The sequence below is a fragment of the Janibacter sp. FSL W8-0316 genome (assembly GCF_038004165.1).
In the GTDB taxonomy this organism is placed as follows: domain Bacteria; phylum Actinomycetota; class Actinomycetes; order Actinomycetales; family Dermatophilaceae; genus Janibacter; species Janibacter indicus.
Genome location: NZ_JBBOQX010000002.1, coordinates 1 through 81,059, shown reverse-complemented (window position 1 = coordinate 81,059; position 81,059 = coordinate 1). Strand labels below are relative to the sequence as shown.

The following is an 81,059-nucleotide window of genomic DNA, read 5'->3' as shown; positions in this document are numbered from 1 at the left end:
TGAACCGCACTGGGTTGGTTGGAGTCTCCATCGTTTGGAAACGAGGATGTACTCATGCCGAAGGACACCACCCCGGGGAAGCCGACCACGCGTCGCTACAGCCCCGACGAGAAGGCCGCTGCGGTGCGGATGGTCAGGACTCTGCGCGCAGAGCTAGGCACAGAGCACGGCACGGTCCAGCGCGTCGCCCAGCAGTTGGGGTACGGCACCGAGTCGGTGCGGTCCTGGGTCCGTCAAGCTGATATCGACGAGGGCCACGTCGCGGGCATCAGTACCAGTGACGCGGCGAAGATGAAGGCTCTGGAGCAGGAGAACCGTGAGCTCAAGCGCGCCAACGAAATCTTGAAGAGGGCCGCCAGTTTCTTCGGGGCGGAGCTCGACCGCCAGCACAAGAAGTAGCCGCGTTCATCGACGCCAACCGCGACGACGTCGTCGCGGGTCGGCGGCTGGGGGTCGAGCTCATCTGCAGCGTGCTGCAGGTGGCCCCCAGCAGCTACTACCAGGTCAAGAGCCGGCAGCCATCGGCCCGTGCCCGACGTGACGCGGTGATGGGCCCGGTGGTGCGGCAGCTGTGGGAAGCCAACTACCGGGTCTACGGGGCACGGAAGATCTGGAAGGCCGCGCGACGCTCTGGTCACGACATCGGCCGCGACCAGGTCGCCCGGCTGATGCGCGCCGAGGGTATCGAGGGCGTGCGGCGCACCAAGCGGGTGCGCACCACCACGCCAGACCCGGGCATGCCGCGGCACCCGGACCTGGTGGGCCGCGACTTCACCGCCACCGCGCCGAACCAGTTGTGGGTCACAGATCTGACCTTCGTGCCGACCTGGGCCGGCGTCGCCTACGTCTGCTTCATCATCGACGCCTACTCCCGCACGATCGTCGGGTGGCGAGTCGCCTCGCACATGAGGACCACGATGGTCCTCGACGCCATCGAGATGGCCAGGTGGTCACGCGGCACCCAGCTCGACGGGCTGCGGTGTCACAGCGACGCGGGCAGCCAATTCACGTCGATTCGCTACGGAGAACGACTGGCTGAGATCGGTGCGGTGCCCTCGATCGGCACCGTCGGGGATTCGTACGATAACGCCCTTGCCGAGACCGTGAACGGCTACTACAAGGCCGAGCTAATCCGCGGCCCCGCACGCCAGAGACGGCCCTGGAAGAGCATCGAGGATGTCGAGCTCGCCACCCTGTCCTGGGTCCACTGGCACAACCACGACCGCCTCCACGGCTACCTGGGCGACGTCCCGCCAGCAGAGTTCGAGGAAGCGTTCTACGCTACGCAACGGTCCGACCACCCCTTGGTCGGAATCCAATAGCCCGAGCCTCCATCAGACCCAGTGCGGTTCAGCTTGCGGCAGACGACTCCCGCTGGGACGCATCTGCGTCGGAGCCCACCCGCTCTTCAGCATCCGATCGCGAGCGTCCCATCGCACGAATCTAGGGGTGCCTCGCAAGCGTCGCAATCTCCGATTAGGCGGAACCACACAAACTGGCCACCCGACCTTGAGAGCGCTTCTTGAGTGCACTGGAAACCCAGTCCCGGACTCACACCTCCCGACCGACGTCACCTCCGATCGGTGTCTTTGCGGGGGTCTTCAGTCTTATCCGTGTCCGTGGTCTGGCCGGAGCTGTGGCGCAGGTTCGCTGCCTGCTCGATGTCTTGCTGCTCCTTCTTTTCGTCTTTGCGGATCTTGGTGTCGTCCCGCACAGGGAGCTGGATGTCGCGTTCGGCCTCGATCCCGGCCATCAGTTGACGGGAGCGTTCGAGCTCTGCGTCGACCTCGGCCCCGAACAGCAACGCGAGGTTAGTGATCCACAGCCACAGCAGGAAGATGACCACTCCGGCGAACGACCCGTAGGTACTGCCGTAGTTGGAGAAGTTGACGATGTAGAGACCGAAAGCGAGCGAGATCAGGATCCAGACTAGGATCGCGATGCCAGCTCCGACGCTGATCCAGCGGAATTTCGGCTGCTGCACGTTCGGGGTGGTGTAGTACAGGATCGCCACGATCAACATCACCAAGACGAGGATGACGGGCCACTTGGCGATGCTCCAGACAGTCAAAGCGGTGGAGCCCAGCCCAATCAGGTCGCCGATGGCTTGCGCTGCAGGTCCGGACAACACCAGCATCAAGGCCACAAGCACCACGAGCAGGACCATGACCAAGGTGATCAGGAGCATCAGGGGACGAAGCTTCCAGATGGGTCGCCCCTCGCCGATCTCATAGACACGGTTCATCGCCCGGCTGAAAGCCGTGACGTAGCCCGAGGCGGACCACAAGGCGGTGGCCAAACCCAGGATGAGAGCCAGCCCGGCCCCGGGTGAGGTTGCTAGGGAGCGGACGATGGGTTCCAGGGTCTGGGATCCGGAACTGCCCAGGACCTGCTTCAGTACCGGCATGACTGCGTCGATGGTGGTCTGGCTCTGACCGACGAGTCCCAGCAGGGAGAAGATCGCGATCAGCGCCGGGAAGATGGCCAGCACTGCGTAGTAGGTCAGCGCGGCCGCCAAGTCCGTGCACTGGTCGGCCAAGAACTCCCGGACGGCTTTGCGGCCGGTGAATTTCCAGCCCGCGCTGGTGATCTTCGCGGGGCTGTCCGCTTTGGCGTCGTCTTCCGGGTGCGGTGCCTTGCCGTGGTCCTCATCGCCGGTGAGGGCCCGAGCATTCACCGGCGCCACCACCAGATCGCCCCGGCCACGGCAGCCACGCCGGCCACGAGCGCGAGCATCTGTGCGGCGAGGACCGCCAGTTCGATGTTTTGGGGCTGCTGGGCTCGCATCTTGAGGTCTTGGACTCGGTTAAGGCCTTGGCCCTTGAGGTCGTTGACCTGGCGCTTGGCCCGCTTCTTCACGTCCAGGCGGTCGGTCAACTCATCGACGGTGATGCCCAGGTCTTCGCGGTGTCGGGCGATGTCCGCTTCGATCTTGGCCGGATCGGTACTGTCCGACTCGGTGGGTGTCGACGCACTAGTGACGGGCTCGTTGGATTCATTCGTGCTCACGGCTGCTCGCTTCCTTGACCTGGGTGACATCACGTTGCACATTCGCCATGGCGCGCTCGGGTTTTAGTGGTCCGACCTGCTCGACCTGCTTCTTGCCCAGCAATGACACCACCCCGGCGGCGATCAGCAGTAGAGCCGCCACGATCAGGGCCGCGGCCCACGCCGGCAGGATGAGCGCCAAAGCCAAGATGGCGGTCGTTACCAACGCGGCTGCGCCGAAGAACGCGAGCAACCCCCCGGCACCGAACATGCCCAGTCCCGCACCGGCATGCTTGGCCTTGGCGCTGAGTTCGGCCGTCGCCAGTCGCATCTCATCGCGAATCAATGTGCTGGTCTGTTCGCTCAACCGGGAGATCAACTCGCCGGTCGAAGCGCCGCGGGGTGGCGGCTCCATCTGCTCAGCCACGACCATGACCGCCTAGGACGTCGCTCACCCCTGGCTCCGGACCGGAGGTCGGGGGCGGCCAGGGGTCGTCCTGGTCCATGTCTGGGGCGGATGCGAAGTCGTCACCCATGGTGTGGTGTGGGGTCCTGTCCTTGCCGTCCTGAGATGTCCTGCTTATCGAGTCGGGCAAGTGCTCCTTGACCTGTCCGGGCACCTGTTTGGCTTGCTCTTGGACCTTCTTGGCTTGCTTCTGCACCGTCGGGTCGGTCCACAACGCCAGTGCACGATCGCGCAACTGGTCGTAGCGTTCCCGGCCCGCTCGAGTGCCGAGGACGTACCCGGCCCCGAACGCCACTGTCATGGTGATCTTGTTCATCGTCTGCTCCAGTCTCTTCGAGAGCCCAGGACGGGACATTGGTGGTGCTTCCGCGCTTGCCCCGGGGTGCGTACCTTGTAAACTTACAAGTGAAGGCGCCCCCTTCACAACCTTCTTCTTCGTGTTGGCGGTGCCCGAACTCAGCACACCGACAGCAACGAGGAGCACGCCATCATGAGCGACAAGCTGTGGAGTCTGGCCACTACCGGCGCGGCCATCGGCGGCGGGATCATGGCGAGGAAAGTCATCGAAAAGGGGTGGGCGCTCGTTACCGACGGCACCGTTCCAGACAACCCGGAAAGCCCGGAGGTCAACTGGGGTGAGGCCATCGCCTTCGCGCTGATCTCCGGCGCGGTCGTGCAACTGGCCAGGGTCATGATCAATCACAAGTCCACGCAGGCCTATGCCAAGAGGAAGGGCCGTCTGCCGGAGTCCGTGGCTGCCTGAGACCTATTGTCGTCTCTTGACCTAGGGCAGGTGCTGGCCTAGTCCGGTGTCGCCCCCTCGGTGAGCGAGACCGGGAGACTGCGTACGTGGTCGCCGCTGGCCAGTAGGTCAGAGACTGAAGTTGCCAGCGAGGTTGGCCAGATCGGTCGGGCTTAGTCCCAGATTCTCCAGCACGCCTTGGTGTTGACCGGTGTCCACGTCGTCCGGCAGGTCTGCGTCCGCCTGCTGCGCCTTCTCGTCCTCTCCACGGCTCTTGAGCAGGTCAACGATCTTCTGCTTGTCAATCTGCATCAGAGAACTCCTTGTGGGCAATGGGCCCAGCACACGCTATTGCTTACATCGTAAACTTATCTGATCGGCGGGGTAGCAGCAAAGGACCTCATAGGTCCGCGATGATGGGTACGTCAGCACCTGTGGAAAGGACAGCCATGAACACCGTCCCTGACCCGCCCAGAGATTCGCGCCCACGCTTGGACCGGGATCTGATCGTGCAGACAGCGATCACCTCGATCGACACGCACGGCGTTCAGGGGCTGACGATGCGCCGCGTGGGACAAGACCTCGGCGTCGCAGCAATGTCCTTGTACCGCTATGTCTCCGGACGCGAGGCCCTGCTGGAGGCGGTCGTGGAGAAACTCATGGATGGTGTCACCGCCCGCGCGGACGCGGTCGGGTTCACGTCGTGGCAGGGGTACTTGCAAGTGCTGGCCAATGAAGTCCGCCGGGTGGCCCAAGCCCATCCTGCCGCGTTCCCGTTAGTCGCTTCCCGGCACCCAGCCACACCGTGGCTGCGCCCGCCGTTGCGCAGCATCGAGCTGGTCGAGCACTTCCTGGCCACGCTCAGCGACTTCGGCTTCGATGACATCAGGGCCGTGGATGCTTACAAGGCCTTCACCACGTTCTTGATCGGTTCCCTGCTGCTGGAGGTCGCTGCTCATGGGGAGGACATCCTCTCCGTGGATGAAACCCTCAACGAAGGTGAAGCCGCCATCCCCGAACAGGACGCCTACTTCGACCTCCAGCAGGCCCCCCATGTGTGCCGCATGCAGGACCGACTCAGTCAAGACACCACCGCGCAAGAGTTCGAGATCGGCCTAGAGGCCCTCATCGACAGAATTGAGCGCTCGGTCTCCCAATAGACAGCCCACGGCAGCATCTCTGCCTGGGCGTTGTCCTGCTGCGTGCACGCAGCGTCACTGTGCCCCCTCTCGACCCGGTCGTCGTGGAAGCAGGTCAGCACGACCGCCTCGAGTGTGCGCACGCCCAACCGTCGCAGACAGCCTTGTGGTGCTCCACGCAGACGGTGGGATGGGCTAACCGTCGGCGATGTCGGTCCACTCCGGGCGCGTTGACGGGAATGGACCGAATGCGGGACTTCCACACCGGGACAGCGCGAAGGAGAACCAAGGCATGGCAGTCAAGCCCACGTCGTAAAACGAGATTCGCAAGCGGGCCGCGAAATTCACCGCGGAGTGGCGCCTGAACGGGCGAAGAGAAACAGCAGGCCCAGTCATTCGTGCGCGAACTACTCATGGTCTACGGGATGACCGACTGCAAGGCGGCCCTGTATGAGAAGCGCGCCAAACGATCCTCGACGGCCGTCGAGACGTCCAAGGGCCGCGCCGGTTCGGTCAGCGCTGCAGCAGCTCGGCTGCCATGGACAGTCCTGCTTCGTGTTCCGGCTGGATGATGCGGGTGACGCCGAGTCGGTCCAGCGCCTCGTAGTGCTGGCGTGATCCCGCCTTGGCCCACACGTCACGGACCCCCAGCTCGCTGAGGGCCGTGGCGGCCATCAGCGATGCCGCGACGTCGGTCATCCCGAGGACGACGAGGGTGTCGGGGGTGATCTCCAGCTGCCTGAGGGTCTCCTCGTCGCGTGCCTCGGCGATCGCGAGGTGGCGGATGTCCTCCTTGAGGTTTTCCACCACGGACTCGTCGACGTCCACGCCGAGGACGCGCTGCCCATTCTGCTCCAGGCGCAGCGCGAGGGCGGAGCCGAAGCGGCCTAGGCCGATGACGGCGATGTCGTACTTAGCCAACGAGGAGCCTTTCGGTGGGGACCTCGAAGCGTCGAGGTCGGTGGCGCAACGCCAGGGCGGCGCCGAGGGTGATCGGCCCGAGTCGGCCGAGGAACATCAGCACGATGAGCACGACCTGTCCCACGGGTGGGAGGTCCGCGGTGATGCCCGTGGACATCCCGACGGTGGCGAAGGCCGAGATCGCCTCGAAGAGGACCGCGTCCAGGTGGAAGGGGGAGACGATGAGCAGGACGGCCGTCCCCCCGACGACGAGACCGACACCCAGCAGGGCAATGGTGAGAGCCTGACGCAGGTTCGCGGGGGGTAGGCGACGGTGGAGGATCCGCACGGTGGGTTCGCCGCGGATCTCGGCCCAGATGACGAAGCCGAGCAGAGCGAAGGTGGTGATCTTGATACCGCCGGCGGTGCCGGCGCTGCCTCCTCCGATGAACATCAGGCCGTCGAGGAGTAGAAGGGTCTCTTGGTGGAGGTCGCCGATGGGCACGCTGTTGAAGCCGGCCGTGCGGGCCACGACGGACTGGAAGCCGGATGCGAGGATCTTCCCGCCGGTGCTGAGGGGGCCCAGCGTGTCGTCGTTGCGCCACTCGAAGGTCGCGAAGAGCGCGGTGCCGCCGATCCACAGCACGAGCGAGCCCCAGATGATGATCGTCGCGTGGACGGTCCAGCGGCGGAACTGCTGCCGCCAGTGCCGGAACATCTCCCACCAGACCGGGAAGCCGAGGCCACCGATCATCACCGAGGCCATCAGGGGCAGGCACATCCACGGGTCGTCGACCCAGGTGACGGCGCTGTCGGCGTGCAGGCCGAAGCCGGCGTTGTTGAAGGCGGAGACGGCGTGGAAGAACCCCGAGTAGAGGGCATCGCCCCAATCCGCTTGGTAGGTCGAACGCAGGCGAAGGCTCAGGACGATGGCGGTCGCCGTCTCGACGATCAGGGTGAACTTCAGGACGTCGACGAGGACCTGGGCGGGATTGCGGTGCGCGATCGAGCGTGACTCCGCGCCGGTGAGCACGTTGGCGGGTGCGCTGAGCCTGCGGCCGATGACCATGACGAGCAGGGTCGCGGTGGACATGACCCCGAGACCGCCGATCTGGATCATTGCGAGGATGACCAGCTCGCCGAAGGTGGACCAGTGGGTGGCGGTGTCGACCGTGACCAGGCCGGTCACGCAGGTGGCGGAGGTCGCGGTGAACAGCGCCGTGAGCAGGTCGGTGGACTCGCCCGGCTCGGCGGCGAGCGGGGTCATCAGGGCCGCGGTCCCCGCGGCGATCACCACGGCGAAGCCCAGCATGACGGTCCGGGCCGGGTTCGCTACGAGACGGTTCAGCAGATGCGTGTTCGTCGCGTCCTGAGCCATTGGTGGAACGGTACTCCGGTTCGAGTTGAATGCTCCCTCGACGGCGTCAGGTTCTGCTGGCCGGGTCCGGAGAATGCCGGGGGGTCTGCCGCGGGGCCCGCTCTCGTCGCCCATGTCGTCCCGGCGGTACGCGACGCACCAACCAGGAGTGATGCCGGGCGTCACGGCTGCGACCGGGGGCTGGACAGACGAACCCGGCTCGGTGACGTCCGGTTCTGAGTCGGACGGCTGTGCGCGCCGACGATCGGTTACGAGTAAAGCGGCGCGGCAGGTCCAAGACCGGGTGAAATCACGTCCGAAACCCTGAACGGGTGTCGGCAACGGGGGGCTAACCGGCTTCCCTGCTGCGCATATGAGTGAGCGTCCGCGCTACCGCTACTGCACCCTCACCACGCTGCAGTCGGTCGGCGACTGTCCAGCCGTTGAGGTCGATACTGAGATCAGTGGAGGACAGTCCTGCATCGCGCAGCTCAGCGGCATGCCGCGCCTGACCAGGTCTGAGTCCTGCGGCGATCCAGACATCGCGTTCGACCTCCGAGAAGCCGTACAACTTCCATCCTTCGAACTCGAAGCTGTGGGAAGCGTCCCCACCCGCGAGCTCAGCCCACTGCTGATCGGCTTTGCGACCTGCCCATGACGCTGTAGAGGCACTTTCTGTTGACCCCGAGTCGGGGTGGGCATTTCCATCGCGTCGAGGGCTGATCTCTCCCATTAGCGGGTGGTTGTCACGCTTGCGCCGCTTCGGAGGCGGTGTGAGGCCGGTAGGGCTATGCGGGGTCGGAAGACGATCTGGCCAGCCGGGGCTGGGCGGAGGGCCGTACGTGACACCGAAGATCTCGTGCACCCTGCGGATGATCGGGGCCTCAACGAAGCTGGCGGAGTTCTTGACATACTCGTTGATGTCGTTGAGCACGGCGAGAACTTCTCTCGCAGAGACGTCGATCTCCTTCGCGATGTCGCGAACGCGAAGACGGGCACGCGGAGGTTCGTGGAGCTTGATGTGGCGCACCGCGATAACCCTTTCTCAGCCCTCCCGAATGGTCTTGTCGGGGTGTCGCTTGGCGGTGGACTCCTGCACGAAGCGACCGGTGACTACGCTGCGAGACCCGCTGGACCGCGAGAAATGGCCGCCATGTGACACCGACGTCTTGGGACTGCGGGCGGCGGCAGTTTTGCTGATGTAGCGCCCTGTGACGGCGCTGCGGTGCGAACGAGCCATGGGAGCGGCTCCCTCCTGACCCCGGGCGGGGCCGTCGGAAGCATTCAGGCTGCTCGTGTAGCTTCGTCTACCTACGACAGCAAGACTCAGGCCTCGGCCAGCCGCCTCAGCGGTTGCCGAGGCTTGATGCTTCCACACCAGATTACGCCGAGGTGCTGACACCGTGTCAACGGCCAGTTTCTGGTCCCCGCTGGTGGCCAAGTAGAAGTCCCCACTCTGAGTCGTTTACTTGGTCGACTTCAGTCGGGTTCCTCCGTTCTGTCGGGCCTGCTTCATGCGGTAGGAGTCACCGTCGGTGACGACGGTGTGGCAGTGATGCAGAAGCCGGTCGAGCATGCTGACCGCGGTGGTGTGTTCGGGTAGGAACCGTCCCCACGCCTCGAAGGGCCAGTGGCTGGCGACGCCGAGCGAGCGGCGTTCGTAGGCGGCTGCGATGAACCGGAACAGCAGCTGGGCGCCGGTGTCGTCGAGCGGTGCGAAGCCGAGCTCGTCGAGCAGGATCAGGTCGTTGCGCAGCAGCGTGTCGATGGTCTTGCCGACCGAGTTGTCGGCCAGGCCTCGGTAGAGGGTCTCGACGAGGTCGGCGGCAGTGAAGTACCTGACTCGGTGACCTGCGTCGATGGCGGCGTGCCCGAGCGCGACGAGCAGGTGGCTCTTGCCGGTCCCGGCCGGGCCGATGAGGCACACGTTCTCGGCTGCGCGGACCCACTCGAGCGATGAGAGGTAGTCGAACGTCGCGGCGGGGACCGAGGATCCGGTGACGTCGAAGCCGTCGAGGGTCTTGGTGACGGGGAACCCGGCAGCCTTCATGCGGGTGCGGGCGTTGGACTCATCGCGCGCGGCGATCTCTGCCTCGACCAGGGTGCGGAGGAACTCCTCCGGCGACCAGCGTTGGGTCTTCGCGGTCACAAGCAGCTCGGGGGCGACACGGCGCATCGCCGACATCTTCAACCGCTTCAACCCCTCGGTCAGATCGGCCGGCAGCGCCGGCGGAGTCGACGCGGTCACGACGACTCTCCGCTCTCGATCCTGTAGGCATCGAGCGACCTGGTGGGCACGCTCGGCAACGTCAGCACCAACGGCTCGCCGGCCGGTCGCGGGGTGGGGGCTTGGCCGTGGGTGGCGAGGATCGAGCGGATGTCACCGGCGCGCCACCGCCCGAACTCCACGGCCCGGGTGAGCGCGACGACGACGGCGTCGTTGCCGTGAGCTGCAGCCAGGTCGAGGATGACGCCGATCTCGGACGGCAGCTTCGTGACACCGGCTGCTGCGGCGCCGGTCAGGAACGCCTCCGCGGCGGGTCCGAGTGCGAGGAAGTCCTTCTCCTGTTGGGTTCTGGGCCTCGCGCCACGCGATGGCTTGTCGGGTCGTGGCTTGTCGTAGTGGGTGTCGTCGATGCTGACCTCACCTGGTGCGACGAGGGCGTGCTCGGCGTGGACCTCGCCCGTGACAGGGCCGATGATGCGCAACAGGTCGTCCTCGACGAGGACGGTGACGCTGGTGCCGATGAGCCGGTTCGGCACTGAGTACCTGGCCGAGCCGAACCGGATGCAGGACAGCTTATCGACCTTCCTGGTCGTCGGGCGGGGGCCGAACTCCGCACGCAGCGACGGCAGCTCGCCCAGCAGGGGCTGCTCGATGGCGAGGCGCTCGGCGGGGATCGCGCAGATCTCTGAGTGCAGGTTGGCGTTGACCTCGGCGCACCACGCAGCGGCGGCGTCGTTGCGATCGCCCAGGCTCGTCGACTTGCTGCCGACGAGCGGGACCATCAGGTCGGACTTGGCGTAGCCAACGAGGTTCTCGACCATTCCCTTCGACTGCGGGTCGGCGGCGTGGCAGAAGTCGGGCCGGAACCGGTAGTGCGACGCGAACCTGACGTAGTCCGGTGTCGGGACCACGACGTTCGCCACGACACCGGCCTTCAGACACCCCATCCGGTCGGCCAGGACGACCTTCGGGACCCCGCCGAGCTCCTCGAAGCACTCAGCGAGCATCCCCATCGTGGTGGCCGACTTCTGATCGACGGCGAAGCGGACGAACCGGAACCGCGACCACGCCAGCACCGCGCAGAACACGTGGACCAGGACCCCGTCGATGCGCAGCTCGCCCCAGTCGATCATCAACGTCTCGCCCGGGGTCCACACCGCGGGCCTGCGTCCACGGTAACCGGCGTGCTCGTTTCGCCATGCCTGCTTGGCATCTGCGACCAGACGACGGAAGTTCCTGGCCGACCCGTCGTACCCGGCCGCGGTCGCTTCGGGCAGCAACCGCTTCGCGGTGATCCGCCCCGCAGTGTCCGTGACCCGCTTCGCGACCAGGTCGGTGACCTCGTCGTAGTTCCGCGCCCGCGGCGCCTTCGGCGCCGCCGGCGCCCCAGCAGACTCGTGGGCCTCGATGATCCGCTTCACGGTCTTGTGGGTCGTGCCGCAGATCGCGGCCGCTCCTCGATAAGTGCCTACCTCTCGATAGGCCGAAATGACGTCCATACGTTCCCTCGCGCTCTTCAATGGAGGTCTCCTGCGTGGTTGGCGGTCGGCTGGCTGGTTACCGCCACCGTCACCACGCAGGACCTCACGGGCACTTACGACACGACGAAGAGTGGGGACTTTTCTTGGCCACCACTGGGGACCGCTACCTGGCCACCAGTGGGGACTTTTTCATGGCCACGGACACACCGGTCGTATGTCGTTGTGGATCCCCGTGCGGGACAGCCGGACAACTGCGTCAATGGCGGCGAAAGGACGCACGTACGGTCGTGCGTCAGTACAAGTCCCCTGCACGGGCGGAATGCCTAGTTGCGTCTTCTGAGTAGGCGACGAAAACGCGTCCAGACTCTCTTGCGGCGGTCCGCCGGGATTTCGGTGACCGTTTCAAGCTCATCCCAGTCAGGGAGCACTTCGTTGAGGTCGTAGCGGTCGATGGCACGTCGGTCACGCGCTCGGTTAGCCGCGATCTGTTCTTTGGTGAACTGGTAGGACCACCGGATTCGGCCGCGGTCAACGATGTAGTGCGACTTGCACGGCAACGCCCAGTTCCCGACCGACGGGTGGAGCGACACGTCACGCCCGTTGTAGGTCAATGACCACTGCGGCGGCGACAGCGGGGTGATGACCTCCTCTCCGCAGCCACACGCGCATAGGTGAGCGCAAGTAGTGAACTCGATCGACACGTAAAGCACGCCCGGCCTGAGCGTTGTCGGGAAGGTCTCGACGAAGCTTGGCTCGAGGTGACGCACCGTCATGCCGCGCTCACCGACCCATCCCGGCGACCGTCCTCCCGGTCGTCCGCCTGGTCATCGCACCCGTCCGTGGCCTCGTTGGTGATGTGGTTGGTGAACATCGAGTACGTCGAGAACTTCTCATTGGTGCCGTCGGCATAGAACCCGAGGTGCCGCTTCCACCTTCCGATGGCTAGCATCGCGTTGAGCGCGTTGAGATCTGCCACCTGAATGTTGCGGCTGTAGTCGTCGCGTTCCTCAGCTGGCTTCGGGATGCGCGACAGGGCACGCTCCACACTTTCGCCGGGGTCGGCGAACACCATCCGGAGTAGTCCTGACAGCTTCGAGTCGATTTCCTCAACACCCATGCCGACGTCAACGAACGGCGTGCCGCGCTGCAGAAGGTAGGCGGCTATGGCCGGTTTCACCGTGGCGTCGTCCATCGCGAGAAACGCGAACGTCGCTCCGTCGAGCAGGTCAAGGTTCTCAGCGGTGATGTACGTCTGCTCCGTCGTGATGTTCGTGTGCATTTTTCCGTACATCGCGTGGAAATACGCAACCTTCGAGGGCCGCTCACGCAACTGCTCGATCGAAGCAGCGCCGGGTGCCCGGAATGCGTTGTGATTGTCGAACACGTCTCCGTCGATGAGCAGGATGCTCGCTACCGGAGTCTTGGCGACCTGGTCGAGGAGGTACGCGCCGGATCCGCCGAGACCGATGATGACGATCCGCTCGTCGCGGAAGAGGCGAGTCAGGGTAGACAGCCCCGCCCGGGAGGTCGCAGTATCGCGGTACTGGAACGGCAGGTCTTCCTCGACCTCCTGCCAGGCGGCTCCCGGCGTCGCAGTGACTTCCGAGTCCAGCGCCATCGCCGGATGCGCCAGCATGCGCACATACGCTGTCACCTTCGCATACTGGTCCGGGTACCCGTTCGCCGGCTTACTGGAGAGCATGAAGGACGCGGCAGGCAGGTCCGGAAAGATGTCACGTGCCTCGGGGTTCGCGAATGTGAGGGGCTGCCCGTGATCGTTGCACGGCATCGACCCTCCGAACCAGATCCGGTGGTCAGTGTCCATAACTACCCGGTCACCGCTGACGGTGACCGGGTAGGCGAGGAACCCGTACGCGACCACCTTCTCGGTGGTCACGTACGGGACCTGCTTCACGACCAGGTGGCCGCCGATGATGTTGACGTCGTATCCGCCGTCGAGGAGACGACGGACGTCCTCGTCACGAGCGAGAGGTGCGGTAGACATCGAACACCATCCTGTTCTTGACCTTGACGCTGTGGTTCGGGGTCAGAGAGCCCTCGTGCTTCTCGTCGTGCCCCCGTGTGAACGAGACCGTGACCTCCTCACCCTCACCGACCGGCTGGCCCGGGTAGGCCAGCTCGACGACCTCTTCGTACGAGATCGTCTTCTCCGCCCACTGGTGCGGGCGCGTGTTCACGATGATCTTCACGGTCCGGTCCTGGTGCTCGTGACCGGGCTTCTCTGCTTCGGCAGCCTTCACAGCGCCCTCCTATCTGTCAGGTCTTACTCAAACCGCGCTACTTATGACGCAGTGCTCGACAACTCGAACACTGCTAAGGTAGCACACATGGTCTACATGTCGAGCAGTGCACGTTTTGTGGAGCAAAGTTGAGTGCCGGGCCCACGATCAACGTGAAGTCGTTACACGCGGCATTGGACGCAGCTCGGGAGCAGCAGGACCTGTCCTGGCGACAGCTGGCTAAGGAACTCGGAGTCAGTGCGTCGACGATCTCGAGGATGGCGCAAGGGTTGCGCCCCGACGTGTCCGCCTTCGTCGCCATGACGACATGGCTGCGAATGCCCGCGGAGAGCTTCTACCTCGGCGTAGAAGAGACGGATGAAGAGCCGGACCTCGTCGCATCATTGAGCCCGCACCTCCGGGCACGAAGTGACCTGACCGAGAAGGATGTCTCCTACCTTGAAGAGGTCATCGCAGCAGCCGCCAAACGGTTCAAGTCCGAGCGCGAAGAAGCCTCGGAGTAGACGCGGCTGGACCCAGGCCAAGATGCGTGCGGTCGCTGAGGAGGAGCGCAGCTACCTTGGGCTGAATAAACACGACCCTTTCGATCCGTACAAGCTTGCCGAAGTGCATGGCATCCCGGTGTACTCCCTGACCCAGCTTCTCGACTTCGATCTGGGGCCCGAGGCTCACCGTCACTTTCATTCCACCAGGTCCAAGTCGTGGTCGGCCGCTTTGGTGCCGCTCGGGACCGCTCGCATCATTGTTGAGAACGACGCCCACTCGTCCGTGCGACGCCGGAGCAACATTGCGCACGAACTCGGGCACCACCTGCTTGAGCACTCCTTCGAGAACGTCGTCTTCGGCGAGGATCACAAGCGTCAGTTCGACCCCACCATGGAGAAGCAGGCGCTGTTCGTCTCTGGTCAGCTCCTAATCCCCGATGACGCTGCACGCAAGGCCGCCTATGCCGGCTGGGACAACGCGCGAGTCGCCGAAGTCTTCGACGTCAGCGAGCAGTTCGCCCAGATGCGGATGGCGGGACCTCGAGTCGTAGCTGATCGCGCGTCTCGGAAGTTCGGCTTTGGGAGAAGCCGCTAGGTCACTACCGCCTGAGGGCGAGAACGCCAAGAGCCATCGCGCGTGGAGGTCACCCGACCAGAGCACGGGCCCGACGCTAGGCGGTTCCTCCGGGCGTCCCCGCTTGTGGAAGCCAAAAGGGTTTGAGCAGGTCGAAGCACCCACCGAGCCTGACCAGAAGTACCCCGCTGCCCGCTTTCCTCTTCCGGGGTGGGTGTCACCGGGACAGGGGGGGGGCTTGCGGCGCGATTGTGGCGTCTCAGGAAACTACAGGTTGATGAGACACGATCTGACGTCGCTGCCGAGGACCGAGCTCTCGCGGTTCTGCGGCTGCAGGAGTGTCTCGGAAAAGTGTCTCGACGAGAAACGTCTCAGACGACATCACCGGAAGGGTTTCTGAGGCAGGATGGGTGGGTGAGACTTCTGGGGTACACGAGAATCAGCACGGCCAGTCAGGACGCGCAGTTGCAGTTGGACGCGCTGACCAAGGCCGGGGTCGAGGCACGGGACGTTTTCTCGGATGTCACCTCGGGCAGCAAGAACGCAGTGCAACGGCCAGGGATGCGCCGACTCCTGGAGTACGCCACCGCTGGAGACACGGTCGTGGTCTGGCGAGTGGACCGGCTGGGACGCTCACTGATCGACGTGCTGAACACGGTGACCCTGCTGCGCGAGTCGGGCATCGGCATCCGCTCCATCCAAGACGGCATCGACCCAGCCACCACCAGTGGACGGCTGATGCTGAACATGCTCGCCACTCTGGCTGAATACGAGCGGGAGCTGATCACAGAACGGGTCAATGCCGGCATCGCCGCAGCCAAAGCCTCCGGCACCCAGTTCGGGCGACCCCGCGTCGAGCCAGCCGTGATCGCCGAGAAGCTCGCGATCGTCAACGATGCCCGCGCCAAAGGACGCACCGCCACAGACGCTGCCCGACTCGTGGGGTGGTCCCGCGCCACGTTCTACCGCCACAACGCCACCGCCCAGTCACAGGACTCCTGACCGCGCCAGATACCCGCCAGGGCTGAATATCAACGAGCCATCGGCCTTTGACAGCCAGTAGCGCCGACCACCTTGGCTGGACGCGACATCACGCCACACGGCCTCATCGGCGGAGTGCGCCCAACCAGAATCTTCGTATCTTAGATAGAAATCGCGTTGCTCCAATTTAGAGCGCTTCTCGACAGCCTCGACCGTTCGTCGCACGGCCCAACGCGAAGACGTCGCATTTGTGTGGAGTTTGCCGCTCTTTGGCGGTGTTCTGTGATCGCTTCGTGTCGCTAGTTGCCGATGACGAGAATGCTCGCGGCGGCTTCAATGACGTCGTCGGTAATGGTGTCGAGCTGGTTGATCTTCAGCACGCGATTGATCTGGGGGAAGAGCCGTTCGAGCAGGCGGAAGTTGCCGCGGGTGATGCGTTCGATGGCGGCGATGGCTTGAGCGTCGGTGAAGTCGTCAGGGTCGAGAGTCCTGCCGAGTCGCTTCCAGTGGCGGTCGAGAACGAAGAGGAGCTCTTCCCGGCCAAGGGCGCGGTAGTGGTGTGAGAAGCCGAGGCGGCTGTAGAGCTGGGGGTAGTGACGGAAGCGTTCGTCGATACCGGGCATGCCGATCAGGATCATCGCGAGATGCGTGCGGTCGTGACGGTCGCGGAGAAGCTCCAAGGCGGTCGGGGTGAGCCGTTCGGCTTCGTCGATGATGAGGAGCTCGACCAGGCGGGTGACGTCGTTCTGCCTGACCACTTCACCGTCGGGCATGAGGGAGCGGAGGTGCTCGTCGGCGCAGAGTCCGACTTTGATCTGCCAGTGGTCGATGTCGTGCATGAGGTCCTTGGGCCGGCAGAGGACTTCGGGTGTGTAGAAGACGGTGCGGGATCGGTTCGCCAGGGCATAGTGCTTTGCGTCGTGATCGCCTCTCGGTCCCCACGCGTTGATGTAGGGCTCGAGGGCGTCCCAGTTCGCGTAGCGGCGGGCGGAGTTGGTTTTCCCGACGCCGGCGGCGCCGTGGCAGATCCCGATGGTTTTCTCCTTTCGGACGGCGTTGGCGAACTCGGTGAAGCGTCGGTGTTCTTTGGTGACGATGAATGCCTGGTTCATCACTCGTCCTCTTCGTAGGTGCGAAGCCGTGGCCGCCGCTTGATCGGTTCGGGGGTGCGAGGTTCCTGGCGGGTGGCAACGGTCGGAATGCGATCGTGGATTGCACGACGCAGCTGCTTGCGGCGGGCGCGGCGGGCGGTTTCGATGTCGCGGAGGCTGAGGCGGAGGTTGGGGTGGGCCTCGTCGATGGCGGTGCAGATGAACGTGTCGCGGTCGTAGACGCGGATCTCGGAGATGTCCCGGGGGTCGTACCGGATCGTGATGGTGTGACCGACGAACGGCGCCAGGGTTGGGGCGAGGTAGCGCTGGCCTTGGAAGTGGATGCCGTCGCGTTGCACGACCCGGTTCTTCGGAACAGTAAGGAGCAGCCCGTCGAGCTCTTGAAGGCTCTCGGGCATCCGCGGAAGCCAGCCGTCCGCGACCCACGCATCCCGGGGTGAGATCCCCAGCTCGCTGTGGGGCCGGTCGTTGTAGGTGCCGATGAAGTCGCCGATGGCACGGTCGAGGCCTGCGAGGTCGAGCATAGGCATTGGTGTTCGGCTGCCGGGTCCGAGGTGGCCGGGGAGCGTGGCTAGGAGTTCGGTGTTGATGGTTCCGAAGAACCGTTCGATCTTCCCGCGGCCTTGGGGTCGCCCGACGGCGGAGTGGACGATCCTGATGTGCAGGGCGAGTGCGATCTGCTCGAGGTGGTGGCTGATGAAGTCGGAGCCGTGGTCGACGTGGAGGATGTCGGGGATGCCGCACATTGCCCACGCTGGGTCTGTCTTTCGCCAGATCGCCTGTCGGAGAGCGAGGGCGGTGTTGATGGCTGAGGGGGCGCCGGTGAAGACCATGTATCCGCAGATGGCGCGGGAGTAGTCGTCCATGACCGTGGTGAGCCAGGGGCGGTCGGGTTTTCCGTCGGCGCCGACGATGAGGATGTCGAGTTCGGTGTGGTCGGATTGCCAGGTTTGGTTGGGGTGTTCCGCGCGGCGGCGGAAGACGAGCTCGTGCTTGTCCCGGTACGAGACCGGTCCCTCAAGTGCCAGGGTGACAAGGGCAGGATCGAGTGCTTGGACGATCTGGCGGACGGTCGCGTAACTCGGCACCGGCAGTTCGTGCGCTTCCGCCTCCGCGGAGGCGAGCCGGTGCAAGGTGGCGATGCTTGGGCGTGGCCGGGTCAGCGCCAATCGTTCGATGAACGCGACAGTCTCCGCTGATGTTCGGCGGCCCCCCTTGTCGTTGCGGTCATGAGGTTCGAGGGCTGCGATGCCGCCTGCGCGGTAGAGCTGGTGCCAGCGTTGGAGGGTGCGGGCGGAGATCCCGGTCTCCCGGGCGAGGACGGCGAGTGGGATCTGGTCTTCGACATGAAGCCGAAGAACACGCCACCGTTCGGCCGCGTCCATGAGTCACTTACACGGTGGTGCTCTCGCGGGCCGCGAAGGCCTGCTGGTGGCGGTAGAGGGTGGCTCGGCTCCAGCCGACGAGTTTCGCGGCATCTGCCGCGGTCCGGCCCTTGGCCCTGGCCTCGGTGACGAGCTTGAGTTTGTCAGCGACGACGACAGGATCCGACAAGGGCCGGCCGAACTTCGTGCCGCCTTGCCGAGCAGCAGTGATCCCGGCATTCACCCGTTCCGTGATCAGCTCGCGCTCGTACTCAGCCAAAGTGGCAAGCATGTTCAGCATCAGCCGGCCGGAGGTCGTCGACGGGTCGATGCCATCAGAGATGCTCTGCACCTGGACGTTTCGCTCCCGAAGGAGCTTCACGGTGTTGAGAACATCGATGAGTGACCGTCCGAGGCGGTCGACTCGCCAGACGACGACCGTGTCGCCGGGCTTGGCGTAGTCGAGGAGTTTCTTCATTCCGGGCCGGGAGATCGCGGTTCGGCTACCTGAGGTGACGTCGGCGAAGATGTCGCGCTCCTGCACGCCGGATTTGACCAGGGCGTCGACCTGCAGTTTCGCGTCTTGGCTTCTGGTGCTGACCCGCGTGTACCCGAGATGCCTCACCCGACCATTGTGCCTCAATAACTGCTAGAAGCGGCGAAGGAAAGACAGTTTGCGGTAAGACATGTTTCCAAGACAAATGGCGTCCCGGAAATCCGCCACTTCCCTCGGCTGCTCGGAAGGGGTTTCGCGTGCCTCGGAAAACTTTACCTTTCTGGGGCACTGGTTACGAGTCTTAGTCGACCCGAGGATCGACACGCAAGCTTCGATAGGTCCTCAACTGGGACCCGTCTGCGGTAAGAAAATGAAGGCTCGAGCCCTCCCGGGGGCTCGAGCCTTCATTGTTTATCAGCCTGGAGGTCAGGCGACCTCGAGCTCTTCTTCGCGTTCCTCGGCGAAGTCGATGCTCACGGGGGCCGGCGACTCCTCGATGACCGGGGCCGATGCGGCGACTCCGGCGACCTGGGTGAGGGAGGCGCCGTTGGTGGCGGCGGGCCAGCCGATGGCTTCATCGACACCGCGGAGGTTGCGGAGCCACCAGGCCCAGTCCTCGGGCACCAGGCTGAAGGGGTCGGCGTAGCCGAGCACGCGGGCCGCGTAGACCGGCCAGTGCGCGTTCGCCAGGGCCGGGCGGCCGAGGTAGACGAGGTCTAGCAGGTTCTCTTCGATGACGCGGTTGGCGATCTCGGGCTGCCCGAGGTTCCAGCTGGTGGCGACCGGGATGCCCACCTCCTCTTTGACGCGCGTGGCGTTTTTGACCATACCGCCGAGCACGCCGATCGGGATGTCGCCGCTCATGTTGTCGGTGTTGAATCCGATACTCAGGTCGGCGAGGTCGAGGCCGTGGTCTTTCATCCAGCCGATCGCGGTCACGGACTCGTCCACGGTGACGCCGTCAGGGTGCAGGTCGTCGATGCCGAGGCGCATGGTGAGGGGGATGCGGTCGGGCAATACCGCGCGCACGGCGTCGAGCGCTTCGAGGTGGAAGCGGGTGCGGTTCTCGAGGCTGCCGCCGTACTGGTCGGTGCGCTGGTTGGCGAGGGGGGAGAAGAACTCGCTGCCGAGGTAGCCGTGGGCGAAGTGCATCTCGATCCACTCGTAGCCGGCCTCGACGGCGCGGGCCGCTGTGTCTGCGTAGTCCTGCATCAGTTGGGCGATCTCTTCGACGGTGAGCGCGCGGGGAACGTAAGGCATGTCCCCGCCGTAGGCGATGGCGGACGGTGCGCGGGTCTCCCAGCCGGCTTCGTGCTCCGGGGGAAGCATGTGCCCGCCCTCCCAGGGCGTGACCAGACTGCCCTTTCGGCCGGTGTGGCCGAGTTGGATGGCTGCTACGCCGCCCATCGATTTGATCATGTCGACGGTACGCTTGTGGCCCTCGATCTGATCGTCGTTGTAGAGACCGGCGCAGTGCGTTGTGGTGCGGCCGTCAGGGGTGATGGCGATCTGTTCGGGGAACACAAGGCCGAAGCCGCCGGCCGCCCGGGCTCCGAGGTACATCAGGTGGAAGTCGTCGAGTTTTCCATCGGTCGAACGGTACATGGTCATCGGCGACATCGCGATGCGGTTCCGCAGCGTGACGCCTTTCAGCGTGTAGGGGGTGAAGAGATTCGGCATCGGGTTCCTTTCGAGAGCGGGTGAGTGTGAGGAGAGGATGGGGCGGAGCGTGGGTGGGTCGTGGTCACAGTCGACCATCGGCAACCACCGGCGGCGGTTTCGTGGCGATTGCCGCCCGGTAACGTTCTGCTCACGAGGCCACGAGGCGCGTGTGAGGTCTCTGCCTGGCAGCGGTTTCGGCGGCGGACTCGGCGTAGCGATCGAGCACGATCGAGACGATCTCGGGTGGCGCCGCGGCATCCTGCACCAGCAGCGGGTCGGTGGCCAGGTCGGCATTCATCGCGTGGGCGAGGTCGTTGAAGTACCCCGGGGCGAGCAGATAGGTGCTGACGACCACCCTGCGGCCCGGGTTCAGTCGCCGCGCTTCGGCGATGGCGGCGGGCAGTGCGGGTGCGGAGGCGCTGATGAATCCGACCGTCACCGGCCGATGCAGCACCACTCCGAGGCGGCGGGCCATCTCGAAGCAGTCGTCGACGGCGCGCGAATCACTCGATCCGGCGCAGCCGAGCACGACGGCATCGTCAGAGCGGAGGCCCGCCTGCCCGAGGCGGCGGGCGAGCACGCGCACGAGACGGTCGTCGGGCCCCAGAGCACGGGCGACGGTCACGATGCGGTCGTCGACGGATGCTTCGTTCACCAGGTCGACGTGAACGTGGAAACCCGCACTCAGCAGCAGGGGCACGATCACGGCGGCCCGGCCCGCGGGCAGGGACGAGAGCACAGCGGCAACGTCGGGCTGCTGCACGTCGACATGCCCGGGCAGTGCGGTGACCGGTATCCGTTGCTTTGTCGGCTCGGGGCCGGCAGGAGGCCCTCGCGTTCGTAGAAGCGAAGGGTTTGAGTGCTGACGCCCGTGGCCGCGGCGAGGTCTCCAATGCGCATGTGACCATCACACCACTTGACCTTGTACCGGGCTGCAACGTTTACGGTCGTTGGATGGAGATCACGTTGCAGTACTTCGATGGGAGCTTGTCAAGTTGTCTGTGTAAGTGACTGGGTCTCGGTGGGTTACAGGTAGGTGTTGATGCGGTCGGGATAGATCAGGGCGAGTTCGCCGAGGGCTGCTTTCCAGCCTTGGATGACGGAGCCTTCGACGAGCTTGCCGGGTGCCTTGCGGGGAGTGCCTCTGGGGGTGCCGGCTTCTTTGGCGCGCTCACGGGCTCGCTTGTCCTCGATGGTGCGGATGGCCAGCCACAGCAGCTTGATCGCGGCGGTGTCGCTGGGGAAGTGGCCGCGGTTCTTGATGATCTTGCGTAGCTGGTAGTTCAGCGACTCGATCGAGTTGGTCGTGTAGATGACCTTCCTCAAGGCGGGACCGAAGGCCAGGAATGGCGTGAACCGCTCCCACGCGTTCTCCCAGGAGGCCACGGCGGCGGGGTACTTCTTACCCAGGTTCGAGTCGGCGAACGTGGTCAGCGCCATCAACGCCGCGTCCTCGTTCGCGGCGGTATAGATCGGGCGCAGCATCGCCGCGACGGCCTTACGGTCGGTGTAGGACACGAACCGCATCGAGGCGCGGATCAGGTGGACCACGCACGTTTGGACCATCGCCTGGGTCCAGGTCGCCTCGATGGCCTCGGGGAAGCCGGTCAGCCCGTCGCAGCAGACGATCAGCACGTCCTTGACGCCGCGGTTGGCCAGTTCCGCGCACACCGACGCCCAGAACTTCGCGCCCTCGGCGGCTTGGACCCAGATGCCCAGGACGTGCTTGACGCCATCCATGTCCACGCCGACAGCGATGTGCGCGGCGCGGTTGCTCACGTGAGCGCCGTCGCGGATCTTCACCACCAGAGCGTCGAGGTAGATCACCGGGTAGAACGCCTCCAGCGGGCGGGTCTGCCAGGCGGTGACCTCCTCGGCGACGGCGTCGGTGACATTGCTGATCGTCTCGTGGGACAGCTCGGTGCCCAACGTCGCGGCCAGGTGGTGCTGGATGTCGCGGATCGTCATCCCGCCCGCGTACAGCGAGATGATCATGTCTTCCAGCCCACCCAAACGCCGAGCGCCCTTGGGCACCAACGCCGACGCGAACGTGGAGTTGCGATCCCGCGGCTGGTCCAGACCGATGTCACCGACCTCGGTGCCCAAATTCTTGGGGGTGCTGCCGTTGCGTGAGTTCCCCGAGCCGTGCCCTCCCGGGTCGCCCTTCTCGTAGCCCAGGTGGTCGGTCAGCTCAGCCTGCATCCCACGCTCGAGGACAGCCTTGATCATCTCGGGCAAGAAACCGCCCTCACCCGTCAGCGACAGGCCACGCTCATCCGTCGCGGCCATCAACTTGTCGAGCATCTCGTCATCGAACAGCTCACGACGCAACCGACGAGCCTCCGGCTCCTCACGCTGCGCGTCATCCTTCGGCTTGGTCATAGCCATAGTCAATCTCCTTCAGATAGGAGACCCCACTTACACAGACCATCTGACACGCCCTTCGATGGGTGCCCGAACTGGCAGACGACCGAGGAGCGCCTCGCCGTGATCACGGCGGAACGATCCGACATCACGGTGAGCCGGCAGCTCATCGAGACACAAGCGGAAGCGGAAACGGTCGACTTCCGCGGCTCCCCGACTCTCCTGGCCGACGGTGTGCCGTTGTTTCCCGTGCCGGAGGCTCCGCCTGGCCTGTCGTGCCGGGTGTATCTGACACCAGCAGGTCTTGCCGGGTCCCCCACGACAGAGCAGATCCGCGACGCCATCGTGAACGTCGAAGCGGGCACCCGGTGAGTGACGCGTTGGACCTGCTGGTCATCGGTGCCGGCATGGCTGGCACGTCCGCTGCGAACAAGTGCGCCGCACAAGGCTGGCGGGTCGGGATCGTCGACGCGCTCCCCTACGGCGGCACCTGCGCTCTCCGGGGATGCGACCCGAAAAAGATCCTTCGCCGCGGCGCCGAAATCGTCGATGCCGCCCGGCTGATGAACGACACCGGCATCACAGAAGCTGGCCTCCGTGTCGATTGGCCGGCACTCATGCAGCTCAAGCGCGGCTTCACCAACGGGGTACCAAAAGGCATGGAAGACGAACTCACCGGCAACGGTGCCACCACCTTCCACGGTCACGCCGAGTTCACCGGCCCGAACACCATCACCATCGATGGCACCACCCACGAGGCGGAGCGGTTCCTCATCGCCTCCGGGGCCACCCCGAGGCTTTTGACATTCCCGGGCGCGGAGCACCTCATCGACAGCACCCAGTTCCTCGACCTCGATGCCCTACCGCAGCGGATCGTGTTCATCGGCGGCGGGTTCATCTCGTTCGAATTTGCCCACATCGCCGCCCGAGCCGGCGCGCACTGCACGATCATCGACCGCGGCCCGCGGCCCCTGCGCGAATTCGACCCCGACCTGGTGGAGCTGCTGACCTCACGCACCGAACAAGCCGGTATCCGCGTCCACCGAAACACCAGCGTCACCGCCATCGAGGCAACCCCCTCCGGATTCCAGCTCAACGTCGACACCAAAGGCACGACCACCCGCCTTGACGCGGACCTCGTCGTCCACGGTGCTGGCCGCGTCCCGAACCTCGAAAGCCTCCACCTGGACGCTGCCGGCATCGCGAGCAGCTCACACGGAGTAACCGTCACCGGACACCTGCAAAGCACCACCAATCCCGCCGTCTACGCGGCAGGAGACGCCGCTAACACCGCGGGACGGCCCCTGACGCCGGTCGCCGTGTTTGAGGGTAAAGTCGCGGCCTCGAACATGCTGAAAGGCACCACGACAGCGCCCGACTACACCGGAGTTCCCACGACCGTATTCACCATCCCGGAACTGAACCGGGTCGGTCTCCTCGAAGAAGAAGCTGCCGAAGGCCACAACACTGCCGTCCGCTTTACCGACACCAGCAACTGGTACTCCACCTACCGGGTCGCCGAGACCACCGCCGCCGCCAAGATCATCATCGATACCGACACCGACCAGATCCTCGGCGCACACCTCCTCGGCCCCGGCTACTCCGAACTGATCAACACCTTCGGTATCGCCATCAAGCTCGGCCTCACCACCCGGCAACTCAAATCCACCACCGCCACCTACCCCTCCCTCGGCTCCGACCTCGGCTCCCTGCTTTAACCGAGCAAAGCAGAGAGTCAACAACCCTCTGCTTTCAGCCAGTTACCGAGCCCGACGCACCCGCCAACGAGCGATCAAAAAACACTGCCAGAGAGCGGCAAAGTCCACAGGTCTCGACGGAGCGGCAGGACCTCGCGGCGCAGCTGAAGGGTCTGGCCGATCTGGGCGTCGACGCCGATCGGATCTACACCGACAAGCGCACCGGCAGGTCGATGAAGAACCGGCCGGGGCTCACTCAGGCGATCGCCGCCCTTCGTCCCGGGGACGTGCTCGTGGTGACCAAGCTCGACCGGCTCGCGCGGTCGGTACCCGATGCGCGCGACCTCGTCGGCCAGGTCTACGAGAAGGGCGCGGCGCTTCAGCTCGGACCGTCGCTGCACGACCCGGAGGACCCTGTCGGAAAGTTCCTCTTCAACGCGCTGGCGATGGTCGCCGAGTTCGAGTCCGACCTGAACCGTCAGCGCACGATGGAGGGCCTGGCGATCGCGCGGGCGCAGGGCCGACTCAACGGGAAGCCGCCGAAGCTGAACGAGCGACGGACGAAGAAGTTGCTCCAGGACTACGAGGCCGGCACCGCGACGGTCGGCCAGCTCGCCGAGGACTACAACGTGTCCAGAGCAACCGTGTACCGAACCGTCAAGCGTGCCCAGGCGCAAAGGGAAGGGCGTGAATGATGGACTTTGACGAGTTGCTGGACCCCGAGGCGTGGCCCTACATGAAGGACCCCGACGATCCCCTTGGACACGTGTGGTCGTCCAAGTTCCTTGAGGTCTTCATCGAAGAAGCTGAAAGTACTAAGGGACTAAACCCGCGCAAGACGCGCGAGCCCTTGGCAACGGCGAAGCAGATGGTCCCCACCGTCCGCGAGATCCTCCTAAGACTGGACCCTGAACTCGCGAAGTTTCGGGTGGGGGGGTGGACCGGATGGGACGCTGCCATCGATGCCGCTCACGAAGGTATCGGCCGCATGCGAGCCAAGTACGAAGTGGAGGCCCGCATGGGACCCTCCCTGCCGACCGCAGGTCCCGAGCAATGGCACCCCACGGTTCTGGGCGCGAGCCGGGGGCTGCTAAACGATGGTCACTTCAACCAAGCCGTTAGCGACGCGGCCGAGCAAGTGGTCCAGACCGTTCGATCGCGCACCGGTAGAACGGACCTCTCAAGCGGCACCGACGTGTGGCGGCAGGCGTTCTCCAGTCAGCCCGCCAAGCCGGACAGTCCACGCCTTCGTTGGCCAGGTAACCCCGCCGATAGCAACGTGAGAAGCATGAACGAAGGTTTGCTCCACCTAGCCCAGGGGCTGCAACTCACGGTTCGAAATGCGGCCGCTCACCCAGTTACACAGCTGAGCAGACAGGGCGCCTTAGAACGTCTCGCTGCCCTGAGTCTGCTGGCCAACCTGGTTGAGCGCTGCGACCTCGTGGTTGCCGACTTCGCTCAAGGTGAGGTGTCTCAGTGACCACCGCGCTCAGGTCAAAATGGCGTGCCCTAACAGTGGATCACGATGCCACCTTCGTGGCAGAGGACTACGAGTTGGTCGCCAGTCTCAATGACGTGAAACTCTCGCCTGCGGCATTCGTCGATGAACTCGGCCACGCCCACGAAGCGCTCAACGTCGTGGATGCTGCGGCGCACCACTCCGCCTTTGCTCGCCTGGGCCGCTTCGAAAACCTGATCCACGTATGTGCTCATGACTTGACTCTAGAGCGGGGGTCGCAGTGACCGCAGGCCGCGAGGGCAGATTGATCGAAGCGATCGCCGCGGGCATCTCCTTGGTGTTCGCGATTGCCGGGGCTCTCGTCGCCCCGACTGCTGCGGCGAGGTGGCTCTTTGCTGGCACTGCCGTCGTCCTCGTGCTGTGGCCGCTGGTGCGCCGCAGCAGGCTGCGCCGGCGTGGAAGGGGCGTGTGTCAGTGACCACGGGCGGGGACGGCAATGTGATCAAGGCGGAGGATCTTGAGGTGGCCGACACTCAGCTGTCTTCGCTGCTGAGCAAGTGCGAGGCCGTCTTGAGGGGGACGTCGCTCAGTCCTTCGCGGCAGACCCTGATGACCAACAGGGTGTCAGCGTTGCGCACGGCGCTCGAGCTCGTCCGCCAGGCGAAGGCACGAGGGGCGTCTCAGTGACCACGGCCATGCAACCGGTCCGGGCCGGGATCGGTGCGACGTCGGCGATTCCACGTCGACCGGGGCGACGGCTTCGCGTTGTGCAGGCCCGACTACGCCCTTGGTCTCCACACCATCCGCTCGTTCCGAGACGGCGCACCCACCCACGACCAGCGCTGCGGTCGCAACGGATGTGCACGAGTCTGGCGGGACTTGGTGAGCGCCCTGGACCAGAAGAGTGCCTCGATGGCCGAGGTGTCTCAGTGACCAGATGTTGACGACAACTCTATGAAGGAGCAGCTATGACCAATGAGCGACCTATCGACCACCCGGACCTTGCCCACCACCCGGCAGCGCCTACCGCTCTTGCGCGCCTCGACGGCGTCCTCTATCGGGTGCCGATCGTGGATCGACGCGATGAGGCCGTACCGGTCCGGGTTGAGGACGTCATGGCGGCTCGAGCCGCTGTCCATCAACTTTCGGATCTCTTGCCTGAGCTCAATGCCGAGCGGGTCGAAACCATCGGTCGAACGACCGCGCTTGGCACACGGGCTGGGGAGGCCCCGCCGGTCAACGAGGAAGACGTGCGCACAGCCCTCGTTGACCTGCGAGACCGACTCAAGGCTTCTCTGCCGGATTTCTGAGGTGTCTCAGTGAGGCCCACGGCTGTGACCGCGTGACTCCACCCCAAGAGAACGTCTAACTGTGTCTAATGAAATGCCGATAATCCACCTTATGTCAGAAGTGAGCTGTCTGCATCCTGCCTGTGTGCGCAGCCTGACCCCCCAGGGCGGCGTGTCCGACTTGTAGCCGCGCCTGACGACAGACTGGACGGATGCGCTACGCCTCAGGCCTCACCGGGCCACTGCCCGAGCCCGACGACACCGCCAGCTGGCCTGCCCTGCTGGACCTGGCCATTGACGACCAGCCCCTCGGCACCGAAGCTGCCTGCCTCAACCCCGAATGCGACACCACCGTCACCTTCAACCACGAGAACCTCGGCCGCGCTGCGCTCTACTGCTCCCACTACTGCCGCTCGCGAACGAGCGAACTGCGCAAGCGCGCCACCCAGCAACTCGCCGTCATCGACGCGGCCCTGGGCGAACAAGGCCGCAGCCTGCGCGGGGTCCCCCGCGCAGAACTCCGAGACCGAGCACGCCACCTCAAATGGTGGCTCGCGCGCCTCGGCCCAGCCCGAGACTGATCCCGCCCCCAGGCGACCATGTGACTGAAGGTGCACACGTGCCGCACGAGATTCCCTCGGCGTGAACTTCACGTCCGACACCACCGAAACGCAAACAAGATGCGCTGGCCGTCGTGCGCGCGACCTATCCTCAAAGAGCCTCCTTCCCGAGGTTGCACAGTCTCCCGTCCGGTTCACCGGAACCGGAGGGTTCACAAAGGGAGGAGGTGAGCACATGACAACCCGTTGTCTGCGCTGCGAAAAGCCGCATGAAGCAAGCGGCGGCGGCCCGAACCTGATGGTTCGGACCGCCGCGCGGATCTTTGCCTATGTGGCGGCTCGAGCGATCTGGGACATCCTCTCCTAGATCGGCACCACCGCGGTGGGAGTCGGTTGCCCCCGGCTCCCACCGTGTCATTCAGCTATAGCACCGACGATAGCGCCTCGAGGCCTAGAAGCCCCACACGGGCAGGCCGAGATTCCTGGGCACCCCCTGCGATCACCGAGCGTCGATCTCCCGTGCCAGAGAGGGACACCAACGTCCCGAGGTGAACTGGCTACCTTCCGGTTTGCAGTGGGGGCCAGGTCTCCTGCGGGCATCCGGTGCAAGCGGGGCTGGTTCAGCTTTGCACGCAGTTCAACGAGAGCCGGCCGCTTCCAGCCGGTCCGACAGGCTCGCCGACAAGTTCCTCCGCTGGCGGTGTCCTTGAGCGGGGGGTGGGTGTGCCTAGTGAGGGACAGGAGAAGTCACTACTTGGAGGGTGTTGTGGACGAGATGCGGATGCTCGAGGAGTGCAGGCAGCTGCGTGGCCATGTCGTCGCAGGGCTGCGGGAGACGGAGAGCGTGGCACGTCTGCTGGAGGGCGCGACCCACACCGATCCCGTCGACGGCATCGGTGACCAGCAGCACCCCGTGGAGGGCGCTGCGAGCCTGGGGGGTGAGCAGTGATGGCGGCCCAGACGCAGACCGCGGTCGTCGACGAGGTGCGCCGCGAGGTGCTCAGGGCGCATGAGCGGCTGCGCGCGGTGAGGACGCAGGTGCTGACCCAGCAGGACTACGTCACCGCGATGTCGCGGCGGGTCTCGGGCGCCGAGGCGAGCATCCGATCGCTGCAGGCGGTGCAGGATCCGGCGGCACGGCAGACTCTTGGCCGTGACGTCGCCTTGGAGATGGAGGAGGCGCGCAGCAGCGGTCGCCGGGCGTACACGATCGGCCTCGAGGTCGCGCGCGACCTCCAAGCGGTTCAGTCGTCTCTGTCGCAGGTCAAGGCCGACCTCGATGGGGTGGACCGGTCCGGGGCGACACCGCAGGAGCGGTCGGACCTGGTCGCTCTGGCCGCGCGTGTGGACAGCATGGCCTGGGCGGTGGCGCTGACCAGGCCTGCGGCCACGGCGGTGACGGAGAGCATGCTGTACGCGGAGGACCGCGCGCGGGTGGTTGCCGAGCAGGCGCTGTCCTCGCAGGCGCCGGCGCCTGCGGATCTGCGCCCGGATGATCTGACCCCGCTGAATACCGACCTGGCCAGGGCGGCGGAGGTGGGTTCGCACCTGCAGGTGACGTCGTCGGACTCCCTGCGCACGGCTGAGGTGGCCACGAAGCACAGCGAGCTGGTCTCGGAGGCAGCGCACGCGCGGATGTCCATGCAGCAGCAGCGCGAGTTGCCCGGTGAGGGCCCGGGCCTGGACTCGGTGGGCCCCCAGTGGTGAGCGTGGCGGCGATGCCACCGCAGCCCGGGTGCGGTGGAGTGATGGCATGTCGCTCGACGGAGCTTCGGGCGCTGGCTGAGGTGGCCCGGTCCGGTGCGTTGACGGTGGTGATCGACCAGGCGGAGGACCTGCGGCGGCGTCTGCTGGAGCAGGAGACGCTGGTCAGGGCTGAGGCCGACATGGACGGGGTCCCGCCGGCCAGGGTGGAGGCAGCGTTGACCTCGACTCGTGCTGCCGCTCATGTTCTGGAGACGATCTCGAGGGCAATGGAGATCGAGCTGGAGCAGCAGCGGTGGGTCGCCGGTCAGGTTGCTCGTTTCGCGGGGCGGCTCCTCGACGCCGCGCAGCACCAACTGCAGCCGCCGGCCGGCAATCGAAGCGCAGCGATCGGCGGGCCACGACTGAGGGTGGCTCACCCGGCGACGCCGGCCGGAAGCTGAGGAAGAGGCTGTGCGTGCGTCGGCGGTCGCGGCGATGGTCATGGCCGCGGGCGTGACGTGGTCGGCCGGCGGCTGCGAGGCGAAGGGGGTCGTGCCTGCCTCGACTGCGAGCGGCGGGGAGGTCGTGGAGCGCGTGGAGGTCGTGGACGGGGACACGGTGGCGATCGAGGATCCCCAGGGCCAACGGCGCCGGGTGCGGATCATCGGGATCGACACGCCTGAGGTCGCCCGTGACGGAAGGCCGGCGCAGTGCTGGGCAGACGAGGCCACCCGCGGGCTGCGCGAGCTGCTCCAGCAACCCGGTGAGATCCGGCTCGTCGCGGACCGCGCGGTCGGTGACCGCGACGCCTACGGCCGGCTGCTGCGGCAGGTCCTCGTCGACGACGTCGACGTCGGCGAGCAGATGTTGGAGTCGGGGCACGCTAGGAGGTACCGCTCGACACCCAGCACTAGCCGGGTCAGCGGGCGCTACCTCGAGCGAGAGAGAGCGGCCCGCACGGCCGGGCGGGGGTTGTGGGGCCGGTGCTCCAGCTCGTAGCAGGCGCGCGCCTGACGGCGCCTCTTCGCGGCCCGCGGGCCGCCATCGGGCAGATCTACGCCAAGGCCGACAGTCACTTCTTCGGCGTCGCCAAGCAGGACCGGCAGCACCTAGTGCCCTCCGCTCAGCGCCGGCTGCATCGCGGCCTGGGTGACGTTGTCACCCAAGGGGGCGAGGCGGTGCGTTCGCTCGTCGAGCCGCGGAGTCGACGGGAAGCGCCGCAGGAAGGACGCCAACGGCGTACTGAGGCCGTGCTCGGCGGCGGCGCGGTCGCCGACGTCCTCGAGGTGACGGGCCCACGAGCGCTGCGCCCAGGGGTGGGCGTACGTGGCCAGCAGCAGAATGATGGTGGCCACGCCGATGGCCGGGTGGCCCTGCTGGGTGCTCTGCACGGCGGCTCCGAGACCGACGATAGGCCTGCCGAGCAGCCAGCCGGCTCTGAATATGGACCGCATCGGCCACAGCAGCTGCCCGAGGGCAGCGATCAGCAGTCGAACCACGTGCCACGGCAGCGTCCAGTAGGTCAGAGCCAGGTCGTTGCGGACCCGCCCAGCGAGGGTTAGCCCGGTCGCGTGCGCCAGGACCGCAGCGATCTCGTCGGCCGGCAGCAACTGTCCACGCGCCGCGTCCAGCAGACCGCTACTGACGATGACGGTGCGCCGTCCCACGCCCATCGCCTGCACGCCGGGGCCGCCTCGGGCGACGATCTCCACGGGGGCGGTGAGCATCCCCTGCCGCTGCAGGATCTCGTGGGCCGGTGCGAGCAGCTGCCTCTCCGTGGGGGTCAGCGGTCGCGCACCCCGCATGATCTGGCACGCGGGACGCTCCCAGAAGCCCAGGCAGAGGGCGATCGCGATCGCGGGTCCGATCAGGAGCAGCGCCCAGGCTGCCGTCGGCGGCATCAGTCCCCCTGCCATCACGGTCAGTGTCGTGCTGACGGCGACCGGGACGACGTGTGCGGTGACCTTGCGCATGGCCACCACCTTCCTTCCACCTGAATGTGTGCCCTGATGAACTAGTGGACGCGGCCCTATTTGTGGGGTTGGTGTCCGCAGGGCGGGGGTTGTTGTGCTTGGTGTCTACGAGTCTTCCCCCTGAGGCAGACAGCGCGTCGTGGTTATCCACAGGCGCGGTGAGGGGCTGTCGTCGCAGGTCGCGGACGTGGGGAGATGGAGACCCGAGTACGACGACGCAAGGAGAAAGAGATGGCATCCGCGACGACAACGACAGATCCCGCGGTCGAGGACCTCGCCGGGGTGGTGTGGCGGCTCTGGCGGGCCGCTGACCTGGCCTTCCAGGCCGCGGGGCCCGAGGGTGATCTCGAGCTGGACCTGCTGTCGATGGCAGCCAGGAACGCCGCGTGGTCCGGCGCCGATCTGCTGGCGGACGAGCACCGGGGTCTGTGCGACGTGCCGGCCTCGGCCGAGCGTGTGCCGGCAGCGTTGATCCGTGAGGCGGAGCAGGTCCTCGCGGCCCGGCCCGTCGAGCAGTGGCCGGCGGGCGCGTCACGGCTGGTGGTCGAGGTGTGCGACCTGGTCCGAGAGCACGGACGATGAGCGCTGATCACCGCAGTGTCGGCGAGCTGCTCGTCGACAACGATCTGATCGCCCGGAGCATCCTGATGGACACCGAGCAGCTGAGCGCGCGTGAGCTGGTGCGCGCTTGGCCGCAGCTCGCGGACGCGGCAGACCGCTTCTGGTCCTCGTTGCCCAACGCCGGCATGGAGGGCGGACCCGCGCAGGACTCCGGCCTGGTCCGCGACGTCATGCAGGCCCTGCCGTCTGCCGTGAAACTGCGCAGTGGGTGGCCAAGCCCCGGGCCTGAGGATCAACGCCTGGCGGACATGGCCAGCAACTTCGATCAGGCAGGCGAGCTGCTGCGCCGGCATGAGCGGGTCGAGGGCGTGAGGTTGTCGCCCGCGGCTGTCGAGGACCTCGAGGCAGTCCGGGTCCGTGCGTTGCACGGCCTGTACGTCGCCGCCCACGGGGTCAACGTGGCGCTGAGGGCCGAGCACAGCGTCTTGGCCTCGCCCGAGGTCAAGCGCACCGGCAACCGCGAGCTCGGAGCCGCCGTTGCCAAGTTGCAGGACCGGTTCGCGGGGGTGGAGCAGTCCCTCTCGTTCCACCTGAACCGCCGCTGGCCGGCGGGCCTGGAGGGCGAGCACCGCGAGCAGCCGGTCCAGCAGCGCCTCCACGAGTCGATGGCGGTCTGGGACGTGCAGGCACGCCGGGCAATGAGCGAACCGACCGCGTCCAGCGCTTACCTGGTCTGCCACGCCCACGCGATCGTCATCGGCAACGGTCACGCGCTCCTTCGTGCGGCCGCACTGCACGAGCACATCGACCCCCACGAGTACCGCGACCGACTGGCTCCGGCACTCGACACCGCCGCGGGCCGGCTCAGGGCCGCAGGCGAGGTGTGGAGGAACATGGCTCGACCCAGTGAGCGCGTCGATCCGAACTTGCGAGCAGCGGCAGGGGAAGTCACGGCAGCCGTGGGCGACTTGGTGCGAGATGGAGCCGTGGCCGCCTCTGCCGAGACGATCCACGCGCGCGTGGACCTGCGGGAGATCGCGCCGCTGATGCACCGCGCCCTGATCACCGCTGCCGAGACCGCGTACGGCATCCAAGAGGCCGCCCGCTCGAGCGAGCTGACCGCCCCCGCTCGGTGGGTCAACGAAGCGACAACCGCCGCGCAGGCACGGCTGCACGCGGACTACGTCGAGCCGAGCCCCATGGAGGCCTGGGTCTCCCCCAACGCGCTGCGCCGCAACGTGCCGGTGCCGCTGCCTGACGTCCTGAAGGACGACCTGGCCGGCCAGATGGGTCACGTCGTCGCCGCCGCGTCCTCGGTGCGCGAGGCCGCAGCCAACGTCCTCGAGCGCGGACCGCAGCTCGCGGGCCGCACCGCCCAGGACAGAGCGTTGCCCCAGACCGGAGCCCCCCACTCCCCCATGACCCCAGGGTGACCTGTTGAAGTGGTGATGCTGAATCGCGACGCGCCCACCCCCACCCTTGCAATGCTGCATCATGGTGACGATGATGTGGTCATGACTACAGGTAGCGAGCCGCGCAAGCAGGCGGGGCAGCAGCCGAAGGGCCCGCGTGAGGCCATGACGACACGGGTGCACCCCGATGTGTACAAGGTCATCACCGCGCGCGCGAAGGCTGCTGGGTACCGCAAGAGCACCAGCGACTACGTGGCCGCGATCTTGGCTCGCGAGGTGGGTCTCCCCCACCTCGCGCCGTCGCCCAGTCATCCGGCGGACGACGACCAGGACAGGTTGCCGTTGACAGGCTGAGACCTCATCCGGGCAGGGCCCGGACAAAGCGAAACGGCCGGTGTTGGTAGCACCGACCGTTTCTCGCGAAGAAGATTTCCCACTGAGCAGGTGAGGAGGCTTCGCTATGTCTGGAAACAGACTAGCGGTAGCTGTTTCAGATTCCAAGAGGCGGACTGCGAGCCGCCTGGGTGTGTCGGAGCAGTGGCGGCCCGTCGACGAGTTGCTGTTCGACGCGGCCGCCGGCGGTTGGTTTGCCCTCGACGAGGGGAACCAGCGCGTCGCTGGGGTACGTCCCGCGTCGTTGGACAAGGGCCTGGCGATGATCGGTCGTGCCCGGGTGGCCACCGTCGTGGGGAGGCTGCGCCCGGGGGTGGTCGCGGTCGACGTCGACCTCGTCGGTGAGCGTGGCCACGCGGTGGCTGAGCACGTCGCGGCATGGTGCCGGCGTGAGGACCTGTGGCACTGCGTGCGGCCTTCGGGCGGCGCCGACGGTCGCACGCACGTGGTCGTGGCGTGCGGGGCGCGGCGTGAGCACCTCGAGGCCGAGGTCGACTCCCTTCGCCAGACCTACGGCGTCTCGGGGCGGATGATCGACGTGCGGCAGGCGCTGCGGCCGTTGAGCGCGCCGCACCGATCGGGGCCGTGTCCGCCGCCGCTGGGCGACCCGGCGGCGGCCGCCCGCACACTCAAGGCCGCGCTGAAGGGGTTGGTGCGGGTTGCTCGCCCGGTCGGTGCCCCTGCTGCTCCCCCTTCGTCCTCGGCGCGGCGTACCCCCTTGGCCCCGCGCCGTCAGCGCGCCCGCCGGGCCCTGCCGCCGGCGTGGGTCCGCTACCTGGCTACCGGGGAGCGTCCCGAGCTGAGCGAGAAGGCCAAGGACTCCTCGGGATCGACGTTCGAGTATCTGGCCACGGCGCGGATGGTGCAGGCCGGGTGGACGGCCGAGCAGGCGTGGGCGGCAATCGCTTCCGCGCACCCGGAGGCGATGCCCCGCGCCCGCGGCTCCTGGCATCGCTGGGTCGGCCGCTGGAATCAGGCCGTGATGGCCGATGACGACCACCACGGTGGCGTGGAGCTCTCGGCCGAGACGGCCGCGGCGGTCGCGGCCGCACGTGAACGGCTCCGGGCTCTGGCGTGGTCGACGTCGACGAGGGCCCGCTCGGGCTTGCTGACGGTCGGGCACACCGTCCTGGACCGGATGGAGCGCACCGGGAGCCTGCGTGTGCCGGTTCCCCAGCGCGACCTGGTCCTCGACACCGGCATCACCGACCGGCGGGTGATCGCCGCCCACCTGCGGGCGCTGCACGACGTCGTCGGCGCCCTGCACGAGGTCTTCGACCCCCGCAAACGGGCCGCCTCGAGCTTCGAGTTCGAGATCCCCCAGGTGGGGGACGTGTCGCAAACCCCTCCACCTCGTTTTCACACCCCCACAGCCCGCGACCTCCCACCCGGCCTCCCCCGCATGGCCTGGCCGACCCTGCGGAGCCTGCCTGCCGAGGGGGGCCACCTGGAGGACCTGGCCCTGGCCTGCCAGCTCCTGCCCTCTCCTTCCTCCCCGGTGACGGGCACACAACGGCGTACGTTGACCGCGATCCTGACCGGCTTGGCGAGCCTTGGACTCGTCACGTGCGACGAGCACGGTGTGTGGCGGCCTACAGGGGCTCGGCTGGGCGAGGCAGCGCGTCGACGGGCAAGCGAGGTCCTCGAACCGGTGCGCCGGGTCGTGGCGGCCGAGCGCACCGCTTACCGTCAGCCTCGCCACTCGGACGCATGGGCGGCCGCGCACGCAGCGGCGGTCAAGGCTCAGCGCGCCAAGCAGGCCGGATGGTGGCGAGGGCTGCCCGAGATCGAGCGACGCCGTCGCTCGACCGAACTCGCTGCCCGGTTCGCGTCGATGTCGATCCAGGCACAGCTGGAGACCAAACAGCGCTGGGCCGAGCGCGACGCGCGCGCCGGCATCGACCCTAGGACACGCCACGCCCAGTGGCTCGCCCGCCAAGGCCCCGACGAGCTCGCGCGCCGCGCGGTCAAGCGAGCCGCCCACTTCCGCGCGCTCCCCTCCCCCGCCCAACGTGCCACGGTGCACGCATGGCAGACCTACCGCGCCACCTGGGACATCGACCGAACCCCCACCCCGGACGCCATCCCACCCTCATTCCAACGCCGCGACGACGCCTTCATGAAGACCGCTGTCGAGGGCATCGACCAACCACGAGGACAGCTGCCACTCTGGGCCATCGAGTGACTCATGCGAACAACATGCAAAACCTACATACAGACGTCAACACAAACATAAACACAAGCATCACGACGGACGAAAAGGTGAAGGTCTAGGAGAAGATGTGGCGTGTCGCTACCCGTGAGCCACAGGGGTAGGGCTGTAGAACTATCTACATGGATGACCTGAGTGAGGCGCTGAGAAGGGTTGTTGTTGTGGCCAACCGCAAGGGGGGTGTGCTGAAGAGCTCGATCGTGCGCAACGTTGCGGACGTCGCGAGTCACGCGGGCTATCGCGTGGCGGTCATCGACGGCGACCCCCAGGGCAACCTCTCCGAGATCGACTTCGGTGTGGACACGGACGGGGGCCGGGGACTGGCCATGGCCCTGCAGTACGGCACCGACCTCGCGCCCGTCAGCACTGGGGGAGTGGACGTGATCTGCGGGGGCCCAGAGCTGCAGGGCGCCATCGGCGCAGCGATGATGCCCGGATCCGAGGTCAGCATGGAGCAGAACTTGCGGGCGGCCTTGGCTCGGTTGACGCGCCAGCGCGCCTACGACTTGGTTCTGATCGACTCAGGCCCGGGTGACACGAGACTCCTCGACGCGTACCTGTGGGCCGCGCGGTGGCTGATCGTGCCCACGCTGGATGACGAGGCGGCGCTGGCCGGCGTCGACAAGATGGGCCAGCGATTTGTCGCGGCTAAGCGCGCCGGCGCCGACGTCGAATTCCTGGGCGCCGTGGTCGGCAAGGTCAACCCGCGAGCGACCGCACGCAACGCGGAAGTGCGCCGCGAGGTCGAGGAGATGCTGGGGGAGGAAGCCACCCCCTTCGACGCGACGATCCGCTACGACGCGGCCGGGCGGGTCGATGCAAGACGTCACGCGATGAGCGCCCGTGACGTCGCGGAGGAGGCCGTGCGTCAGGCCAAGGCGCGCCTGGACCGCGTCAAGGGCGGCACGCACGCGCCAGGGGACGTGTGGTGGTCGAACGCGAAGAACGCGGGCCAGGGCCTGGCTCAGGACTACGAGAACCTCACCCGCGAGGTCCTCACCCGCATCGGCGCGAAGGAGGCGGCGGCATGAGCGGGTCACTGAGACCACGCCGTGCCCGTGGCGGCGCGTTCGCGCCGGACCGCACCGACCTGGACGACGTCACCCCCACCGCCCCGAGCAAGCCGCTGGGCGAGCTCATGCCCAAGCTCGACCCCGCAGGAACCGCGGCGTCGAGGTCGCCCTCGACGCCGAAGGGGGAGATCTCCTCGGCGGTGGGGGAGCGGGCCCGCGGCGCCGGCGGACGTCCCGCGCGCGCGGCGGCAGAGGCTCATCCCGCGGTGACGCGAGGGGTGACCAAGCGGCCCGCTCGAATCCCTGCAGACCTCTACGCCGCGTCGGAGAGCTTGGTCAAGGGCGCTGGGAAGCCCTCGTGGGGGCAACTGGTCTATTGGGCATGCACCACCGAGCGCGACGCGGTCCTCGAGAGGGTGCTGCAGCAGCTCGCCCCGGCCGACCCTCTGGCTCCTCGAGGAGCCAACCGGGCCGGCGGGGTGACCACGCCGATCATCCCGCAGTTCCTCGGTGCCGAGATCGAGCCCGTCGATGAGATCCAGGCCGCCGCACAGGCGCAGGTCGACGCCAACGGGGCGCCGCGGCCGGTGAAGGTGACTGCGACCGCCGTGGTCATCGCCGCTTTGCGGGTGGCCGTCGAAAGAATGTCGTCGTGACGTGTCCTTGAGCAGACATTCCTGGGCTTAGTGGGGTGTGCCAGAGAGGCGCATCATCAAGGACAGGAGCATGGGCATGCAGGTAAAGCGACAGGCGCGGACGACGGGCGCGGCGGGAATGCTGGTCGGGATGGTCTTGGCCGGCGGACTGGCCACCTCGGCGGCCGCGGCGACCGAGCCGGGGCAGGGCGCCGCGCGCACGCAGGGCAAGTCGGCACGTCAGGCCGTGACGGCGATGTACCCCGACGCCAAGGTCAAGACCAGCGGTGACGTGACCATCGTGGACCAGGGGCGCACGGCGGACGGCGCCTGGGTCGAGTTCACCGGCACTGGCACTGTCGAGATCGACGGAAGCGCTCACGCGACCGACACCCCCACGATGGGCACCTACGCCTTGGTCGACACGTGGGTCAGTGGTGGCCGCTGGATCTACGGCACCACCGTCAACGCCGGCGGGCAGAAGGCCTGCCACTCCAAGTACCACCACAAGTGGCGTCGACACAGCGCCACCGCCAGGATGGACGGATACACCAGCAAGCAGGTCGCGGAGAAGAACGCGTGGGCCAACGCGGCCGTCATTCGCTGGACGAACGAGACCTGCCGCGCGTACTACAACCGCTACGACAACTGAGGCAAAGGAAGCGAATGAGCCACGAAGATGGTCGCGACGGATCGTGGGCGGGGCGAGCCCTGCTGGCTGCTCTGGGCGTGGTGCTCGGGGCGGTCAACGTCGCGGCCAACTTCGGGCTGGTGCCCGGGTCGTTCTGGTTGGCGAAGATCGTGGGTGTCGAGTGGGGCTGGCTGCTTGCCGGCTTTGCCGCATGCTGGGGCGGGCGCACGTGGCGTGAGGCGTTCACACGATCCATGACCTTGCTCCTGCCAGCGGTGATCGTCTATGTCATCGCTGACGCGGTGATGATCGCTCGCACCGTCGACGGCACGATCTCTGGTCCTGCGGCGATCATCATCGAAGGCATCTTCTGGAGCATCGCGGCCGTGGGCGCCTCCGTGGGCCTGGCGACGATCCGCCGGCTCATCCGCGTCGACGGGCCCATCGGGGTCCTCGCTGCGGCAGCGTTGCCGACCTACATCGCCTACTCCGTGTGGAGCAGCCGACGCAACCTGGCACGCATGAACGTCGACGACCCGGCCATGGTCGACGTGGCGGCCGTCGTGCTGCCGTCTGCAGTGGTCGTCGCGATCGTGGCCGCGGCGGCTCGAATCCTGGCGCCGCGCGAGCGGTAAAGCCCGCCGTCTCCGAGGGCGTGTCGCGGTCTAGGCTTGCCGGGATATGCCCTCTGAGAACCCACCCCTGAATCCTGAGCGACTGCGCGCGGCCCGGGTCCGCGCTGGCCTGACCCAGGCCGAGCTCGCGCGGGTGATCGGGGTGGCCGGGGGAGAGCGAGTCTCGCGGTGGGAACTCGGGACTTCCACGCCCTCGACAGCGATGCGCGCACGACTGGCCAAGGCCCTGGGCATCGACCTCGAGGAACTCCTTCCCTCGCAAGGGCCGGCAGACCTGCGGCGACTGCGCGCAGAAGCCGGCCTGACCGTCGCCGAGCTCGCCGAACGCGGCGGCTTGGCCAGAGGCACCATCAAGCGGTGGGAAGCAGGATCGGCGCAGCGCGTGCGGGCACCACTGGACGCCGTCGCCGCAGCGCTGGGCGTCAGCGTCGACACCCTCCGTCAGGCCATCGAGCTCAGCGCCCGCGAGCACTGAACCAAGAACCCGCCCGGACCGCGGTGTCCTCAGGAGAAACAGTCCGCCCCGCGCAGCAGGGGTGATCCCGACGAGATCGGGCTCTTCACCGGAGGACGCCGGTCCGCCCCGCGCAGCGGGGGTGGCCCGCCGCGCGTGGGCGGCCGACCCAGCTTCTTCATTCTTCCCGCGTGGGTGGGGCGGGTCCGAGGAGGTCTTGAAGGTGCGCGGGTGCGCGGGCTCGCGTTCACTAGAGGGGTCGGGGAAGGGCACTTCACCAAATGATCCCTTGTGCACTAGTGTTGGTGGTGTCATTGGTGGATGTGGTGTCCCGGGGAGGCTCGACTCGTGCTTAGTGATGACGACCGATGAAGGAGATGTCGATGACTGGATCGCGCTGGATCACCACGGTGACGGCCGCGAGCTGCCTGCTGCTGGGCGCCTGCAGTGGGGGAGGGGCTGAGGAGACGACCTCGACCAGCAGCTCGTCGACCAGCAGCTCGACCACCGCCGACTACCGAGACGAGGCCGTCGAGGCAGCGCGGGCGTGGATCGAGGACGACGCCGCGCGCCTCACCACCGAGAACGCCACGGCCGAGATGGCGGCTACGCAGAAGCAGGTCGACGCGGTCAACAAAAGGGCGGGGATCACCACGAAGGGTCACGACTCCGTCGTTTCGACCGAGGTCGATGAGGGGCTGACCAGCACGACCGAGGTCGTCATGGACGTTTGCGTCACCACCGACAAGCAGCTGCTGAAGAAGGGCAAGAACGTTCGCACGAACCGGAAGGGGGCGCTCGTCAAGCCAGGGGATAGGCAGCTGGCGAGGGTCGAGATGACGAGGGACGTCGGCGCAGACGACTGGCTGGTGGCAGCGTCCGAGGTCAGGGAGCGATCGTGCTGACCCGCACGGGTGCAGCCGCAGTTGCGGCCGTACTACTCGGCCTGAGTGCACCCACTGCAGCGATGGCGGGACCTGGCCGGCCCGCCGCACCCACGGCCGAGCCCCCGCCGCCCCCGGCGTGCACCTCGATGGAGTGCACGGGTGAGGTGGAGACGTACACACCGACGCCCGATCCGCCATCGGCGGAGCAGCCTGTGCCTCAGCCGTCGCAGACGGCGCGTCCCGGTGGCCCGGAGGCGCAGTACGACGTGGGGCTGCCGGTGTCGGCGCCGGCCGGGCCTGTGGTGCCGGCCGGGCCTCTGCCGGGCCAGTTGTGGGACGACGCTGGCGCGGATGCGGTGGACGCGGCGCAGTGTGACGTGGTGCCGGCGGTGGCCTGCCCGGACGCACCTGCTGCTGCGCCGGTCCAGGCCGCGCCGGCTGCTCAGCCCCAGCCGGCCGTGCCGGCACCTGATCCGGTGGCGGTGGCACAGCGGTCCGTGGCCAATTTGAAGTTGAAGACGGTGACGCCGGGGTCGACGCCGTTGGAGCCGGGCTCCATCTCGATCGTGGGCGTGCCGACGTGGATGTGGGCAGAGAACGCCGACGCCCTGGGCACGGTCACCGACACCGCGCGTGTGCCGGGCCTGTCGCTGACGATGACGGCCAAGCTGTCCGGCGTCACGTGGGACATGGGCGACGGGACCGTGATCGAGTGCGAGGGCACCGGCACGAAGTGGTCCCCGGCGATGGGGACGGGCGACTCGCCGACGTGTGGCCACACCTACACGACGCAGGGCACGCGGACGGTGACGTCGACGGCTCACTGGTCGGTGACGTGGCGGGCGTCGACGGGGCAGACGGGAGTCATCGGGCGTGATCTGTCGTCGACGTCGACGATCCGCGTCGGTGAGGTCCAGGTCATCAACAGCACGAGGACGGGGGACGCGTGAGCGTGGGTCAGGAGGACCGAGTGTCGCAGGTGGAGCAGGCAGCAGATTCTGTGTCGGCGCAGGTAGAGGTCGAGGGATTGCCGTCGGGTCGGCAGCGACGTCGGCCGCTGGTGCTGGTCGGGTTCGTCGGCTTGGTGGTGCTCGGTGCGCTGCTGGCGGTGCTCGGGTACAACTCGGCGACGTCGACACGGGACGTGGTGGCGGTGCGTGAGTCGGTGGCGAAGGGGGAGACCATCGAGAAGGGCGATCTGCGGACGGTCGCGGTGAGTTTGGACGCGTCGGTGGCCACGATCCCTGCGGAGCAGGCGGGACGGATGGTGGAGGGTCGCCGTGCCGCGGTGGACTTGCCGAAGGGGTCCCTGGTCAGTGAGGACTCGATCGCGCAGGGGACGGTGCCGGGGGTGGGTAAGTCGGTTGTCGGCGTGACCCTGCCGGCGTCGCAGCTGCCGGGGGAGCCGCTCGAGGTCGGGGATCGAGTGCGGGTGGTCGACGCTCCTGGCGTCAACGGCCGCGCAGGCGGGTCGTCACAGGGCAGCGGCGGGGACTCGGAGGCACCCAGTGAGCCTGCGGAGGTGCAGGTGGAGGTTGCGGGCGTGCGCGTTGCAGGGGATCAGACCACCGTCTCGGTGGTCGTCGAGGCGGAGCAGGCTGGTCCGTTGGCGGCACGGGCTGCGACGGGGCGTGTCGTGATCGTCCTGGATTCGCGGGAGCGCTGAGATGGCGTTGATCGTGCTGACGTCTGCGTCGGGGTCACCGGGGGTGACGTCGACCGCGACCGGTTTGGCGTTCACGTGGCCGCGGCCGGTGCTGCTGGTGGACGCGGACCCGACGGGTGGGTCCGCGGTGCTGGCGGGTGTCCTGCGTGGCCGGTGGGCGCCTCGGGACACGATGGTGGATCTGGCGGTGGCAGCTCAGACGGGGGCGGTGGCCTCGCGGCTGGCGGAGGTGGTTCAGGTCGTGCCGGGCACGCGCGTGAAGCTGCTGTCGGGGGTGCGGTCGCACGTGCAGGCGCGGGGGCTGCGAGCCCTGTGGGGGCCGTTGGCGGCGACGTTGCGGGGCTTGGAGAGCACGGGTCAGGACGTCGTGGTGGATGCGGGCCGGCTGGGGTTGGAGGGCAGCCCGGGACCACTGCTCAAGGGTGCCGACATGACGCTGCTGGTCACGCGCACGGATTTGGTGTCGTTGTCGGCGGCGCGGTCGTGGGCGCAGTCGCTCAAGGATGAGATGGAGGAGGCGGGCGCGGCTCGGTCGTTGGGGTTGCTGCTGATCGGCGAGGGAGAGCCGTACTCGGCGCGTGAGGTGTCGAAGGTCTTGGGGCTGCCGGTGGTCGCGCGGATTGCGTGGGAGCCGGACGAGGTGAAGGTGTTCTCGCGAGGAGCGCGTGCGGGCAAGCGCTTCGACGAAGGGGCGTTGGTGAGGTCGCTGGTCGCCACCCGCTCCGCGATTGATTCGTGGGTTGCGGCCAGCCGGGTGGATCTGCAGCAGACGAGGAGTGGAGCCTGATGAGTAGTGCCGATGGTGTGGACCCCACGAGCCTGCCGCTGTTCGCGCCGGCAAGCGTCAATGGCCGTGTCGACGCCGCGGGCGGGCTGGCGCAGCAGATGGCGCCGGTGCCGCCGGCCGCGGTGCCGGCGGCGAAGTCGAGCGGGGTGGACTGGACTCTGCTGGCTGACCTTCGCGGGCAGGCCGCCAAGCGGCTGTCGAGCGTGCTCGAGCATGAGGGTCGGTTGACCAGTGCTGAGCAGCGCGAGCGGGGCCGCGCGATCATCCAAGAGTTGCTGGCCGACGAGAGCCAGGAACGCGTGACCTCGGGTCAGGCCCCGTGGTCACTGCAGGAGCAGGGTGCGCTGGCTCAGGCCCTAGACAACGCCTTGTTTGGTCTGGGTCGGCTGCAGCCGTTGATCGACGACGACACCGTGGAGAACATTCAGATCGCCGGCGCAGACCGGGTGGCCGTGGAACGGATCGACGGCCACCTCGAGGACGTCGACCCGGTCGCCGACGACGACGAGGAGCTCATCGACTTCCTCGTGTTCCTGGCCAGCCGATCGGAGGTCAACGCGCGACCTTTCTCCGAGGCGCAACCGCGGCTGCACATGCGCCTGGACGGGGGCGCCCGGTTGGCGGCCTCGGCGTGGGTGACGCGCCGACCAAGCGTCGTGATCCGCCGCCACCGTCTGCGTGAGGTGTCCCTGCAGGATCTGGTGGAGCGAGGGTCGATGACCCCGGTGGTGGCCTCGTTCCTGGCAGCGTTGATCCGCGCCCGCAAGAGCGTGGTCGTAGCGGGCGAGCAGGGCGCTGGCAAGACCACGCTCGTGCGGGCCCTGTGCTCGGAGATCGACCCGGACGAGGCCATCGGCACCTTCGAGACCGAGTACGAGCTGCACCTGGACGAACTGCCACGGACGCGGCACCGGTTCGTGTACGCGTGGGAGGCCCGCCCCGGGTCGGGCGAGGTCGGACCGGATGGTCGGCAGGCCGGAGAGATCACTCTGTCTGATCTGCTCTACGACTCGTTCCGGTTCAACCTCTCCCGGCAGATTGTCGGCGAGGTGCGCGGCGGGGAGATCGTCGCGATGGTCAAGGCGATGCAGTCCGGGGCGGGGTCGATCAGTACGACGCACGCCCGTAACGCGCAGGGAGTGATGAGCAAGCTGGTCACCTGTGCGCTCGAGGCCGGCGAGTCGCACGACTGGGCGGTCTCGGCGCTGACGGAGAGCTTGGACGTGGTCGTGCAGGCCAGCATGCGCGACATCATCGACGACGACGGCCGCAAGCGTCGGGTGCGCTGGATCAGCGAGATCCTCGCGATCGGTCCCGGAGAAAGCTGGAACACGTGGTCGAGCACGACGATCTTCTCCACGGTCCCCGGCACGCAGCGTCTTGTGCCGGGCGTCATTCCCGATGACCTGCGGGATGAGCTGATCCCGTACGGCTTCGACGCGGACGGCTACTACGCGGCGATGGGCACGTCATGATCGTGATGGCGATAGCAGGCGCGCTGGTCGTGGCCGGGATTCTCGGCGTGGTCGCTGAGGTCGCCGGGTTCGAGGTGCTGCCTCGACGTCCTCGGGCGCGGGCGGTGGCCAGACGCTCATGGTGGCAGCGCCTGTCCGGGCGGACCCGACGGTTGATCGCGGCAGCGGTCGTCGTGGGCGCGCTGGTCTGGGTGGTGACCGGCTGGGTACTGGCCGTGGTCCTGGTGCCGGCCGCCGTGGTGGTCGTGCCATGGCTGATGACGTCGCCGGAGGGTGGGCGTGACATCGAGCGTCTCGAGGCGCTCGAGGAGTGGACCCGGGCGTTGTCGGGGATCTTGACCGCGGGGCAGGGCGTGGAGCAGGCCTTGATTGCGAGCGTGCGGTCGACGCCGGAAGCCATCCGCCCCGAGGTCACCCGCTTGGCGGCGCGTCTGCGGGCGCGGTGGACCACGCAGGCGGCTCTACGGGCCCTGGCGGACGAGCTGGACGACGCGACCGGCGACCTGATCGCTGCCAACCTGATGCTGGCGGCTCGGCGCCGCTCGGCGGGGGTCGCGCGCGTCCTGGAGAGCTTGGCGGAGTCTGTCGCGGCAGACGTGCGGGCCCGCCGCGAGATCGAGGCCGATCGCGCCAAGCCCCGCTCAACCGCCCGCTGGGTGACCATCGGAACCGTCGGCCTGCTGATCTACCTCACGTTCTCGGGCGACTTCGTCGAGCCGTACGGCACCCCGCTCGGTCAAGTGCTGCTCGCGCTGTACCTGTGCGTGTACGTCGCGGCGCTGGTGTGGATGAAGCGTATGGCGCGCGGCCGCCCGCTGCCACGATTCATCGGCAGCCTGGTCAAGGCCGGTGCCCGATGATGGGCGCGCTGCAGCTGCTGCTGCTCGGTGGAGGACTGATCGGCGCCGCTGGCGGTCTGCTGCTGTGGCACCTGACGCCCAGCGACCCGCGGTTGTCGGACGTGCTGGAGCGGCTCTCGCCGGCTTCGGCGGCAGCGTCGGCGCGCTCCAGAGAGGTCAGCGCGGCGCCCACGAGAGTGGAGCGGCTGGGTCAGTGGGGGTTGAGGACGGCGCCGGCGTCGGTGTGGTCGTCGACCCCGACCAGCGAGCTGCGGCTGCTGCAGATTCCGCTCGCGCGCTACCACGGGGAGAAAGTCGCGTATGCCCTCGCTGGGCTGTTCTTGGGGCCCTTCGCGTGGGCGTTCCTGACGCTGCTGGGATGGAACGTGCCGGTGACGTTCCCGGTGCTGGGGTCGGTTGCCTTGGCGGTGGCCGGGTTCTTCCTGCCCGACTACAACGTGCGCGACGACGCGAAGAAGGCTCGCCGCGAGTTCTCTCGGGCGCTGGCGTCCTACATCGACCTCGTGGCGTTGGAGCGTGCCTCCGGCTCGGGGCCTCGGCAGGCGCTCGAGGTCGCGGCGGAGGTGGGCGACTCGTGGGTGTTCCAGCGACTGGGCGAGGAGCTGGCCCGCACCCGCTGGTCCGGCGTGACGCCGTGGGAGTCGCTGGCCGAGTTGTCGACGGAGCTGGGGTTGAGCGAGCTGGCGGACTTGGCCGACATCATGCGCCTCTCCGGTGAGGACGGGGCCCAGGTCTGGGGCAGCCTGCGGGCCCGCAGCGCCGGGATGCGCGCGGCGATGCTCAACGTCGAGAAGGCCCGCGCGGTCGAGATCTCGGAGCGGATGACCATGCCGATGTCCATGCTCGGGATGGTGTTCCTGGCCATCTTGGTAACGCCCGCACTCCTGCGGGTCATGAGTTCTTGAAGGTAAATCAACACAGAGGGGAAACATCATGTTCAGTCACATCATCGCCACCGTCCATCTCCTGGGCCTGCGCGCCGCCGACCGGGTCGAGGACCAGTACCGGGTCCTGCGGGCTCGTGACGAGCGCGGGTCGGTGACCGTCGAGCAGGTGCTGTGGGCGGTCGCGGTCATCGCGATCGCGACCGTGGTAATCACCGCGATCCGGGCGTTCGTCACGAGCAAGGCCAGCGAGATCAGCGGCTGAATGGAGACAAAGGTGACCAGAGGAAAGGGCTGGACGTCACGACTGCGCGGCGAGCGTGGGTCGTTGACGATCGAGGCCACGATCCTCTTTCCGGCGCTCCTGGCCATCATGTTCCTCGGCGTCCAGGCGGCCATGTGGTTCCACGCGCGCAGTGTGGCGATCGGAGCCGCCGCTGACGGGGCGCGAGCCCAGTCTCTCGAGCGGGCCGCCGAGGGAGACGGTCGAGCCGCGGCGTTGGATTTCGTCTCCTCCGCCGGCGGCGACGACGTGCTGCGTGGTGTCGAGGTCTCCTCGAGCCAGTCACCGACGAGTGTCAGCGTGACGGTGGTCGGATCGTCGATGAGTCTGGTGCCGGGATGGGACCCGTCGGTGGAGCAGAGCGCGACGGTCCCGCTGGAACGGATCACACCGTGAAGGCCGGACGCAGAGGGCGCGTTGCTGCCGAAGGGGGCTCGATGATCCTGGAGGCGGTGATCCTGGCGCCGGCGATGATGGCGTTCGTCGCGCTGGTCGTCTTCGGCGCGAGGGTGTCGTTGGCGCAGCAGGCCGTGCAGGTCGCGGCCAACGACGCCGCGCGTTCGGCATCCATCGAGCGCACTCAGCAGGCGGCGGTGGCCTCGAGCACGCGATCGGCGTCAGCGACGTTGACGACGCAGGACGTGGAGTGCCAATCGGTCGACGTCGACGTCGACGCCAGCCAATTCGGTGTGGCGCTGGGGGAGAAGGCCTCAGCCACGGCGACGGTCACGTGCGTGGTCTCGATGGGGTCGCTGAGCATGATGGGTATCCCGGGGCAGATGGAGATCTCGCGCACGGCCTCCAGCCCGATCGACAGCTACCGAGAGCGGTGAGAGTGGTGGGACGTGCCCGTGGCGACTCAGGGTCGGTGAGTGTCTGGGCGGTCATGTTCGGAATCGTGGCGATCATGCTGGTCGGGATCGCGGTGGACTTCGGTGGCCGGGTCGTCGCTCAGCAGGAAGCCGCCGACGTGGCCAGGCAGTCGGCCAGAGCCGGCGGTCAGCCGCTGGACCGCGCATCGGCGATGCAGGGCAGGGGTGGGTCGACGTCGCCCGAGCAGGCGGCCGCGGCCGCTCGCGAGTACCTGTCGGGTCATGACCGAGTCACCGGCCAAGTGCGCGTGGTCGACAGCACCTCCATCCAGGTGGACACCCGCACGACGTACGAGACCAAGTTCTTGCGGATTGTGGGAGTCAACGAGCTGAGTGCGACGGCGTCCGCGACCTCGCGGGTGGTCACCGTCCAGGAAGGGACCGAACAATGAAGCAGCGACTCACCGGCCTTGTGTGTGCCGCGGCCATCGTTGCCATCGTGGTCGGGTTGCCGGTCGCACTGCTGGCCGTGGGCAACCCGCTGCCGTCGAGCGCGCCGGCACCGGAGGACGTGTGGTCGAGCCTGACCTCACCGGACGACGGACGGCTGGCGCTGGCCGCGATCACGGTGCTGGGCTGGGTGTGCTGGCTGGTGATGACGCTCAGCGTCGGACTGGAGGTCGCGGCCCAGGCGCGCGGCCGAGTGCACGCCCCGCGGGTTCGGGGTCTGGGTGCACCGCAGTCGATGGCGCGAGGCTTGGTCACCGGAGCGATGCTCTTGGTGACCTCGATCCCGGCGGTAGGCGCCGCGTCAGCGGCTCCGACACACGTGACCGCCGCGGCCGCCCCCGCGGTGACCTCGAGCGTTGGCGCGCAGCAGGCGCCGGCCGAGCAGGCGCAGCCGGAGAGCCCGCACGAGGAGGCGACGCCGACGAGTGAGGTGACGGTCAAGGCCGGGGACTCGCTGTGGTCGCTGGCGCTGGAGCATCTGGGCGACGGCCGCGAGTACACGAAGATCCTCGAGCTCAACCGCGAGGTCCTGGGCGGCAACGAACGGATGCTCACGCCCGGGACCACGCTGCGCATCCCGACACCCGCGGCGGCTAACACCGACACCTCGGGGGTGTCGTCGACCGGGTCGTCGACACGGGTGACGGTCGAGCCGGGTGACACGTTGTCCGAGATCGCCAGCGACGAGCTCGGGTCGTTCGAGCAGTACCCGAGGATCGTCGACGCGAACTCTGACCAGGTGTCCGACCCGGACCACATCGAACCGGGGTGGGTCCTGAACATCCCAGATGCCGCCGGGTCGACACCCTCGCGGACCACCCCGCCGACCGCGACCTCGGACAATGGCGGCGGCGAGCAGGGGCAGGAGCGGCCGGGTGAGACGGCCAACTCGGCCGCCCAGGCCGCGAAGGACGCCCCGCCAGCAGCCGCCTCGTCCACGCCCGCCGGCGGCGCGTCAGAAGAGGCCACGGCGACGCCGTCGCCCACCGCGCCGTCGTCTGGGGCGTCGCCGAGTGAGCGGCCGGCGCCGCAGACCGCGCCCTCACCTCAGAGCCAGGAGAGCTCGTCGACCGCGTGGATCGCCGGCGTTGCCGGCGCCGGCGCGATCTTGGGTGCTGGCCTGTATGGGGCACGCCGGGTGTGGCGGCGACGGGCGCTGCGGGCCCGACGCCCGGGCCGCACGATCATCGCTCCCTCTGCCGAGTTGGAGGGCCTGGAGCGCACGATCACCCGCGTCGGCGCCGAGACGGCCGTGACGGTGGAGTGGATGGACCAGGCCTTGCGGCGCCTGGCTGCAGCGTCCACCGACGCTGAGCTGCCCAAGGTCGTGGCCGTGGCGCTGAGCAGCGACGCCGTCACGCTTTACCTCGAGGAGCCGATGCCGGCTCGTTCGCCGTGGCTGGGTAGCGAGGACCAGAAGCGGTGGGTGCTGCCGGGCGATAGCGACCTCGACGACGTCGGCCCGCACGTGCCCGACCAGGAGGCGCCGTGGCCTTTGCTGGTGACGATCGGGCGCCGTGGCGACCGCCCGTGGTGGCTGCTGAACGTCGAGGACCTCTCGCTCGTGATCAACGGAGACCCGCAGCGTGCCGCGGCGTTGGCGCGGTACGTCGCCGCGGAGATCGCGGTCAACGCGTGGTCCCAGCACGCTCGCGTGCACGTCATGGGCGTGGGGGCGGAGCTGAAGGAGCTGGCCCCGGAGCGGATCGTCACCTACGACGGCTGGGACGAGCAGGCAACGGCGCAGATCCTGTTGGAAGCCATCGAGTGCGTCGACCGCGCCGACGACTTCGACGCGGAGGTCGCCACACTGCGTGCGCGCCGACGCGGCGAGGACCTGTGGCCCGCCCGCGCGCTGGTGGTCGATGGCGGGCAGGGCAGCGAGGCTTTGAGTCAGCTGGAGCAGACCCTGCGCGCCGCCGGCGGTCGCAGCGGGACTGGGCTGATCCAGATCAACCCGGCAGGCGGCAACGACGACGCGCTCGTGCTGCACGTCGACGAGCATGCCCGGGTGCACATCCCGCACGCCGGACTGGAGATCGACGGCGTCGGTCTGAGCGAGGACGAGGCTCGCGCGTGCGCGCAGCTGGCCAGCGAGTACCGCCGACACGACGATGCACCCATCCCGGTCATCGAGGACCCGAGCCAGCCGTGGCAGGAGTGGAGCGACGCCGCGGGAGCCATCCGCGAGGAACACACCCTGCCGCGCGAAAGCCCGGCCGACGACGAGCACGCGACGGTCTCGCTCCTCGAAGGAGAGGACGAGGAATACCTCGAGGTGGGGGCGACCACCGTCGAAGACCTCGCGACCCTCTCCCCGCAGGTCGACGCCGACACCGCCGACGAGATCATCGACGCCGACCCGACCCTTGACGAGGACCTGGCCGAGTGGTGGTCCCCGTCCTGCGCGCGGCCCCGCGTCACCTTCCTCGGGCCGGTGAAGGTGCGCACGGTCGGAGGCGTCCATCTGACCGAGCGAGTGGGGTACTCGACCGAGGTCGTGGCCTACCTCGCGCTGCGGGAGCACGGCGCGACCAATGCTGAGGTCCAGGAGGCCTTCGGTATTGCCGAGGGCACCGTGCGCAGGTCCATCAACACCGTGCGCGACTGGCTGGGCACCCACCCTGGAACAGGCGCGAAGCACCTGCCGAGCGCTGGCACAGGACCGAAGGCATCAGCGCGAGGCAGCAAGGCCTACGAGCTGGTCGACGTGCTCGTCGACGCCGACTTGTTCCGTCGGCTGCGGCTGCGCGCCCAGGCCAGAGGGGCCGCTGGGGTCGACGACCTCCTGCAGGCGCTGCGCCTGGTGCAGGGCGTGCCCTTCAGCCAGCTGCGACCCGGGGGCTGGTCGTGGCTGAGCGAGGGCGAGCGGATCGACGAGGTGCTCACCCTGACCATCGTGGACACGGCCCACCTGGCAACGACCGCATGCCTGCGCGCGGGGGACCTGCACAACGCACGCCTGGCCACGATGACTGCTCTGCGAGCAGCACCGTACGAGGACATCCCTCGCCTGGACATGGCCCGCGTCACCGAGGCGGAAGGGGAGCGCGCGGAGGCAGAGACGATCGTGCTCGACGAGGTCTGCAACGCCTCCGACGTCGACGGGGAGGGCCCTGTGGATCTGTCCGACCGGACCCGCCAGGTCGTCGAGGACCGGCAGTGGGGCAACCGCCGGCGACGGGCCAGCTGAGGCTCGCCGGCGCCAACGAACCAGCCGGTAAGGGGGTCTGACACCACGTGTCAGACCCCCTTCGGCGTGCCTGCCGGCGCGTGACCGCTGCCCGCAAGGGGGAGCGGCAAAACTTCTTCAGGAACTTTGGGAACCTGGCGTTTCCGCAGGTCAGAGGGGGTGTACGGGCCTAGGTACGGGCTCGTACCTAGAGCGTTCCTGCCGCCAGTAGGTACGAATCCGGCAACGACCTCGTCCGAGATTTCTTCCGTGTCCAGACGGAAGGAGAGCGAGATGAGCGTGGCCACACTGCTGGGCCTGGACGAGCCAGACGCGGGACTGCTCGAAGTGGCGAGGATGCGCTGGCCCGCGTGGCAGGAGCGCCATGCCGTGCTGCGCAGCATCGACGACCTCGCGGACCTGAAAGGTGCGACGCGCCGGTTGGGGCCGGCGGGAAGCAACGAGCTCCTGCTCGCGCTGGCGGAGCTCGGCATGCCGGACGGCGGCAACGAGGCGGCGGCGACAGCGACGCTGGTGTGGCTGCTGCTGCCGGGCGCTGGCCACATGGCAGGGCGGCTGCAGCGCGAGCTGCCCGAGCTGCGCGAAGAGGTCGACCAACTCGTCGCCGGGCAGGTGTGGATCCAGGCGCGCACCTTGAAGATCGGCCCGTCGCGACCGACCAACTGCGCCGCGACGGTGCTGCGCAACGCTGAGCGATGCATCCGCCGCGAGCTGGGCATGCACGAGCGCAGCGACAAGACCCGCCGACGCTCGATCCTGATCGGGGCCGGCAGCGAGGACAAGACCGGGATGCTCCTGGGCGCCCCGTCGCCGACCCTGCCGGCCGAGGTCGAGCTGCGTGACTTGTTCGACGCCGCGATCAACGCCGGCGAGATCTCGACCGTGGACGCGCAGCTGCTGCTGGAGGTGGCAGAGCGCGCCGACGAGGTGTCGTCGGGCCGGCCAGGCAGACGCGGAGGACTGATGTCCGAGGCGGTCAGCGTCGCAGTGGCCCAGCGCCGCGGGGGCTCGCCCCGATCGGTGAGACGCCGCACTCATGCAGCCATCACCAAGCTGCGCGCGTACAACGAGCGCTCCATGGGTCGGAGCGCGTGATGAATCCGAGCAGCAGGCGCCTGCGCGCCATCGACCAGACCACCGCGGCGGCCTCGCCCGGCCAGATGGACGTCGACGAGCTGGTGCGATTGACCATGACCGAGGCCGACGTCGTCGCACAGATCGTCGGCGGGGTGACCCGGCTGCAGCAGGTCCAGCAGGCCAAGGCCCTGCTCGCGCAGATCGAGGACCCGGTCCAGCTGCGCGGGGTGCTGTCCAAGCCAGCGGCGGGGGAGAAGCGATGAGCGGCACCACCACTGAGCACCTGCCCCGCGTCGAAGAGCTCCAGGCGGCCGTCGAGGCGCTGGCCGCCGGCCGGTTCCGCGCGGACCGCGCGCCGGCGCCGGCACCTGGGGAAGTGCCGGCAGGGATCGCTCGCCCGCTCGAGACAACTACGTGGGCGACGACGCGTGAGGTCCTACCCGTGCTGGCCGCGAGCGGATCCAGCGGGGCGACGTCATTGGCCGTGGCCGTTGCGAGCATCTTGGCGCCGGCACGCGTCGTGGAGTGCTGCTCGATGAGTGCGACCGGGCTGGCCGAAGCCGCCACGGCCGAGCTGGGCACCGACGCGAGCGGCTGGTGCAACGGGACCCGCGAGCAGGTGGCACTCAGCCGCGCGACCCGAGTGATCGCCGGACCCGACGCGGTCCCCACCCCAGTGGTCGTCGAGGCCCCCGGATGGGACGTGCTCGATGTCGGGTGGCAGCTGGAGCAGCTGACCGCGACCGGCGGGTGGCTCGCCCAGCAGGTGCAGCACGCGCCGGCGATCGTCGTCGCGGCCACGGCCAGCGTGCCGAGCCTGCGGCGCCTGGAGAACACCCTGGCGGCCCTGCCGGCCTCGGCCACGACGGTCGTGGCCGTGCGGTCCCTGGGGTCCAAGCGGCTGCCCGCTCACGTGCGCGCGGCCCTGGGGCCGCGGACGACGACCCACCTGGACCGGGGGACGTGGATCGACGTCCCGCACGAGAAGGACCTGGCCGAGCGCGGCCTGAGCGGCTCTCCACTGCCGCGATCGCTGCTGAACGCAGCACATCAGATCTCCCGGCTCATCGGTGCCGGGTCAACCACGAAGGAAGGCATCTCCTCATGAGCGTCATCAAGAGCGTCACCGTCAACGCCTACAGCAACGTCGCGGCGGTTTGCCCGGTCGCACCCCCCGGTGCGCAGGCGCCTGTCGATCAGCTGACCGGATACGTCCTGTGGGGCGTGATCGCCATGTTTGCCATCAGCGTCTTCGTCCTGATCGGCTGCATCGTGGGCGGCATCTTCTTCCGCATGAGCCACGCGGCCAAGGGAGCGCTGGTCGGCCTGGCTGGAATCTTCGTCGCCGCCATCGGCTACCTGATCGGGCCGGGAATCCTCGACGGGATCCTCGGCAGCGGGTGCGTGTGATGGCCGAGCAGCCACAGCCGTGGAGCGTGGAGAAACTGCGCGTCGTCCTCGCCGTGCTCGCCGTGCTCGCCGTGCTCCTGATCGCGGGGCTGGTGTTCTGGATCGTGCGAGCCACCGGTGGGACCGGCAAGCACGCGGAGGCGACGCGGCCCGCGCCGTCGCAGGTGCACGGGCAGCAGGCGCGCGATCGCATCGCCGCCGAGCCGATGCTCCAGGTCGACCCGGTCGACGCCCGTGAGGGTGACGTCGCCTCGACGCCAGCCGAGACCATGACGATCCCGGCCGCGACGAAGGTGGGGCCGGCCGATGTGCCGACCGGGTTCCCCCAGACTCCGCACGGCGCTGTCGGCCAGCTGGCCGCGATCTCCCGAGTGGTCATGGAAGGGATGTCGATCCCGCACGCCAACACCGTGCACGAGCAGTGGGCGCTGCCCGGAGCGCCTGAGGCGGGGCAGTGGAGGCTGACCGAGAACGTGCGCGCCTTCCTGGAGTCGGCCGGTATCAGCGGGCAGGACGCGGGCTCGACCTCCACCATGACCGTCACCCCGGTGGCCGCCCAGGTCAAGGGCCACGACGGCGACGAGTGGGTCCTGGCCTGCGTCCTCTTCGACGTCACGGCGGTCGTCGAGCAGGAGGCCAAGACCGGGTGGGGACACTGCGAACGGATGCAGTGGGATAACCACTCGAACGCGTGGAAGATCGCCCCCGGCCAGCAGCCGGCCATCGCACCGTCGACCTGGCCCGGGACCACCAAGGCCATCGAGGCCGGGTGGCGCACGTGGGTCAGCCCGGACGAGAGCTGAGCGCGCCATGATGCTGACCCTCAACCTCGTCGAGCAGGCACCTGCCGTGCTGCCCGTGCCGTTCCCCTCGTGGAACCCCTTCACGCCGTTGGGGTCGGCCGCGGGCAAGGTCGTGGCCGACGGGTGGACGGCCATCATGCTCGCGATCTGGAACTGCGGCAGCTGGCTGCTGCGGCTGGCGCTCCACATCATCGACCAGTTCATGACCCCCGACCTACGCGAGGACGGCCCCGGTCGTCCCGTCTACGAGCTCTCGCTCTGGCTCGGGATGACCCTGTTCGTCGCGATGTCCTCGGTGCAGCTGGCCGTCTCGGCCTTCCAGCGCAACGGCCAGGGCTTGGCGCGGGTCGCCATCGGATACGCCCAGTTCGTCGGTGTGTGGGCAGCCTTCAACGCCTACGCCCTAGTCGTCATCGCTGCCGTGCAGGGGATCACCGCAGCCATCCTCAGCCAGCTCCTCCACGTTGACTCGTGGTCGGAGTTCGAGCCCTTGGGCACAAAGCTGGATGCGCAGGACGTCACCGAGGGGTCGGTGGCCACCGTCATGGGCGTGCTGGGGATCGTGCTGATCATCGCGGCATTCGGGCACATCATGGTCATGATTGCCCGATCCGGGTCCCTCATGGTGCTGGTGAGCACGAGCGCGATCAGCGCAGGCGGGCTCGGCAGCGACTTGGGTAAGTCGTGGTTCTGGAAGACCTTCAGGTGGTTCCACGCGGCCGCGTTCACGCCGGTGATCATGGCGCTTCTGCTCGGGCTTGGGGTCTCCTTCACCGCGGGAGTGGCCACCGGGCAGGAGGACGGGATCCAGCGGGCCGTCGGGACCGCGGTGCCCAGCGTGCTGCTGGTCTTGATCGCGGCCTTCGCGCCCCTGGCCCTGTACAAGCTCCTGGCCTTCACCGACCCCAACACCAACTCCGGGGCTTCGATGCGTGCCGGCCTGGCCGCCGCGGGAGGAATCGGCGGGCTGCTGGGGGCAGGTGGCGGTGCGGGCAAGGGCAGTGGGGCAGCGTCGAGCGTCGACGGTCAAGGTCGGTCGCAGGCCGAGGCCAACGGACAGGGCGACTCGGCGAACAGGATGGCCGGGGCCATGGGCAAGCTCGGTCCGCTGGGCTCTGCGGTCGGCAAGGCCATCGGAGCCGCCGCAGGAATGGGAACCAAGGCGGCATCCCTCGGGGCCGACATGACCAATCAGATGGGCGTGGGCCACGGCCAGTACGTCCCCGACTTTGGAGGAAGCCGCGGCGCCGGGCGCGGCGGCGACAAGCAAGCCGCCAGTGGCGGCAAGCACGGCGACCCGCACGACGAGGACCCGACGCCCACCGGGCCAGCCCAGGACCCCTCCAGCTCCTCGACGCAGAGCGACAGCCAGAGTGACGGGCAGGGCGGGGGAACTCCCACCCCGCCGGCGCCGACGCCACCGGGTGCGCCCTCGAGCGGCCAGAACGACGGGCAGGGCGGGGGAACCCCCACGCCGCCGGCGCCGACGCCACCGGGTGCGCCCTCGAGCGGCCAGAACGACGGGCAGGGCGGGGGAACCCCCACGCCGCCGGGAGGTGCTGGCGCGGGAGGTGCCGGCGGCGCCGGCGCGGGGGGAGCGGGTGGCGCTGCCGGCGGCGCCACCCCGCCACCAGTCGTGTGAATCGCGGAATCGACGAGAGGAACTGAGCAGAGATGAGCGTCTACAACGAGTACGTCCCGGCCCGGCGCGGCTGGATGCTGGGTATGACGATCCCCCAGTGGGTGGTAATGCTTCTGTGCATGCTGGCGGTCGCGACCGCCTTCTCGCGCAAGGCGTGGGCCGCGGTCGCCCTACTGATCCTGGCGTGGGTGATCATGGGCGTCCTGCTGCTGCTGCCCGTGCGCGGCCGCTCCGCGATCGGGTGGCTGGGTGCCTTGGTCAGTCACGCGGTGTGCTCCGTGACGGGGCTGTCGGTGTGGCGGTCCCGCGCTGCCACCGGCCGCGGGGGGCAGCCCGACGCGGACCTGCCGGGTGCGTTGACGTCGATCGAGATCCACGAGGGAGCACCGACGGGGGCGCAGATGCGCCGCATGGCCTTGATCCAGGACCACGTGACGCGGACCTGGGCCATCTCGGCCAGCGTGTCCCATCCCGGAATTCAACTGCGCGACCGGGACGAGCGCCTCGGCAAGGCCCGCGGTCTGACCAGCTTGATCGACCAGATGGCGGTGGGCGAGATGGTCTCGGAGGTCATCGCGATCGTGCGCACCATCCCGGACGACGGCGCGGAGCGAGCCCAGTGGGTGCGGGAGAACGGGTCTCCCTCCGCGCCGGCCGGCGCCGCCCGCATCGTCGGTGACCTCGAAGAAGCACTGACGGGGGTGTCCGTGCGCCAAGAGGCCTTTGTGACAGCGGTCGTCGAGGAGCCGGTGCTGGCCAGGCACGCGCGAGAGGCCGGTCGCGGGCTCTCGGGCCGCGGCCGTGTCCTCAGCGACGTGGCCGGAGAGCTGACGGGCGCCTTGATGGGAGGCGTGGGCATGGAGCAGGTGACGTGGATGACGAGCCCAGAGCTTGCGGCCGCCACACGTACCGGATTCGCCCCCGGTGATCGAGCGGGGATCGTCGACGCCCTAGCCGAGCGTGCCCGCAATCCGCGGGTGAACGCGGAGGTGCCGTGGGCACACGCCGGCCCCTCGACCGCTGAGACGGCTGTGCGGCACTACGCGCACGACGCCTGGCACTCGGTGAGCGTGACGCTGCAGCTTCCTGACCGTGGCGCGGCAATGGGTGCACTCCTTCCGGTGCTCACGCCGAGCGAACCGGAGGAGCGGCGGTCGCTGGCCGTGGTCTGGCCCATCAAGACCCTGAAGCAGGCCGACCGCGAGATCAGCCGGTCGGAGAGCATGGCCGACGTCAGTGACGCCTTGAACGAGAAGCTCAAGCGCACCTCGCGCGCCAAGGACAGGCAGGCCGCTCAGCGCACCCGCGACCTCGACGTGAAGCAGGCCCAGGGCAACAGCCTGACCGCACCCCACGCGATCGTGACGATCACAGTCCCGAAGACGAAGTCGGCGGCCGACGCGGGTCGACGGTTGGAAACCTCGGTGCGGCGGGCCGGGTTCGCTCCGCTGCGACTGGATGTCTCGCACGACGTCGCGTTCTGCGCCTCAGTGGTCCCTCTGGGGCTGAACCTCGCGCGCAAGGGGACGCTGTGATCAGGCGCGGGACAGGTCGTGACGTCACCGGCCTGCTGCAGGACTTCGGACACGAGCTGCCGACGAAGCCTGGCCCGCCGACGAAGGAGAAGGACCCTCGCCTCTTCCGCAGCGCCTTGGGCCGGGGCAGTCCGCGGCGCGGCGCAGGGTGGGCCGCGAGCATGAAGCCTCCGGTGGCCAGTTACCGCATGACCAGCGACCAGGCCGCCGTCGTGTGGCCGTGGCTGGCCGGGCCGGGTCTTCCTCCGACCGGAGCGCTGATGGGCATGGACGCCCAGTCGGGGGGCAAGTTCTACGCCGACCCGGTCGGGTGGGTCCGCGACGACAACATCCCGGTGACCAACCACAACATCTTCTCTATGGGAAAGCCGGGCGTCGGCAAGTCCGGGACCACCAAAGCGTTCGCGCTGCGGATGCTGTGCTTCCGGCACTACAAGACGTTCGTGCCCGGAGACCCCAAGGACGAGTACGAGCGACTGTGCCGCTTCCTGGGGGTCGAGCCCATCGCGATCGGCCCCGGCTTGGCCGCGAGGATCAACCCCCTCGACTTCGGGCCCCTGGTCAACGGGTGGGCAGACCTGTCTCGGGCCGAGGCGCACAAGCGTGCCCAGGTCGTGTTCGGGCGCTGGCTCACCCTGCTGGGCGGCCTCGTTGGCAGCCAGCGCGTCGGCGGCGCGCCAGTCCCCTTCGGCCCCAACGAGCAGGCCGTCTGCCAGGCAGCGCTCGAGGACCTCACCGGATGGAGCGAGGGAGCCACGCAGCTGCGCGTGACGACGATCCCGCACCTGTGGGCCGCTCTCGACGAGCCGAGCGCGGCTCTGGTCAACACCTGCAGGTACGCCACCCAGCAGGAGTTCATGGACGGTACGCGACTGCTGCGCAATGCGTTGCTGCAACTGGTCAAGGGCCGCCTGTCCGGGCTGTTCGACACCGAGACCACCGTGGAGATCGACTGGAACGCCCCGATCCAGTCCTTGAGTCTGTCGCGGCTGGACGCGCTAGGCGACGAGGCCGTCGGCATCGCCCTGACCTGCGTCAACTCGTGGGGTCGCGGGATGCGCGAGCTCGCGGCGCGCGAGGACGTGCGCATCGTGATCCGGGACGAGGCCTGGCGGCAGTTCCGGCTGGGGGTCGACGCCATCAAGTCGTTCGACGCGGATCTGCGGTTCTCCCGCGGCAAGGGTGATGAGGGGGGCGACATCCAGTTCGCCGTCATGCACAAGCCCAGCGACCTGCTCTCCGTCGGCGACCAGGGCTCGCAGGCGGCGATGATCGCCAAGGACCTCCTCGAGCTGGCGGATGTGAAGATCCTCCACGGGCAGAAGCCGTCTGTGGCCGGCGAGCTCGACGAGATGCTGGGGCTGGGTCCGGTGGCCAAGGACCTGATCACGGGCTGGGCCATGCAGGACAAGGGGCGGGCCGTGTGGTCGATCGGTGACCGGATCCACCAGGTCTCCACGCTCTTGCACCCCATCGAGCGGCAGCTGACCTGGACGCAGCCCGTCGCGGAGGCCGGCTGATGAAGGCCATAGCGTGGGGCGCGTTCGCCCTGGTCGTGGCCATCACGGCTGCCCTGTGCTCGATCGCCGCCGTGGCTGCGGTGATCGTGGCGCCAGCTGCGGAGAGCATCGACGAGGTCGAGTGCACCGGCGCGGTGGCCGCCACGGGGTCGTGGCAGCCACCGATCGCTGGGCCGTACGTGGTCAACGATCGCGGGTTCGGCCGCGAGTTCCACCCCATCCACCAGGAATGGCGCACCCACAGCGGGCAGGACATGAACGGCGCCGGCGGCACAGGGACCATCGTCGCCGTGGGCGACGGCGAGGTCGCTTTCGCCGGGGTGATGGGTGGCTACGGCAATGTCGTCGACATCAAGCACTCCGGTGGCGTGACCAGCAGGTACGCCCACCTGGCCAGCATCAAGGTCAAGCAGGGACAAAAGGTCGCTGCCGGCACCCAAATCGGGGTCGAGGGCACCACGGGTCAGTCCACGGGCGTCCACCTGCACTTCGAGATCCACGTCGATGGCACCGCCGTCGACCCCAAGAATTGGATGGCCGAGCACGGCGCGCCCCTGAACGGCAAGGAGACCCTGCGCCGTCCCGAGGACGGCGAGGCCCCGTCGGGTCAGGACGCCACCTCGCAGGAGGGCGAAGGGGGAATGGGCTTCGACCTGCCCAAGCCCACCGGGCAGCGGCAGGACTCACTGCACAACCCGCCCCAGCCGATCCCGGCCGAGATCAAGACGCTGTACATGAAGGCGGCCAAGAAGTACGGGCTGCCGTGGACCCTGCTCGCCGGTGTCGGGATGGCCGAGACCAACCACGGCCGCAACACCGCGGTCTCCAGCGCCGGCGCTCAGGGGCACATGCAGTTCATGCCCGCCACCTGGGCCGGCGGGATGGGAACTGACGGCGACGGTGACGGCCGAGCGGACATCAACAACCCGGCCGACAGCATCATGAGCGCAGCGAAGTACCTTGTCCACGAGGGCGCCACCCGCGGTCCTGACGGCGTGGTCGACGCGCTCTTCGCCTACAACCGCTCCCGCCCATACGGTCAGGACGTCCTGTTCTACGCGGCTGCCTACGGCGGCGGCAACGTCGTGGGCGATCCCTCGGACTGCGACCCGGGCGCGGGCGGCGAGGACGGCAACCCGCAGGTGCCGGCGCTGACCAACCCTCGAGTGAAGAAGGTCGTGGCCTTCGCGCTGGAGCAGGACGGGGAGACGTATGTCATGGGCGGCAACGGGCCCGACCAGTGGGACTGCTCCGGACTGACCTCCCGTGCGTACAGCGAGGTCGGCATCGACATGCCGCGCACCGCGCAGGGGCAGCGGGACTGGCTTGCGCAGGGCAACGGCAAGCGCATCAAGCCCGGGGACGAGCGTCCCGGCGACCTGCTGTTCTGGAACAGCTACCTGGGGCCAGAGCGGATCGGGCACGTGGCGATGGTCCTGGACCCCAACAGGAAGTCGACGATCGACGCACGTAGCCGCGCTGAGGGAGTCGGCCGGTTCTCCTACGCCGGCACCTCCACGAAGCCGATCTTCGAGATCTGGCGCGTGGGCAACGTCAAGGCCAAGTAGAGGAAGGGACATCGCGATGCAGCGTGAACGACGACACACCCCGTACCCATGGACGTGGGAGCCGGCCGTGGTCGCCTTGATGGGCGTCCTGCTGGCGGTCCTGCTCATGATCCACGTCAGCCGTGCGGCGGCGAACTGGGTCGTGGGCGGGGGGTGGACGTGGCCGCCCGCCCGAGACCTGCTCGGCAGCACCCTCGCGGTCCTGCGTGGCGACGCCACGGCGGGGCTGGCCGCGGCGCCGATCGGGCACGCGGGGGAAGGGCTTCTGCTGACGTTCGTTGTCATCGGGCAGCTCGTGTGGGTGACGGTCGCGATCTGGGCGGCCGTGATGTGGTGGACCCGGCGGGGGCCGGGCGCGATCGCGGGCACGGCCAGCGTCGCGCAAGCGCGGGAGGTCCTGGGGCGCCGACGGTTGCGCGAGGACGCGAAGGTGATCCGACCCGACCTGTATGGGAAGAAGGGGGTGCAGCGATGAATGTTTTCCAACGGATCGAGCCCTGTGAGGTGGGCTGGCAGATCGGGACGTCGAAGTGGCCTCGAGGCGCAGGGGACCTGTGGGTTCGGTGGGAGCGGACCACGGGGGTCATCGGGCCCCAGGGGTCCGGCAAGACCCTTGGGTGCTTGATCCCGGCGCTGCTGCAGGCTCCCGGCGCAGCATTGGTGACGCTGACGAAGCCACAGGACATGCTGCTCAGCTGGACGGCACGCTCACGCCGCGGACCGTGCGTCGTTCTCGACCCGTTCGGGCTGACCAAGGGGATGCCCGAGATGGTCTTCGACCCAATCGACGGGTGTGTCGACCCGCAGGTCGCCGAACGTCGCGCGAAGGCGTGGACGGCCGGGACGATCAAGGGCGGAGCCCAGAGTGGGCAGAGCGACGACGCCGCCCGCTTCTACGCCAACGAGGCGGCGAAGGTGCTGCAGTGCTACCTGCACGCCGCCGCGCTGACCGGTGCCGACCTCGACGAGGTCCTGGAGTGGGTGGCCAACCCGTTGGGCACGAGCCGCCCCACGGACATCCTGCGCAACCACGAGTACGCCGCCCCCCACTGGGCTGGCCTGCTCGAGGGGGCTCTGCGCGGGGACCCGCGTGCCGCCGGCAACACGACCGCCACCGTGCACCAGGCAATGTCCCTGTTCTTTCAGGAGAAGATCCGCCGGCGGTGCGTGCCCGGTCCCGGCCGGCCAGCCACCGACATCGCTCAGCTGATCGAGCAAGGGGGCACGGTGTACCTCCTGGGACGCGAGGACCCCTACGCGTCGGCGTCGCCGCTGATGACTGCTGTCGCCGAGTATGTGCTGGACACCGCCTTGGAACTGGCCGCCCAATCGCCATGGGGCCGGCTGTGCCCCCCGATCCTGGCCAGCCTCGACGAGCTGCCGTCGACGGCGCCGCTGCCGACGCTGCAGACGCGGATGGCCAACGAACGAGCTTTGGGGATCTCGATCCAGTGGGCCGCACAGACCCGTGCCCAGCTGACGCGCCTGTTCGGCGAGGACGAGGCCCGATCCATGATCGGCCTGACCAACAACCTCGTCGTCTTCGGTGGGTCCAAAGACGTGCGGTTCAACCAAGAACTCTCCGACCTGATGGGCGACGTGCGCGTCGCACGCCACTCCTGGCAGAGCGGCACCATGGCCGGGCGCAGCACCCAAGGCGACGACATCGCCGTCATGACCGGCTCAGAGATCCGCGAGCTCGACGAGGGGACAGTGCTCATCCTCGCGGAGAACGCCAAGCCGATCATCGCCAAGGTGCGTCCGTGCATCGCCGGCAGGCCCGGCGCCCGACTGTTGGCCGACCAGGACGATCTGCGCGGGGTGCTGGCCACGGAGCGGGCCAACGGCATCTCTCCACGTGCCCGGGCCGTGGCAGCCGTCGCCGCCGCCCGCCGCGATGGGCTCACGGGACGGGACGCCGGGGCAGCACCGCCTACCTCCGACGACAGCCCGTACTCCTTCGACCCATATGAGGTGTGACCATGCTCGTGATCTCCTTCCCCAAGCCCACCGGGATGCTGCGACAGGCCTTCAAGGAGCTCGACACGCTCGCCTACGGCACCGATGCGGAGAAGAAGGCGCTGGGCGACCCCCAGACGTTGGCCCGCCCGTGGGACCCCAGCAGCGTGGTCAACCCACGGCTGCGTCAGCAGATGTGGGAGTGGCTCGACCGCGTCGTGGTGTGGATCAACCACGAGTACGGGTGGCGCCCCGAGGACCTCATCCCCGAGTGCTGGCCGCAACACCCCGCCCTCGTGCGCGAGATCGCGGTGCTCGCCGACCTGCGCCGCCGAGCCGGGGCGGCCGCCACGAGCGACGGCATGGAGGAGTGGCACCGGTACGCCCTGCCGGCGTTCCTGGACCGGATGGGTCGACGCGCAGCGGCAAGCAACTGCGGGGAGAAGCACCAGGACTGGCCCGCGCGTGGACCGTACACGCGCCACATCGGCGACGGATCCCGCCAAGCACGCGCCCAGCACTTCACCGCCGACGTAGAGGAGATCACCCAACGCCACGCCCACGCGCAGCAGCGACAGGAACGAGAGGAAGCCACCGCCGGCCCGGCGCCCGAGCCGGAAGCCGAGGTGGGACTGCGCCTGGTCGACGACGAGCGCGGTCTCGTCGACACCCGAACCGGCGAGCTGCTCACGTGACCGCGAGCGAATCGCTGGGCAACCAGATCGCGCGAGAGACCGCATAGGCGAAGATCTGAGCGACGGCCTTGGGCACGATGTGCTCGGGGCCGTCGCTCGATTCTGTGCGTGTGACGGGCCAGGCCGGGTGCAGTGAGCGGGTGACGTTCGGTGCGCAAGTCCCGCGACGTGCGCGCTACTCGGTGATGGCGGTCTGAACCCATCTGGTCCAGGCCGCCGCCGGCGGCTGCTGGATCAGTCGCGGCATGGGCTCTTCGTGGCGGGCGACGAGCGTGGATACACGGATGCAGAGATCTGCATACAAGGGCTGTTGTATGCAGATCTCTGCATCCGGGGATCGGGTCGAGCCGCCGTCACCGGCCGCGGTCGACACCGCGGCGGTGCGTGGAGGGCGGTGTCGCCTTGCGGTCCAGCTGCGCACCTCGTGACGGGGACAGCGGCGTGGGTCGCGCGCCGCTTGGGCGCTCCGGCAGGTGGGCGGCGAGGCGGTAGCGCAGGTCCTGCGCGGGCTGGATCCCCAGCGGGTCGTTCGCGGGCGCCACCTCGTGCGCGGCAGCAGCGACGTCGTGTCCTTGGTCGCTGGCGTGCTGGAGCATGTTGGCCAGCGCGGGCCAGTCGGACTGCTCGACCAGGCGAGGGTCGATGGCGCGGGCCAGTGGGGCCCACCGTTCGGTCGGCGGCGCGTCGGCGGCGTGCTGGAGCCGGTCCTTGACCTGCTGCGCCTCGTCGAGGCGGTGCTGTGCCTGCTCGGCCGGGTTGGTGTCCCACTGCGTCAGCTGGGAGTGGAGCGCGCGCCGGGTAGCCACCTCGGACAGGTGAAGGCGGGTGCCGATCCGGGCCAGGCCGTCCTGCCAGGCTGCAGGATCCCGCGCGGCGAGGACCTGAGCGGCGGCCGTGAGCGCCGCCGGCGGCTCGAGATTGGACAACCGCTCCTCGACGAGGAGGGATCCGAGAGCGCGGCGGTCGTCGAGACTGGCGGCCAAGGCGGCGGGGCCCCCTTCGCGCAGGACGTCGGCGGGGTCGCTGCCGTCTGGCAAGTCGGCGGTCCACGGGTCGATGCCGCGCTGAGCGAGCATCCAGTACGCGCGCTCTGCCGCGACTCGCCCTGCCAGGTCTGCGTCGGTCGCAACCACAGGTGTGACCTCCGTGCCGGCCAGCTGCGTGGCTTGCTCGGGGGTGAGGGCCGTACCCAAGGGAGCGACTCCGACGTACCTGCCGTCGCCGGCGAGCGTGACCGCGATGGCGTCCATGGGGCCCTCGACAAGGACAGGGGTCGCGCCCTGGCGCAGCAGTTGCGGGTCGCTGACGTAGAGCTGCGCTCCCTTGTGGAACAGGGGCGTGTCGCCCGTATTCAGGTACTTGGGCCCCTTGCGGTCTTCGTCGCCGGCCTCGGGGTGGCGACGCCCGACGAACCCCAGCACGTCACCGCGGTGCTCGATGGGGAAGACCGCGCGATCGCGGAACCGGTCGATGAGCGAACCCGTACGGGCACGGGTGGCCACCCCGGAGATCTCCATCTCCTGATCGCTGACACCTCGCGCGCGCAGGTGGTCCACCAGCGCAGTCCAGGTGTTGGGTGCGTAGCCGGCGTCCACTGTCGCGGCAAGGGGCCCGAAGCGGTCGCGGAGGTGCTCGGGGACCCAGCTGTCGGGTTCCTGGGACTGGAAGAAGCGCCACGTCATCGCGTTGACCTCGGCCAGGCGCTCGGGCGAGACCTCGCTGATGTCGGCCTCGTGTGCCCACTGGATCTGCTGCTCGAGCTCTCGGGAGGACGGCTCGAGGTCGAGCAGCGGCCGGCGCATCGCGGCCAGCGCGATCCCGGTCTCGATGTCGTGCTCGCTCGCAGCGGCATCCGGCTCGGCGTCCGCGACGTCGTGAGTGTCGGCGGGCGCGTCGAGGTCGGCATGGTGCGTGTCGACGACGTCGCCGTGCCACAGGTCCGCCGGCGGCGGTTCGTCCTGAGGGTCGGGTGGCGTGGCGTCCTCGAGGGCGGGCACCGGGTCGGTGAGCGACCCGACCCGCCACGTCAGGGCTTGGGCCAGATCCGCGTCGGGCACCTCGACGTGGCTGGTGTTCAGCAGAGTCTCGAGGGTCCACCCCATCTGCAGTCCGCGGTCGACGGCGGTGACCAGGTGCGGCCACATCGGGCTGGACTGGATCGCGCTGGCCGGCTGCGCGCCGACGAGGTCGGGCAGGCGGTCCTGCCATGTGGAGCGCAGGGCGTGGTCGCTGGCCACGGCTTCGGCGGCCGCGGGGGAGAGGTGGGCGTTGATGCGCCACCACAGCGCCGCAGCGGCGTGGTCGTCGGGCAACGCCCCTTCGTCCAAGGCGCGGCGCAGGGCTGCGGGGGCGTCGATTCCGGCGCGGGAGATCGCGGCCAGGCGCGCGGCGAGCACCGGCAGGAACCGCGGGTCGTTGCCGACGCACCCACCCAGCAGGTGGCCCCAGTGCTCGAGCGCGGCTTCGTGTGTGCCGGCGATCCGCTGGTCCAAGCTCTTCTGCCAGGTGAACGCTGCCTTCTGCAGGCTGGTGGGGCCTGTGGGGCGCAGGTCGCCCTCGTCGACGCGGGTCGCGGCGCGCCAGACCGTGACGTCACCGATGACGTCCTCGGGAAGGTGGGCGCCCAGTTCGTGGGCCCACACCGGCTGAGCGCCGCTGTCGGCGCGCACCGTAGCGGCGGTGTTGGCCACGAGGTCTGCCCGCGCCTCGAGGTAGTCCCCCCACGTGGTGTGCTCGCGCAGCGCGCGGGGGACTGCCGGCAGCCACGGGAGCGGGCCGACGCCAGCGCCACGGTGACCCGAGTCGTCCAACCGCCAGTCCAAGACGGCGGCCGTGTCCACTGCTTCATCCAGTGAACGTGAGGCCGCGGCGTGCTGGAGGGTGGCGATGGGGTCGACGTCTTGCGCGGCCAGCAGGATCAGGTGGGAGCGAAGCGCAGGCCACGCGGGCTGAGCACTGACGCCAGGCACCACATCATCAGCACCCTGCTCGAGGGCGGCGACAGCGGTTGGCCCCACCAGGTCCTCCGCCGCGAAGTACAGCGCGTCGGTGTACCGGGCGGTCGCGTCACCGAGTAGACGTGCCGGGTCGGCGTCCACGCGCATCTGTGTGGTTGCCGAGACGGGGGAGTCGTCGCGGGCGAGGATCCCTTCGAGCAGGTCGGTCGCGGTCTCGGGGCGGATGGTCTCGGGGCGGATGATGTTGTGCTCGTCGCCGTCGCCGACTACCTGCAGGTACAGGTGGTTCTCGTGGGCGCCGCGAGTCATCGCCGTGTAGAGGGACTGCCGTGAGATCTGGTCGGTGACCAGGGCGTGGCTGGCGTCGACCGAGACGCCTTGGGCGCCGTGGACGGTGGAGGCATACCCCAGCTCGGTGGACTGGGCGACGTACTTGGGGGGAAGGGTGACCAGTCGGTCGTGGCGCAGGTGTTGGACGGTGATCGACCCGGAGTTGTGGACGTCGACCACCCGCCATCGGTCGCCGTTCTTGACCCAGTCGGTGGCGGATACCCGCAGCCTGCGGTCGTTGGTGCGTGAGATGACTAGGTCGCCGATGGAGGCGTCGAGGCCGTCGGACAGGCGCACGCTGGACTCGGCCTCGGCGCCGTCGAGGCGGTGGGTGCGGGCCCGATCGTTCAGCTGGGCGACCAGGTCGCGGGTGGGCGCGAGCATGATCGAGTCGCGGCCCTGGCCGCGATCATGCCGCCAGGAGTCGAAGACCTCGTCGGTCATGGTGCTCAGGTCGCCCACATGCACCCGCTGGTGGTCGAGATAGAAACCCACGGCCTCGGGGCGGCCGTCGCGCATCGCCAACGAGGCCGCGCCTTCACCTGGGGTGCGGAAGCGCATCAGCTCGTTCAGTCGCAGCGCGCCGTGCGTGGCCTCGATGTCGCGCAGCACGCCGCCGGCGCCGATCGCGGCGAGCTGCTGGTCGTCACCGATGAGGCGGACCTTCGCTCCGCGCTCGAGCGCGAAGGTGATGACCGCGTCCAAGGACAGGGTGTCGGCCATGCCGGCCTCGTCGATGACGAGCAGCGTGTTGCGGTCAACGGCGTGCGCCCACTCGGGCAGGTTGTCCGGGTCGTTCTGCAGGGACCATACGAGCTTGGCCAGGGTGTCGGTGGCCACGTCGATCTGCTCGCCTAGGACGGCCGCAGCCGCCGCGGAGGGCGCCAGCCCCAAGACGGTCCCGCCACCGTTGGTCCATGCCGTGCTCAGGGCCCGCATGGCGGTGGTCTTGCCCGCGCCGGCGGGCGCGATCGCCAGCTGCACGCACGCGGGGGAGGTGGCCATCTCGCGCACCAGGGAGGACTGCCCAGCGTTGAGGGTGACGCCGTTGGCGGTCGATTCCAGCAGCGCGAGATCCACGTGCGCTGCGTCGATCGAGCGTCCGCGCGTCAGGCCGCCGGCGGCCACGATCCGCTGCTCGGCCGCCAGCACATCCGTGGAGGTGTAGTGCGCGGAGCCGTGGACGGTGTACACGCTCTGGCCGTCGGCCCGGGTCAGCGCGGCAGGCTCCGACACCGGGTCGTGGTCCCGAGTGAGTCGGATCGAGTCGCGCTCGAGGACCCGCTTCGTCAGCCTCTGGACCACCGTCTCGACCTGCTCCGGGGCCAGTCCGTCCTGAGCGCGCACGCGGCGCAGTGCCTCGGCGCGCACGTGCCAGGTCTGCCACGTCGACCGCCGTGACTGCATGGCGTCTCGGATCTCCCGCGACGTCTCCAGGATCCACTTGTGGCTCACGTGCGCCGGAGCGTCGGCCGCTGCGGCACCGACCGAGCGGGCGACCATGCTCCTGATGGCGTCGTCGCTGCCGAGGACCTCGCGAGCCTGTCCCCGCCACAGCACCCGCTGCTCCTGCAAGGTCCGCGGCTCGTGCTTGGCCTCGCGGGTCTCCAGGGTCGCCTGCTGGGCGAGCTTGATCGACTCCACGGGCGAAGGGGGACGACCGTGCGTCGTCTGGAACTCGCGCGCCAGCTCGGCCCTGCGGATCTGGATGCTCGCCCGCCGGGCCGACCACCGCTCGTTCAGGCGCGGATCGACCCCGACGATCTCCCGCACCGGACGCTTGCGCGGATCAGGGTTGGCCCGCTCCGCGAAACGCACCCCGAGATCCCGCGTCAGATGCCGCTCGAGCGACGTGTTGTAGGTCTCCGAGGCCGCAACGACAGCCTTGTAGAGCACCCGCCCGTCGATGCTCAACCACTTACCCTCCGCCGTCTGCACCTTGTTCGCGACCGCGACGTGGGTGTGCAGATCGGGGTCGCCGGCCCTGCTGTCCCGGTGGGTGAAGGCGGTGGCCACCAAGCCCTGGACGTCGACCTGACGGACCCCGTTGGTGCCGGTCCTGCTGTACAGCGCGTGTGCCTCGATGAACGCCAGCGCGTCTTTGATCGCTGCCTGGTGCGCCAGCTCGATCCGCGCGGCCAACGTCGGGTCGGCCAAGGCCCACAGCGAGCTGACGGACTTCACCGGGCTGAACGCCAGGTCGAAACCGGCGACCGCGGTCGTCTTGGGCCTTGAGTGCTTGGCGATCGTGGCCGCCAGCTCGCGGGCGTCGGCAGGGTCGCGGCCGTGCTCGGCGCGGAAGAACTCCGTGCCGATCTGCGTGCGGATGCGTGCGCGCTCATCGACGGGCACGGCGTGGTCGCGGGGCAGGTCGCGGCTCTCGTTGTAGGCGGTCAGGGCCCTGGCCACCTCGATCCGGAAGTCGCTCACGTCGCCCTCATAGACCTTGAAGGGCAGCCCGATCCGCGCGGCCTGGTTGACCTCTTCGGCCGTCGCTCCGGCCTGCTCGAGCGCTGCTTGGCGCTCGTGGGCCAGCGGGTGGATGCCCAGCCCGAACAGGGCGTGCATCTGATCGGCCGTGACGACGTCACCGGCCGTCAGGCCCTCCACGCCGGCCATGCCGGACCCGATCCACTGCCCGGGGGTCTCGCCGCGCTCGGTGTAGTAGGACGCGAGACCCGTGCTGCTGCCCAACTCGGTCGAGTCGTGGGCGGCGACCTGGCGGGTCAGGTAGTCGTACCCGCCCCCGGCCGTCAGCTTGTGCAGGGTCATCACACCCGCACTAAGCACGCGCAGAGTGGGTTCGCGGACGGTCGTTGAACGATCAACTCCGGGAATGCAAGAGGTGTGTCGGGATTGGGGGCTCTAGAAAATTGGTAGGTACGCGGGTGCGGTTCTGTGCGTGGTCGGTGGTCGCGGTGATGATCTGGGGAGGTGGCGAAGAATTGTTCGGTCTGGGGTGTCCTTGGGAGGGGGTGTGGCGGGCTTAGTGAGGGTGACAGGTTCGTCTGGATGAAGGGAGAGGATCGTGGGTCAGGCTGCGGTGCGTCAGGAGGCGCGTAAGTCGGTGCTGGAGGCTCAGGCCGAGATGAAGGCGGAGCGGGACAAGCGGGAGAAGCGGTTGAGCGGCCTGGGGGTGGACGTCGTGGTCGCGCTGCGGGAGCGTGACGCGGCGGTGCTGCGGTGCGAGCTGCAGTCGGGTCGGGCGCTGCGGAAGATGCTGGACGAGGGGTTGAGCATGAAGGAAGCGCTCCAGTGGTGTGGCCCGGAGGTCGGGCGGCGGGAGGCTGGGCGACTGATCAAGCAGGCCGAGGAGTCACCGCAGCAGGGGGAGGGCGAGGGAATCTCGACCGGGACGAGCGGGACCGAGCCGGACGGCACGCGCGGGGACCAAGGCGAGGAGTGACATGGGCGCGCGGCGGCTGGACGGTGCGGGGCTGGCGGCTTTGGCTGCCGCTGTCGCGGATCCGGTGCGCGTGCAGCGATGGCGCGACAAGACGGTGACCGTGCCCGGCTCGGAGTGCCGATGGTGGACGGGCGCGGTCAGCGGTCGCGGACACGGTCGGTTCTGGATCGGCGGTCGCGTGGTGATCGCGCACCGATTCGCCTGGGCGCAGGTGCACGGCGTGCAGTCGCTGGCGGACATAGAGCTCTTGGGGCACCGGTGCGACAACCCGCTGTGTCAGCGCATCGGACCGGGCCACGTCGTGGCCTCGACCTATGTGGCCAACCGTCGCGAGTGGGCGGCGCGCAAGGAGTTGACGGGATCGCCCTTGGGGGACCCGCGCGGGTCACGTCGGCGGGCCCGCGAGCTGCGCAACCTTGCCCGCCGTGACCCGGGGTTGGTCGCGCAGGATCAGGAGCGTCTACGGAGGCTCTTCGGGGAGCAGCTGCCGCTGTGGTGACCGCACAGCGCGAAGGCTCCCGGCGCACGCGCCGGGAGCCTTCACGGGGGAGGGGTCAGGCGGGTGTGAGCGCCGCCCACGCCTTGTGCTTGATGCGGGTCGGGTCGTCGCTGGTCAGCAGCCGCGTGGCGCGCGCAGTGGCCGCGTCGCCCTTGGTGCGGACCGGGGCGAAGTGGTCGATGTACTCGACCACCGACTGGTAGCCGGCCCACGCGGTGTGTCGCACGTCGGCCTGCGTGCTCGCGTCGGCCCACAGTCGGGTCAGGGTGTCGGTGCGGCGGCGGTCAGCCTTCTTCGTGCGAGCCGGTGCGTCTCGGTCGGGGGTGCCGAAGACGGTGGCGGTCAAGGCGGCGAAGTCCGCATCCGTCATCGTCGTGTTGATCATCCGCTCGGCCTCGGCTTCGAACTCGTGCACGTAGGCGAACGTCAACCCCAGGGCCTCGCGGGCGGTCTGCACGGCGGCCTTGGCGTTGCGGGTGTGACGGATGCTGATGCTCGCCTTGTGGTCGCGCAGAGCCGCTGCCTGCGTGTTCGCGCAGACCACGCGCACGGGCGTGACGAGGAGGCGGAACGCGCTCGACCCGTCGTGCGAGTTCAGCGCGGCAATGTTCAGGTCGACGCGGTCGCTGCCGCCGACCTTCAGGGACTCGGGCAGGCGCATGGTGACGAAGACCTGTCGCCCGCCGCGCAAGGATCCGGCGGTGTCGAAGATCGCGCCGGACTCGTCGGCCAGGCGGTTGAGGAACTCGGCATGCTCCTCGTTCTGCAGGGGGTGGTAGGCGCTGCCCACGACGCCCAGGGCCTCGGGCGTGCGGGTGAAGGGGTTAGTGCGCACGGTGGCGAACCCGGGGACGTCCATTTGGGTCACTCCGTCGGCGGTGATTTCCGACGCGGACAGCGGCACCTTGCGCACGTCCCAGCCTCCGAGGTGGCCGAGGGTCATTGCCTGCTCGGCGGTGAACGCCTCGCCCTCGAGGGTGGTGCCGAGGCGGTGCCACGGGTCGACGCGGGCGAACAGGGCGGCGGCGGTGTTGGCGTGGGTTTCGATCTGGTGGGACATCGACGGTTCCTCTCGGTGGTAGGTCGTGCTGATGCAAGCAAGTCTATTTTTTCTAGTCTACTGGGCGCGGAGTTCTCCACAGGAGCTCCGCGCCCAGTAGGGGTGGGCGGTCTGGTGGATGTGGCTGGTTACGCGGCCTCGTCGGACTCGTCTGCGTTGTCGTGTGAGGTGAGCAGCTGCTCGACCTCGCTGGGCTCGTAGCCCCACGTGATGAGCGCGGCCATGATGCGGCGGTCCCACGGGTCGGGGTTGCGCCACGTGTGCACGTCGGTGTTCTCCTCCCACGCGAGGAGCACGGCGGCGAGGGTGCGCATGGTCTGCGCCTTGGGCGTGGTCGGCTGGGTGGCCAGCGCCTGGGCGGCTGCGACGCCGTAGTAGTCCTCTCCCTCGGTGGTGGGGCTGGTCACCTTCCTGAGCATCGGGTGTCGTGCGCCCATGGCCTTTGTCAGGCTGTGCGGGGCGGTGAGCACGGCCTCGCAGATGATCGCCTCTGCGCCCTTCGGTGCGGTCTTGCGGGCGACGAACGCGGCGAGCCACTCGCGCCGGACCGTCTCCGCGCTGCGCCATGCGCTGTTGTTCTCCCGCACGCGCCGCCGCTCCTCGCGGGCTGCTTCTGCCTGCTGCTCGTCCTCGACGTGCGCGGGCGAGTGGCCGGTGGCGTCGTAGCGGTAGACCAGTCCGGCAGCCTGCGGGTCTGTGCACACCCACGTCTGCTCCCACACGAGCACGGCGTCGGCCTCCTCGTCCTCCTCCTCGTCGTTCTCGGGCCACTCCCACGAGGGGGTGAGCACGACGGCGATCCCCGGCAGGTCGTCCCGCTGTTCGGGGGTGACGTCCTGACCGTCAGTGGTGACGAGCGAGTCCAGGCGGTGGCGATGCAGCGGGTCCGGGGTCTCGGAGGGGTCCACGACGGGAACGCCCTCGGCGCGCAGCCGCTCGACCTCCGCGAGCAGGGCCTTGCGCTCGGTGCGCTCGTCGCGCAGCCGCTGGGCGACGTGCTCGATGGAATTGCCCCAGCCGATGGCGCGCTCCAGCTGAGCGACGGCCTCCTCGTCGTCCTCGAACTCCGCGAGGGTGGCGGCCTGCTGCAGGGTCAAGCCCTGTGCGTCCATCCGCTCGCGCGTGCTCTTACTGCCCGTGACGGTCAGCGCGGCGTTGACCGTCTCTCGCTTGACGGCGGTGCGCTTGGCGATCTGGGCAGCCGAGACGCCGAGCAGGGCCAGCTGCTCGACGCCGTCGCGGACCTCGCTCTCGCGCATCCGGGTCCGGTGCAGGTTCTCCGTCAGCTGGTCAACGATCCGGTCGGCCTCCTCGGGCCGCTCCACGACGCGCACCGGCACGGTCCCGCTCGGCGTGCCCACCTCGGCGGCCACGATCGTTCGGCGCTGCCCGCGCTGGACGACGAGTGTGCCGTCCTCGTCGGCGTGCGCCGTGATCACCTCCAGCACCCCGCGCGCCTTGATCGACGCCGCGAACTCCTTGGCGTCGGGGTGGGTGTCGGCGCGCACGTTGGCGCCGATGACGAGCGTGGCAGGGTCGACGTCGACGACCTGGCCCACGACGGGGGTTGCGGTGGTGGTGCTCATGGTGCCCTCCAAAGGCGACTAGACTAGAAACAACTGACAAGGTCTAGTCTGGTGCGCAGGCGCTACCGCAGCGGTGGCCCGTCGCAGGGTGTGGACAGGCGTGCTCTTCCTGCTCGGGCTGGGGACAGCGGGGGAGGGGTAGCCCTCTCCAGGCGTGGTGCGCACCTCGAGCGGGGACCGAAGATGCAGCGGCGTAGGTGTTAGGCCGCTGCAGCGACGAACGAGGAGTGACGATGCAGCAAGGAAGCAGCCCGATCGGGCTGTACTGGGACCCACAGGTCTGGTCGACGGCACGTGCGGCGTACCTGTCGGACCTCGACCGGGATCCTCAGTGCCCGGATGCGTACATCGGGTGGCTCCACCGCGTCATCGAGCTGCACATCGACCGGGGGCCGGCGGGCCGGGCGGCCGCCGGCGTGGAGCAGCCCCAACGACGTCGCGGCGGTCAGGGCCTGACGCGCACGTATCCACTCAGTGACGACGTGGTCGAGCGAATGGACAGCGCAATCGTCGCCGACCGCCGCGACCTCGGCCGCGCCCTGGGGCGCTCAGGTTTCGTCCACGAGGCCGTGACCCTCGGCATCGCAGCAGCCATATCCCGCCGGGACGACGCGACACTCCCGCCTGCTCCTGCCCGCCTGCCGACACGGCCACGCCGCCGCAACGGTTGAGCGGAAGGGTGAGGACCGGCGCTGCGCGGGGTGCGTGACGATTAGCGATGCTGACGACCGTCGTGGTCGCTGAATGCCGTGGTGGCCGCCGTCGCTGCCGTGCTGAGTTCGGTGGTGGCGCCAGCGTCGTGGGGACTGATTCGGAGCTGGTGAGTCCTGAGCGCAAGCCCGACGGCCATGCAGGCTCCGGCGCCGAGGGCGAGCAGCGCCAGGGCGATGTCGCGGCTGATCAGGTCGGCGCGAATCGCAGCCAGGGAAGTGTTGTAGATCGTGTGCTCGATGACGAGCGGCCAGATCTGCCCCCAACGTAGGTAGACGACGCTGACGACCAACGCCCACGGGAGGAGGGTTAGCGCTGCCCAGCCGTAGTAGAGGTGATAGGCCATGCGCAGGCAGACCAGCAACCCTAGGACGAGGAGCAACGGAGCGCCCCGGAGAGTGTTCGGCGCGATTGCTCGCAGGAGCACCACCGGCAGGGCGAGAACGATGAACTCTTCGGCGACAGCGGCTCCGATGAAAGCGTCGAGGGCTGCCAAGGCAAGGTTGCCGTCAGCTTCGCTGACGCGTGTGTACGTCTCAGGGACGAATGGGCCGATCGCCCAGTACCCCAACAGGAGGGCGCCCAAGGCAGCTCCCGCAGTGAGTAGTCCACTGCCTGATGCGTTGGGTCGTCGACCTCGCAGCCATTCGACAGTCCAACCGTGGCCGAGGCTCGCGGTCGCGTAATAACCAAAGAGCAAGCCTAGGCCGGTGAGGAACCCGTGGAGCACGAGTTCGTCGGCCGGCGAACTGCCGGCGTTGGACGAGACGGTATTGAACAGCGCCGTGACCGAGACATAGACGCCAAGGCCAAAGGCGCCGAGGTAGGCGAGAACAGCGAAAGCCACGGCGAGGGTCGGAGAACGGGGTGTCGGGCGCATGCCTTGAGCCTCGCGTAGCGCACCGACAGCCCCGGCCCGAGCGGCGGTAGGTACATGGCCTCGAAATGGCGGGGGCAAGTCGCTCACCCGCTGCCTTTCCTGCGCCGGCGCTCGGCGTTGAAGTATCGCAGCAACTCCATCGGATCCTTCGAACACAGCGTGCACACGTGCTCCCCGGTGGGTGCCACCGTGACCCACTCGCCCTTGGCGACGGGTTCGCCACAGCGCCGACACTCCTTGCTCCGCCGAGACACCACGCGCGGGTTCCCGTGCTCGTCGACGGGAGGTTCTTCGCCACAGCGCATGCACACCAAGGCCCCGCCCAGCCCTCGAGCGAGCTCATCGCCGACGGCAATAGGCGTCGCGCACACGCGACACGGCTCCGCTCGCCGAGCCAAGACCACCCGCGCCGATCGTGTCGGCTTCACGCGAGAGCACGCCACGCAGGTGAACCGCGCGTGGCCCTCTCCCTTGGCGATCTGGGAACCGATTTCGATCCGGGCACCGCACTCTGGGCAGGAGCCGGACCAGATGGCCTCCATCTCTCGCACTTGATCACCCATCAGCGCGAAACCGTAGTCCCCCAGCGCCCTTTACGTGCAGCGGAGGGCGGGGTGCCAGGGCAGCCCCAACGGGATTCCGCGCGGCGAGGCACGTCTGGATAGGAGGCCTTCGCTCCCAGGGCGTAGCCGGGAGGGCGAGCAGGCCTGAATCTAGGCATAGCGTGGACAGCGCCCGGGCGCTGCGATGTCACTCGGGCGCCGTAGGCTCGCGCGATCGTGACGATCCCACCTCCACCGACTCGAGCCGGTGTGCCGTTGAAGGACCGGTCGACCGGTGTCGACGTGCCCCGGCCCCCGGTAAGCGGCTCTGCGCGCCGCCGGCACTGCTGGGTCAGCGTCCCCGACGGTCCGGAGCGCGAGGGTCTGGTGCTCCAGTGGGCTCAGGAGGGCGTGGGGGAATGGGTCGCCCTCGTCGCCTACGTCGTCAGTCGGACAGGACGAGACCTCGTCGTCCAGGAGTGGGTTGAGGCACGTCGGCTCCGCCCGGTCACGCGCTAGTCCAACTGTCCCCGGGCAACTCGGACGAGGACATCGGGGGTGTAAGGGTAGATCTCGTTCGCGTCCGCGAGCTTCTGCTGCGTCTCTGAGTCGCTCCACCTTCCGCGGGCCTCTTCGTACCAAGGAGTTTGAAACCGCCGAAACAGGTCCACGTACTCGTCCAGGTCCTGTGCGCGGGAGAACGGCTCACCCTCACGATCCTTGATAAGCGGCCCCGGGCTCAGAAACGCTAGCAATCTCGCTAGCCCCACATCACCCAGGAAGGCGGAGATGTCGAGGCTTGCCGTATAGCCCGCCGAAGCGCCCGGATCGCAACCACGGCCGTCGATCGACTTGTGAACAACCTTGAACCCGTAGTGCGAGAGATTATTGCCCCTTCGCCACACCACTAGGCCCCGGGTCGCGTCGGTGATGTCCTCGCCGCAAACATCGCAGATCCACTGAGTTAGAGGGGTCGAGCTCTCGGTATCAGCCATTCTCGAAAGGTAGCGGATCGAGGACGGATCCGACTCGACAGTGTGCGTTGACGATCGTCAACGCACGCCTGTCGCCCTCTGGGCAAAGGGATTCACGTGTGGCTCCACGACCTCCCGTGCCGAGGTTCCCGCCGTGTCGTAGCGTCAGCCTCTGCCCCCGGGCGCGGCGGGTCGAAGCGGCGTTCGCCGTACGGCAGGATGGCCGTATGCTTCCCGAGGACACCGCTGATCTGCGAAAGGCCCGGGGAGCGTTCTTCACCCCCGAACCGGTCGCCCGCTACATCACTCAGTGGGCGATCCGTTCTCACGGCGACGACGTGATCGAACCATCGTGCGGCGAGGCTGTCTTCCTCCACCAGATCGCGCCAGAGCACACCGGCCGGGTGGTCGGCGTCGAGATCCACAAGAGCTCGGCCGACGAGGCCCGACGCACCCTGCGCGATGCCGGGGTCAACGCCGAACTGCACGAGCGCGACTTCTTCCTCCACGAGGAGTTCGGCAAGTACGACGCCGCGGTCGGCAACCCGCCCTACGTGCGCTACCAGGGATGGACCGGCGCGGCCCGCACCAAGAGCCGCGAGGCCGCACTGCGCGCCGGTGTGAGCCTCACGAACCTGGCGTCGTCATGGGCCGCTTTCACCGTCCACTCCGCGCTACACCTCCGCCCCAAGGGCCGGCTCGCACTTGTCCTACCGGCCGAGCTGCTCACCGTGAACTACGCCGCACCCGTCCGCTCGTTCCTCATGAGTCACTTCGCAGAGGTCTCCCTCGTACTCTTTGAGGAGCGGGTCTTTCCCGGTGTCGAGGTCGACGCCGTGCTCCTGCTCGCGGGCGGTTACGACCCGGAAGGGAAGACCGGCACCGACCACATGAGCCTGGTCCAGGTCCGCGACGCCGCAGGACTCGATGGGTTGCCTCTCGCACGCACGTGGTCGCCACCGACCAGAGGCGCCAAATGGTCCGGCGGAATGCTCTCGCCCTCGGGCCTGACTGCCTTCACCCGTGCCACCTCGCACAAGGGCTTCGGGCTCCTCGAGGACTGGGGCGACACGACGCTGGGCATGGTCACCGGCAACAACAAGTTCTTCGCACTTTCCCCCGCGAAGGTCGCAGAGCTCGGCCTCGCGCCCTCCGACGTCATCAAGCTTTCACCCCCCGGCTCACGTCACCTGCGCGGACTGTCCCTCAGCGCCGACGCACATAAGGCGCTCGGGAACGCCGGGCAGGCAACACACCTCTTCCGGCCTGCTGCGAAGCCGTCCGCCGCGGCACTGCGATACATCGCGTCGGGCGAGGCCCTTGACGTGCACGAGGCCTACAAGTGCAAGGTTCGCACCCCGTGGTGGCGTGTGCCTTACCTCCGGCCTGCTGACCTCTTCCTCACCTACATGAACGCGGACACCCCGCGATTGTCGACCAACCGTGTTCGAGCCCACCACCTCAACTCGGTGCATGGGGTCTACCTCCGCCAGGAGCACAGCGACCTCGGCCGTCGTTTGCTCCCGATCGCTAGCCTGAACTCGGTCACTCTCCTCTCGGCCGAGACGGTCGGCCGGGCGTACGGGGGCGGCATGCTCAAGATCGAGCCACGCGAGGCAGACTTACTTGCCGTGCCCTCGCCCTCGCTGGTGACCGCGCACGCGGAGGCCTTGACCGCGCTTCGACCCAAGGTCGCCGCGGCTCTGCGCACCGGCAATCTCCTTCAGGCGGTCGACCTCGTCGACGAGGTCCTGCTTACCGGAGCCCTCCGCCTTGGAAAGAAGCCTCAAGCCGCGATCCGCTCTGATCGCGACGCTCTGGCGAAGCGACGCATGGACCGCGCCCGGGAGGTCTCCCGTGGCTGACGACACCAAGAAGGCTCAAGCCTGGCGGCTTTTCGACCCCATCGTCACCGAGGCCCCCGGTCGGCGCACCAATCCCTGGGTAGAGCCTGGAGTGTTCGCGCCTGACTACGAAGTCCTTCAGCGACTTCTGGGGGTGCCCCTTCTACTCGATGCCGCCACCACCTCCGGTGTCCCCGCTCTGGCCCTGGACGTCTGGGTTGCGTACGAACTTCGCCGGGCTGGTCTCGACCCGGACCGCGTCTGGCCGCGAGAAGAACCCCCCAGGGTCATCTCCAAGGACGTTCTCGACTTCGTCGAGGGCCAGCCGAACAAGACCGCTAAGGATCTCCGCGAGAGGATCGCCAAGGGTGGCCGCCGCAACGGCGGCGCCGCCAGCGGGAACATCCTCGGCAAGAACTACCTCAAACAGGTCGACGTCATCCTCAGCCACTGGTCGACCGGCCCCGAGGTGCTGATCTCGACCAAGCGCATGGACTCCTCATTCGGCAACAACGCCGCCAACCGAGTCGAAGAGTCCTACGGAGACGCCAAGAACCTCCGGCTACGTCACCCACAAGCCGCGTGCGGGTTCGTCTATGGACTTCGCTCGACTTGCTGGGAGCAGAGTCACGAGAAGGCGAAATGGCTGGTCGACTTGCTCACCAAGCTTGGCCGCGAAGAGGACGCCTACCACGCAGTCGCGCTAGTTGTCCCTGAGTACTCCGGACCGCTGCCAAGCGCCGACGAAGCCGGGGCAGACCCCGACGACGAAGCACCGATCGACCCCTCCCCGCTGGGCGAACTCGAGCTCCTCGTCGAGGACGATGACGACGACGCGGTAATGCGACAGCAGCTGGGCGCGCTTCCCCCTGTGACCCTCCGAAGAGACCTGGTCCCGCACGAGGTCAGCCCTGAGCGATTCTTCGCCGTCATGCTCAACAAGGTCCTCGACCACACACCGATCAACTACCACGAGACGGCCAGGTCTCGCCGCGACAACCCCGGAGTGGACGCCCTCCCAGAGCAGTGAGGGAAAAACAGTCTTGGGACTGCTGAAGATCTGGTTGTCACTTCCGGTGTGGTGTTCTAGGCCGCGTGAGCGGCACGGTTGATGGTCTCAAACTCGATCCTTTTTGCACCGGAACGCCGAGAGGTCAGGTGCAGCGCTTCACCGTGGGCGATGATTGGCAGGTGGTCTTCTTCGATAGCTTCGACACGTCCACCGTCCCAGTAGGTGATGGAGTCCGGCTTCGGGTGCGAACGGGGGGCGAGGGTCCTGCGGTTGTTGTGCTGCACGGCCATCCTCGAACGCACACCACATGGCATCTCGTCGCGCCGCTCCTGGCCTCTCGTGGGATGAGCGTGGTGTGCCCCGACCTTCGGGGCTATGGGCAGTCATCCACCCCCGAGCCAGATGCCGAGCACCACGTATACAGCGACCGCGCAATGGCACTCGACATCGTCAATCTGATGCAGCAGCTGGGGCATGAACGCTTCAGCGTCGTCGGCCACGACCGGGGCAGCTACGTCGCCTACCGCACCGCGCTTGACCATCCCCGGTGTGTAGAGAAACTTGCCGTCCTCGACTGCGTCCCGATCGTGGAGGCGCTCGAGCGCGCGGATGCTCGCTTCGCCGAATTGTGGTGGCACTGGTTCTTCTTCGCCACCGAGCAGGCTGAACGTGTGATCACCGCAGACCCGATGGCCTGGTATCGGCCTGATCCTCAGCGCATGGGGCAAGAGAACCACGACGACATGGTTGCCGCCATCAACAGCCCCGCAACCGTGCGCGCCATGCTCGAGGACTACCGCGCCGGCCTGCACGTCGACCGTGGCCATGACGAAGCTGACCGTGACGCCGGCCGGCGCATCGCTTGCCCCACCCTCGTCGCCTGGTCACGCGATGACGACATGGAAGACCTCTACGCAGACCCAGGTGCGATCTGGGAGTCCTGGTGTGAGCAGCCACCTCGAACGGCCGTGATCGAATCGGGCCATCACATGGCCGAGGAGAACCCGCATCAGCTCGCATCGGTGCTGGGCTCGTTCCTGTCGATGTAGCCCAAACGACTCTTTGCGCACCACGTTGAAGCGGGTCTCAGCCGGTAACGGTCAGGAACGTGAATGCTGTGTGGCTTCGTTGCACTCGCCCCGTACATGCAGACTCCTGTGATGCCCGACCCCGGGGACACCTGGTACGCCAGCGGCCTCTTCCCAGCGGTCGAGAAGGGTTCCTACTGGCCTACATCGCGAGCCCAGGACTTCAAGACGCTCGCCGACCTCATCAAGAAGTCGTGTAAGGGCCAGGTGACCTGGAACCGAACAGCCTCTTGATCAGGTGGGGGCGCGTCGGCATCCCGCCTACACGCCCCCACCTGCGGGCCCCTAGCGACGCGGTAGCTCAAACGATGCTCAGCTGCGACCGGCTCCGGTGGAACCGAGTTCCGGTACATTGTTGGCGGGCTGACGATCACGCCTGCCGCTCGCGCCGATCATCGGTGAGGTGAAGTGATCGGACCTCTGATCCGTCCGCGAGAACCCTCGGTGGGTGTCTCGGTCGGCAACGCGAGCGCCGGCTGCACTGCACACCCAGAGAGAGACTCGACATGACGACGACCCTCGATCAGGCCAAGGGTGCTGCCCGCGCGCTCCGCACCTCACTCGCCACGCTCGACGTGTCGATCACGCATAGCCAGGCGCTCGAACTGATTGCGCATCAACTCGGATATCGAGAATGGAACATTGCGCACGCCGCGCTGACCCCCTCTACAGCCGGCTTCGGAGCAGCGATACCTGTGATCCGAGTGCAAAACGAGCGACTGGCGCGGGAGTTCTACCTCGGCTACCTCGGTTTTACTATGGAGTGGGAGCACCGCTTCGAACCAGGTTTCCCCGTGTATGTGCGAGCACGGCGCGACGATGCGGTCATAGACCTTTCTGAGCACCACGGCGATGGAGTTCCCGGTTCGGTGACCTGGATACCCGTGCTCGACGTCGACGCCCTTCTTGCCGACCTGAGGTCGCGACCCCACCCCAAGCTTCGCCCGGGCATCGATCCGCATTTCCCTGGCGGTCCGACCATCGAAGTTACAGACCCGTTCGGCAACGTTCTGCGGCTATGCCAACCGTCTGAGTAGGGGCGCTTGAGGGTCGGTGTGCGGTGACGATCGTCAAACGCGACACCGCAGACCACTGTCGAGATGCATCGAAGACTGCACACGACACGCGGCCTACATTGCACAAGGCCCTCGCGGATGGCGTCGTGCAAAGTACCGCGGCGGAGCTGCTACTTGACCATCTCAGGGCCATGGCCGCTTGCCCTGGCCCCGCAAGGGGATCGGCGTGCGGCGCTCCGTCTGGCTATCGCCGGCTGGACGCTGCCAGCCGGTGAAGAGTGGGACGAGCACCCCTGCGGTGAGGACGATTTCGCCGAGCACACCCAGCGCCCCGGACCGACGGCTCGACAGCCGTAACCGGTCCACTCATCGCGAGGCT

Annotated in this window: 82 protein-coding genes, 1 pseudogene and 1 other annotated feature; of the genes and pseudogenes, 57 read left to right on the top strand and 26 right to left on the bottom strand. The window is 68.1% G+C overall.

What is annotated here, in order from left to right; all coding sequences use genetic code 11:
- Positions 1 to 54 precede the first annotated feature (54 nt).
- Positions 55 to 1,322 (top strand): IS3-like element ISTesp1 family transposase gene (locus NYE39_RS17235; RefSeq protein ID WP_341013645.1). Its coding sequence is split into 2 segments (ribosomal slippage): positions 55 to 358 and positions 358 to 1,322, totalling 1,269 coding nucleotides; the frame shifts between segments, so codons are not numbered across the junction.
- Positions 354 to 488 (top strand) — a sequence feature (AL1L pseudoknot). (Overlaps the previous gene by 135 nt.)
- Before the next feature lie 248 nt (positions 1,323 to 1,570).
- Here the strand turns inward: NYE39_RS17235 and NYE39_RS17230 are convergent.
- The 4 genes from NYE39_RS17230 to NYE39_RS17215 are packed head-to-tail and all read right to left on the bottom strand — an operon-like array spanning position 1,571 to position 3,770.
- Positions 1,571 to 2,677: a YihY/virulence factor BrkB family protein gene (locus tag NYE39_RS17230; RefSeq protein WP_282071720.1), complete on the bottom strand. Its 1,107-nt coding sequence runs from the start codon at positions 2,675 to 2,677 to the stop codon at positions 1,571 to 1,573.
- Positions 2,674 to 3,009, bottom strand: coding sequence for a DUF3618 domain-containing protein (locus NYE39_RS17225; RefSeq protein WP_265229339.1), 336 nt, complete (start codon positions 3,007 to 3,009; stop codon positions 2,674 to 2,676). The genes NYE39_RS17230 and NYE39_RS17225 overlap by 4 nt, the downstream gene beginning before the upstream one ends.
- A complete protein-coding gene (locus tag NYE39_RS17220) occupies positions 2,996 to 3,421 on the bottom strand; it encodes a phage holin family protein (RefSeq protein ID WP_094078862.1) in 426 nt (141 codons plus the stop codon). Before NYE39_RS17220 ends, NYE39_RS17225 begins: the two co-directional genes overlap by 14 nt.
- Positions 3,408 to 3,770 (bottom strand): hypothetical protein, encoded by a 363-nt coding sequence (locus NYE39_RS17215; RefSeq protein WP_282071713.1) that lies wholly within the window; start codon positions 3,768 to 3,770, stop codon positions 3,408 to 3,410. The genes NYE39_RS17220 and NYE39_RS17215 overlap by 14 nt, the downstream gene beginning before the upstream one ends.
- A gap of 174 nt (positions 3,771 to 3,944) precedes the next feature.
- Here NYE39_RS17215 and NYE39_RS17210 point away from each other — a divergent pair, with 174 nt between their 5' ends.
- A complete protein-coding gene (locus NYE39_RS17210; protein WP_007928752.1) occupies positions 3,945 to 4,217 on the top strand; it encodes a DUF4235 domain-containing protein in 273 nt (90 codons plus the stop codon).
- Positions 4,218 to 4,325: 108 nt separating this feature from the next.
- Here the strand turns inward: NYE39_RS17210 and NYE39_RS17205 are convergent, their stop codons facing one another.
- Positions 4,326 to 4,508 carry a hypothetical protein gene (locus NYE39_RS17205; RefSeq protein WP_257907830.1) on the bottom strand — a complete coding sequence of 61 codons (183 nt, stop codon included), beginning with the start codon at positions 4,506 to 4,508 and terminating at the stop codon, positions 4,326 to 4,328.
- A 137-nt stretch (positions 4,509 to 4,645) separates the two neighbouring features.
- Between NYE39_RS17205 and NYE39_RS17200 the strand changes: the two genes are divergently transcribed.
- The gene (locus tag NYE39_RS17200; RefSeq protein ID WP_341013635.1) at positions 4,646 to 5,356 is read left to right on the top strand and encodes a TetR/AcrR family transcriptional regulator C-terminal domain-containing protein; all 711 of its coding nucleotides are present in this window, start codon (positions 4,646 to 4,648) and stop codon (positions 5,354 to 5,356) included.
- Between the two features lie 492 nt (positions 5,357 to 5,848).
- Here the strand turns inward: NYE39_RS17200 and NYE39_RS17195 are convergent, their stop codons facing one another.
- The 8 genes from NYE39_RS17195 to NYE39_RS17160 form a co-directional block, all read right to left on the bottom strand.
- Entirely contained in the window at positions 5,849 to 6,256 is a 408-nt protein-coding gene (locus NYE39_RS17195) for a potassium channel family protein (protein WP_259921726.1), read from the bottom strand.
- Positions 6,249 to 7,613, bottom strand: a complete 1,365-nt coding sequence (locus NYE39_RS17190) for a TrkH family potassium uptake protein (protein ID WP_282071706.1) — start codon at positions 7,611 to 7,613, stop codon at positions 6,249 to 6,251. Before NYE39_RS17190 ends, NYE39_RS17195 begins: the two co-directional genes overlap by 8 nt.
- Positions 7,614 to 7,941: 328 nt before the next feature.
- The gene (locus NYE39_RS17185; RefSeq protein WP_265229345.1) at positions 7,942 to 8,622 is read right to left on the bottom strand and encodes a hypothetical protein; all 681 of its coding nucleotides are present in this window, start codon (positions 8,620 to 8,622) and stop codon (positions 7,942 to 7,944) included.
- Between the two features lie 435 nt (positions 8,623 to 9,057).
- The gene (gene istB / locus NYE39_RS17180; protein WP_226282515.1) at positions 9,058 to 9,840 is read right to left on the bottom strand and encodes an IS21-like element helper ATPase IstB; all 783 of its coding nucleotides are present in this window, start codon (positions 9,838 to 9,840) and stop codon (positions 9,058 to 9,060) included.
- A complete protein-coding gene (istA, locus tag NYE39_RS17175; protein ID WP_192910244.1) occupies positions 9,837 to 11,339 on the bottom strand; it encodes an IS21 family transposase in 1,503 nt (500 codons plus the stop codon). The genes istB and istA overlap by 4 nt, the downstream gene beginning before the upstream one ends.
- 284 nt (positions 11,340 to 11,623) lie before the next feature.
- Positions 11,624 to 12,073, bottom strand: coding sequence for a DUF6527 family protein (locus NYE39_RS17170; RefSeq protein WP_282071703.1), 450 nt, complete (start codon positions 12,071 to 12,073; stop codon positions 11,624 to 11,626).
- On the bottom strand, positions 12,070 to 13,305 hold the full coding sequence (locus NYE39_RS17165) for a ThiF family adenylyltransferase (RefSeq protein ID WP_282071702.1): 1,236 nt from the start codon (positions 13,303 to 13,305) through the stop codon (positions 12,070 to 12,072). Before NYE39_RS17165 ends, NYE39_RS17170 begins: the two co-directional genes overlap by 4 nt.
- Positions 13,280 to 13,561, bottom strand: coding sequence for a multiubiquitin domain-containing protein (locus NYE39_RS17160; protein ID WP_341013623.1), 282 nt, complete (start codon positions 13,559 to 13,561; stop codon positions 13,280 to 13,282). The genes NYE39_RS17165 and NYE39_RS17160 overlap by 26 nt, the downstream gene beginning before the upstream one ends.
- A 128-nt stretch (positions 13,562 to 13,689) precedes the next feature.
- Here NYE39_RS17160 and NYE39_RS17155 point away from each other — a divergent pair, with 128 nt between their 5' ends.
- The 3 genes from NYE39_RS17155 (at position 13,690) to NYE39_RS17145 (ending at position 15,622) form a co-directional block, all read left to right on the top strand.
- The gene (locus tag NYE39_RS17155) at positions 13,690 to 14,064 is read left to right on the top strand and encodes a helix-turn-helix domain-containing protein (RefSeq protein ID WP_282071699.1); all 375 of its coding nucleotides are present in this window, start codon (positions 13,690 to 13,692) and stop codon (positions 14,062 to 14,064) included.
- A gap of 22 nt (positions 14,065 to 14,086) precedes the next feature.
- On the top strand, positions 14,087 to 14,641 hold the full coding sequence (locus NYE39_RS17150; RefSeq protein WP_282071697.1) for an ImmA/IrrE family metallo-endopeptidase: 555 nt from the start codon (positions 14,087 to 14,089) through the stop codon (positions 14,639 to 14,641).
- A 393-nt stretch (positions 14,642 to 15,034) separates the two neighbouring features.
- Entirely contained in the window at positions 15,035 to 15,622 is a 588-nt protein-coding gene (locus NYE39_RS17145; RefSeq protein WP_341013617.1) for a recombinase family protein, read from the top strand.
- Between the two features lie 278 nt (positions 15,623 to 15,900).
- Here NYE39_RS17145 and NYE39_RS17140 read toward each other — a convergent pair whose 3' ends face one another.
- The 7 genes and pseudogenes from NYE39_RS17140 to NYE39_RS17110 all read right to left on the bottom strand — a co-directional run bounded on the left by NYE39_RS17140 (position 15,901) and on the right by NYE39_RS17110 (position 22,617).
- Positions 15,901 to 16,713: an AAA family ATPase gene (locus NYE39_RS17140; protein ID WP_100812215.1), complete on the bottom strand. Its 813-nt coding sequence runs from the start codon at positions 16,711 to 16,713 to the stop codon at positions 15,901 to 15,903.
- Positions 16,713 to 18,098, bottom strand: a complete 1,386-nt coding sequence (locus NYE39_RS17135; protein ID WP_341013614.1) for a Mu transposase C-terminal domain-containing protein — start codon at positions 18,096 to 18,098, stop codon at positions 16,713 to 16,715. Before NYE39_RS17135 ends, NYE39_RS17140 begins: the two co-directional genes overlap by 1 nt.
- Positions 18,099 to 18,105: 7 nt before the next feature.
- Positions 18,106 to 18,702 carry a recombinase family protein gene (locus NYE39_RS17130; RefSeq protein ID WP_100812217.1) on the bottom strand — a complete coding sequence of 199 codons (597 nt, stop codon included), beginning with the start codon at positions 18,700 to 18,702 and terminating at the stop codon, positions 18,106 to 18,108.
- Positions 18,703 to 18,999: 297 nt separating this feature from the next.
- Complete coding sequence (locus NYE39_RS17125) at positions 19,000 to 20,253, bottom strand: NADH:flavin oxidoreductase/NADH oxidase (RefSeq protein WP_299086755.1); 1,254 nt, start codon at positions 20,251 to 20,253, stop codon at positions 19,000 to 19,002.
- A 130-nt stretch (positions 20,254 to 20,383) separates the two neighbouring features.
- Positions 20,384 to 20,998 (bottom strand): sirohydrochlorin chelatase, encoded by a 615-nt coding sequence (locus tag NYE39_RS17120; RefSeq protein ID WP_299086753.1) that lies wholly within the window; start codon positions 20,996 to 20,998, stop codon positions 20,384 to 20,386.
- 26 nt (positions 20,999 to 21,024) lie between these two features.
- Positions 21,025 to 21,135: pseudogene (locus NYE39_RS17115) on the bottom strand (MerR family DNA-binding transcriptional regulator); the annotation flags it as partial.
- A gap of 126 nt (positions 21,136 to 21,261) precedes the next feature.
- Positions 21,262 to 22,617, bottom strand: a complete 1,356-nt coding sequence (locus tag NYE39_RS17110) for an IS256 family transposase (protein WP_445667061.1) — start codon at positions 22,615 to 22,617, stop codon at positions 21,262 to 21,264.
- A 105-nt stretch (positions 22,618 to 22,722) separates the two neighbouring features.
- Here NYE39_RS17110 and NYE39_RS17105 point away from each other — a divergent pair, with 105 nt between their 5' ends.
- The 11 genes from NYE39_RS17105 (at position 22,723) to NYE39_RS17055 (ending at position 30,289) form a co-directional block, all read left to right on the top strand.
- On the top strand, positions 22,723 to 22,971 hold the full coding sequence (locus tag NYE39_RS17105) for a thioredoxin family protein (RefSeq protein ID WP_341013604.1): 249 nt from the start codon (positions 22,723 to 22,725) through the stop codon (positions 22,969 to 22,971).
- Positions 22,968 to 24,317 carry a dihydrolipoyl dehydrogenase family protein gene (locus NYE39_RS17100; protein ID WP_341013602.1) on the top strand — a complete coding sequence of 450 codons (1,350 nt, stop codon included), beginning with the start codon at positions 22,968 to 22,970 and terminating at the stop codon, positions 24,315 to 24,317. The genes NYE39_RS17105 and NYE39_RS17100 overlap by 4 nt, the downstream gene beginning before the upstream one ends.
- Positions 24,263 to 24,991 (top strand): recombinase family protein, encoded by a 729-nt coding sequence (locus tag NYE39_RS17095; RefSeq protein ID WP_341013647.1) that lies wholly within the window; start codon positions 24,263 to 24,265, stop codon positions 24,989 to 24,991. Before NYE39_RS17100 ends, NYE39_RS17095 begins: the two co-directional genes overlap by 55 nt.
- On the top strand, positions 24,988 to 25,776 hold the full coding sequence (locus NYE39_RS17090; protein WP_341013600.1) for a TIGR02391 family protein: 789 nt from the start codon (positions 24,988 to 24,990) through the stop codon (positions 25,774 to 25,776). Before NYE39_RS17095 ends, NYE39_RS17090 begins: the two co-directional genes overlap by 4 nt.
- Positions 25,773 to 26,039, top strand: a complete 267-nt coding sequence (locus NYE39_RS17085; protein ID WP_341013599.1) for a hypothetical protein — start codon at positions 25,773 to 25,775, stop codon at positions 26,037 to 26,039. Before NYE39_RS17090 ends, NYE39_RS17085 begins: the two co-directional genes overlap by 4 nt.
- Before the next feature lie 684 nt (positions 26,040 to 26,723).
- Positions 26,724 to 27,065, top strand: a complete 342-nt coding sequence (locus tag NYE39_RS17080) for a hypothetical protein (protein ID WP_341013597.1) — start codon at positions 26,724 to 26,726, stop codon at positions 27,063 to 27,065.
- A 191-nt stretch (positions 27,066 to 27,256) separates the two neighbouring features.
- Positions 27,257 to 27,625 carry a hypothetical protein gene (locus tag NYE39_RS17075; protein WP_341013595.1) on the top strand — a complete coding sequence of 123 codons (369 nt, stop codon included), beginning with the start codon at positions 27,257 to 27,259 and terminating at the stop codon, positions 27,623 to 27,625.
- A 745-nt stretch (positions 27,626 to 28,370) separates the two neighbouring features.
- Positions 28,371 to 28,553 (top strand): hypothetical protein, encoded by a 183-nt coding sequence (locus NYE39_RS17070; RefSeq protein WP_341013593.1) that lies wholly within the window; start codon positions 28,371 to 28,373, stop codon positions 28,551 to 28,553.
- Positions 28,553 to 29,311, top strand: coding sequence for a hypothetical protein (locus tag NYE39_RS17065; protein WP_341013591.1), 759 nt, complete (start codon positions 28,553 to 28,555; stop codon positions 29,309 to 29,311). The genes NYE39_RS17070 and NYE39_RS17065 overlap by 1 nt, the downstream gene beginning before the upstream one ends.
- Positions 29,312 to 29,415: 104 nt before the next feature.
- Positions 29,416 to 29,751 carry a hypothetical protein gene (locus NYE39_RS17060; RefSeq protein ID WP_341013589.1) on the top strand — a complete coding sequence of 112 codons (336 nt, stop codon included), beginning with the start codon at positions 29,416 to 29,418 and terminating at the stop codon, positions 29,749 to 29,751.
- Positions 29,752 to 29,761: 10 nt separating this feature from the next.
- Complete coding sequence (locus tag NYE39_RS17055) at positions 29,762 to 30,289, top strand: thermonuclease family protein (protein ID WP_341013587.1); 528 nt, start codon at positions 29,762 to 29,764, stop codon at positions 30,287 to 30,289.
- Positions 30,290 to 30,399: 110 nt separating this feature from the next.
- On the opposite strand, the gene NYE39_RS17050 is transcribed toward NYE39_RS17055, so the two are convergent.
- Complete coding sequence (locus NYE39_RS17050) at positions 30,400 to 31,263, bottom strand: hypothetical protein (protein ID WP_341013585.1); 864 nt, start codon at positions 31,261 to 31,263, stop codon at positions 30,400 to 30,402.
- Positions 31,264 to 31,494: 231 nt separating this feature from the next.
- Between NYE39_RS17050 and NYE39_RS17045 the strand changes: the two genes are divergently transcribed.
- The 33 genes from NYE39_RS17045 (at position 31,495) to NYE39_RS16885 (ending at position 62,775) form a co-directional block, all read left to right on the top strand.
- Entirely contained in the window at positions 31,495 to 31,845 is a 351-nt protein-coding gene (locus NYE39_RS17045) for a hypothetical protein (protein WP_341013583.1), read from the top strand.
- Positions 31,842 to 33,257, top strand: a complete 1,416-nt coding sequence (locus NYE39_RS17040; protein WP_341013581.1) for a hypothetical protein — start codon at positions 31,842 to 31,844, stop codon at positions 33,255 to 33,257. The genes NYE39_RS17045 and NYE39_RS17040 overlap by 4 nt, the downstream gene beginning before the upstream one ends.
- Positions 33,258 to 33,338: 81 nt before the next feature.
- Positions 33,339 to 33,590, top strand: a complete 252-nt coding sequence (locus tag NYE39_RS17035) for a hypothetical protein (RefSeq protein WP_341013579.1) — start codon at positions 33,339 to 33,341, stop codon at positions 33,588 to 33,590.
- A 172-nt stretch (positions 33,591 to 33,762) separates the two neighbouring features.
- Entirely contained in the window at positions 33,763 to 35,814 is a 2,052-nt protein-coding gene (locus tag NYE39_RS17030; RefSeq protein ID WP_341013577.1) for a hypothetical protein, read from the top strand.
- Positions 35,815 to 35,963: 149 nt separating this feature from the next.
- On the top strand, positions 35,964 to 36,872 hold the full coding sequence (locus NYE39_RS17025; RefSeq protein ID WP_341013575.1) for a ParA family protein: 909 nt from the start codon (positions 35,964 to 35,966) through the stop codon (positions 36,870 to 36,872).
- The gene (locus tag NYE39_RS17020; protein WP_341013573.1) at positions 36,869 to 37,510 is read left to right on the top strand and encodes a hypothetical protein; all 642 of its coding nucleotides are present in this window, start codon (positions 36,869 to 36,871) and stop codon (positions 37,508 to 37,510) included. The genes NYE39_RS17025 and NYE39_RS17020 overlap by 4 nt, the downstream gene beginning before the upstream one ends.
- Positions 37,511 to 37,580: 70 nt before the next feature.
- Positions 37,581 to 38,141, top strand: coding sequence for a lactococcin 972 family bacteriocin (locus tag NYE39_RS17015; protein ID WP_341013571.1), 561 nt, complete (start codon positions 37,581 to 37,583; stop codon positions 38,139 to 38,141).
- 14 nt (positions 38,142 to 38,155) lie between these two features.
- The gene (locus NYE39_RS17010; protein WP_341013569.1) at positions 38,156 to 38,755 is read left to right on the top strand and encodes a hypothetical protein; all 600 of its coding nucleotides are present in this window, start codon (positions 38,156 to 38,158) and stop codon (positions 38,753 to 38,755) included.
- A gap of 46 nt (positions 38,756 to 38,801) precedes the next feature.
- Positions 38,802 to 39,230: a helix-turn-helix transcriptional regulator gene (locus tag NYE39_RS17005; RefSeq protein ID WP_341013567.1), complete on the top strand. Its 429-nt coding sequence runs from the start codon at positions 38,802 to 38,804 to the stop codon at positions 39,228 to 39,230.
- 362 nt (positions 39,231 to 39,592) lie between these two features.
- Positions 39,593 to 40,114, top strand: coding sequence for a hypothetical protein (locus tag NYE39_RS17000; protein ID WP_341013565.1), 522 nt, complete (start codon positions 39,593 to 39,595; stop codon positions 40,112 to 40,114).
- A 194-nt stretch (positions 40,115 to 40,308) separates the two neighbouring features.
- Positions 40,309 to 41,046: a hypothetical protein gene (locus NYE39_RS16995; protein WP_341013563.1), complete on the top strand. Its 738-nt coding sequence runs from the start codon at positions 40,309 to 40,311 to the stop codon at positions 41,044 to 41,046.
- A 20-nt stretch (positions 41,047 to 41,066) separates the two neighbouring features.
- Complete coding sequence (locus tag NYE39_RS16990) at positions 41,067 to 41,762, top strand: SAF domain-containing protein (protein WP_341013561.1); 696 nt, start codon at positions 41,067 to 41,069, stop codon at positions 41,760 to 41,762.
- 1 nt (position 41,763) lies between these two features.
- Positions 41,764 to 42,549: a hypothetical protein gene (locus tag NYE39_RS16985; RefSeq protein WP_341013559.1), complete on the top strand. Its 786-nt coding sequence runs from the start codon at positions 41,764 to 41,766 to the stop codon at positions 42,547 to 42,549.
- Positions 42,549 to 44,024: a CpaF family protein gene (locus NYE39_RS16980; protein WP_341013557.1), complete on the top strand. Its 1,476-nt coding sequence runs from the start codon at positions 42,549 to 42,551 to the stop codon at positions 44,022 to 44,024. Before NYE39_RS16985 ends, NYE39_RS16980 begins: the two co-directional genes overlap by 1 nt.
- A complete protein-coding gene (locus tag NYE39_RS16975) occupies positions 44,021 to 44,884 on the top strand; it encodes a type II secretion system F family protein (RefSeq protein ID WP_341013555.1) in 864 nt (287 codons plus the stop codon). The genes NYE39_RS16980 and NYE39_RS16975 overlap by 4 nt, the downstream gene beginning before the upstream one ends.
- Positions 44,884 to 45,789, top strand: a complete 906-nt coding sequence (locus tag NYE39_RS16970) for a type II secretion system F family protein (RefSeq protein ID WP_341013553.1) — start codon at positions 44,884 to 44,886, stop codon at positions 45,787 to 45,789. Before NYE39_RS16975 ends, NYE39_RS16970 begins: the two co-directional genes overlap by 1 nt.
- A gap of 28 nt (positions 45,790 to 45,817) precedes the next feature.
- On the top strand, positions 45,818 to 46,033 hold the full coding sequence (locus NYE39_RS16965; protein WP_341013550.1) for a hypothetical protein: 216 nt from the start codon (positions 45,818 to 45,820) through the stop codon (positions 46,031 to 46,033).
- A gap of 12 nt (positions 46,034 to 46,045) precedes the next feature.
- Entirely contained in the window at positions 46,046 to 46,447 is a 402-nt protein-coding gene (locus NYE39_RS16960) for a TadE family protein (protein ID WP_341013548.1), read from the top strand.
- A 41-nt stretch (positions 46,448 to 46,488) separates the two neighbouring features.
- Positions 46,489 to 46,884: a TadE family protein gene (locus NYE39_RS16955; RefSeq protein ID WP_341013545.1), complete on the top strand. Its 396-nt coding sequence runs from the start codon at positions 46,489 to 46,491 to the stop codon at positions 46,882 to 46,884.
- A 65-nt stretch (positions 46,885 to 46,949) separates the two neighbouring features.
- Positions 46,950 to 47,315 carry a pilus assembly protein gene (locus NYE39_RS16950; RefSeq protein WP_341013543.1) on the top strand — a complete coding sequence of 122 codons (366 nt, stop codon included), beginning with the start codon at positions 46,950 to 46,952 and terminating at the stop codon, positions 47,313 to 47,315.
- Positions 47,312 to 50,566, top strand: a complete 3,255-nt coding sequence (locus NYE39_RS16945) for a LysM peptidoglycan-binding domain-containing protein (RefSeq protein ID WP_341013541.1) — start codon at positions 47,312 to 47,314, stop codon at positions 50,564 to 50,566. Before NYE39_RS16950 ends, NYE39_RS16945 begins: the two co-directional genes overlap by 4 nt.
- A 273-nt stretch (positions 50,567 to 50,839) precedes the next feature.
- Positions 50,840 to 51,661: a hypothetical protein gene (locus tag NYE39_RS16940; protein WP_341013539.1), complete on the top strand. Its 822-nt coding sequence runs from the start codon at positions 50,840 to 50,842 to the stop codon at positions 51,659 to 51,661.
- On the top strand, positions 51,661 to 51,906 hold the full coding sequence (locus tag NYE39_RS16935; RefSeq protein WP_341013537.1) for a hypothetical protein: 246 nt from the start codon (positions 51,661 to 51,663) through the stop codon (positions 51,904 to 51,906). Before NYE39_RS16940 ends, NYE39_RS16935 begins: the two co-directional genes overlap by 1 nt.
- A complete protein-coding gene (locus tag NYE39_RS16930) occupies positions 51,903 to 52,751 on the top strand; it encodes a hypothetical protein (protein ID WP_341013535.1) in 849 nt (282 codons plus the stop codon). Before NYE39_RS16935 ends, NYE39_RS16930 begins: the two co-directional genes overlap by 4 nt.
- Complete coding sequence (locus NYE39_RS16925; protein ID WP_341013533.1) at positions 52,748 to 53,053, top strand: hypothetical protein; 306 nt, start codon at positions 52,748 to 52,750, stop codon at positions 53,051 to 53,053. The genes NYE39_RS16930 and NYE39_RS16925 overlap by 4 nt, the downstream gene beginning before the upstream one ends.
- On the top strand, positions 53,053 to 53,856 hold the full coding sequence (locus NYE39_RS16920; RefSeq protein WP_341013531.1) for a hypothetical protein: 804 nt from the start codon (positions 53,053 to 53,055) through the stop codon (positions 53,854 to 53,856). Before NYE39_RS16925 ends, NYE39_RS16920 begins: the two co-directional genes overlap by 1 nt.
- A gap of 7 nt (positions 53,857 to 53,863) precedes the next feature.
- Entirely contained in the window at positions 53,864 to 55,498 is a 1,635-nt protein-coding gene (locus tag NYE39_RS16915; protein ID WP_341013529.1) for a hypothetical protein, read from the top strand.
- Between the two features lie 32 nt (positions 55,499 to 55,530).
- On the top strand, positions 55,531 to 57,033 hold the full coding sequence (locus NYE39_RS16910) for an SCO6880 family protein (RefSeq protein ID WP_341013527.1): 1,503 nt from the start codon (positions 55,531 to 55,533) through the stop codon (positions 57,031 to 57,033).
- Positions 57,034 to 57,206: 173 nt separating this feature from the next.
- On the top strand, positions 57,207 to 58,553 hold the full coding sequence (locus NYE39_RS16905; protein WP_341013525.1) for an ATP-binding protein: 1,347 nt from the start codon (positions 57,207 to 57,209) through the stop codon (positions 58,551 to 58,553).
- Positions 58,553 to 60,121, top strand: coding sequence for a peptidoglycan DD-metalloendopeptidase family protein (locus NYE39_RS16900; RefSeq protein WP_341013523.1), 1,569 nt, complete (start codon positions 58,553 to 58,555; stop codon positions 60,119 to 60,121). Before NYE39_RS16905 ends, NYE39_RS16900 begins: the two co-directional genes overlap by 1 nt.
- Positions 60,122 to 60,200: 79 nt before the next feature.
- Entirely contained in the window at positions 60,201 to 60,596 is a 396-nt protein-coding gene (locus tag NYE39_RS16895) for a hypothetical protein (protein ID WP_341013521.1), read from the top strand.
- Positions 60,593 to 62,101: a type IV secretory system conjugative DNA transfer family protein gene (locus NYE39_RS16890; RefSeq protein WP_341013519.1), complete on the top strand. Its 1,509-nt coding sequence runs from the start codon at positions 60,593 to 60,595 to the stop codon at positions 62,099 to 62,101. The genes NYE39_RS16895 and NYE39_RS16890 overlap by 4 nt, the downstream gene beginning before the upstream one ends.
- Positions 62,102 to 62,103: 2 nt before the next feature.
- A complete protein-coding gene (locus NYE39_RS16885) occupies positions 62,104 to 62,775 on the top strand; it encodes a hypothetical protein (protein WP_341013517.1) in 672 nt (223 codons plus the stop codon).
- 353 nt (positions 62,776 to 63,128) lie between these two features.
- Here NYE39_RS16885 and mobF read toward each other — a convergent pair whose 3' ends face one another.
- The gene (gene mobF, locus NYE39_RS16880) at positions 63,129 to 68,834 is read right to left on the bottom strand and encodes a MobF family relaxase (protein WP_341013515.1); all 5,706 of its coding nucleotides are present in this window, start codon (positions 68,832 to 68,834) and stop codon (positions 63,129 to 63,131) included.
- A gap of 256 nt (positions 68,835 to 69,090) precedes the next feature.
- Here mobF and NYE39_RS16875 point away from each other — a divergent pair, with 256 nt between their 5' ends.
- The gene (locus NYE39_RS16875) at positions 69,091 to 69,468 is read left to right on the top strand and encodes a hypothetical protein (RefSeq protein WP_341013513.1); all 378 of its coding nucleotides are present in this window, start codon (positions 69,091 to 69,093) and stop codon (positions 69,466 to 69,468) included.
- A 1-nt stretch (position 69,469) separates the two neighbouring features.
- The gene (locus tag NYE39_RS16870; RefSeq protein WP_341013511.1) at positions 69,470 to 69,967 is read left to right on the top strand and encodes a hypothetical protein; all 498 of its coding nucleotides are present in this window, start codon (positions 69,470 to 69,472) and stop codon (positions 69,965 to 69,967) included.
- A 55-nt stretch (positions 69,968 to 70,022) separates the two neighbouring features.
- On the opposite strand, the gene NYE39_RS16865 is transcribed toward NYE39_RS16870, so the two are convergent.
- The gene (locus tag NYE39_RS16865) at positions 70,023 to 71,027 is read right to left on the bottom strand and encodes a DUF932 domain-containing protein (protein ID WP_341013509.1); all 1,005 of its coding nucleotides are present in this window, start codon (positions 71,025 to 71,027) and stop codon (positions 70,023 to 70,025) included.
- Positions 71,028 to 71,155: 128 nt separating this feature from the next.
- A complete protein-coding gene (locus NYE39_RS16860; RefSeq protein ID WP_341013507.1) occupies positions 71,156 to 72,613 on the bottom strand; it encodes a ParB/RepB/Spo0J family partition protein in 1,458 nt (485 codons plus the stop codon).
- A 233-nt stretch (positions 72,614 to 72,846) separates the two neighbouring features.
- On the opposite strand from NYE39_RS16860, the gene NYE39_RS16855 reads away from it, so the two are divergent.
- Positions 72,847 to 73,284 (top strand): hypothetical protein, encoded by a 438-nt coding sequence (locus NYE39_RS16855; RefSeq protein ID WP_341013505.1) that lies wholly within the window; start codon positions 72,847 to 72,849, stop codon positions 73,282 to 73,284.
- 41 nt (positions 73,285 to 73,325) lie between these two features.
- On the opposite strand, the gene NYE39_RS16850 is transcribed toward NYE39_RS16855, so the two are convergent.
- Positions 73,326 to 74,204, bottom strand: a complete 879-nt coding sequence (locus tag NYE39_RS16850; RefSeq protein WP_341013503.1) for a CPBP family glutamic-type intramembrane protease — start codon at positions 74,202 to 74,204, stop codon at positions 73,326 to 73,328.
- Between the two features lie 1,057 nt (positions 74,205 to 75,261).
- On the bottom strand, positions 75,262 to 75,741 hold the full coding sequence (locus tag NYE39_RS16845; protein ID WP_341013501.1) for a hypothetical protein: 480 nt from the start codon (positions 75,739 to 75,741) through the stop codon (positions 75,262 to 75,264).
- Positions 75,742 to 75,947: 206 nt separating this feature from the next.
- On the opposite strand from NYE39_RS16845, the gene NYE39_RS16840 reads away from it, so the two are divergent.
- From NYE39_RS16840 to NYE39_RS16825, 4 genes are all read left to right on the top strand, one after another.
- The gene (locus NYE39_RS16840) at positions 75,948 to 77,585 is read left to right on the top strand and encodes an N-6 DNA methylase (RefSeq protein ID WP_341013499.1); all 1,638 of its coding nucleotides are present in this window, start codon (positions 75,948 to 75,950) and stop codon (positions 77,583 to 77,585) included.
- The gene (locus NYE39_RS16835) at positions 77,578 to 78,594 is read left to right on the top strand and encodes a hypothetical protein (RefSeq protein WP_341013497.1); all 1,017 of its coding nucleotides are present in this window, start codon (positions 77,578 to 77,580) and stop codon (positions 78,592 to 78,594) included. The genes NYE39_RS16840 and NYE39_RS16835 overlap by 8 nt, the downstream gene beginning before the upstream one ends.
- Before the next feature lie 65 nt (positions 78,595 to 78,659).
- On the top strand, positions 78,660 to 79,625 hold the full coding sequence (locus tag NYE39_RS16830) for an alpha/beta fold hydrolase (RefSeq protein WP_341013495.1): 966 nt from the start codon (positions 78,660 to 78,662) through the stop codon (positions 79,623 to 79,625).
- A 545-nt stretch (positions 79,626 to 80,170) separates the two neighbouring features.
- Complete coding sequence (locus NYE39_RS16825; RefSeq protein WP_140764491.1) at positions 80,171 to 80,701, top strand: glyoxalase superfamily protein; 531 nt, start codon at positions 80,171 to 80,173, stop codon at positions 80,699 to 80,701.
- The last annotated feature ends 358 nt before the right edge of the window (positions 80,702 to 81,059 follow it).

What these genes read in the sequence shown, in the direction of transcription:
- NYE39_RS17220 (WP_094078862.1), bottom strand. Translation starts at nt 3,421, where the DNA reads ATGGTCGTGGCTGAGCAGATGGAGCCGCCACCCCGCGGCGCTTCGACC.
- NYE39_RS17215 (WP_282071713.1), bottom strand. Translation starts at nt 3,770, where the DNA reads ATGAACAAGATCACCATGACAGTGGCGTTCGGGGCCGGGTACGTCCTC.
- NYE39_RS17210 (WP_007928752.1), top strand. Translation starts at nt 3,945, where the DNA reads ATGAGCGACAAGCTGTGGAGTCTGGCCACTACCGGCGCGGCCATCGGC.
- NYE39_RS17205 (WP_257907830.1), bottom strand. Translation starts at nt 4,508, where the DNA reads ATGCAGATTGACAAGCAGAAGATCGTTGACCTGCTCAAGAGCCGTGGA.
- NYE39_RS17200 (WP_341013635.1), top strand. Translation starts at nt 4,646, where the DNA reads ATGAACACCGTCCCTGACCCGCCCAGAGATTCGCGCCCACGCTTGGAC.
- NYE39_RS17190 (WP_282071706.1), bottom strand. Translation starts at nt 7,613, where the DNA reads ATGGCTCAGGACGCGACGAACACGCATCTGCTGAACCGTCTCGTAGCG.
- NYE39_RS17170 (WP_282071703.1), bottom strand. Translation starts at nt 12,073, where the DNA reads ATGACGGTGCGTCACCTCGAGCCAAGCTTCGTCGAGACCTTCCCGACA.
- NYE39_RS17165 (WP_282071702.1), bottom strand. Translation starts at nt 13,305, where the DNA reads ATGTCTACCGCACCTCTCGCTCGTGACGAGGACGTCCGTCGTCTCCTC.
- NYE39_RS17150 (WP_282071697.1), top strand. Translation starts at nt 14,087, where the DNA reads ATGCGTGCGGTCGCTGAGGAGGAGCGCAGCTACCTTGGGCTGAATAAA.
- NYE39_RS17140 (WP_100812215.1), bottom strand. Translation starts at nt 16,713, where the DNA reads ATGAACCAGGCATTCATCGTCACCAAAGAACACCGACGCTTCACCGAG.
- NYE39_RS17135 (WP_341013614.1), bottom strand. Translation starts at nt 18,098, where the DNA reads ATGGACGCGGCCGAACGGTGGCGTGTTCTTCGGCTTCATGTCGAAGAC.
- NYE39_RS17125 (WP_299086755.1), bottom strand. Translation starts at nt 20,253, where the DNA reads ATGCCGAATCTCTTCACCCCCTACACGCTGAAAGGCGTCACGCTGCGG.
- NYE39_RS17110 (WP_445667061.1), bottom strand. Translation starts at nt 22,617, where the DNA reads ATGACCAAGCCGAAGGATGACGCGCAGCGTGAGGAGCCGGAGGCTCGT.
- NYE39_RS17090 (WP_341013600.1), top strand. Translation starts at nt 24,988, where the DNA reads ATGATGGACTTTGACGAGTTGCTGGACCCCGAGGCGTGGCCCTACATG.
- NYE39_RS17080 (WP_341013597.1), top strand. Translation starts at nt 26,724, where the DNA reads ATGACCAATGAGCGACCTATCGACCACCCGGACCTTGCCCACCACCCG.
- NYE39_RS17075 (WP_341013595.1), top strand. Translation starts at nt 27,257, where the DNA reads ATGCGCTACGCCTCAGGCCTCACCGGGCCACTGCCCGAGCCCGACGAC.
- NYE39_RS17065 (WP_341013591.1), top strand. Translation starts at nt 28,553, where the DNA reads ATGGCGGCCCAGACGCAGACCGCGGTCGTCGACGAGGTGCGCCGCGAG.
- NYE39_RS17050 (WP_341013585.1), bottom strand. Translation starts at nt 31,263, where the DNA reads ATGCGCAAGGTCACCGCACACGTCGTCCCGGTCGCCGTCAGCACGACA.
- NYE39_RS17045 (WP_341013583.1), top strand. Translation starts at nt 31,495, where the DNA reads ATGGCATCCGCGACGACAACGACAGATCCCGCGGTCGAGGACCTCGCC.
- NYE39_RS17040 (WP_341013581.1), top strand. Translation starts at nt 31,842, where the DNA reads ATGAGCGCTGATCACCGCAGTGTCGGCGAGCTGCTCGTCGACAACGAT.
- NYE39_RS17035 (WP_341013579.1), top strand. Translation starts at nt 33,339, where the DNA reads ATGACTACAGGTAGCGAGCCGCGCAAGCAGGCGGGGCAGCAGCCGAAG.
- NYE39_RS17025 (WP_341013575.1), top strand. Translation starts at nt 35,964, where the DNA reads ATGGATGACCTGAGTGAGGCGCTGAGAAGGGTTGTTGTTGTGGCCAAC.
- NYE39_RS17020 (WP_341013573.1), top strand. Translation starts at nt 36,869, where the DNA reads ATGAGCGGGTCACTGAGACCACGCCGTGCCCGTGGCGGCGCGTTCGCG.
- NYE39_RS17015 (WP_341013571.1), top strand. Translation starts at nt 37,581, where the DNA reads ATGGGCATGCAGGTAAAGCGACAGGCGCGGACGACGGGCGCGGCGGGA.
- NYE39_RS17010 (WP_341013569.1), top strand. Translation starts at nt 38,156, where the DNA reads ATGAGCCACGAAGATGGTCGCGACGGATCGTGGGCGGGGCGAGCCCTG.
- NYE39_RS17005 (WP_341013567.1), top strand. Translation starts at nt 38,802, where the DNA reads ATGCCCTCTGAGAACCCACCCCTGAATCCTGAGCGACTGCGCGCGGCC.
- NYE39_RS17000 (WP_341013565.1), top strand. Translation starts at nt 39,593, where the DNA reads ATGACTGGATCGCGCTGGATCACCACGGTGACGGCCGCGAGCTGCCTG.
- NYE39_RS16985 (WP_341013559.1), top strand. Translation starts at nt 41,764, where the DNA reads ATGGCGTTGATCGTGCTGACGTCTGCGTCGGGGTCACCGGGGGTGACG.
- NYE39_RS16980 (WP_341013557.1), top strand. Translation starts at nt 42,549, where the DNA reads ATGAGTAGTGCCGATGGTGTGGACCCCACGAGCCTGCCGCTGTTCGCG.
- NYE39_RS16975 (WP_341013555.1), top strand. Translation starts at nt 44,021, where the DNA reads ATGATCGTGATGGCGATAGCAGGCGCGCTGGTCGTGGCCGGGATTCTC.
- NYE39_RS16970 (WP_341013553.1), top strand. Translation starts at nt 44,884, where the DNA reads ATGGGCGCGCTGCAGCTGCTGCTGCTCGGTGGAGGACTGATCGGCGCC.
- NYE39_RS16965 (WP_341013550.1), top strand. Translation starts at nt 45,818, where the DNA reads ATGTTCAGTCACATCATCGCCACCGTCCATCTCCTGGGCCTGCGCGCC.
- NYE39_RS16955 (WP_341013545.1), top strand. Translation starts at nt 46,489, where the DNA reads ATGATCCTGGAGGCGGTGATCCTGGCGCCGGCGATGATGGCGTTCGTC.
- NYE39_RS16945 (WP_341013541.1), top strand. Translation starts at nt 47,312, where the DNA reads ATGAAGCAGCGACTCACCGGCCTTGTGTGTGCCGCGGCCATCGTTGCC.
- NYE39_RS16940 (WP_341013539.1), top strand. Translation starts at nt 50,840, where the DNA reads ATGAGCGTGGCCACACTGCTGGGCCTGGACGAGCCAGACGCGGGACTG.
- NYE39_RS16935 (WP_341013537.1), top strand. Translation starts at nt 51,661, where the DNA reads ATGAATCCGAGCAGCAGGCGCCTGCGCGCCATCGACCAGACCACCGCG.
- NYE39_RS16930 (WP_341013535.1), top strand. Translation starts at nt 51,903, where the DNA reads ATGAGCGGCACCACCACTGAGCACCTGCCCCGCGTCGAAGAGCTCCAG.
- NYE39_RS16925 (WP_341013533.1), top strand. Translation starts at nt 52,748, where the DNA reads ATGAGCGTCATCAAGAGCGTCACCGTCAACGCCTACAGCAACGTCGCG.
- NYE39_RS16920 (WP_341013531.1), top strand. Translation starts at nt 53,053, where the DNA reads ATGGCCGAGCAGCCACAGCCGTGGAGCGTGGAGAAACTGCGCGTCGTC.
- NYE39_RS16915 (WP_341013529.1), top strand. Translation starts at nt 53,864, where the DNA reads ATGATGCTGACCCTCAACCTCGTCGAGCAGGCACCTGCCGTGCTGCCC.
- NYE39_RS16910 (WP_341013527.1), top strand. Translation starts at nt 55,531, where the DNA reads ATGAGCGTCTACAACGAGTACGTCCCGGCCCGGCGCGGCTGGATGCTG.
- NYE39_RS16900 (WP_341013523.1), top strand. Translation starts at nt 58,553, where the DNA reads ATGAAGGCCATAGCGTGGGGCGCGTTCGCCCTGGTCGTGGCCATCACG.
- NYE39_RS16895 (WP_341013521.1), top strand. Translation starts at nt 60,201, where the DNA reads ATGGGCGTCCTGCTGGCGGTCCTGCTCATGATCCACGTCAGCCGTGCG.
- NYE39_RS16890 (WP_341013519.1), top strand. Translation starts at nt 60,593, where the DNA reads ATGAATGTTTTCCAACGGATCGAGCCCTGTGAGGTGGGCTGGCAGATC.
- NYE39_RS16885 (WP_341013517.1), top strand. Translation starts at nt 62,104, where the DNA reads ATGCTCGTGATCTCCTTCCCCAAGCCCACCGGGATGCTGCGACAGGCC.
- mobF (WP_341013515.1), bottom strand. Translation starts at nt 68,834, where the DNA reads ATGACCCTGCACAAGCTGACGGCCGGGGGCGGGTACGACTACCTGACC.
- NYE39_RS16870 (WP_341013511.1), top strand. Translation starts at nt 69,470, where the DNA reads ATGGGCGCGCGGCGGCTGGACGGTGCGGGGCTGGCGGCTTTGGCTGCC.
- NYE39_RS16865 (WP_341013509.1), bottom strand. Translation starts at nt 71,027, where the DNA reads ATGTCCCACCAGATCGAAACCCACGCCAACACCGCCGCCGCCCTGTTC.
- NYE39_RS16860 (WP_341013507.1), bottom strand. Translation starts at nt 72,613, where the DNA reads ATGAGCACCACCACCGCAACCCCCGTCGTGGGCCAGGTCGTCGACGTC.
- NYE39_RS16855 (WP_341013505.1), top strand. Translation starts at nt 72,847, where the DNA reads ATGCAGCAAGGAAGCAGCCCGATCGGGCTGTACTGGGACCCACAGGTC.
- NYE39_RS16850 (WP_341013503.1), bottom strand. Translation starts at nt 74,204, where the DNA reads ATGCGCCCGACACCCCGTTCTCCGACCCTCGCCGTGGCTTTCGCTGTT.
- NYE39_RS16845 (WP_341013501.1), bottom strand. Translation starts at nt 75,741, where the DNA reads ATGGCTGATACCGAGAGCTCGACCCCTCTAACTCAGTGGATCTGCGAT.
- NYE39_RS16840 (WP_341013499.1), top strand. Translation starts at nt 75,948, where the DNA reads ATGCTTCCCGAGGACACCGCTGATCTGCGAAAGGCCCGGGGAGCGTTC.
- NYE39_RS16825 (WP_140764491.1), top strand. Translation starts at nt 80,171, where the DNA reads ATGACGACGACCCTCGATCAGGCCAAGGGTGCTGCCCGCGCGCTCCGC.